The organism is Salinarimonas sp. (assembly GCF_046292825.1).
GTDB lineage: Bacteria > Pseudomonadota > Alphaproteobacteria > Rhizobiales > Beijerinckiaceae > Salinarimonas.
Genome location: NZ_JBKBQG010000018.1, coordinates 1 through 82,054 on the forward strand (window position 1 = coordinate 1; position 82,054 = coordinate 82,054).

At 71.4% G+C, this 82,054-nt stretch carries 73 protein-coding genes, 1 tRNA gene and 1 riboswitch; of the genes, 30 read left to right on the forward strand and 44 right to left on the reverse strand.

The genetic code is table 11. From position 1 onward, the window contains the following. Positions 1-254: 254 nt before the first annotated feature. The 3 genes from ACK4UM_RS10615 to ACK4UM_RS10625 are packed head-to-tail and all read left to right on the forward strand — an operon-like array spanning position 255 to position 2,352. A complete protein-coding gene (locus ACK4UM_RS10615; protein WP_409798569.1) occupies positions 255-866 on the forward strand; it encodes a Rieske 2Fe-2S domain-containing protein in 612 nt (203 codons plus the stop codon). Continuing rightward, complete coding sequence (locus tag ACK4UM_RS10620) at positions 863-1,726, forward strand: aromatic ring-hydroxylating dioxygenase subunit alpha (RefSeq protein WP_409798571.1); 864 nt, start codon at positions 863-865, stop codon at positions 1,724-1,726. Before ACK4UM_RS10615 ends, ACK4UM_RS10620 begins: the two co-directional genes overlap by 4 nt. Next, positions 1,723-2,352: a glutathione S-transferase family protein gene (locus ACK4UM_RS10625; protein ID WP_409798572.1), complete on the forward strand. Its 630-nt coding sequence runs from the start codon at positions 1,723-1,725 to the stop codon at positions 2,350-2,352. The genes ACK4UM_RS10620 and ACK4UM_RS10625 overlap by 4 nt, the downstream gene beginning before the upstream one ends. 41 nt (positions 2,353-2,393) lie before the next feature. Here the strand turns inward: ACK4UM_RS10625 and ACK4UM_RS10630 are convergent, their stop codons facing one another. The 6 genes from ACK4UM_RS10630 to ACK4UM_RS10655 form a co-directional block, all read right to left on the reverse strand. Further along, a complete protein-coding gene (locus tag ACK4UM_RS10630) occupies positions 2,394-3,881 on the reverse strand; it encodes a mannitol dehydrogenase family protein (protein ID WP_409798574.1) in 1,488 nt (495 codons plus the stop codon). 10 nt (positions 3,882-3,891) lie between these two features. Then, entirely contained in the window at positions 3,892-5,172 is a 1,281-nt protein-coding gene (locus ACK4UM_RS10635) for a TRAP transporter large permease (RefSeq protein ID WP_409798576.1), read from the reverse strand. Between the two features lie 4 nt (positions 5,173-5,176). After that, positions 5,177-5,638 carry a TRAP transporter small permease gene (locus ACK4UM_RS10640; RefSeq protein ID WP_409798698.1) on the reverse strand — a complete coding sequence of 154 codons (462 nt, stop codon included), beginning with the start codon at positions 5,636-5,638 and terminating at the stop codon, positions 5,177-5,179. A 104-nt stretch (positions 5,639-5,742) separates the two neighbouring features. Beyond that, positions 5,743-6,729 (reverse strand): TRAP transporter substrate-binding protein, encoded by a 987-nt coding sequence (locus ACK4UM_RS10645; RefSeq protein WP_409798578.1) that lies wholly within the window; start codon positions 6,727-6,729, stop codon positions 5,743-5,745. Positions 6,730-6,800: 71 nt separating this feature from the next. Further along, on the reverse strand, positions 6,801-8,210 hold the full coding sequence (uxaC, locus tag ACK4UM_RS10650; protein WP_409798580.1) for a glucuronate isomerase: 1,410 nt from the start codon (positions 8,208-8,210) through the stop codon (positions 6,801-6,803). Next, a complete protein-coding gene (locus ACK4UM_RS10655; protein WP_409798581.1) occupies positions 8,207-8,968 on the reverse strand; it encodes a FadR/GntR family transcriptional regulator in 762 nt (253 codons plus the stop codon). Before ACK4UM_RS10655 ends, uxaC begins: the two co-directional genes overlap by 4 nt. 100 nt (positions 8,969-9,068) lie before the next feature. On the opposite strand from ACK4UM_RS10655, the gene uxuA (ACK4UM_RS10660) reads away from it, so the two are divergent. Then, a complete protein-coding gene (gene uxuA / locus ACK4UM_RS10660; protein WP_409798584.1) occupies positions 9,069-10,283 on the forward strand; it encodes a mannonate dehydratase in 1,215 nt (404 codons plus the stop codon). Here the strand turns inward: uxuA (ACK4UM_RS10660) and ACK4UM_RS10665 are convergent. After that, positions 10,271-11,002, reverse strand: a complete 732-nt coding sequence (locus ACK4UM_RS10665) for a GntR family transcriptional regulator (RefSeq protein ID WP_409798586.1) — start codon at positions 11,000-11,002, stop codon at positions 10,271-10,273. The genes uxuA (ACK4UM_RS10660) and ACK4UM_RS10665 overlap by 13 nt on opposite strands. Before the next feature lie 77 nt (positions 11,003-11,079). Here ACK4UM_RS10665 and ACK4UM_RS10670 point away from each other — a divergent pair, with 77 nt between their 5' ends. From ACK4UM_RS10670 to uxuA (ACK4UM_RS10685), 4 genes are all read left to right on the forward strand, one after another. After that, complete coding sequence (locus ACK4UM_RS10670) at positions 11,080-12,057, forward strand: C4-dicarboxylate TRAP transporter substrate-binding protein (RefSeq protein WP_409798588.1); 978 nt, start codon at positions 11,080-11,082, stop codon at positions 12,055-12,057. A gap of 371 nt (positions 12,058-12,428) precedes the next feature. Further along, positions 12,429-12,944, forward strand: coding sequence for a TRAP transporter small permease (locus tag ACK4UM_RS10675; protein WP_409798590.1), 516 nt, complete (start codon positions 12,429-12,431; stop codon positions 12,942-12,944). 3 nt (positions 12,945-12,947) lie between these two features. Beyond that, the gene (locus ACK4UM_RS10680; protein ID WP_409798592.1) at positions 12,948-14,228 is read left to right on the forward strand and encodes a TRAP transporter large permease; all 1,281 of its coding nucleotides are present in this window, start codon (positions 12,948-12,950) and stop codon (positions 14,226-14,228) included. 38 nt (positions 14,229-14,266) lie between these two features. Then, positions 14,267-15,484, forward strand: coding sequence for a mannonate dehydratase (gene uxuA / locus ACK4UM_RS10685; RefSeq protein WP_409798594.1), 1,218 nt, complete (start codon positions 14,267-14,269; stop codon positions 15,482-15,484). A 120-nt stretch (positions 15,485-15,604) separates the two neighbouring features. On the opposite strand, the gene ACK4UM_RS10690 is transcribed toward uxuA (ACK4UM_RS10685), so the two are convergent. The 3 genes from ACK4UM_RS10690 to ACK4UM_RS10700 are packed head-to-tail and all read right to left on the reverse strand — an operon-like array spanning position 15,605 to position 18,862. Next, positions 15,605-17,125, reverse strand: coding sequence for an amidohydrolase family protein (locus tag ACK4UM_RS10690; RefSeq protein WP_409798596.1), 1,521 nt, complete (start codon positions 17,123-17,125; stop codon positions 15,605-15,607). A gap of 47 nt (positions 17,126-17,172) precedes the next feature. Next, positions 17,173-17,994: an IclR family transcriptional regulator C-terminal domain-containing protein gene (locus tag ACK4UM_RS10695; RefSeq protein WP_409798598.1), complete on the reverse strand. Its 822-nt coding sequence runs from the start codon at positions 17,992-17,994 to the stop codon at positions 17,173-17,175. Between the two features lie 4 nt (positions 17,995-17,998). After that, a complete protein-coding gene (locus tag ACK4UM_RS10700) occupies positions 17,999-18,862 on the reverse strand; it encodes a dioxygenase (protein WP_409798600.1) in 864 nt (287 codons plus the stop codon). Positions 18,863-19,010: 148 nt separating this feature from the next. Between ACK4UM_RS10700 and ACK4UM_RS10705 the strand changes: the two genes are divergently transcribed. The 6 genes from ACK4UM_RS10705 to ACK4UM_RS10730 all read left to right on the forward strand — a co-directional run bounded on the left by ACK4UM_RS10705 (position 19,011) and on the right by ACK4UM_RS10730 (position 24,646). Next, positions 19,011-19,805, forward strand: a complete 795-nt coding sequence (locus ACK4UM_RS10705; protein WP_409798602.1) for a citryl-CoA lyase — start codon at positions 19,011-19,013, stop codon at positions 19,803-19,805. Continuing rightward, a complete protein-coding gene (locus tag ACK4UM_RS10710) occupies positions 19,805-20,956 on the forward strand; it encodes a CaiB/BaiF CoA transferase family protein (RefSeq protein ID WP_409798604.1) in 1,152 nt (383 codons plus the stop codon). Before ACK4UM_RS10705 ends, ACK4UM_RS10710 begins: the two co-directional genes overlap by 1 nt. A 92-nt stretch (positions 20,957-21,048) precedes the next feature. Continuing rightward, positions 21,049-22,128, forward strand: coding sequence for a C4-dicarboxylate TRAP transporter substrate-binding protein (locus ACK4UM_RS10715; protein ID WP_409798605.1), 1,080 nt, complete (start codon positions 21,049-21,051; stop codon positions 22,126-22,128). A gap of 32 nt (positions 22,129-22,160) precedes the next feature. Further along, positions 22,161-22,763, forward strand: a complete 603-nt coding sequence (locus ACK4UM_RS10720; protein ID WP_409798607.1) for a TRAP transporter small permease subunit — start codon at positions 22,161-22,163, stop codon at positions 22,761-22,763. After that, positions 22,760-24,091, forward strand: a complete 1,332-nt coding sequence (locus ACK4UM_RS10725; protein WP_409798609.1) for a TRAP transporter large permease — start codon at positions 22,760-22,762, stop codon at positions 24,089-24,091. Before ACK4UM_RS10720 ends, ACK4UM_RS10725 begins: the two co-directional genes overlap by 4 nt. Before the next feature lie 12 nt (positions 24,092-24,103). After that, complete coding sequence (locus ACK4UM_RS10730) at positions 24,104-24,646, forward strand: NADPH-dependent FMN reductase (protein ID WP_409798611.1); 543 nt, start codon at positions 24,104-24,106, stop codon at positions 24,644-24,646. A gap of 53 nt (positions 24,647-24,699) precedes the next feature. Here the strand turns inward: ACK4UM_RS10730 and glgX are convergent, their stop codons facing one another. From glgX to ACK4UM_RS10780, 10 genes are all read right to left on the reverse strand, one after another. Continuing rightward, complete coding sequence (gene glgX, locus ACK4UM_RS10735; protein ID WP_409798613.1) at positions 24,700-26,991, reverse strand: glycogen debranching protein GlgX; 2,292 nt, start codon at positions 26,989-26,991, stop codon at positions 24,700-24,702. 182 nt (positions 26,992-27,173) lie between these two features. Continuing rightward, positions 27,174-27,758: an AAA family ATPase gene (locus tag ACK4UM_RS10740; RefSeq protein ID WP_409798615.1), complete on the reverse strand. Its 585-nt coding sequence runs from the start codon at positions 27,756-27,758 to the stop codon at positions 27,174-27,176. Further along, positions 27,755-28,120, reverse strand: a complete 366-nt coding sequence (locus ACK4UM_RS10745; RefSeq protein ID WP_409798617.1) for a ParD-like family protein — start codon at positions 28,118-28,120, stop codon at positions 27,755-27,757. The genes ACK4UM_RS10740 and ACK4UM_RS10745 overlap by 4 nt, the downstream gene beginning before the upstream one ends. Positions 28,121-28,240: 120 nt before the next feature. After that, complete coding sequence (gene gyrB, locus ACK4UM_RS10750; RefSeq protein ID WP_409798619.1) at positions 28,241-30,667, reverse strand: DNA topoisomerase (ATP-hydrolyzing) subunit B; 2,427 nt, start codon at positions 30,665-30,667, stop codon at positions 28,241-28,243. Between the two features lie 302 nt (positions 30,668-30,969). Then, the gene (locus ACK4UM_RS10755; protein ID WP_409798700.1) at positions 30,970-31,854 is read right to left on the reverse strand and encodes a 4-(cytidine 5'-diphospho)-2-C-methyl-D-erythritol kinase; all 885 of its coding nucleotides are present in this window, start codon (positions 31,852-31,854) and stop codon (positions 30,970-30,972) included. A 25-nt stretch (positions 31,855-31,879) separates the two neighbouring features. Beyond that, positions 31,880-33,697 (reverse strand): tetratricopeptide repeat protein, encoded by a 1,818-nt coding sequence (locus tag ACK4UM_RS10760; protein WP_409798701.1) that lies wholly within the window; start codon positions 33,695-33,697, stop codon positions 31,880-31,882. Between the two features lie 126 nt (positions 33,698-33,823). Continuing rightward, the gene (locus ACK4UM_RS10765) at positions 33,824-34,897 is read right to left on the reverse strand and encodes a metal-dependent hydrolase (protein WP_409798621.1); all 1,074 of its coding nucleotides are present in this window, start codon (positions 34,895-34,897) and stop codon (positions 33,824-33,826) included. Positions 34,898-34,908: 11 nt separating this feature from the next. After that, positions 34,909-36,057 carry a PQQ-dependent sugar dehydrogenase gene (locus tag ACK4UM_RS10770; protein ID WP_409798623.1) on the reverse strand — a complete coding sequence of 383 codons (1,149 nt, stop codon included), beginning with the start codon at positions 36,055-36,057 and terminating at the stop codon, positions 34,909-34,911. Between the two features lie 118 nt (positions 36,058-36,175). Then, positions 36,176-36,478, reverse strand: coding sequence for a hypothetical protein (locus ACK4UM_RS10775; protein ID WP_409798624.1), 303 nt, complete (start codon positions 36,476-36,478; stop codon positions 36,176-36,178). Between the two features lie 540 nt (positions 36,479-37,018). Next, entirely contained in the window at positions 37,019-37,999 is a 981-nt protein-coding gene (locus ACK4UM_RS10780) for a Bug family tripartite tricarboxylate transporter substrate binding protein (protein WP_409798626.1), read from the reverse strand. A gap of 125 nt (positions 38,000-38,124) precedes the next feature. Between ACK4UM_RS10780 and ACK4UM_RS10785 the strand changes: the two genes are divergently transcribed. The 9 genes from ACK4UM_RS10785 (at position 38,125) to ACK4UM_RS10825 (ending at position 47,585) form a co-directional block, all read left to right on the forward strand. Then, the gene (locus ACK4UM_RS10785; protein ID WP_409798628.1) at positions 38,125-39,327 is read left to right on the forward strand and encodes a pyridoxal phosphate-dependent aminotransferase; all 1,203 of its coding nucleotides are present in this window, start codon (positions 38,125-38,127) and stop codon (positions 39,325-39,327) included. A gap of 416 nt (positions 39,328-39,743) precedes the next feature. Continuing rightward, positions 39,744-40,451 carry a hypothetical protein gene (locus ACK4UM_RS10790; RefSeq protein ID WP_409798630.1) on the forward strand — a complete coding sequence of 236 codons (708 nt, stop codon included), beginning with the start codon at positions 39,744-39,746 and terminating at the stop codon, positions 40,449-40,451. A gap of 437 nt (positions 40,452-40,888) precedes the next feature. Then, positions 40,889-42,121 carry a zinc metallochaperone GTPase ZigA gene (zigA, locus tag ACK4UM_RS10795; RefSeq protein WP_409798632.1) on the forward strand — a complete coding sequence of 411 codons (1,233 nt, stop codon included), beginning with the start codon at positions 40,889-40,891 and terminating at the stop codon, positions 42,119-42,121. 17 nt (positions 42,122-42,138) lie between these two features. Beyond that, positions 42,139-42,356, forward strand: a riboswitch (cobalamin riboswitch). A 32-nt stretch (positions 42,357-42,388) separates the two neighbouring features. Next, positions 42,389-42,862 carry a DUF1636 family protein gene (locus ACK4UM_RS10800; protein WP_409798634.1) on the forward strand — a complete coding sequence of 158 codons (474 nt, stop codon included), beginning with the start codon at positions 42,389-42,391 and terminating at the stop codon, positions 42,860-42,862. Next, positions 42,859-44,355 (forward strand): ABC transporter substrate-binding protein, encoded by a 1,497-nt coding sequence (locus ACK4UM_RS10805; RefSeq protein WP_409798636.1) that lies wholly within the window; start codon positions 42,859-42,861, stop codon positions 44,353-44,355. Before ACK4UM_RS10800 ends, ACK4UM_RS10805 begins: the two co-directional genes overlap by 4 nt. 7 nt (positions 44,356-44,362) lie before the next feature. Beyond that, positions 44,363-45,283, forward strand: a complete 921-nt coding sequence (locus tag ACK4UM_RS10810) for an ABC transporter permease (RefSeq protein ID WP_409798638.1) — start codon at positions 44,363-44,365, stop codon at positions 45,281-45,283. After that, positions 45,280-46,065, forward strand: coding sequence for an ABC transporter permease (locus ACK4UM_RS10815; protein ID WP_409798640.1), 786 nt, complete (start codon positions 45,280-45,282; stop codon positions 46,063-46,065). The genes ACK4UM_RS10810 and ACK4UM_RS10815 overlap by 4 nt, the downstream gene beginning before the upstream one ends. Positions 46,066-46,140: 75 nt before the next feature. Beyond that, a complete protein-coding gene (locus ACK4UM_RS10820; protein ID WP_409798642.1) occupies positions 46,141-46,875 on the forward strand; it encodes an autoinducer binding domain-containing protein in 735 nt (244 codons plus the stop codon). Positions 46,876-47,027: 152 nt separating this feature from the next. Next, a complete protein-coding gene (locus ACK4UM_RS10825; protein ID WP_409798644.1) occupies positions 47,028-47,585 on the forward strand; it encodes a hypothetical protein in 558 nt (185 codons plus the stop codon). Positions 47,586-47,622: 37 nt separating this feature from the next. Here the strand turns inward: ACK4UM_RS10825 and recN are convergent, their stop codons facing one another. From recN to ACK4UM_RS10860, 7 genes are all read right to left on the reverse strand, one after another. Continuing rightward, positions 47,623-49,293, reverse strand: a complete 1,671-nt coding sequence (recN, locus tag ACK4UM_RS10830; protein WP_409798646.1) for a DNA repair protein RecN — start codon at positions 49,291-49,293, stop codon at positions 47,623-47,625. Positions 49,294-49,303: 10 nt separating this feature from the next. Then, a complete protein-coding gene (locus ACK4UM_RS10835; protein WP_409798648.1) occupies positions 49,304-50,203 on the reverse strand; it encodes an outer membrane protein assembly factor BamD in 900 nt (299 codons plus the stop codon). A gap of 173 nt (positions 50,204-50,376) precedes the next feature. Continuing rightward, the gene (gene lpxC / locus ACK4UM_RS10840) at positions 50,377-51,321 is read right to left on the reverse strand and encodes a UDP-3-O-acyl-N-acetylglucosamine deacetylase (RefSeq protein WP_409798649.1); all 945 of its coding nucleotides are present in this window, start codon (positions 51,319-51,321) and stop codon (positions 50,377-50,379) included. A 297-nt stretch (positions 51,322-51,618) separates the two neighbouring features. After that, positions 51,619-53,520 (reverse strand): cell division protein FtsZ, encoded by a 1,902-nt coding sequence (gene ftsZ, locus ACK4UM_RS10845; protein WP_409798651.1) that lies wholly within the window; start codon positions 53,518-53,520, stop codon positions 51,619-51,621. Between the two features lie 105 nt (positions 53,521-53,625). Then, on the reverse strand, positions 53,626-54,933 hold the full coding sequence (gene ftsA, locus ACK4UM_RS10850) for a cell division protein FtsA (protein ID WP_409798652.1): 1,308 nt from the start codon (positions 54,931-54,933) through the stop codon (positions 53,626-53,628). After that, positions 54,930-55,904: a cell division protein FtsQ/DivIB gene (locus ACK4UM_RS10855; RefSeq protein ID WP_409798654.1), complete on the reverse strand. Its 975-nt coding sequence runs from the start codon at positions 55,902-55,904 to the stop codon at positions 54,930-54,932. Before ACK4UM_RS10855 ends, ftsA begins: the two co-directional genes overlap by 4 nt. Beyond that, positions 55,871-56,803: a D-alanine--D-alanine ligase gene (locus ACK4UM_RS10860; RefSeq protein WP_409798656.1), complete on the reverse strand. Its 933-nt coding sequence runs from the start codon at positions 56,801-56,803 to the stop codon at positions 55,871-55,873. The genes ACK4UM_RS10855 and ACK4UM_RS10860 overlap by 34 nt, the downstream gene beginning before the upstream one ends. Before the next feature lie 199 nt (positions 56,804-57,002). Here ACK4UM_RS10860 and pyrE point away from each other — a divergent pair, with 199 nt between their 5' ends. Both pyrE and ACK4UM_RS10870 read left to right on the forward strand, forming a co-directional pair. Continuing rightward, positions 57,003-57,605: an orotate phosphoribosyltransferase gene (pyrE, locus tag ACK4UM_RS10865; RefSeq protein ID WP_409798658.1), complete on the forward strand. Its 603-nt coding sequence runs from the start codon at positions 57,003-57,005 to the stop codon at positions 57,603-57,605. A 185-nt stretch (positions 57,606-57,790) separates the two neighbouring features. Next, on the forward strand, positions 57,791-58,441 hold the full coding sequence (locus tag ACK4UM_RS10870; RefSeq protein WP_409798703.1) for an NYN domain-containing protein: 651 nt from the start codon (positions 57,791-57,793) through the stop codon (positions 58,439-58,441). Positions 58,442-58,549: 108 nt separating this feature from the next. On the opposite strand, the gene ACK4UM_RS10875 is transcribed toward ACK4UM_RS10870, so the two are convergent. Beyond that, on the reverse strand, positions 58,550-59,017 hold the full coding sequence (locus tag ACK4UM_RS10875) for an Hsp20 family protein (RefSeq protein ID WP_409798660.1): 468 nt from the start codon (positions 59,015-59,017) through the stop codon (positions 58,550-58,552). 491 nt (positions 59,018-59,508) lie between these two features. Here ACK4UM_RS10875 and ACK4UM_RS10880 point away from each other — a divergent pair, with 491 nt between their 5' ends. After that, positions 59,509-60,492, forward strand: coding sequence for an alpha/beta fold hydrolase (locus ACK4UM_RS10880; protein ID WP_409798662.1), 984 nt, complete (start codon positions 59,509-59,511; stop codon positions 60,490-60,492). A 17-nt stretch (positions 60,493-60,509) separates the two neighbouring features. On the opposite strand, the gene ACK4UM_RS10885 is transcribed toward ACK4UM_RS10880, so the two are convergent. The 15 genes from ACK4UM_RS10885 to ACK4UM_RS10955 form a co-directional block, all read right to left on the reverse strand. Beyond that, positions 60,510-61,286 (reverse strand): ABC transporter permease, encoded by a 777-nt coding sequence (locus ACK4UM_RS10885; RefSeq protein WP_409798664.1) that lies wholly within the window; start codon positions 61,284-61,286, stop codon positions 60,510-60,512. Beyond that, positions 61,283-62,131, reverse strand: a complete 849-nt coding sequence (locus ACK4UM_RS10890) for an ABC transporter ATP-binding protein (RefSeq protein WP_409798665.1) — start codon at positions 62,129-62,131, stop codon at positions 61,283-61,285. Before ACK4UM_RS10890 ends, ACK4UM_RS10885 begins: the two co-directional genes overlap by 4 nt. Next, positions 62,128-63,141, reverse strand: coding sequence for an ABC transporter substrate-binding protein (locus tag ACK4UM_RS10895; protein WP_409798668.1), 1,014 nt, complete (start codon positions 63,139-63,141; stop codon positions 62,128-62,130). The genes ACK4UM_RS10890 and ACK4UM_RS10895 overlap by 4 nt, the downstream gene beginning before the upstream one ends. Before the next feature lie 57 nt (positions 63,142-63,198). Then, entirely contained in the window at positions 63,199-63,660 is a 462-nt protein-coding gene (locus tag ACK4UM_RS10900) for an RrF2 family transcriptional regulator (protein ID WP_409798669.1), read from the reverse strand. Positions 63,661-63,732: 72 nt separating this feature from the next. Then, positions 63,733-64,899 carry an aminotransferase gene (locus tag ACK4UM_RS10905; protein ID WP_409798671.1) on the reverse strand — a complete coding sequence of 389 codons (1,167 nt, stop codon included), beginning with the start codon at positions 64,897-64,899 and terminating at the stop codon, positions 63,733-63,735. Between the two features lie 34 nt (positions 64,900-64,933). Beyond that, the gene (locus tag ACK4UM_RS10910) at positions 64,934-65,545 is read right to left on the reverse strand and encodes an NTP transferase domain-containing protein (protein ID WP_409798673.1); all 612 of its coding nucleotides are present in this window, start codon (positions 65,543-65,545) and stop codon (positions 64,934-64,936) included. Next, positions 65,542-66,588 (reverse strand): molybdopterin-binding protein, encoded by a 1,047-nt coding sequence (locus tag ACK4UM_RS10915; protein WP_409798675.1) that lies wholly within the window; start codon positions 66,586-66,588, stop codon positions 65,542-65,544. The genes ACK4UM_RS10910 and ACK4UM_RS10915 overlap by 4 nt, the downstream gene beginning before the upstream one ends. Beyond that, positions 66,585-67,277 carry an XdhC family protein gene (locus ACK4UM_RS10920; RefSeq protein ID WP_409798677.1) on the reverse strand — a complete coding sequence of 231 codons (693 nt, stop codon included), beginning with the start codon at positions 67,275-67,277 and terminating at the stop codon, positions 66,585-66,587. Before ACK4UM_RS10920 ends, ACK4UM_RS10915 begins: the two co-directional genes overlap by 4 nt. 340 nt (positions 67,278-67,617) lie before the next feature. Further along, positions 67,618-67,965 (reverse strand): XdhC family protein, encoded by a 348-nt coding sequence (locus ACK4UM_RS10925; RefSeq protein ID WP_409798679.1) that lies wholly within the window; start codon positions 67,963-67,965, stop codon positions 67,618-67,620. Positions 67,966-67,975: 10 nt separating this feature from the next. Continuing rightward, positions 67,976-69,169, reverse strand: a complete 1,194-nt coding sequence (locus ACK4UM_RS10930) for a vWA domain-containing protein (RefSeq protein WP_409798680.1) — start codon at positions 69,167-69,169, stop codon at positions 67,976-67,978. A 404-nt stretch (positions 69,170-69,573) separates the two neighbouring features. Next, a complete protein-coding gene (locus tag ACK4UM_RS10935; protein ID WP_409798682.1) occupies positions 69,574-70,485 on the reverse strand; it encodes an AAA family ATPase in 912 nt (303 codons plus the stop codon). Between the two features lie 345 nt (positions 70,486-70,830). Continuing rightward, complete coding sequence (locus ACK4UM_RS10940) at positions 70,831-71,634, reverse strand: FAD binding domain-containing protein (protein ID WP_409798684.1); 804 nt, start codon at positions 71,632-71,634, stop codon at positions 70,831-70,833. A gap of 74 nt (positions 71,635-71,708) precedes the next feature. Then, on the reverse strand, positions 71,709-74,072 hold the full coding sequence (locus tag ACK4UM_RS10945) for a xanthine dehydrogenase family protein molybdopterin-binding subunit (protein ID WP_409798686.1): 2,364 nt from the start codon (positions 74,070-74,072) through the stop codon (positions 71,709-71,711). Positions 74,073-74,189: 117 nt separating this feature from the next. After that, positions 74,190-74,684 (reverse strand): (2Fe-2S)-binding protein, encoded by a 495-nt coding sequence (locus tag ACK4UM_RS10950; RefSeq protein ID WP_409798688.1) that lies wholly within the window; start codon positions 74,682-74,684, stop codon positions 74,190-74,192. Between the two features lie 226 nt (positions 74,685-74,910). Then, entirely contained in the window at positions 74,911-75,393 is a 483-nt protein-coding gene (locus ACK4UM_RS10955) for a GNAT family N-acetyltransferase (RefSeq protein WP_409798690.1), read from the reverse strand. A gap of 148 nt (positions 75,394-75,541) precedes the next feature. On the opposite strand from ACK4UM_RS10955, the gene ACK4UM_RS10960 reads away from it, so the two are divergent. Beyond that, a complete protein-coding gene (locus ACK4UM_RS10960; protein ID WP_409798692.1) occupies positions 75,542-77,218 on the forward strand; it encodes a bifunctional metallophosphatase/5'-nucleotidase in 1,677 nt (558 codons plus the stop codon). 58 nt (positions 77,219-77,276) lie between these two features. Next, positions 77,277-78,251: an alpha/beta hydrolase gene (locus ACK4UM_RS10965; protein ID WP_409798694.1), complete on the forward strand. Its 975-nt coding sequence runs from the start codon at positions 77,277-77,279 to the stop codon at positions 78,249-78,251. Positions 78,252-78,258: 7 nt separating this feature from the next. On the opposite strand, the gene ACK4UM_RS10970 is transcribed toward ACK4UM_RS10965, so the two are convergent. After that, positions 78,259-80,337 carry a methyl-accepting chemotaxis protein gene (locus ACK4UM_RS10970; protein WP_409798696.1) on the reverse strand — a complete coding sequence of 693 codons (2,079 nt, stop codon included), beginning with the start codon at positions 80,335-80,337 and terminating at the stop codon, positions 78,259-78,261. Between the two features lie 181 nt (positions 80,338-80,518). On the opposite strand from ACK4UM_RS10970, the gene ACK4UM_RS10975 reads away from it, so the two are divergent. Then, positions 80,519-81,706, forward strand: a complete 1,188-nt coding sequence (locus tag ACK4UM_RS10975) for a vWA domain-containing protein (protein WP_409798705.1) — start codon at positions 80,519-80,521, stop codon at positions 81,704-81,706. 73 nt (positions 81,707-81,779) lie between these two features. Next, positions 81,780-81,856 (forward strand) — tRNA-His (locus ACK4UM_RS10980). The last annotated feature ends 198 nt before the right edge of the window (positions 81,857-82,054 follow it).

The window sequence follows — 82,054 nt, forward strand, 5'->3', positions numbered from 1 at the left end:
GGCCCGGGTGGAGATTGTCCTTCGACCCTCGGGCCCCACCCGACCTCCTTCGGCTGCGCCTCGGAGGCCACCCTCCCCTACGGGGAGGGATTCGCGCCCCCATCCCTCCCCGGAGGGGAGGGTGGACTTTCGAGCAAAGCGAGAAAGGCCGGGTGGGGCCCGGGTGGAGGACAATCTTCAACCCTCGGGCCCCACCCGACCTCCTTCGGCTGCGCCTCGGAGGCCACCCTCCCCTACGGGGAGGGATTCTTCCCATGACTGCTTGGCGTCCGATCGCCCTCGCGCGCGACGTCGCGCCGGGCACCGCCGCGCCGGTGCTCGTCGAGGGGCGCGAGATCGTCGTCTGGCGCGGGGCGGGCGGGGGCGTGCGGGTGTGGGAGGATCGCTGCCCGCATCGCGGGATGCGGCTCTCCTTCGGCTTCGTGCGCGGGGAGGAGCTCGTGTGCCTCTATCACGGCTGGCGCTGGGGCGCGGATGCGGGCTGCACGGCGATCCCCGCCCATCCCGATCTCGTGCCGCCGAAGACGCTGTGCGCGAGCGCGTATCCTGCCTGCGAGCACGGCGGCATCGTCTGGATGGCGGATGGCGGGGAGCCGGCCGAGCCGCCGGATGCCCCTCCCGACGCGGTCCCCGTCGCGACCCTCCTCGTCGAGCGCGACGGGCGCGAGGTCGCCGACAGGCTCGGCGCGACCGGCCCCCTCGTCGAGCGGGAGCACCTGACGATCGCGCTCCACCCCTTCGCGCCGGGCCGCACGCTTCTCCACGTCCTCGCGCGCCTCGCCGAGGACACGCGCGAGGCGCGCCGGGCGGCTCTCCTCCAAGCCGAGCGCCTGCGCCGCGATCTCGAGACGGAGGACGCCCGATGATCGACCTCGAACCCGCCGCCCGCGACGATTGGTACGCCCTCGCCCGCATCGAGGACGTGCCGCGATCGGGCCTCGACACCCGCCTCCTCGGCCGCCCCGTCCGCGTCGCGCGCGCGCAGGACGGCACGATCGTCGCGTTCGGACCAGACGGCGAGCGGCTCGCGACGACCATCGCCTACGGCCACGTCTTCGCCTCGCTCGGCGCGCCGGGAAAACCCCTCTTCGCCATTCCCGAATTCGAGGAGGCCGACCGGCGCCTTGCGACCTGCGGGGCGGTGCGGGTGCGCGCCTCGGGGCTGCGGCTCGTCGAGAACTTCCTCGACATGGCCCATTTCCCCTTCGTCCACACCGATCTCCTGGGCATCGAGGAGCGGCCGGAGGTGCCCGATTACGAGGTCGAGATCAGGCGGGACATCGACGAAGTGATCGCCACCCGCTGCCGGTTCTGGCAGCCGCGCGCCGCCGCCCATGCGGAAGGCGGGCAGATGAGCGAATACGTCTACCGCGTCGCGACGCCCTTCAACGTCCTCCTCTACAAGACCTGCCCGAGCGATCCCGCGCGGGTCGACGTGATCGGCCTCCTCGTCCAGCCGCTGGAGGAGGATCTCTCGGCCGCCTTCGCCTTCGTGCTCGTGGTCGACGCGGTGTCCTCGACGACCAACATCATCCGCTTCCAGCAGACGATCTTCTTGCAGGACCGCATCATCCTCGAGAACCAGCGCCCGCGCCTGCTGCCGCTCTCGCCGCGGGCCGAAATTCCGACGCGGGCGGATCTGTCGTCGGTCGCCTATCGGCGCCGGCTCAAGGAGAAGGGTCTGCGCTTCGGCACGCTCGAGCGGGACGGGAGGGCGGCGCCGTGAGCCTCGTCCTCCACGATTACGAACTCTCCGCGGATTGCTACCGCGCGCGCCTCCTCCTCGGGCTCCTCGGCTGCACCTACGAGCGGGTCGGGATCGACGTGTTTCCCGGGCGGGAGACCGACACGCCCGCCTTCCGCGCGCTGAACCCCCGCGGCAGCGTGCCGGTCCTCGTCGACGGGGGGCTCGTGCTGACACGCATCGGCGCGATCCTGTGCCATCTCGCCGAGACCCGCGACCCGAACGGCACCTGGCTGCCGCGCGAGCCCCGCGCCCGTGCCCTGTGTCTCGATCGCCTGTTCCTCGCGCTCGACGCCCTCGCCCCCGCCGACCACGCACGCACCGAGGCCGTGCTCGCCCTCCCCTCCCCCGTGAGCGACGCTCCCGCGGCGGCCGAGCGGGCGTTCCGCGATCTGGAGAGCGTCCTGCTCCACGCCGAGATCGCGGGCGAGGGCTTCCTCGCCGGGGCGCATGCCACGATCGCCGACGTCGCCGCCTTCCCTTCGGTGGCGCTGGCGGTCGAGTTCGGCTGCGCGCTCGAAGCGTTCCCGCGCCTGCGCGCCTGGACGCGCCGCCTGCGCGCGCTGCCCGGCTTCGTGACGACGCCCGGGGTGCCGGATTTCCTGTGAGACGCTTCGCCCCGGCGGGAGGCGCCCGGCGGCTCGTTCGATCAGCGCGACAGGCGATCGACCAAGGCCGCCACCGCGCCGCGGGCGCCCTCCTGCGCGAGCCTGCGCGCGGCGTCGATTGCGGCGGCGCGGACGCGCTCGTCCGTCCCCAGATCCTCGCCGAACACCTCGCGCACCGCGAGGAAGCCCTCGACGCGCGCCGCGACGTCGCCTCCCGCCTGCGCGGCGATCTCGGCGAAGCGGCCGGCGAGCGGGTCGCGGACGTCGATCTCCCCTCCCCGCTCGTCGCGGCCCGACGCGTAGGCGATCCAGCCGGCGAGCGCGAGGGCGAGGCGCGGGAAGGGGCGGCCCGCCGCGAGATGGGCGCGGATCGGCCCGAGCCAGCGCTGCGGGATCTTCTGCGAGCCGTCCATGGCGATCTGCCAGGCGCGGTGGCGCAAAGCGGGATTGGCGAAGCGCTCGAGGAGCTGCGCCTCGTAGGCGCGCACGTCCGCGCCCGCAGGCACCGCGAGCGTCGGCTCCATCTCCTCGACCATCTGCCCGCGCACGAGGGCGGCGAAGACCGGATCGGCGATCGCGTCGGCGATGGTCTCGTGGCCGGCGAGATAGCCGAGATAGGCCATGGTCGAGTGCGAGCCGTTGAGGAGCCGCAGCTTCATCGCCTCGTAGCCCGCGACGTCCCGTGTCGTCGTCGCCCCCGCCGCCTCGAAGCGTGGCCGCGGGCCGCCGAAGGCGTCCTCGATCACCCATTGCGTGAAGGGCTCGGTCGAGACCGGCCAGAGATCCTCGAAGCCGGTGAGCCGGCGCGCGTCCGCGCGGTCGGCGTCGGTCGTCGCGGGCACGATCCGGTCGACCATGGTGGAGGGGAAGGCAACGTTAGCGGCCACATGCTCGGCGAGCGCCGGATCGAGACGCTGCGCGAAGTCGATCACGACCTGCCGGACGGTGCGGCCATTGGCCGGGAGATTGTCGCAGCACAGGACCGCGAACGGCGCCACACCCGCGGCGCGGCGTCGCGCGAGCGCCGCGGCGAGGAAGCCGGGGGCGCTCTTGGGGCTCTCGGGACGAGCGAGGTCGTGGACGATGTCCGGGTGGTCCGCGCGCAGCCGCCCCGTCGCCGGATCGTGGCAATAGCCCTTCTCGGTGATGGTGAGCGAGACGATGCGCACAGCCGGATCCGCCATCGCCGCGATCACCGCCTGCGGGTCCTCGGGCGCGACGAGGAGGCGGCGCAGCGCGCCCACGACCCGCGCCCGCGTGCCCTCCCCCGAGCGCTCGAGCACGGTATAGAGCCCGTCCTGGGGCGCGAGCGCGTCGCGGGTGTCGGGCGAGCGCAGGCTCACGCCGCAGATCGCCCAGCCCTCCTCCCCCGCGTTCAGACGGTCCTCCACGTAGAGCGCCTGATGCGCGCGGTGGAAGGCGCCGAGACCGAGATGGACGATGCCGATCCGCGCCGCGGCGACGTCGTAGGCCGGGCGGGCGACCGCGTCGGGCAGGTGCGGCAGGGCGGCGAGGGAGAGACGGGTCATCGGTGATCCTTCAGCGAAACAGGCTCGGCAGCCAGAGCGACAGAGCGGGCACGTAGGTGACGAGCATCAGGACGGCGAGCGCGACGCAATAGAACGGCCAGATCGTCCGCACCGCCTCCCAGATCGGGATCTTGCCCACCGCGCAGCCGACGAACAGGACCGAGCCGACCGGCGGCGTGATCAGCCCGACCCCGAGATTGAGAATCAGAACGACGCCGAAATGGACCGGATCCATGCCGAAGGCGGTCGCCACCGGCAGGAAGATCGGCGTCGTGATCACGATGAGCGGGCTCATGTCCATGAAGGTGCCGAGCACGAGGAGCATGAGGTTGATCAGGAGGAAGATCACGATCGGATCGTTCGAGAGCGTCTGCATGAAGGCGATCATCGCCGCCGGCACCTGCAGGAAGGCGAGGAGCCAGCCGAAGGAGGCGGCCGAGCCGATCACGAGGAGCACCATCGCCGTCGTGCGCACGGCGCCGAGCGTCGCCTCGACGAAGCCGCGCCAGGACATCTCCCGATAGGCGATCAGCGTGATGACGAGGGCGTAGACGACGGCGACGCAGGAGCTCTCAGTCGCGGTGAAGATGCCGAGCCGCACCCCGCCGAAGATGATGCCGATGAGGAGGAGACCCGGCAGCGCCGCAGCGAAGCAGATCGCCACCGCCGCGAGGCCGGGAAACGTGCCGCGCTCGTAGCCGCGCTTCCTGGCGACGAGGAAGGTGACGATCATGAGCCCCATCGCGAGGAGAAGCCCCGGCACGATGCCCGCCGTGAAGAGGTCCGCGATCGAGATCCGCCCGCCCGCCGCGAGCGAATAGATGATCATGTTGTGCGAGGGCGGCAGCAGGAGCGCGATGATGGCGCTCGTGACCGTGACGTTGACCGCGAAATCGCGCGCGTAACCGCGCTTCTCCATCTGCGGGATCATCAGCCCGCCGATCGCGGAGGCGTCCGCCACCGCCGAGCCGGAAATGCCGCCGAAGAAGGTCGAGGCGAGCACGTTCACCTGCCCGAGCCCCCCGCGCAGATGCCCGACGAGCGAGGCCGCGAAGCGCACGAGCCGCTCGGCGATGCCGCCGCGGATCATCAGGTCGCCGGCATAGATGAAGAACGGGATCGCGAGGAGCGCGAAGGAGGAGATGCCGGCCGTGAGCCGCTGGAAGACGATCAGCGGCGGCAGGCCGAGATAGAGCACCGTCGCCATCGAGGCGATGCCGAGGCAGAACGCGATCGGCGTCCCGATCAGGAGGAGCGCGACGAAGGTCCCGAACAGGATGGCGAGCTCCATGGCCTCACTCCTCCTCGCCGGCGAGGAGCCGCACCAGCCGCTCGAGCGAGAACAGAGCGATCAGCGCCCCGCCGATGACGAGGGGGATGTATTGGAAGCCGCCGGGCAGGCCGAGCGTCGGGATGCGCGCGCTCCAGGTGCCCTGCGCGAGCTGCCAGCCGTAGAGCGCCATCATCGCGCCGAAGCCGCAGACGAGCGCCGCCGAGACCGCGAGCATCGCGACCTGGACCTTGCGCGGCACGACGTGGCGCAGCACGTCGAAGCCGAGATGGGTGCGCTCGCGCACGCCCACCGCCGCGCCGAGCAGGATGAACCAGGACATCAGGAGGATGGCGGACGCTTCGGCCCAGGCGGGCGTGCGGTTGAGCACGTAGCGCCCGAACACCTGGTAGAACACGATCCCCGTCATCGCGACGAGCCCCGCCCCCGCGCACCAGAGGGCGGCGACGTTGAGGGGCCGCAGGATGCGCGCGAGTGCGGCGGCGACGTTTCGCATGGGCCAGACCTCGGCGCTTCGAGGGAGAGCGGGCGGCGCAGCCCGGCGACGGCGCCGCCCTCGGGCTCGGTCGCTCAGTCGCCCGCCGCCTGGATGCGCGCGACGAGGTCGCGCAGGCGCTCGTCGGTGACGTGCTTCTCGTAGACCGACGCCATCGCGTCGATGAAGGGCTGCTTGTCGACCGTGTTGACGATCGCCCCGCCGGCCTCGACCGCGGCGCGGGCCGCCTCCTCGCGCGCGTCCCAGAGCTCGCGCATGCGCGAGACGGATTCGCGCGCGGCCTCGCGCACGATCTCCTGATCCTCGGCCGAGAGCCGGTCCCAGGTCTGCTTGGACATCACCAGCACTTCCGGCGACATCGAATGCTCGGTGAGCGAGTAATAGCGCGCCACCGTGTAGTGCTGGGTCGATTCGAAGCTCGGGAAATTGTTCTCCGCGCCGTCGATGACGCCGGTCTGGAGGCCGGAATAGACCTCGCCGAAGGGCATCGGCGTCGGGTTGGCGCCGAGCGCGTTGACGAGATCGACGAACAGGTCCGATTGCTGCACGCGGATGCGCAGGCCCTCCATGTCGGCGGGCGTCTCGATCGGGCGCACCGAGGTGTAGAACGAGCGCGCGCCCGAATCGTAGAAGGCGAGGCCGATCAGGCCGTGCGGCTCGAGCGCTGCGAGGATCTCCTCGCCGATCTCGCCGTCCATCACCTCGCGCATGTGCTCGATCGAGCGGAAGACGAAGGGCAGCGCCGGCACGGCGGTCTCGGGCGCGAGATTGTTGAGGGGCGCGAGGTTGATGCGGTTCATGTCGATGACGCCGAAGCGCGTCTGCTCGATCGTCTCGCGCTCCTCGCCGAGCTGGCGGGAATGGAAGACCTGGATGGAGAGGCGCCCGTCGGTGCGCTGCGACAGGAGCTCGCTCATGTATTCGACCGCCTCCACGGTCGGATAATCGGCGCCGTGCGTGTCGGCCGAGCGCAGGACGAGGTTCTGCGCGGATGCGGCGCCCACGCCCGCGAGGAGCGCGACGGAGCCGAGGGCGATCATGGCGATGCGACGGGTGATCATGGGTCGTGTCCTCCGGGTTCGTTTTCGTTGGATCGGATCGCGGCGGATCGTTTCGCGCCCGCCGCGACGGGTCACAGCTTGTAGGCCTCCTTCGGGAGGCGATAGGCGAGGTCGATGGCGACCTCGCGGGCCTCGTCCTCGGCGAGCCGGTGGCTCGTCACGAGGGTCGCGAGCCAGGCGCAGTCGACCCGGCGCGCGACGTCGTGGCGCGCGGGGATCGAGGGGAAGGCGCGGGTGTCGTCGTTGAAGCCGACGGTGTTGTAGATGCCCGCGGTCTCCGTCGTCGCCTCGCGGAAGCGGCGCATGCCCTCGGGGCTGTCGAAGAACCACCAGGGGGGCCCGAGACGCAAAGCGGGATAATGGCCCGCGAGCGGGGCGAGCTCGCGCGAATAGGCGGTCTCGTCGAGGGTGAAGAGGATGATCGTCAGGTCGCGCTCGTTGCCGAACCGATCGAGGAGCGGCTTCAGGGCGCCGACGTAATCGGTGGCGCGCGGGATGTCGGCCCCCTTGTCGCGGCCGAAGCGGGCGAAGAGCGGCGCGTTGTGATTGCGCCAGGAGCCCGGATGGATCTGCATCACCATCCCGTCCTCGAGGCTCAGCCGCGCCATCTCGGTGAGCATCTGCGCGCGGAAGAGCTCGGCCTCCTGCGGGCCGGCGCCGCCGTTGCGCACCCGCGCATAGAGACGCTCCGCCTCGACGGGGGAGAGATCGGCGGTGGCCGCGCTCGGGTGGCCGTGATCGGTCGCGGTCGCGCCGTGCTCGCGGAAGAAGGCGCGGCGCACGCGATGCGCCTCCAGATAGCCGGCGAAGGTGCCGATATCGCAGCGGGTGATCTCGCCGAAGCGCACGAGATTGTCGGCGAAGCCCTCGAATTCGGGGTCGACCACGGCATCGGGACGATAGGTCGTGATCACGCGCCCAGTCCAGCCGCTGTCGCGGATCGCGCGGTGATGGGCGAGATCGTCGAGCGCGCCCTCGGTCGTCGCGATCGTCTCGATGCGGAAGCGCTCGAAGAGCGCGCGCGGGCGGAAGGCCTCCGTCGTCAGCGCCTGCGCGATCCGGTCGTAGGTCGCGTCCGCATTGTCGCGCGAGAGCGGCTCCTCGAAGCCGAACAGGGTGGCGAAGGCGTGGTCGAGCCACATCCGGGTCGGGGTGCCGCGGAAGAGGTGGTAATGCCCGCAGAACAGCCGCCAGATCGCACGCCCGTCGGTCTCGACCGCGCCGCCGTCGACCCGCGGCACGCCGAGCGCCTCGAGCGGCACGCCGCGGCTGTAGAGCATGCGGAAGACGTAATGGTCGGGCACCACGAAGAGCTGCGCCGGATCGGGAAAGGGCGCGTTCTGCGCGTACCAGCGCGGATCGGTATGGCCGTGCGGCGAGACGATCGGCAGATGCTCGACCTCCGCGAACAGAGACCGCGCCACCGCACGGGTCGCGGGATCGGGGGGAAACAGACGGTCGGGGTGGATCAGGGGGTTCATGAAGGCTCCTGGCGCGTTTCTCGGCGCGTTTCTCTTCGCGCGTCCTCTCTCGGCTCCTCGCGGTCGGGACCGGCGAGGATGCGCTCGACATGGCCGAGATGCGCCGCCATGGCCGCGCGCGCGGCCGGGCCGTCCCCGGCGCGGATGGCGGCGGCGATGGCGGCGTGCTCGGCGAGCGTGCTCGCATGCTCGTTCGGGATCAGCCCGGAGAGCCGGCCCATCCGCTCGAACATCGGCGAGAACATCGCGCTCCACAGATCCTCGACGATGCCGCAGACGACCGCATTACCGGCGCAGGCGGCGATCGCCGCATGGAAGGCGCGGTCCGCCTCGCGATGGGCGGCCGTGTCGGCCGCCGCCGCCATGGCCGCGACGGTCCCCTCGATCCGAGCGATCTCCTCCGCTCCGGCGTGCGCCGCCGCGGCCTCGGCGATCGCCGGCTCGATCAGCGCCCGCGCGGCGACGAGCTCGACCGGTCCCGGCATGCCGTCGGACGGCAGGCGCAGGCGCGGCCGCTCGCGCGAGGCCATTTCCGTCACGAAGGTCCCCGACCCCGTGCGCACCTCGACGAGCCCCGCGATCTCGAGCGCGATCATCGCCTCGCGCACGGTCGGGCGGCTGACGCCGAGCTTGGCGGCGAGGTCGCGCTCGGGCGGCAGGCGATCGCCGGGCCGGAACTCGCCGCGCGCGATGATCGCTGCGATCTGCTCGGCGACCTGCTCGTAGAGACGGCTCTGGGCGATGGCCTGGAAAGGCATGCCGGTTCGGTCCTCGGCTCGTTCCGCACCGATGAGCCTAGCGCTTGCCGCACAGGCCATCAAGGGGTAATGTGGTCAGGCCAATTTTGGGAGGAAGACGATGCTGGAGGCTTGGCGCTGGTTCGGGCCCGACGACCCGGTCACGCTCGACCACGTCCGCCAGGCCGGCGCGCGCCACGTCGTCACCGCCTTGCACGGGCGTGCGCCCGGGGACGCGTGGACGCGCGCGGAGGTCGAGGCGCGGCGCGATCTCGTCGAGACGACGCCGCCCGGCCGCACGCCGCTCGCCTGGAGCGTCGTCGAGAGCATTCCCGTCGCCGACGCGATCAAGCGCGAGGGCGTGGCGACGCCCGCCGCGCGCGCGGCGCTCGAGGCCTGGATCGCGAGCCTCGAGGCGGTCGCGGCGGCGGGCATCCCGGTCGTGTGCTACAATTTCATGCCGGTGATGGACTGGACGCGCACCGATCTCGACTGGCCGCTGCCGACCGGCGCCACCGCCCTGCGCTTCGACGCGACCCGCTTCGCCGCCTTCGACGTCGCGATCCTCGCGCGCGAGGGCGCCGCCGCCGACTATCCGCCGGAGCTCGTCGCACGCGCCCGCGCGCTCGCGGAGCGCATGAGCACGCAGGAGCGCGAGGCGCTCGTGCGCACCATCGCGGCGGGGCTGCCGGGCGCGACGACGGACGCGCTCTCGCTGGACGCCTTCCGCGCGCGGCTCGACGCCTATCGCGGCATCGACGCGGCGCGGCTGCGGGCGAACCTCGTCGCCTTTCTCGAGAGGGTGGTGCCTGTGGCCGACGCGCTCGGCGTGCGGCTCGCGCTCCATCCCGACGATCCGCCGCGCCCGCTGCTCGGCCTGCCGCGCGTCGCCTCGACGGCCGCCGATTACGAGGCCCTGTTCGCGGCGGTCCCGAGCCTCGCCAACGGCATCTGCCTGTGCACCGGCAGCCTCGGCGTGAGTGCGCAGAACGACCTCGTCGCCATGGCCCGGCGCTTCGCCCCGCGCATCCACTTCGCCCATCTGCGCGCGACGACCCGGGAGGCGGACGGCAGCTTCTTCGAGGCGGACCATCTCGACGGCGACGTCGACATGATCGGAATCCTCGACGCGCTCCTCGCCGAGGACGCGCGGCGGGAGCCGCGGGCGCGCATCCCCTTCCGGCCCGACCACGGCCACCGGATGCTCGGCGATCTCGAAGCGGGCGCGCGCGTCAATCCGGGCTACACGGCGGCCGGCCGCATGAAGGGCCTCGCCGAATTGCGCGGCGCGATCCGGGCGCTGCGGACTGTGCGCGGGGGCGATCACCGCGGCTGACCGTCGGGGGCGGCGAACAGCTCGGGCCGCTCCGCCGCGAGCTTCGGCAGGGACACCAGGATCTCCGAGAGATGCGCCCGCGTCGCGGCCTCCGCGGCGGCGGGCGAGCCGGTTTCGATCGCGGCCAGGATGGCCTCGTGCTGGTCGATGAGAACGCCGACGGGAGTGGCGTCGGCGAGCGAGAGGAAGCGCACGCGGTCCATCTGCGCCTTCAGGCTCTCGAGCACGCGCCAGGCATGGGTGCAATCGGCGGCGAGCGCGAGGGCGTAGTGGAAGGCCTCGTCGAGCCGCAGGAAATGCGCCGGGTCCTTCTGCGCGCGCGCCTCCCGCTGGCGCTCGAGCGTCTCGCGCGCGGCGGCGAGCCCCTCGGGCGTCGCGCGCTCCGCCGCCTTGCGGGCGATCGCGACCTCGACGGCCTCGCGCAGGAAGCGCGCGTTCTCGACCTCGCGCACGGAGATCAGGACGACGAAGGTGCCCCGCTGCGGCCTGATCTCGACGAGCCCCGCCTCCGCGAGCTTGATGAAGGCCTCGCGCACCGGCTGGCGGGAGACGCCGAGATCGCGGGCGATCTCGGCCTCGGACAGGACGTCGCCCGGCCGCAGATCGAGCTGGACGATGCCGGCTTTCAGGAGCTCGAACACGCGCTGCCCCATGGTCCGCTGGCGGGGGCGCGGCCCCTCCTCCCAGCTCTCCTCGGCGATCCGGATCCGGCCGCTCATATTGACACCTCGTCGTCTACCATACTAGTCTACCGGGGTTGAACGCTGCCGTCCAGGTGCAGCGATGGGAGGAAGACATGAGGCACGAAAAGGCGGCTGCCGCGCTCGCGGCAATCCTCCTCGCGGTCGCCGCTCCGGCTGCCGCCGCGGATTATACGCTCAACGTAAACACCGCGCTCTCCGTGAACGACCCGCTCTTCCGCGGCCTCGAATCGTTCCGCGACGGCGTCGCCGAGGCGACCGGCGGGCGCCTCGAGGTGCGGCTGTTCCCCAATTCGCAGCTCGGCCCGGACGAAGACGTGCTCGAGCAGGCCCGCGCCGGCGCGCCCGTGGCGGTCGTCGTCGACGGCGGGCGGCTCGCGGTCTTCCAGAACGAGTTCGGCGTGCTCGGCGCGCCCTATCTCGCCTCGGGCTACGACGGCATGCGCCGCGTCGTCACCTCGGATCTGTTCGAGGAATGGGTCGAGGCGCTGCGCGCGGCCTCGGGGCACCAGGTGCTCAGCTTCAATTGGTGGCAGGGCGAGCGCCATCTCCTGACGAAGCACCCGGTCGACGGCCCCGCCGATCTCTCGGGCGTGCGCCTGCGCACGCCGGGCGCGCCGGTCTGGGTCGAGACGATCTCGGCGATGGGCGCGACGCCCACCCCGATGCCCTGGGGCGAGGTCTATTCCGCGCTCCAGCAGAACGTGATCGACGCGGCCGAGGCGCAGCTCCCGGCGGTCGTCGGCGCGCGCCTCGACGAGGTCGTCACCCACATCACGAAGACGGGGCACATCAACCTGATCACCGGCCTCGTCACCTCGGCCGCCTGGTTCGACGGCCTGCCCGAGGACGTGCAGCAGGCTTTGCGCGAGCAGGCGCTGGCCGCCGGCGACGTCGCCTCCTACGGCACCCGCGACGCGCTCGCGCAGATCGAGGCGGATCTGACGGCGCGCGGCGTGACGATCCGCGAGATCGACGTCACCCCCTTCCGCGAGGCGACCGCAGGCGTCTACGACAAGCTCGGCTACGGCGAATTGCGCGACACGCTCCAGGCGATCGCCGAAGCGGAGTGAGGACGGGCTTCCGCCCCCAAAGGCTGAGGGCTGGCGAGGGACGCTCCCTCTCCTTCCCGCAGAGTTCGTAGATCATCCCCGGGGTTGTCATCCCGGACGCCGAAGGCGATCCGGGACCCAGACCCACGACGTGTCAGTCGCAGCCTGTAGGCTGCGTATCTCCGGAACGGTCGGCTCTTCCCGGTTGCGGAGCGAGCGCGGCATGCGCGCTCGAACGATCGTCGAGGATATGGGTCCCGGGTCCGCTTCGCGGCCCGGGATGACAGCCTTGGGATGATTTACGGACTGCCGAGCGAAGGAGAGCGACGGCGCCTCCTCCATCGGACGACACCGCGGATGCGACGCCGCACCTACCCCGGGAGTAACACGCCATGGCGCGCAGTCTCGCGCGGTTCGAGACCATCGTCGGATCGCTGCTTCTCGCGATCATCGTCGTGCTCGTCTTCGTGGCGGCGGTGATGCGCTTCTTTGAGAGGCCGCTGATCTGGTCGGTGGACCTCGCGCAGCTCCTGTTCATCTGGCTCTGCTTCGTCGGGGCCTCGCGCGCGATGCGCGAGCGGGCGCATCTGGGCGTCGACCTCCTGGTGCGGCGGCTGTCGCCGCGCGTGCGGCTCGCGATCGAGTTCCTGCTCGCGGCTCTCTTCATCGCCTTCATGGCGGTGATCGCCGTCGAGGGCACGAAGCTGACGCTGCTCAACCGGCAGCGCCTGTTCGGCGACAGCGGCCTCTCCTACGCCTACGTCACCATCGCCGTCCCCGTCGGCTGCCTGTTCCTGACGCTCTCCATCCTCGCCAACGCGATCGAGGCCTGGCGCGAGCGGGCGCGCGGGACGCTCCTCGTCTTCGCGCGCCTCGACGCCGAGCCGGCGCCGCGACAGGAGCCCTGAGCCATGCTCGCGATCGGCACCGTCTTCCTCGTCCTCCTCCTGCTCGGCGCGCCGGTCGCCTTCGCGATCGGCCTCTCGGGCTTCACCTTCTTCCTCACCTCGGACGTGATGCCGCTCTCGATCGGCGTCCAGCGCATCGCCGCCGTCTCGCAGAGCTTCCCGCTGCTCGCCGTGCCCTTCTTCGTGCTCGCCGGGCATCTGATGAACGAGAGCGGCATCACCGAGCGGCTCTTCAAGTTCTCGCACGTCGCCGTCGCCTGGATCGCGGGCGGCCTCGCCCAGGTGTCGATCATCCTCTCGACGCTGATGGGCGGCGTCTCCGGCTCCGCGGTGGCGGATGCGGCGATGCAGGCGCGCGTGCTCGGGCCCCGCATGATCGACCAGGGCTATTCGAAGGGCTACGCGGCGGCGGTGATCGCGCTCTCCTCGCTCATCACCGCGACGATCCCGCCGAGCATCGGGCTCATCCTCTACGGCTATGTGGGCCAGGTCTCGATCGGCCGGCTCTTCCTCGCCGGCATCGTGCCGGGCATCCTGATGATGCTCTTCCTGATGGTCGCCGCCTATCTCGTCGCGCGGCGGCGCGGCTACGTCGTCGCCCAGAGCACGCGGCCGACGGCGCGCGCGCTCGCGGCCGCGACCTGGGACGCGAAATGGGCGCTCCTCTTTCCCGTGCTCCTCGTGATCTCGATCCGCGGCGGCGTGTTCACGCCCTCGGAAGTCGGCGCCTTCGCCGTCGTCTACGCGCTCCTCGTCGGCGCGCTGGCCCATCGCGCGCTGAGCCCGCAGGCGATCGCGCGGGCCTTCGGGCGGGCGGTGTCCGATATCGGGCTCGTGATGCTCATCATCCTGATGTCGGGCATGATCGGCTTCGCGATCGTCTTCCTGCAGGTCCCCCAGCAGGTGACGGGCATCCTGCTGGAGGGGATCTCGAACCCCTACCTCGTCGTCGCGACGATCCTCGTCGCTTTGTTCGTGGCGGGCCTCCTGTTCGAGAGCACCATCATCGTCCTCCTGATCACGCCGATCGTCGTGCCGATCGTCCAGCGCGTCGGCTTCGACCCGGTGCATTTCGGCATCCTGATGATGACGATCGTGACGCTCGGCTCGATGACGCCGCCGGTGGGCGTCGCGATGTACACCGTCTGCAGCCTGCTCGGCTGCAAGGTCGAGGAATACGTGCGCGAATCGATCCCCTTCGTCGCGGCGATCCTGGTGCTCGTCGCCGTGCTCCTCGCCTTCCCCGACCTCGTCCTGTTCCTGCCGCGCCTCGCCTTCGGTTGAGCCCGAACGCGCCGCGCGACCACAGCGGAGCCCCCGACATGAGACAAACCTGGCGCTGGTTCGGTCCTCGCGACGTCGCCACGATCGACGACATGCTCCAATCGGGCGTGGAGGGCGTCGTCAGCGCGCTCCATCACGTGCCGCCCGGCGCGGTCTGGACGCCCGAGGCGATCGCCGAGCGTCAGGGGGCGATCGGACGCCGCCGCGACGGCTCGCCCTCGGGTCTCGCCTGGGAGGTGGTCGAGAGCCTGCCGGTGTCGGAGGACGTCAAGCTCCAGAGCGGCGATTGGCGCGCCCATGTCGCGGCCTGGTCGCAGAGCCTCGAGCACCTCGCCGAGGCCGGCTTGAGGGTCGTCTGCTACAATTTCATGCCGGTCCTCGATTGGACGCGCACCGAGCTCCACCATCGTCTGCCGCATGGCGGCACCTGCCTGCGCTTCGACTGGACCGACTTCGCGATGTTCGACCTCCACGTCCTGGAGCGCCGGGGCGCGGCGCAGGACTATCCGGACGCCGTCCGCGAAGCGGCCCTCGCGCGCCACGCCGCCACGACGGACGAGGAGCGCCGCGCGATCGCGGATGCCGTCACCGCCGGCCTGCCGGGCGACGCGGAGACGGTCACTCTGGAGACCGTCCGTGCGCAGCTCGAGCGCTACGCGGCGGTGACGCCCGAGCGGCTGCGCGCCAATCTCGTCGCGTTCCTCGAAATGGTCGTGCCGGTCGCCGAGCGGCTCGGCATGCGGCTGTGCTGCCATCCCGACGACCCGCCGTTCCCCCTCCTCGGCCTGCCGCGGGTGCTCTCGACGGAGGCGGATTTCCGCAGCGTGCTCGAGGCGGTCGACAGCCCGGCGAACGGCATGACGCTCTGCTCGGGCTCGCTCGGCGCGCGGCCGGACAACGACGTGCCCGGCATCATGCGCCGGCTCGGCGCGCGCGTGCACTTCCTCCACCTGCGCAACGTGCGGCGCGAGACGGGAGACGTCCGCGGCTCCTTCTTCGAGAGCGATCATCTCGACGGCGACGTCGACATGATCGCCCTCGTCGCCGCGATCCTCGCCGAGGAGGCGGCGCGGCGAGCGGCGGGGCGCGCGGACGCGCAGATCCCGATGCGGCCCGATCACGGCCAGGACATCCTCACCGACATCGGACGCGGCGCGCAGCCCGGCTACCCCGTCGTCGGGCGCATGCGCGGTCTCGCCGAGCTGCGCGGGGTGATGCGCGCGCTGGAACGCGCGGGCGGGCTCGCGCACGCGTAGAGCGATCGGAGGCTGTCATCCCGGGCCGCGAAGCGGACCCGGGACCCATATCCTCGACGACGAGTCCGAGCGCGCATGCCGCGCTCGCGCCCCGACCCTCCTTCGATTACATCGCCCCCGTCACCGGAAGAGGTCGCGGGGCACCTCCGCCGCCTCGAACAGGAAGTCGCGGCTCGCCTCGAGGCGCGACCGCAGGCCGGCGAGGTCGTGCCCGAGGAGCCGGCCGCGCCATTTCAGCACCCGGCCGGCGACCATCACGGTGTCGACGTTCGAGCGCTCCATCAGCGTGACGACGGCGCCCGGCACGTGGTTGAGCGGGGCGACGTTGATCGCGCGCGCGTCGAGGAGGACGATGTCCGCCTCCTTGCCCGGCGTCAGCGTGCCGGTGCGGCGATCGAGCTTGAGCCCGCGCGCGCCCTCGAGCGTGGCGAAGCGGATCGCGTCGCGCGAGGTGAGGAGCCGGGGATATTCCTCCCCCGCGAGCGCCTTCTCGTTGGCGAACATGCGCTGGAGCGTCATCGTGCTGCGCATCTGGGTGAACATGTCGGCGGTCATCGTGCATTCGACGTCGGTCGAGAGCGACGGCTGCATGCCGAAATCGAGCGCCTTCTGGATCGGCGGCATGCCGTGGCGCATCTGCATCTCGATCGGCACGGCGAGCGACACGTGCGCTCCGGCATCGGCGGCGTAGCGCCAGCCGGCATCGCTCATGCCGGTCATGTGGATGAAGATGTTGTCGTCGCGGAAGAGGCCCGACGCTCCCAGCTCGTCGAAGGTCGGCGCCATGCCGAAGGTGCCGACGACGTGCAGCGCGATCGGGAGGCCGAGCTCGCGGCCGAGCGCCCAGGCGGCCTCGTAGCCGGGAATGTAGATCTCCCCGCCCATGACCATGGTGAGGAGCCCGTCCTCGCCCGAGAACCAGCGCTCGCGGATGCGCCGCGCGTCCTGCGGATAGCGCGCGCGCTCGCCCCAGCCCTCGAAATAGCCGAACACCGCGCGCCGGCCCGCATCGCGCAGCGCCTCGATCGCGGCGTCCGAATGCTGGGGCGAGTGGTGGATCTGGCTCACGTCCATCACGGTCGTGACGCCCGCGTCGATCTGCGAGAGCGAGCCGTAGAGCTCGCTGACATAGACGTCCTCGGGCCGATAGACGACGGAGAGCTTTTGGAGGATCGTGTCGTAATAGTTGATCGCGTTCTCCGGGCGCCCGTCGTCGATGAGAATGCCGTCGGCGAGGAAGCTGCGCAGCGCCGTCTCGAACTGGTGGTGATGCGTGTCGACGAAGCCCGGCATCACGATCATGCCGGCGGCGTCGATCGTCGCGGCCTCGCCCGCGTCGAGATCGCGCCCGACGGCGAGGATGCGCTCGCCCTCGATCAGCACGTCGCCGGGGGCGAAATCGCCGACCTCGGCGTCCATCGAGAGCACGTAGCCGCCCTTGATCAGGACGCGCCGCCCGGGCGTGCCGATGCCGTCCGGCGGCCCCTCCCCTTCCTGCGCCGCGGCCGGCACCGCGCCGAGGGCGAGGCCGGCGCCCGCGGCGACGGAGGTCTTGAGGACGTCGCGGCGGGTCGAGCCGCCGCTCTCGTCGTCCGTGGCGGCGGCGGCGCGCGCAGCGGCTTCGTCGCAGAGCTTGCACATGAGGGATCTCCTCGGGTCGGTGTCGGCGATGAGGGTGGTGGCGCGCCTCAGCGCGCGCGCAGCACGGAGGCGAGGACGGGATAGCGCGCGCTCGCCTGAGCGATGCGCGTCGCCGCCATCCGCAGGTCCGGCAGGCGCTCGGCGACGAGCGCGTCCGGGGTGACGAGCCCGGTATAGCCGGAGGAATTGAGCGCGGCGATCGTCGCGCCGTCGAGCCGGATCGGCACGGCGAGGGCGGTAATGCCGTAATCGAGCTGGTCGACGGTCGTCGCGTAGCCGGCCTCGCGCGCCTCGAGCACGAGGCGACGCAGCTCGCTCTTGCAGACCACCGTCTTGGCGGTCAAAGGCACGGGCGCGAGCCGGTCGAGCCAGGCCTCGAGGCGATCGTCGTCGAGACCCGCCGCGAGCACCCGCCCGAGCGAGGTCGCATGGGCGGGATAGCGCGCGCCGACGACGGCGCTCGCGCGCCGCGCGCGCTGCGTCGAATGATGGGCGACGTAGATGACGTCGTGACCGTCGAGCACGGCGACGGACGAGGCGTCGCCGAACGTGTCGACGATCTGGCGCAGCTCCGGGAGCAGCACCTCGTCGATTCGCGCCGAGAAATAGAAGGCCGAGCCGAGCGTCATCACCTTCGGCGTGAGGTGGAAGCGCTTGCCGTTCTGGCCGACATAGCCGAGCGAGACGAGGGTGAGGAGGCTGCGCCGCGCGGTCGCCGGCGTCGTGCCGACGCGCGCGGCGATCTCGCTCAGCGTCATCTCGAGATGGGAGGCGTCGAAGCTTTCGAGCACGGCGAGGCCCCGGGCGAGGGCTTCGACGAATTCGGATGGGCGCGCGTCCTCGTCCACAAGCTCGCTCGCGTCCTGCATGGCCTCAGCCCTCGGGCGCGAGAACGAAGTCGAAGGCGAACTTCGCGTCCGGGCGCTTCTCGAGGTCGTACTCGAACACGTCGCTCTTCCTGACAGGTTCGATCTTGGCGATCAACGACTTTCGCACGCCGAAGACGGCGTCGTTGTCGAGATATTCCGTATTCTCGAAGAACACTTCCGTCGTGATCGCCCGCATGCCGGCCGCGCGCACGATGTAATGCAGGTGGGCGGCGCGCCAGGCGTGGCGATTGCCCGCGCGCAGCAAGCGCCCGACCGGGCCGTCGTAGGGGACGGTGTAGGGCTTCGGCAGCACGGTCGTGTAGAAATAGCGGCCCTTCTCGTCGGCGACGAACTTGGCGCGCAGGTCGTACTTGTCCTGCCCGCGCTCCTGCTCCTGGATCGGATAGGTGCCCGCCGAATCCGCCTGCCAGGTATCGACGATGGCGCCCGGCAGCGGATTGCCGAGCGTGTCGCGGACCTGGCCGTGGACGAGCACCGTCGCGCCCTCGCGCCCGCCGCTCATGTCCGCGCCGAGCCGCATCTGCGGCGCGTCGTCGAGATAGAAGGGCCCGAGATTGGAGCCTTCGGTCGCCCCGCCGCGGGTGTTGATCATGTCGACGAGGGCCGAGAAGCCGAGCACGTCCGACAGGAGGATGAATTCGTGCCGCTCGGGCGTCGAGATCTTCCCGCAATCGTAGAGGAAGTTCAGGATCCCCATCCACTCTTCGTGGGTGAGGTTCGCCTCGCGCGTGAAATCGTGCAGGTGATCGATGAAGTTCTCCAGGAGGAACTTGAAGCGGCTCCCCTCTTCCGTGCGGAATGAGGACTTCACCGCCTCGGTGAGCGTGTATTGATTGATCTCGCGCATCCCGTTTCCTCCTCGTGACCGTCGCCGGCGCCGTCTCCGGCCGGGCGATCGTGCGCCCTCTCGTTTCCCGGTTGACGGCAGAATAAGTCGCGCACTAAACTACGACAAGAGAAAAAATTTTCGCTCTGCGAAATTCCAAGGAGGCGGCATGCGGATCGGCAAGCAGGACCAGGCCTACACGGCGATCGCGACTTCGGACGCGACGAGCATCACCGTCCGCGGCCACGACCTCTGCGAGGACCTCATCGGCCGGGTCGATTTCTCGAGCTATCTGTGGCTGCTCGTCACCGGACAGGCGCCGACCGCTCCGCAGAAGGCGATGCTCGACGCCTGCATGGTCGCGATCGCCGAGCACGGCCTCGTGCCGAGCGTGCAGGCGGCGCGGATGACGCTCGCGGCGGGGCCCGACGCCTGGCAGGGCGCGATGGCGGCAGGCCTCCTCGGCATGGGCAGCGTCGTCGCCGGCTCCTCCGAGGTCGCCGGGCGCTTCCTGGTCGATCTCGTCGAGGAGGCTCGATCGCAGGCCGATCTCGCGGGGGTCGTCACCGTGCGCCTGCAGGCGATGCGCGAGCGGCGGGAGAAGGTGCCGGGCCTCGGCCATCCGCAGCATTCGGGCGGCGATCCGCGCGCCGACCGGCTCCTCGCGCTCGCCGACGAGCACGGCGTCTCGGGCCGCCACGTCGCCTGCCTGCGCCTCCTCGGCGAGATCGCGCCGGCGGTCATGGCGCGGCCTCTGCCGATCAACGTCTCGGGCGCGATCCCCGCTCTGATGCTCGACGCGGGCTGGCCGGCGGCGGCGCTCAAGGCGGTGCCGCTCGTCGCGCGCGCCGGGGGGCTCGCCGCCCACCTCCTCGAGGAAACGCAGCGCTCGATCGGGTTCATCCTGTCGCATGCGGGCGACGAGGCGATCGCCTATGACGGCGCCGCGCGGGGAGAGCGCTGATGGTCAAGATCCTGCGCGACATCCGCGTCGTCGAGATGGGCACCTACATCACGGGCCCCGCCGCCGCGATGCACCTCGCCGATCTCGGCGCCGACGTCGTCAAGGTCGAGCGGCCCGGCGAAGGCGACCCGTTCCGCGCCTTCAAGGGCGGCCTCTACTCGCCCCATTATCAGACCTACAACCGCAACAAGCGCTCGATCGCGCTCGACACGACGAGTCCCGAGGACCGTGCGGTCTTCCACGATCTCGTGCGCGATGCGGACGTGTTCATCCAGAACTTCCGCCCGGGCGTCGCCGAGAAGCTCGGCGCGGGCGAGGAGGAGCTGCGCGCGCTCAATCCGCGCCTCGTCTATTGCGCGATCTCGGGCTTCGGCCGCACCGGCCCCGCGCGGGACCGCCCGGCCTACGACACGGTCGCGCAGGCGGCGAGCGGCTATCTGCGCCTCGTCACGCCGCCGGTGAGCCCGCGCGTGATCGGCCCCGCGCTCGCCGACGCCGTCACCGGCCAATACGCGGCGCTCGGCATCCTCGCCGCGATCGTCGAGCGCACGCGCACGGGGACCGGGCGGCGGCTCGACGTGTCGATGCTCGAGGCGATGAGCCATTTCAACCTCGACAGCTTCACCCATTACTTCGCGGTGGGCGAGGTGATGGGGCCGCTCTCGCGCCCGGTCGTGTCGCAATCCTACACCTTCGCCTGCAGTGACGACAAATGGATCGCCTTCCATCTGTCCTCGCCGACGAAGTTCTGGACGGGCCTCCTCGCCGCGACCGGCCAGGAACGGCTCGCGCAGGACCCGCGCTTCGCCGAGCGGCTCGAGCGCATCAAGCACCAGGACGCGCTCATCGAGATCCTGACGCCCGTCTTCCGCACGCGCACCCGCGACGAATGGTGCGCGCGCCTCGACGCGCAGGGCGTCCCCTACGCCCCCGCCTACGACGCGAACGAGGCTCTCGACGATCCCCAGGCGCGCCATCTCCAGATCGCGGTGACGACCCGTCACCCCGAGCACGGCGAGGTGCGCACGGTGCGCGCCCCCTATTCCTTCGACGGCGAGCCGGACCTCGACGTCCTGCCGCCGCCGACGCTCGACGAGCACGGCGCCGAGATCCGCGCAGCGCTCGCGGAGAAGAAGAAGAAGAGCCTCTGAAGAGGCCGCACGCATGGGCGCCATCGCGTTCGGCGCCCTGCGCGACCTGGGACGGAACGCGGACGAAGAGACATCCGGGAGGAGAGACAGAAATGAACGCTCTACGTGGAATCGCCTGCGCCGCCCTGCTCGTCCTGCCGGGCAGCGCGCTCGCCCAGGAGACGGTGCGGCTCACGGTCGCCTCGAGCCATCCGACGACCATTCCCTGGATCGGCATGATCCAGACCCATTTCATGACCGACGTCGACCGGCGCCTCGCCGAGGGCGGCAATTACCGTATCGAGTGGCAGGAGGCCTTCGGCGGCACGCTCTATCGCGCCAACGCGACCCTGTCCTCGGTCGAAGAGGGCGTCACCGATATCGGCTGGGTGTTCTCCTATCTCGAGGGCGCGCGCATGCCGCTGAGCCAGGTGACCGCCTACACGCCGTTCTCGACGAACAACGTCCCCGCCCAGCTCGACACGATGCGCGACCTGTTCGAGACCGTGCCCGAGTTCCGCCAGGAATGGGAGCAGTACAACCTCGTCTTCCTCGGCGCGACGGGCTCCGACAGCTACGACCTCTACACGAAGACGCCGATCGCGAGCCTCGACGACCTGCAGGGCATGAAGATCTCGGCGCCCGGCGTGCTCGGCACCTGGCTGCGCGGCACGGGCGCGAACGCGGTCGACGGCGCGCTGACGACCTTCTACACCGACATCCAGACCGGCGTCTCCGACGGCGTGCTCTCGCTCGCGCTCGGCGTGCTGCCGGCGCGGCTCTACGAGGTCGCGCCCTACATCACGCGCGTGCGCATGGGCGTCGTCTTCTCGGGCGGCCTCGCGATCAACCGCGACACCTGGGACGGCCTGCCCGAGGAGGTGCAGGAGGCGCTGCTCGCCGCCGGCGACTATTACTCGCGCTCGCATGCCGAGGACCTGATGGTCCGCCACGAAGCGGCGCTCGAGCGGATCGTCGAGAACGGCGCCGGCCAGAACCCGCCGGTGACGCTCACCGTGATGCCCGACGAGGAGCGCCAGCGCTGGGTCGACGCGCTTCCCGATCTCGCCGGCGAATGGGTGCAGGCGGGCGAGGCGCGCGGCCTGCCGGCGCGGCAGTTCCTCTCCGCCTACATGGACGGCCTGCGCGCGCGCGGCGAGACGCCCGCGCGCGATTGGGACCGGATGGACTGAGGCGAGCCTCGCGAGCATCGGCGAGCCGCGCGATGGCCTCCGTCTCCACCCGTCCCGCCCCCGGCGCTCCCGGCCCGGCGCGCCTGTCGGCGAGGCTCCAGCAGATCTGGAGCGTCCTCGTCGACGGGCTCGCCGCGCTCGGCACGGTGCTGATCGGCGTCCTCATGCTGATCATCTGCGCGGACGTGGTGGCGCGCAACATCGTCGGCGCGTCGCTGCCGCTCGTCTCCGAGCTCGGCGCGCTGACGGTGGTGATGATCGTCTATCTCCAGCTCGCCACCACGATCCGTCACGACCGGCTCTCGCGGACCGAGTTCCAGCGGATCGCGCTCGCGCGCTGGCCGCGCGTGGCGGCTCTGGTGGAGGCGCTCTTCGCCCTCGTCGGCGGGATCGCGCTCGCCTACGTCGCGTGGGCGACGCTCGGCATCCTCCAGCGCGACGTCGGCGCAGGGCAGTTCATCGGGGTGACGGGCGTCGCGACGCTGCCGACCTGGCCGTTCCGCCTGTTGATCCTCGTCGGCATGGTGGTCGCCGCGCTGCAATTCGCCATCCAGGTTCTCGCGGCGCTCGCGATCGCGACCCGCGGCGGAAGCGACGCGACGATGCGAGACGAAAACCGGGGAGACGCGGCATGACCGGCGTGGAAATCGGCGCGCTGGCCGTCGTCGCGCTCTTCGTCCTCATCTATCTCGGCATGCCGATCGGCATCGGCATGCTCGTCGTCTCCTATTTCGGGGTGGCGGCGATCCGCAACGACGCGGTGGCCTTCCGCATGGCCGGGGCCGTCGCGAACGACGCGCTGCGGGAATATCTCTACGCCGTGGTGCCGCTCTTCGTGCTGATGGGGCTCCTCGTCACGGTGTCGGGCATGGGGCGAGACACCTTCGCCGTGTTCCAGCACGCGCTCAGACGCGTGCTCGCGGGGCTCGGCATCGCGACCGTCTTCGCCAACGCGGTCTTCGCGGCGATCACCGGCATCTCGATCGCCTCGGCCTCGGTCTTCAGCCGCGTCGCGGTGCCGGAGATGGCGCGCCACCGCTACACGAAGCGCTTCGCGACGGGCGTCGTGGCCGGGAGCTCGGTGCTCGGCATGCTCATCCCGCCCTCGCTCCTGATGATCGTCTACGCGGTGCTCGCGGAGGAATCGGTCGGGCGGATGTTCCTCGCCGGAATTCTGCCGGGCCTCCTCCTCGCGGGCATGTTCTGCCTCACGATCCTGCTCCTCGCCAAGTTCCGACCCGGCTTCGTCTTCGCGGCGGGCGCGGCCGCCTCGGGCCCGACCGAGCAAGAGGCGCAGGAGACGCTGCCGCTCGCCCGCGTCGTGGCGATGGCGCTGCCGATCCTCGCCCTCGTCGTGCTCGTCCTCGGCGGCCTCTACGGCGGCTTCCTCAATCCGACGGAGGCCGGCGCGGTCGGCGCGGCCGGCGCCCTCGCCTTCGCGCTGATGCGCCGCTCCCTCACCGCGGGCAGCTTCTGGAAGCTTCTCGTCGAGGCGGGGCAGATCACGGTCTCCGTCCTGTTCCTCATTATGGCGGCGACCTTCTTCAGCCGCATGCTCGCGCTCTCGGGCCTGCCGACGGCGGTGGCGGACGTGCTCCTCTCGGGCCCGATCGGCCCGATGGGCTTCCTCGTGATCTTCCTCGCGACGGTGATCCTCCTCGGCTGCATCATCGATTCGATCTCGATCATGCTGATCCTCCTGCCGATCGCGCTGCCGGTCGCCACGGCGGCGGGCTTCGACCTGATCTGGTTCGGGGTGCTCACGGTGGTCGCGGTCGAGATCGGGCTCCTGACGCCGCCCTTCGGGTTGTCGGTCTACACGATCAAGTCGGCGCTCGCCGATCCCGACCTGACGGTGGGCGACATCTTCCGCGGCGCCATTCCCTTCGTCGGCGCCATGATCGTCACGCTCGCGATCCTGATCGCCTTCCCGTCGATCTCGACGATCATCGCAAGACTATAAGGAGCTAGCCTTTTGCGTCCCCGTCTCCTCGGCCTCTCGGGCAGCCTGCGCGCCGCATCCTCCTCGAGCGCGCTCCTGCGCACGCTCGCCGCGCGTCTCTCGGATTGCGCGGACGTCGCGATCGGCGATATCGGCGCCTTGCCCCATTACGACGCGGACAAGGACGGCGGCCCCGCGACCGCGGCGCTGATCGAGGCGATCCGCACGGCGCAGGGCGTTCTGTTCGTGACGCCGGAATACAATTACTCCATCCCCGGCGTCCTGAAGAACGCGATCGACTGGGCGTCGCGCCCCGCATACCAGTCGGTGTTCAAGGCCAAGCCGTGCTTCGTGATCTCCGTGTCCGGCGGCGCGCTCGGCGGCGTGCGCGCGCAGGCCCACCTGAAATACGTCCTCAACGGCATGCTCGCCGAGGTCTTCCCCTGGCAGGAGATCGTCGTCCCGCAGGCGAACGCCAAGGTGTCGGACGGCGTCTTCACCGACGAGGCGACCCTCGCCTTCGCGCTCGCCGGCATCGACGCCTTCCTCGCCGCCTCCGCCGCTCGCGCGGGGTAGCGCGACGCGCAGCCGATCACGGGAGGGACGTCGCTCTCGGCGTCTCGCGCCCCTCACTCCCGCAGGTCGTCGCTCCCGCCCGCTCGCGTCTCGTCGTGCGGGAACTCGATGGGCAGCGCGGCCGCCGTTTCGCAGGCCTCCATCACGTGCAGGAAGGAGCGATCGGCATCGGTGAGGCCCTTTGCCCGGCGGGCCGGCCGCAGGATGAACAGGAGGAAGGAGCGCCCCGCCACCTCGTAGGTGCGGCCGAAGGGGAATTCGTGCATCTCGCCGTCTTCGTCGGCATTGGTGTCGATGAGCCGCACCCACCGGCTGCCGCCGCTCGCCTCGGGCAGAACGAACGGCACCACGTCGTCGTGGGCGTTCATGATCATCAAGAGCGTCGAATCCGACCCGATCCGGCGGATGCCGGTCTCCTGCGCGCGGCCGTCGAGGAGGATGCCCATGCAGCGGCCGTGCGGATCGTCCCAGTGCTCGCCTTCCATCTCCGATCCCGACGGCGTCAGCCAGGTCACGTCCTTGACGCCGCTCTGCGCATCCGGCTCGCCCGTGAGGAAGCGGCCTCTGCGCAGCATCGGGAGCGCACGGCGGATGGCGAGGAGCTTCTGCACGAAGGACGCCAGCGCGCGCCCCTCGGAGCCGATCCCCTCCCAATCGAGCCAGGAGATCTCGTTGTCCTGGCAATAGGCGTTGTTGTTGCCGCCCTGCGTGCGCCCGAACTCGTCGCCGCCGAGGATCATCGGCGTCCCGCGCGAGAGGATCAGGGTGGCGAGGATGTTGCGCATCTGCCGGTATCGGACGGCGAGGATGCTCGGGTCGTCCGTCGGCCCCTCCACGCCGTGATTGTGCGAAATGTTGTGGGAGTGTCCGTCGCGATTGTCCTCGCCGTTCGCCTCGTTGTGCTTCTCGTCGTAGGAGACGAGGTCGGCGAGGGTGAAGCCGTCGTGCGCCGTGACGAAGTTCACCGATGCCCAGGGCCGACGCCCGCGCTTGTCGAAGAGGTCCGCCGACGCGGTGACCCGCGAGGCGAGTTCGGGCAGCTTGCCTTCTTCGCCCATCCAGAACCCGCGCACCGTGTCGCGGTAGCGGTCGTTCCATTCCGCCCAGCCCGGCGAGAAGCGCCCGACCTGATAGCCGCCGGGACCGCAATCCCAGGGTTCGGCGATCAGCTTGACGGTGGACAGGACGGGATCCTGGCGGCAGGCATCGAGGAAACGGCCGTCCTCCTCGAAGCCGTGCGGCTCGCGTCCGAGGATCGTCGCGAGATCGAAGCGGAAGCCGTCCACGTGCATGTCCTGCGCCCAGTAGCGCAGGGAATCCATGACCATCTGCAGCACGCGGGAATTGCTGAGATTGACCGTGTTTCCCGTGCCCGTATCGTTGATGTAGTAGCGCGGATCGGGAGCGAGCCTGTAATAGGAGGCGTTGTCGATGCCCTTGAACGACAGCGTCGGTCCAAGCTCGTTCCCCTCCGCCGTGTGATTGTAGACGACGTCGAGCACGACCTCGATGCCCGCGGCATGCAGATGCGCGACCATCTCCTTGAACTCGGCGAAGGCAAAATGGGGATTGGACGCATAGACCTGCTCGGGGGCGAAGAAACCGATGCTGTTGTAGCCCCAATAGTTCCGCAGTCCCTTCTCCAGGAGGTGGCTGTCCTGGACGAAGGTGTGGACGGGCAGGAGCTCGACGGCGCTCACGCCCAGCGATCGCAGGTAGCCCGCCACCTCCTCGCTCGCGAGCCCGGCATAGGTCCCGCGCTGCTCGGGGGGAAGACCGGGGTGGCGCTTGGAGAGGCCGCGGACATGGGCCTCGTAGATCACCGTCGTCTCCCACGCCGTCCGCAACCGCCGGTCCGCGCCCCAGGAGAACGCCGTGTCGATGACGCGGCTCTTCATCATGAAGGGCGCGCTGTCCCTCTCGTCGAAGGTCAGATCGTCGGCGCTCTCCATCCGATAGCCGAACAGAGCCGGGTTCCACTCGAGCCGGCCGACGATCTGCTTCGCGTAAGGATCGAGCAGCAGCTTGTTGGGATTGAAGCGATGGCCGGCGCTCGGCTCGTAGGGGCCGTGCACGCGGTATCCGTAGGTGGTGCCCGGACGAGCATCGGGCAGATAGCCGTGCCAGACCTCGTCGGTATATTCCGGCAGCTCGATCCGCTCGATCTCGCGCCCGCCGTCCGCGTCGAAGAGGCAGAGCTCGACCTTGGTGGCGTTCGCCGAGAAGAGGGCGAAATTGACCCCCAGCCCGTCCCAGGTCGCGCCGAGCGGGTCGGGACGCCCTTCGCGCAGACGGGACGGGCGTGCGACGTGCGGAGCCGTCGGAGCGCGGCGTGCACCATGCATCGGGTCTTCGGTTTTCATAGGCTGCTCGTCGGTAAGGAGGCGGACGGGATTCGCCCGCGCCGAGCGACAACGCCGCCGGGCGATGTCGGCTCCAAACGGCGACGATTATTTGCAAGCGTGCGCCGGGGGCGGCCGCTTCCGTTCGACGGGGGCGCAAGACCGGAGAAGCACCTCCGCCTCGCTCAGCGGATGTATTCGCCGTAGAGCGACGAGGCCCAAACCGGCACCGGAGCGTCGGCTCGGAGGAAGACCCCGCCGTCGAAAGCCAGCACCTGCCGAAACGGCGCGTCGAGGCTCGAGTTGTCGATCACGAAGGCTTTGTCGGCCTGCAGTACAGCCTGGCGGATGATGGGTCCGTTTCGGTCGTAACGCTCGCGGATCTTGTGCTCGGGTACGTCGTGGCCGCCCTCCTCGACCCGTTCCTTCACGCGGGCGACGGAGAGGTCGGCGCCTTGCACGCCGATGTGATACATCACGATCACGAAGCCGTGGGATCTGGCCGCCTCCACGAATGCGAGCTTGGAGGCGTGGGAGAACACGGTTTCGACCACGAGGCTGCGACGGGAGCGCAAGTGTGCGTCACGACGCGCCTCCGCGATCTCGCTCGCCCGATAGGAAGCCGCGAGAGATGGATCCATCAGCTCGTCGCGCTGGATCACGTCGGCGTTGACGAACGGCGCTCGGACGCGGTTCTTGAGACGCAGTTCGTAGAAGGTGCTCTTGCCGGCCCCGTTCGGGCCGGCAATCAGGAAAAGGAAAGGCCTCAAAGGCGGTTCTTCGCGTGGACGATCCTACCTGTTTCGTCGAGCCCGACCCCCAGCCCGCGCGCGCGCCTGTCGGCGAAGAACGCTCTCTCTTCTTCCGTGGGGACGCCGACGGCCTTGCAGAACTCTTCCTCGTAGACGGCGCTTTCTTCCGCCGACAGATCTTCCGGCAGAAGGGCGCCCGCGAGGGCGGCGTCGATCTGTTTGTAGCTGAAGCGTCCGGAGCGCTCGACCGCTCGCCCGATCTTGGCCCAGTGCGCGATCTGGCCGGTGACCGAGCGGCTCTGCCGCTCGGCTTCGGGGCGCGCCAACTCCATGAGGTCGTCCGGGATCTTGATCGATTGAGCCATGGCTTCGTCCTCCATGAGCGCCGCCTCGTCACCGACACGGTAGCAATTTGCCACCATGCCAGTCAACCACCGGCTCACGGACGCGTTCACGCGTCGGTGGCGCGTGCGCGATACGATGCGCACGCCTCCACGCGATCAGACGTCCAGGTTCGCCACGGACAGAGCATTGTCCTGGATGAACTCGCGCCGCGGCTCGACGAGGTCGCCCATGAGCTTGACGAAGATGTCGTCGGCGTCCGCCACGTCCTTCACCTTCACCTGGAGGAGCGAGCGGACCTCGCGGTCGAGCGTCGTCTCCCAGAGCTGATCGGCGTTCATCTCGCCCAAGCCCTTGTAGCGCTGGAGCGCGATGCCCTTCTGGCCGAGCGCCATGACGGCGTCGAACAGGGCGGTCGGGCCGTGGAGCACGCGGCGCTCGCCCTTGCGCACGAAGGTGACCGCGCGCCCGTAGATCTCCTGGAGCTTGCCGGCGCGCTCGTCGAGGCGCTTGGCCTCCTGGCTGTCGAGGAGCGCGGCATCGAGCGTCTCGGCCTGGTCGACGCCGCGCACCGTGCGGCGGAAGACGAAGCCGTCGTCGACGACGGCGCCCGTCCAGCCGCGCTCGGTCTCCTCGGATACGACGTCGAGGCGACGGGCGACGTATTCGGCCGCCTTCTGCGCGGCGTCGGGATCGTCGGCGAGCTGCGGGCGCAGCACGCCCGCGATCGCCGCCTGCTCGACCACGGAGCGGCGATAGCGGCTGTGCAGGCTGTTGAGGATGTTGCGCACGATCCGCGCTTCCTCGACCAGCGCGACGAGCTGCTGGCCGGAGAAGGTGACGCCCGTCGAGAGCTCGAGCGCCGCCTCCGAGCAGCCCTGCTCCATGAGGTAATCCTCGAGCGCCCGCTCGTCCTTGGCGTAGAACGAGGACTTGCCGCGCGTGACCTTGTAGAGCGGCGGTTGGGCGATGAAGAGATGCCCGCGCTCGATCAATTCCGGCATCTGCCGGAAGAAGAAGGTCAAGAGAAGCGTGCGGATGTGGGCGCCGTCGACGTCGGCGTCCGTCATGATGATGATCTTGTGGTAGCGCAGCTTGTCGGGGTTGAATTCCTCGCGGCCGATGCCGGTGCCGAGCGCCGTGATCAGCGTGCCGATCTCCTGCGAGGACAGCATCTTGTCGAAGCGTGCGCGCTCGACGTTGAGGATCTTGCCCTTGAGCGGCAGCACCGCCTGGTATTCGCGCGCGCGACCCTGCTTGGCCGAGCCGCCTGCCGAATCGCCCTCGACGATGAAGAGCTCGCATTTCGACGGGTCGCGCTCCTGGCAATCGGCGAGCTTGCCCGGCAGCGACGCGATGTCGAGCGCGCCCTTGCGGCGGGTGAGCTCGCGCGCCTTGCGCGCCGCCTCGCGGGCGGCGGCCGCCTCGACCACCTTGCCGGCGATGATCTTGGCTTCGGCGGGGTGCGTGTCGAGCCAGTCGCGCAGAGCCTCGTTGACGACGTTCTCGACCGCCGGGCGGACCTCCGAGGAGACGAGCTTGTCCTTGGTCTGCGAGGAGAATTTCGGGTCGGGCACCTTCACCGAGACGACCGCGGTGAGCCCCTCGCGGCAATCGTCGCCGGTGAGCGAGACCTTCTCCTTCTTGGTCAGGCCCGTATTCTCGGCATAGGCCGTCATCTGGCGCGTGAGCGCCGCGCGGAAGCCGGCGAGATGGGTGCCGCCGTCGCGCTGAGGAATGTTGTTCGTGAAGCAGAGCACGTTCTCGTGGTAGCTGTCGTTCCACCAGAGCGCGACCTCGACCGCGATGCCCTCGCGCTCGGCCCGCAACATGATCGGCTTCTGCAGGAGGGGGTTCTTGGTGCGGTCGAGATAGCGCACGAAGGCCTCCGTGCCGCCCTCGTACATCATCTCCTCGCGCTTCTTCTCCGCATGGCGATTGTCCATGAGGTTGATGCGCACGCCGGAATTCAGGAAGGCGAGCTCGCGCAGCCGGTGCTCGAGCGTATCGTAATCGAACTCGACCATCGTGAAGGTCTCGGGCGAGGCCAGGAACGACACCTCGGTGCCCCGCCGCCCGCCGCTGTCGCCCACCACCGCGAGCGGAGCGACCGCCACGCCGTGGCGGAACTCCATCGCGTGCTCCTTGCCGCCGCGCCAGATGCGCAGCCGCAGCCAGGTCGAGAGCGCGTTCACGACCGAGACGCCGACCCCGTGCAGGCCGCCGGAGACCTTGTAGGAATTCTGGTCGAACTTACCGCCCGCATGCAGCTGGGTCATGATGACCTCGGCCGCCGACACGCCCTCGCCCGGATGGATGTCGGTCGGAATGCCGCGGCCGTTGTCCGACACCGTCACCGAGCCGTCCGCGTTGAGCGAGACGTTGACCTCCGTCGCATGCCCGGCGAGCGCCTCGTCGATCGCGTTGTCGACGACCTCGTAGACCATGTGGTGGAGGCCCGAGCCGTCGTCCGTGTCGCCGATATACATGCCCGGGCGCTTGCGGACGGCGTCCAGCCCCTTGAGCACCTTGATGGATTCGGCGCCGTAGGCGTCGTTGTCGATGTTCGTCGCAGGCTCGGCCATTCATTGGTTCCCCGGGGATGCGCGCGAACGGCGCCGACGCTCCCCAAAACTGAGTCGGTCCCGTGTCCCTATGTAGGCGCCCCGGCTCGGTTTTTCACCCGCCGTCGCGCACGCGCGCGCGCCATGGGGGCACCTATACACGGGTTTTCGCGGCGGCGCACGCGCGGGCGTCCCTCCCCGTAGGGGAGGGTGGCCCCCGGAGCGGCAGCGACGGGGGTCGGGTGGGGCCCGGGTGGAGATTGTCCTTCAAGCATCGGGCCCCACCCGACCTCGTTCGCCTTCGGCTCCGAGGCCACCCTCCCCTACGGGGAGGGATTGGCACTGAGCGTCGTCGACGCCACCCACCAGGCGGGATGCGCGGCGGCGAGGGCGGACGCGGCGGCCTTCGCGTCCGGCGCGCTCGCGAACAGCCCGAAGCACGTCGCGCCCGAGCCGGACATCCGGGCGAGCCGGCAGCCCGGGGCGGCGGCGAGGGCGGAGCGGACCTGCGCGATGACGGGCGCGAGCGCGATCGCGGGGGCTTCGAGGTCGTTGCCGCGGCGGGCGAGATCGGCGATCAGCGCGGCGAGGCCTTCGCTCGAGGGCGCCTCTCCCCTCCCCTCTTTGCGCGTCTCGCCCGGCGCGAGGCCGAGCGCGGAGAACACCGCGCGGGTCTCGACGGGGATGCCGGGATTGACGAGCACCGCCGGGATCGGCGGCAGCGCGATCGCCGCCGACAGGACCTCGCCGATGCCCGACATCACGCACACGCGGCCCGCGAGGCAGACCGGCACGTCGGCGCCGGTGGCCCGCGCGGCCTCGACGAGGCGGGGATCGTCGAGCGCGAGACCGTTCGCGCGCGCCAGAAGGCGCAGAGCGGCGGCGGCATCCGCCGAGCCGCCGCCGATGCCGGAGGCGACGGGCAGGTGCTTCTCGAGGGCGAACCGGCCGAGGACGAGCCCCGGCACCCGCTCGGCGAGCGCGCGCGCGGCGCGGATCACGAGATTGCCGTCGGCCGCCTCCCCCGCGAGCGCACCCGCGCGCGGGCCCGAAATCGAGAGCCCGAGGTCGCGCCCGGGCTCGAGCGTCAGACGATCGCCCACATCGGCGAAGGCGACGAGGCTCTCGAGCCGGTGGTAACCGTCCGCCCGCCGGCCGAGGACGGCGAGGTCGAGATTGACCTTCGCCGCGGCGAAGGCGGCGAGCACGTCCGGCACGGGCGCGTCGCTCCGCTCAGCCGCCGTCGCGCACGGTCGGTGCCGGCGGCGTCGCCTCGGCGGCGGAGGGCGGCGCCGGCTCGTCGGGCAGACCCTCGGCGAGCTTGCGCTCGATCTTCTCGCGCTCGTCCGGCTCGGGATCGCTGTCGAGCGCGTGCTGCCATTGGAAGCGCGCCTCGAGGCGGCGGCCGACGCGCCAATAGGCATCGCCGAGATGATCGTTGATGACCGGATCGGCGGGCTTGAGCTCCACCGCCCGCTCAAGTTCGCGCACCGCGTCCTCGTAGCGGCCGAGGCGGAAATAAGCCCAGCCGAGCGAATCGATGATCATGCCGTCGTTCGGCGAGAGCGCGACCGCCTCCTGCAGCATCTCGAAGGCACGCTCGATGTGCATCCCCATGTCGACCCAGCTGTAGCCGAGGTAGTTCAGCACCTGCGCGCGGCCGATCGGCGAGGTCTCCGGCACGAGCTCGAGCGCGACCTTCAGATCCGCTTCCGCGAGCGGCCATTGCTTGGCGCGCTCGTAGGAGGCGCCGCGGAAGAAGAACAGCGTCCAATGGCTCGCGTCGGGCTCCTCGATCGCGTCGATCGCGCGCGTGTAGGCCGCCGCCGCGTCCTCCCAGCGCTCGTTCGTGCGCAGGACGTTGGCATAGGCGACGACGACCTCGATGTCGTCGGGACGCTCGTCCTTCAGGACGCGCAGGTGCTCCAGCGCCTCCTCGGGACGGTCGAGCCGATTGAGCGCGAGCCCGATCTGGAGGGCGGCCGTCGCGCGAAGCGGCGAGGCGGGGTCGATCGCCTCGTAGAGCGAGATCGCCTCCTCGAAGCGGTCCATGCGCTCGAGGATGTCGCCGAGCGTGATCAGCGCCATCGGATGGTCCGGCGCGAGATGGAGCGCGAGGCGCAGATAGATGATCGCCGGCAGCTCGTCGCCCTGCATGTTGCCGGCCGAGCCCAGTGCGTACAGGACCTCGGCCGCGCCCGCGCGCGCATCGGAGATCGGCCGCTCGGGCCGCTCGCCCGCGCGCAGACGCTCGATCCGGTCGAGCGCGAGCGGATGGCGCGGCATGATCTCGAGGAAGCGCTCGTAGGCGGCGATCGCGTCGTCCGGGCGGCCGCGGCGCGCGACGAGGCGGGCATAGGCGTCGACGAGGGAGAGCGCGCCGGGCTGCTGCTCGAGCGCGCTCGCGAGCCGCCGCTCGGCCTCCGCGGGCTGGCCGAGGAAGGCCGCGACGAGACCGCCGTGATAGAGGCGGAACACGTCGAAGGCGCCCTCCCCCTCGAGCCGGTCGACCATGCCGAGCGCCGTGCGGTCCTCGCGGGCGCCGGCATGGGCCCAGGCCGCGAGCAGCGTCGCGGTGAGGTCCGCCGCGCGGCCGGGGCCGCCGGGCTCCAGCTGGCCGCGCGCCTGCGACCAGCGTCCGCGCCGCAGCTCGTCGACGCCGATGGCGAGGCGGGCGAGGCCGTTGTCGGGGTCGGTGCGCACCATCTGGCGGGCGAGCCGCACCGCGTCGTCGATCGAGCCCGAGGCGAGGAAGGCGACGAAGCCGCGCTCCATCAGCTCGGGATTGGTCGGATCGGCCGCGAGCGCCTGGCGCATGAAGACCGAAGCGGCGGCGGTGTCGCGCGCGAGGCTCGCGATGTAGCCCGCGAGGAAGTTCCCCTCGAGGCTGCGCGCCGGCGCGATCGCCGAGAGGGGCTCGCGTTGCTCGCGGGCGAAGGCGGAGGCGTCGCCCAGAGCCGGCACCGCGAGCGCCACGACAAGGGCGAGCGCCGCGACCCGCGTCGAGAGGAGACGGCGCGAGGCCGCGAGCGTGTTCGTGATCACGAGCATGGACAAGGTGCCGGGCTCCGCTGTCGCGCGCCGCCGCCGGCGCGACCGGGTTCTAACGCGTGCGACCATGCCCCGAGACAACGGCGCAAGCAAGGCACCGCGGCGTCGCGGGAGGGGCGCCTCCCCTCAGAACCGCTCCGTCTCCCGCCCGAGCGTCGCCGAGACGAGCTCGCGCAGGTCGGCGAGGCTCGCGCGCGGGCGGGCCATGTAGCGCTCGCCCGCGCCGGCGACGATCGCGCCGTCGAGGAGGGGCCATTCGACGCCCCACATGCCGCCGAGCGTGCCGTCGGGAAAGCCGTAGCGGGCGTCGCCGATGCGCAGATAATCGCGGCCGTCTCGCGTCACGAGGTGGGGATGGAGGAGCCCCGCGGCGAAATGCCGGTAGCGCCGGCCCTGATCGGTCGCGAGCGCGGTCTGCGCGAGATCCCGCGCGCGGGGATCGATCGGCACGACGTGCCAGCGGATCGGGCGCGCGTCCCGCGCCAGCGTCGAGACGAAGCCGACATGGAGCGCGTCGTCCGTCTCGAAGGAGACCCGCCGCAGCCAGGGCGAGAGGATCGTCGTCGTCGTCTCGACGCGCGCGGGCGCGGCGGCGACGAGACCCGGATCGGCGCGGGCGATCCGCTCGGCGGCGTCGTTCTGCGCGAGCGCGAGGGCGACGTAGCCGATCGCGAGCGCGAGCACCGACGCGGTGGCGATCCGCGCGGCCCGCGCCCGCCAGCCGATCGCCGCGGCGACAGCGAGGGCGCCGAGGAGGGCGAGCGTGAACAGGGGGTCGATGATCGGCATCGCGGGGATCGACACCCGCATGTCGCTGAAGGGCAGGAAGAGAGGCGTCCCGTAGACCGTCACGGCGTCGTTGAGGACATGCGAGAGGATCGCCGCCACGCACACGAGCACCCAGGCGGGAAAGATCCCCGCGACCGGCTTGCCGCGGCGCATCCGCGCCCAGGCATGCACGCTCGCCCCCGCGAGACCGAGCGGGATGCCCGCGAGCGGCGCGAAGAGGAGCGCATGCGTGACGCCGCGATGCAGCTCCCAATAGGAGAGCGAATCCTCGCCCGCGCCCGCCCAGAGCACGTCGATGTCGGGGAAGGCGCCGGCCATCGCGCCCGCGAGCGCGGCGACGCCGCCGAGGCGGCGCCCGGCGAGCGCATGGCCGACCACGGCGCCGAGCGCCGCGTGGGTGACGGGATCCATTCGCGCGCGGCTCAGTCGGCGGGCGTCAGGCGCAGGATCGCACCGTCGGGCGCGTCCTCCAGGAGGAGGACCGCCCCGTCGGGCGCCTGCGCGACGTCGCGGATGCGCCGATCCATCGCGATCCGCTCCTCCGACACGACCCGCTCGCCCTCGATCGAGAGGCGCGCGAGCACCATGCCGGCGAGGCCGCCGACGAGGAGGTCCCCCTGCCATTCGGGGAAGAGGTCGCCCGTGTAGAAGGCGATGCCGGCGGGCGCCATGGACTGGTCCCAGACGAAGACGGGCGCCTCGAATTCCGGGCGCGTCGCGTGATCGGGAATCGGGATGCCGCTGTACTCGCGCCCGTCGGACACTTCCGGCCAGCCGTAATTGGCGCCGGCGCGGATGACGTTGACCTCGTCGCCGAAGCGCGGGCCCATGTCGACGCTCCAGAGCGCGCCGGTTTCGGGGTGGATCGCCGCTCCTTGCGTATTGCGCAATCCGTAGGCGTAGATGCCCGGCACGGCGCCGGGCCCGAAGTCGGGATTGTCCGGGTGGGGCGTGCCGTCGAGGAGGAGGCGCGCCGCGATGCCCATATGCGAGCCGCGATTTTGCGATTCGTCCGGGCTGCCGCGATCGCCCGTCGTCACGAACAGGCTCTCCCCGTCCGGGGCGATCACGACGCGCGAGCCGAAATGGCGCCCGCCCGAGACCCCCGGCTCGGCGCGGAAGATCACCGCGACGTCTTCGAGCGCGCGCGCGTCCGAGGACAGCCGCGCGCGCAGGAGCGCGGTGTTCGCCCCCCCGCCCCGCGGCTCGGCGAAGGTGAGGAAGAGGACGCGGCTCGCCTCGAAATCGGGCGCGAGCGCGATGTCGAGGAGCCCGCCCTGGCCGCTCGCTGCGATGGCGGGAAGGCCGGCGATCGGGTCCGAGACGCTGCCCTCGGCCGAGACGTGGCGCAGGCGACCCGGCCGCTCGGTCACGAGAAAGGCGCCGTCCGGCATGACCGCGATCGACCAGGGATGTTCGAGCCCGGCAGCGAGCGTCTCGACGCGGACGGGGCCGCGGCTCGTGTCGATCCGCTCGTCGGCCTGCGCCGGCGCGGTGGCGAAGGGCAGGCAGGCGGAAAGCCCGACGAGGAGGGTGCCCGCGAACAGGCTCGAGGTGAGGCGAGATGTCATGGCGATACGGCTCCGGCTCGTCGCGCGCCGCTCGTCCGCGCGCGCATCACTCCGGATCTAGGCGCTCGTCGTGGCGAGCCGGAGGCGGCGGAGCGATCACGATCCCGCGAGCGGCCCGTCAACTACCCTCGCCCGCCACCGCGGCGAGGTCGACGAGCAGGTTCGCCGCCCCGGCGATCACGGCGACGACGACGACCGTCGCGAAGACGAGCAGGACGACGAGAGCGACCGCGGCGCGCGAATCCGCTTTGACCTTGAGGGAAATGCCCGCATCGGCGGCTCGAAAGCCGAGCCAGACCGGGTCGATCCGGTCGACCCGGCGCGCATCCGGCTGCAGGCCGGCGGGATCTCCGCTCTCTGCCCGGACAGGAACGTCGCGGCTCCCGCTCATCCCGGTCTCGATCTCGTGCTCCGTCTGCATCGCGACGCGCTCCGCCACGTCTCGGCAATTCGTCGGCGGCCCGCTCGGGACGCCGATGCGTTGCGACAGTGTCGCGGAGGCCCGGATAGTTCAAGCGCAGGCACGGCTGCCGCCCGCGGCGGGCGGCGCGTCGCGACGGAAACGTTAAGCAGAAACCCGTAAGCCCGATGCGACCGGGGCGGAATACACGATCGATACAGTGAAATCGCGCAAGAAAACTATACTTGTGACACTCCGAATACGCTGCGGCAACCAACAGCATGTTCAGCAACACGCATTAGTGGATCACCGCCATGACTTTCCGTCATCGTCGGCGCCGTCGTGAAGCGTTCGGCAGGCTCGGCGCCGATCCGTAGAAATCCCGATCGGGATCATACGGAGGACGAGCGCGCCCGCGATAGCCGCGAGCGCGCCGGAAATGCTACCTATAATCCTTACGCGAAATGCGCCGAGAGCACCGCTGACGGCGAATCACCCCGCAGACTATCCCGGATGAAGGGCGCGCGCGCTCAACAAGGTTGGTTTCGCGCGCCCGGCTCGTCACTGCGCCTCGACGCCGGCCGTCTCGATGATCGTGCGCCAGGTCTCCATCTCCGCTTCGTGATAGGGCCGGAAGTCCTCCGGCGCGCGGACGTTCAAGGTGAAGCCGAGCGCCTCGATGGCGCCGCGGACGGAGGGCTCGGCGAGGCTCGCGAGGATGCCGTTCGAGAGCGTCTCGCGGGCCTCGTCGGGGATGCCGGCGGGGGCGAAGAGCGCCGCCCAGGATTCCGCGTCGGCGTCGTCCACGCCCTGCTCCGCGAGGGTCGGCACGTCGGGGAGGTTCGGGTTGCGCTCCGGGCTCGCGATCGCGATCGCGCGGATGGCGCCGCCCTGGATCTGACCGAGCACCGAGGGCAGCGTCGAGTTCGAGACGTCGATGCGCTCGGCGACGAGCTCCTGCACGAGCGGCGCTGCGCCCTGGAAGGGCACGTGCGTCATCGCCGTGTCGGTGCGCGCCATGAACAATTCGAAGGACAGGTGCGAGCCCGAGCCGATGCCGGTCGAGCCGTAGTTCAGGCCCTCCGGATCGGCCTGGGCGAGCGCGATCAGGTCCTGGATTCCCTCCGACTCGAGGCCGTTGCGGACGACGTAGACGTGCTCGAAGGCGCCCACGCCGGCGAGGGGCACGAAGTCGTCGAGCGCGTCGTAGCCCGGCTCGCGCAGGAGGAACATGTTGTTCCCGTGCGTCTGGTTGTTGCCGAACACGATCGTGTAGCCGTCGGCCTCGCCGGTGGCGACGGCGCGGGTGCCGATGGAGCCGGACGCGCCGGGCTCGTTGCGCACCACCACGTTCTGGCCGATCTTCGTGCCGAGATCCTCCGCGATGATCCGCGCGATCGCATCGGTCGGCCCGCCGGCCGGATAGGGCACGACGACGGTGACGGGGCGGGTCGGGAAGCTCTGCGCGAGCGCGGCGCCGGCGGGGAGCGCGAGCGCGGCGGTCGCGAGGGCGAGATGCGCGAGCGCGCGGCGGGTGATCATGGTGCGTTTCCTCCAGATTCGCGGGCACCCGGACGGGCGCCTTTCGTCTTGCTTGGCAGGCGGGCCACGACTAGGGTCCCGCCCGCTTGGTTACAGCTTTCTAGGGTCTCGGTGAGGAGTTTCCCATGGGCTTTTTGGCCGACGCGCTTTCGCGCATCAAGCCGTCCGCGACGATCGTCATCACGCAGAAGGCGCGGGATCTGCGCGCGGCCGGGCGCGACGTGATCAGCCTCTCGGTCGGAGAGCCCGATTTCGACACGCCCGAGAACGTGAAGGAGGCGGCGATCGCCGCGATCCGCCGCGGCGAGACCAAGTATCCGCCCGTCTCGGGCATTCCGCAGCTGCGCGAGGCGATCGCGAAGAAATTCGCCCGCGAGAACGGGCTGACCTACAAGCCCTCGCAGACGATCGTCTCGACCGGCGGCAAGCAGGTCATCTACAACGCGCTGCTGGCGACGCTGAACCCCGGCGACGAGGTGATCGTGCCCCGCCCCTATTGGGTCTCCTATCCGGAGATGGTGGCGCTCTGCGGCGGCACGCCGGTCTTCGTCGACACGACGATCGAGAACGCCTTCAAGCTCCAGGCGGCCGATCTCGAGGCGGCGATCACGCCGAAGACCAAGTGGATCATCCTCAACTCGCCCTCGAACCCCTCCGGCGCCGCCTATGCGCGCGCGGAGATGAAGGCGATCACCGACGTGCTGATGCGCCACCCGCACGTCTGGGTGCTCACCGACGACATGTACGAGCACCTCGTCTACGGCGATTTCGACTTCGTCACGCCGGCCCAGGTGGAGCCGGGGCTGTACGAGCGCACGCTCACCATGAACGGCGTCTCGAAGGCCTACGCGATGACCGGCTGGCGCATCGGCTACGCGGCCGGGCCCGAGCACCTGATCAAGGCGATGGACTTCGTCCAGGGCCAGCAGACCTCGGGCGCCTCGACGATCTCGCAATGGGCCGCCGTCGAGGCGCTCGACGGGCCGCAGGATCACCTCGCGACCTTCCGCGCGGCCTTCGCCAAGCGCCGCGACCTCGTCGTCTCGATGCTCAACCAGACGAGCCTGCTCGAATGCCCGGTGCCGGAGGGCGCGTTCTACGTCTACCCGTCCTGCGCGAAGGCGATCGGCCGCAAGACGCCGTCCGGCCGCGTGATCGAGACGGACGAGGATTTCGTGTCCGAATTGCTCGAAGCGGAAGGCGTCGCCGCCGTCCACGGCTCCGCCTTCGGCCTCGGCCCGAACCTGCGCATCTCCTACGCGACCTCCGACGAAAAGCTCGAGGACGCCTGCAGCCGCATCCAGCGCTTCTGCAATTCCTTGGATTGAGCGCGGCGTCATCCCTCCCCGGAGGGGAGGGTGGCCTCTGAGCGGAGCGAAGGGGTCGGGTGGGGCCCGACGCTTGCAGGAAAACCCCAACCCGGGCCCCACCCGGCCGGCCTCGCTCCGCTCGCCCGTCCACCCTCCCCTCCGGGGAGGGAGATCGCGAATTCATCCCTCCCCGGAGGGGAGGGTGGCCTCGGGAGCGCGAGCGACCGAGGTCGGGTGGGGCCCGACGCGTGCAGGAAAACCCCCACCCGGGCCCCACCCGGCCGGCCTCGCTCCGCTCGTCCGTCCACCCTCCCCTGCGGGGAGGGATGGGCTCGTGCGGCGTCTCGCAACTGGCCGGCGGCCGCCGACTGCCCTATAGCATCCGCACGAAGACGGTCCGCGACCCGGCGAGGAACGTGCACGAGAGGCGGAGCATGGCGGAGGCTGTTGCGATGGACATGCCCCGGGACGGCACGCGGGCGCGGCGGGCCGCCTTCGCGTTCGGCCCCCTCGCCCTCGCGATCCTCGCGGCGATCGTTGCCGGGCTCGCCGGATTGCACGCGCGCGGGCTGATCGGGAGCGCGGCCGAGCCCTTCCTGTTCGGCTATTTCGTCGAGCGCTTTCCCCTGTTCACGGCGCTCGTCGTCTATGCGACCGCGCGCGTGGTGCTCGCCGGCACGCTCGCGCCGGGCGGCCCGCTTTATCTGCGCCTCGCGCTCCTGCCGATCGCGCTCGGCCTCGTGCTCGCCGGCGCGCTCTATCCGACGACCGGAGGAATCGTGGTGCGCGCGGCCTATTTCACGGGCGGCATGGCCTTCCTGCAGGGAACGCCCGCGCTCGCCGCGACCGCGATCGGCGCCCTCGTGTCGACCGCGCTCTTCGCGAGCCTCATGGGGATCGCCGTGATGATCGCGCGGCTCTCCCCGCGCGTCGACCGTCGCGCGGCGGGGGCGGCGGCGTTGCGCTTCCTCGCGCTCGCCTGGGCCGCCCTCGTGATCGCCGCCCCGACGGCGCTCGGGGTGCCGCTTTTGGGAGAGTGGCCGATCTGGCCGATGAGCCCCGCCGAGACCGCCGCCGCGGCGGCGCTCGTCGCCCTCGCGCTCGCCCCGCACGCCTTGATCGGGTGGGCGACCGGCCGCTGAGCCGGCTTTTTCCTCAGCGCTGGCCGCGTCCGCGGCGAACGACCCCATCCGACCTGTCGCCTGCGGCGCGGGGCCACCTTTCCCTGAGAGATTGAAAATCTTTCCGCGCCCGTCATTCCGGGGCGCGAAGCGAGCCCGGAACCCAGATCCACGACGCTGGTTCGAGCGCGCATGCGCGCTCGCTCCGCAACCCGAGACAACGGATATCTCAAAGGACGCAGCCTACAGGCTGCTCATCAGAGGTCGGGAGTCTGGATTCCGGGCTCGCTTCGCGCCCCGGAATGACGGCGTGGAGGTTCTAGGAGAAAGATTCACAACTCCGAGGGGAAGGAGAGGGACGGCGCGTCCGTGTTTTCGCGTTGACTCCCCTCCTGTCGTATGGCACTCGAACGTTATAACATAACATACCTGATCCCACGACATTCACGAGCGATCCCATGCGCAGCGACGATCCCCGTCTGCCCGTCACCGTGCTCTCCGGCTTTCTCGGGGCCGGCAAGACGACGCTCCTCAACCACGTGCTCGTCAACCGCGAGGGCCGCCGCGTCGCGGTCATCGTCAACGACATGAGCGAGGTGAACATCGACGCCGATCTCGTGCGCGCCGGCGGCGCGGACCTCTCGCGCACGGACGAGAAGCTCGTCGAGATGACGAATGGCTGCATCTGCTGCACGTTGCGGGACGATCTCCTCGCCGAGGTCCGCCGGCTCGCCGCCGAGGGCCGTTTCGACGCGCTCCTGATCGAAGGCACCGGCATCGCCGAGCCGCTCCCGATCGCCGCGACCTTCTCCTTCCGCGACGAGGCGGGAGCAAGCCTGTCGGACGTCGCGCGGCTCGACACGATGGTGACCGTCGTCGACGCGATCAACCTCCTCGCCGATTACGGATCCCACGATTTCCTGCGCGATCGCGGCGAGACGGCCGGCGAGGGCGACGCGCGCACGCTCGTCGATCTCCTCGTCGAGCAGATCGAGTTCGCCGACGTCGTCGTGATCAACAAGGCGGACGACGTCCCGCCCGAAAAGCTCGATCTCGTGCGCGCGGTGGTCCGCGGGCTCAATGCGGATGCGCGGATCGTCGAGGCCTCGCACGGGCGCGTCCCGCTCGATGCCGTGCTCGACACGGGGCTCTTCGACGAGGAGAAGGCGCAGACGCACCCGCTCTGGTACAAGGAGCTGTTCGAGCCGCACGCGCATGTTCCAGAGACCGAGGAATACGGCATCGGCAGCTTCGTCTACCGCGCCCGCCGCCCCTTCCACCCGGAGAGGCTCGACGCCTTCCTGCGCGCGACCTGGCCGGGGCTCGTGCGCGCCAAGGGCCATTTCTGGCTCGCCACGCGGCCGAACTGGGTGGGCGAGCTCTCGATCGCGGGCGCCCAATGCCGCACGAGCGGGATCGGCTCGTGGTGGGCCGCCGTGCCGAAGGCGCGCTGGCCGGATCATCCCGAATGGCGCCGAATCCTCGACCGGAACTGGTCCGCGACCTGGGGCGACCGGCGCCAGGAGCTCGTCTTCATCGGCACGTCCCTCGACGAGGCCGCCATGCGCGCGGCGCTCGACCAGTGCCTCGTCGGGTCGGCGGTAACGCCGCGCTTCGAGCCCGACCGTTGGCGCGCCCTGCCCGACCCGTTCCCCCTCTGGGGAAGCACGGATGCGCGCGCGAGCGCTTGACGCGGACGCCGAGGGCGCCGAATGTCGCATCCGTCGGTTCCCCGAGAGGGGACGAAGAGGGAATCCGGTGAGCCCGTCCAGGCGGGCGATGCCGGAGCTGCCCCCGCAACTGTGAGCGGCGAGCCTTCGCCGGGACATGCCACTGATCGACGGGCTTCACGGCCCCCGAATCGGGAAGGCGGACGAAGGCCACGACCCGCGAGCCAGGAGACCTGCCGACGCACGACGGATCACGCGACCGGGCGGGGTGTCCCGGAAGGAGAGCGTATGGACGATGCCTATTCCCAGCGCGGCCGGCGCCGCGACGGAGCCCTCACCCTGTCGATCTGCACCCGCTGCCGCGACGGCCGCGAGGACGCGCACGACGAGGAGCGCGGCGGGGCCCGCTTCGCCCGCGCCATTCTCGACGCCTTCGCCGAGCGCCGCGGCACGCTTCCGCCGGTCGTGATCCGGGGCGTCGCCTGCATGAGCCAGTGCAAGCGGCCCTGCACGGTGGCGCTCTCCGCGCCGGGGCGCTTCACCTATCTCTTCGGCGATCTCGATCCGGTCCGCGACGCGCATGCCGTCCTCGACGCGCTCGCGCTCTACGCGTCGGGCGAGGAGGGCTTCATGGCGCGCGACGCGCGGCCCGAGCCGATGCGCGCCGGCATACTCGGCCGCATCCCGCCCATCGACACGGCGAGCGCGCTCGTCACCACGCTCGCCTCCCCTGCCCTCGCCTCTTTGGAGCCCTCCCGATGATCCGCCTTCCCCGCCGCGCGCTCCTCGCGGGCGCTGCCGCCTTCGCCCTCGGCGTGGCCTCCCCCGCGCTCGCGGCAGAGCCGGCGCCTCTGCGCATCGGCAAGACCTTCCTCGCCGGCGCGCTCGACCCGGCCGAGGGCTCGGCCGGTTGGGCGCTCGTGTCGCACGGCATCGCCGAACAGCTCTTCATGGTCTCGCGCGAGGGCGTGGTGGAGCCGCGTCTCGCGGAGAGCGCCGTGCAGGAGGACGACGGAGCCTGGATCGTCACGCTCGCGGACGGCCGCTCCTTCTCCGACGGCAGCCCGGTCGACGCGCAGGCCGTCGCCGCCGCGCTCACCCGAACGAGCGAGCGCAACCCCGCCGCCCGCGCGAGCGCCGGGCGCCTCGCCTTCGCGCCGATCGACGATCGGCGCCTGCGCGTGACGAGCGAGGAGCCGACCGCGATCCTGCCCTCTATCCTCGCCGAATGGGTCTTTCCCGTCTATCGCGAGACGCAGGCGGGCATCGTCTTCACAGGGCCCTACCGCGTCACGGCCTTCGAGCCCGGCGCCTCGCTCGCGCTGGAGCCGAACCCGCATCACGAGGGCGCCGAGGCGCGGGTGCCGATCGTGCTCTCGCGCATCGCCGACGGGCAGTCGCTGGCGCTCGCACTGCGGGCGGGCGAGCTCGATCTCGCCTTCAACCTCCCCGTCGAAACGCTCGGCCTCGTCGCCGCCGATCCGAGCCTGACGGTGCGCTCCTTCCCCGTCGCCTATCAGTACATGATGTGGATGAACACGCGCGAGGGGCCCCTCGCGGACGTGCGGGTGCGCCGCGCGATCGATCTCGCGCTCTCGCGCGAGGACCTCGTGCGGGCGATCCGCGGCGGCATCCCGGCGACCGGCGCCTTCGCGCCGACCTTCCCCTTCGCGGCCGAGGCGCCGATCGCGACCGATGTCGAGGCGGCGCGCGCGCTCCTCGAGGAGGCCGGCTGGCGTCCGGGGTCGGACGGGGTGCGCGCTAAGGACGGCGAGCGCCTCGCGCTCTCCCTCGTCGCCTATCCGCAGCGGCCCGATCTCGTCACGCTCCAGCCGGTGATCCGCGCCGCGCTCGCCGAACTCGGCATCGCGGTGACGACGCAGGTGACCGAGGATGCGAACGGGGTCGCGACGTCCGGCGATTTCGACCTCCTCCTGTGGGCGCAGCACACGGCGCCCGCCGGCGACCCGGCGCATTTCCTGGCGCTCTTCTTCGAGACTGGCGCCGCGCGCAATTACGCGGGCTTCTCGAGCGAGGCCTACGACGCGCTCGTCGCCGACTTGCGCGCGACGCAGGACCCGGCCGAGCGCGTCCGGCTCGCCCGCGCGGCGCAGGCCCTGATCGCCGAGGAGGCGCCGGTCGCCTTCCTGGTGACCCCGGAATGGCATGTCGGGCTCTCCGCCCGGCTCGCCGGCTACGAGCCTTGGGGATCGGATTATTACGTGATCCGCCCCGATCTGAAGCCTGCGGACTGAACCGGCGGTGCGGGCGCTCGGCGGATCGGCGCGGTTCCTCGCCTCCTGGCTCCTCGTCGTCGCGGGCGCGTTCCTCGCGCTGCGCCTGATGCCGGGAGACCCGGTCGCGCGGCTCGTCGCCGAGATGGGCGTGCGCCCGAGCGCGGAGGTGATCGCCGGCTATCGCGAGGCCTTCGGGCTCGAGGGATCGCTCGCGGCGCAGTTCCTCGCCTGGCTCGCCGGCTTCGTCACGCTCGATTGGGGCGTCTCGCCGGTGACGGGGCGGGCGATCCTGCCCGATCTCGCCGCGCGGGCGCCCTGGTCGATCGCGATCGGAATCGGCGGGCTCGGCCTTGCCACGTGTCTGGGCTTCGCGCTCGGCTTTCGCGCGGCGGTGCGGCCCGGCGGCCTGGCGGAGGCGACGAGCCGGGCGCTCGCGGTCGCGGGCCAGGCGCTGCCGGCCTTCGCGGTGGGCCTCGGCCTCCTGTGGCTCGTCGCCGTCGAGTGGCGCCTGATCCGTCCCTTCTCCGGCCCGCCGCACGAGCGGCTCCTCCTGCCGATCCTCCTCGTCTGCGCCTTCTCGATCGGCTCCGTCGCGCGCCTCTCCCGCGCGGCCTTCGCGGAGGTCTCGCGCGCGCCCTATCTCGCGACCGCCCGCATGAAAGGCCTCTCGCCGCGCGCCGCGCTCTGGCGGCACGGGCGCCGGCACGCGGCGCTCACCGTGCTCGCCGCGACGCTCCCGGACATGGCCTGGGTGATCGGCGGCACGGCGATCGCCGAGATCGTCTTCGGCGTGCCGGGGATTTCCGAGCGGGTGCTGTCGGCGGTGCATGCGCGCGATTACGGGGTGTTGCAGGCCTATGTGGCGCTCGTCGCGCTCTGGCTCCTCGCCTGCGCGGGCGCGGCGGGGGCGTTGCGGCGGCGCCTCGATCCGCGGGTCGCGCCTTGAGCGGGCGCGGGCGCCTCCTCGTCCTCGCCCTCGTCGTCGGCATCGCGACCGCCGGCGCCCTCGTCCAGCCGCAGGACCCGCACGCCGTCGATCTCGACCGGATCCTCGCCGCCCCCTCCCCCGCGCACTGGCTCGGGACGGACCATCTCGGCCGCGACGTTGCCTCGCGCCTCCTCGCAGGGGCGGCGCCCGCGCTCGTGGCGATCGCGGTCGCGCTCGCGGCGACGCTCGGGCTCGGCACGCTCGCCGGCGCGCTCGTCGCGCTCGGGCCTCCGGCTCTGGCCTCGGCGACGCGGCGGCTCGCCGAGATCGCCCTCGCGCTGCCGGTTCTCGTCGTCGCCCTCGTCGTCGCGGCCGCGATGGGCGCCGGCCCCGCCACCGCCGGGCTCGCCTTGGCGGCGAGCGCCTGGGCGCCCTACGCGATCACGATCGCGGGGCTGCTCGAGCGGCTCTCGGCCGAGCCCTATTGGCGCGCGGCCGAGGCCTTGGGACTGCCGCGGGCGCGCGCGGTCGCCCGCCACCTCCTGCCCGCGCTCGCGCCCCCTCTCGGCGCGCTCGCGGGCGCCGATGCCGGGCGCGCTGTGATCCTCGTCGCCTCCCTCGGCTTTCTCGGGCTCACGGGGGATACCGGGCGGCCGGATTGGGGGACGATGATCCACGAATACCGCATGTTCCTCTTCGACGCCCCGCGCCTCGTGATCGCGCCGAGCGCCGCCATCGCCGCGCTCGCCCTCGCGCTCAACCGCGCGCTCGATCCCGGAGCGTTCTCACGCGGGCACTGAGCGGGGCGAGGATGCGGGCAGTTGCAACCGGCTCCTCCCGGACGCAAGATGCGCCCACATCCGGAAGCCGCCTGCATGACGCGCCGCTCGCTCGACCAGACACTTGACTTCATCCAACGCGTCGACCGTGCCGCGACCTACGAGGAGGTGTGCGCAGCGCTCCTCGAGATCGCCCGCCGATACGGCATCACCAACTTGCTCGCGGGGACGATGCCGCCGCCCGGCGCCAATCGCAGCGTCCAGCTCGGCCACGTCGTGCTCGATCATTGGCCGGAGGAGTGGGCGCGGCGCTATTTCAGCCACGGCTACCTGTTCGTCGACCCCGCCATCCGGCGCTGCCGCGAGGCGCGCACGCCCTTCCTGTGGAGCGAGCTCGGCGAGGAGACGGCGGAGGATCCCTCCGCGCGCCGGGTGATGAACGAGGCCGGAGATTTCGGGCTGCGGGCCGGATTAACGGTGCCGCTCGCCACGCTCGAAGGCGAGTTCGCGGGCGTCTCCTTCGCAGGGGACCGGGTCGAGATCGACCCCCGGACGCGCGGCATGCTGACGCTGCTCGCCACCTATGCGCTCGGCCGCGGCCTTCAATTGCGTGCGAGCGGGGCGGCGCGCCTGCGCCCCAGCCTCTCGCCGCGCGAGCGCGAGGCGCTGCAATACGCGGCGGAAGGCAAGACCCAGTCCGAGACGGCCGACCTCATGCGCATCAGCGAGCACGGCGTCGACAAGCACATCCGCACGGCCAAGCAGAAGCTCGGCACCCGCACGCGCACGCACGCCGTGGCCGAGGCGATCCGGCTCGGGCTCGTCGAATAGGCCTTGCTGTCCAAGGCTTAAGTCTAAGGAGAGGCGGAAGGTACGGAAATCCGTACTGGCGTGCGGGGGACGAGCGCCATTCACTCCGTTGCGGTCGCAAGCGCAGATCGGTGTAGGGAATGGACGATATCGGCTCGGCGGGAGCGGAGGCCTTGGCCTGGGCCTTTCGGGCGAGCGTCATCGCGGCCGTCGCCCAGGAGGAGCGCATCCTCACATTCGGGGCGAACCGGACCGACGAGGACAATCTGCGGCGGATGTGGCGGGAGACGGACCGCCTCGCCGAGAAGCTTCTGGCCCTGCCGCCGATGCCGGGCCTCGACGCGCGCATCAAGCGTGAGGCCAAGGATTGGCTCGCGAGCGACGCGCAGCCCCGGCGGCGGATCTCCGGATCGCGGGCGATCTCCACGCCGGGCCTCGACCGGCTCGTCGCGGAGGCGTCCACCGAGGGCGGTCGCGTGGCGCTCGCGACGGTCGGCGCGGTCCTCGCCAAGGCCGCCTACAGCGCGAGGCGACGCGCCCAAGGGGACAGCGCGGCGACCGAAGCGTTGCGGGCCTTGCAGAAGCTCGGCAAGCGTCTCCAGGAGACGCGCCCCGGCCCGACGGCGAACGCCGCGGATGCCGCCGGAGAAGCGGGAACGGAACGTGCGGGTTCGGCCCCCGCCCAGCCGAATGATCGCCGCCGATCGCGGCCCCCGCGCTGCTACGAGTGAGCCGCGCGGGCGACCGTGTCCCCCGGCGGGCATCCGCTCACCGCGCCGCCTCGAGCAGCTTCACCGCGGCGGCGCGCGCTTCTTCCGTGATGGTGGCGCCGGCGAGCATGCGGGCGATCTCGTCGCGGCGGGGAGCGTCGCCGAGCGGCATCACGCGGGTCGCCACCCGCTCGCTGTCGGGCACCGGCTCCTTGGCGATGAGGTAATGCGCGCCCGCTCGGGCGGCGACCTGCGGCGCATGGGTGACGGCCATCACCTGAACGCGCTCGGCGAGCCGGGCGAGCCTCTGGCCGATCGCGTCCGCGACCGCGCCGCCGACGCCGGTGTCGATCTCGTCGAAGACGAGGGTCGGCGCCGAACCCTTGTCGGCGAGCACCACCTTCAACGCGAGCATGAAGCGCGAGAGCTCGCCGCCGGAGGCGACCTTCATCATCGGGCCCGGCCGCGTGCCGGGATTGGTCTGCGCCCAGAATTCGACGCGGTCGAAGCCGGCGGCATCGCGCACGCCCTCGTCGGTATCGATCTGGGTGATGAAGCGGGCGCGCTCGAGCTTGAGCGGCGGCAATTCCGCCTGCACGGCGGCGTCGAGCCGCTCGGCGGCGGCGCGGCGGGCGGCGGAGAGGCGCGCGGCGGCGTCGCGATAGGCGATATCGGCGGCGGCGAGCGCGGTTTCGAGCGCCGCGAGGCGCTCCTCGCCGGCATCGATCGCGGCGACGTCGTCGGCGTAGCGGGCGGCGAGCGCGGCGAGGTCGTCGGCGGGCACGTCGTATTTGCGGGCGGCGGCGCGCAGGGCGAACAGGCGCTCCTCGACGGCCTCGAGCTCGCGCGGGTCGAACTCGGCCGCGCGGATCGCCGCCTCCAGCGCCTCGCGCGCCTCGTCGAGCGCCACGAGGGCGGCGTCGAGCGCCTTCACCGGCGGGTCGACGAGAGCCGGCGCCTGCGCCGCGCGGCGCTCGAGCCGGCGCACGGCCGCCGAGAGATTCGCCACGGGCGAAGAATTGCCAGCGACCGCGTCGAAAGCCTCCGAGAGGTCGCTCGCGACCTTCTCCGCCTGCATCATCGCGGCCCGCCGCTCGGCGAGGCTCTCCTCCTCGCCGGGCTGGGGCGCGAGCTTGCCGAGCTCCTCGACGGCGTGGCGCAGGAAGTCCGCTTCGCGCCGCGCCGCCTCGATTCGGGCGCGCTGCGCGTCGAGGGCGCGGGCTGCATCGCGCACGGCGCGCGCCGCCGACGCGACCTCGGCCCCCAGCGTCCCGAGCCCGCCGAAGGCGTCGAGGATGGCGCGGTGGGTGGCGGGGTCGACGAGAGCGCGATCGGCGTGCTGGCCGTGGATCTCGACGAGGGCGGCGCCGATCGCGCGCAGGACCTGAACGCTCGCCGGCTGGTCGTTGACGAAGGCGCGCGTGCGCCCGTCCGCCACCTGCACGCGCCGCAGGATCAGGTCCCCTTCGGTGTCGATCTCGGCCGCGCGGGCGATCGCCCGGGCGGGATGGTCGGCGGGCACGTCGAAGACGGCGGTGATCGAGCCCTGCCCCTCGCCGTGGCGCACGAGCGAGCCGTCGCCGCGGCCCCCGAGCGCGAGCGAGAAGGCGTCGAGCAGGATGGACTTGCCGGCGCCGGTCTCGCCGGTGAGCACGCTCAAGCCCTCGGAGAAGCCGAGCTCCAGGCGATCGATCAGGACGATGTCCCGGATCGCGAGCTGGACGAGCATGGAGCGCTCGTCAGCCGCCGATGCCGATCACCGTCCGCGTGAAACCGCGGAAGGCGCGGCTGATCCACGAATCGGCGTTCGCGCGCGGCTCGAGCCCGCCCGATTGCAGGAGCGCGAAGCTGTCGCGGTACCACTCGCTCTCGGGGAAATTGTGCCCGAGCACCGCGGCCGCGGTCTGCGCCTCGTTCGTGATGCCGAGCGCCATGTAGGCCTCGACGAGCCGCGCGAGCGCCTCCTCGACGTGGCGCGTGGTCTGGTATTGCGAGACCACGATGCGGAAGCGGTTGATGGCGCCGGTGAAATTGCGGCGCTCGAGATAGAAGCGCCCGACCTGCATCTCGTGACCGGCGAGCTGGTCGCGCGCGAAGACGATCTTGGCGCGGGCATCCTCGACGAATTCCGAGTTCGGATAGCGGTCGATCAGTTCCTGGAAGGCGCGCAGGGCCTGCTGCGTGCGCTCCTGATCGCGGGTGATGTCGGGGATGCGGTTGTAGTTCGACATCGCGAGGAGGTATTGCGCATAGGCCGCGTCCGGCGTCGCCGGATAGAGCTGCAGGTAGCGGCGGGCGCTGGCCTCGGCCTCGTCGTACATCTGGCCGCTGAACTGCGCGAAGGTCTGCATCAGGAGACCGCGGCGCGCCCAGTCGCTGAAGGGGTAATTGCGCTCGAGCTCCTCGAACGCCTCCGCCGCGCGGCTGAACTCGTTGCGCTCGAGCCGCGTGAGGCCGAGATTGTAGAGTTCCTCGGCCGGACGGATCTCGACGGCCTCGGTCCGGTAGGTCTCACCCCTGGAGAAGGGATTGAGCGACGACATGGTCTCGCAGCCGGCGAGCACGAGCGCGAGCGCCGAGACCGCCGCGATCCGAACGGCGCCGGCTTTCGCGCCCCGATACCCATTCGCGAAAGACATGCTCCGATGAACCTCCGAGGACCATGCGGTGCCGAGAATCCGGCGCCGTCCGTCGCTCTTTACCCCAGCCGTGGCGTTCGCGAAAGCGGGTTTGCCGGCCGAATTGCAGGAAGCGCCGGGCCGGTGCGCGAGAGCGACACCACCGGGCGGCGCGGGCTGGTGCAGCGGGCGGCTCAGCGCGCCTGCCCGAAGGCCGCGATCGGCAGGCGCGCGGACGCCTCCGCCGGCTCGGCACGGCGGGCGCCGCCAGCCTCGACGATCTCGTAATTGCCGCGATCCGAGAACAGGGCGGCGAGCGCCTCGAAATTCAGGCGGTGGCCGCCGCGGCAGGCCCGGTAGGCGCCGATCAGCGGGTGGCCGGCGAGCGCGAGATCGCCGATCGCGTCGAGAAGCTTGTGGCGGGCGAACTCGTCGGCGTAGCGCAGCCCTTCCGGATTGATCACCGCGTCCTCGCCGATCGCGACCGTGTTCTCGAGCGAGGCGCCGAGCGCGAAGCCGGCCTTCCAGAGCTGCTCGACGTCGCGCATGAAGCCGAAGGTCCGCGCCGGAGCGACCTCGCGGCGGAAGGCGCCGGGCGAGAGCTCGAGCACGCGGCGCTGTCGGCCGATCACGGCCTGGGGGAAATCGATCTCGACGTCGAGGCGGAACCCCTTCTCGGCCGGGAGGAGCTCGACGAAGGACGCGCCGCGTTCGACGCGAATCGGGCGGCGGATCTTGACGAAGCGGCGCGGCGCTTCCTGCGCGACGAGGCCGACCGAATCGAAGGCGGCCACGAAGGGCGCGGCGGAGCCGTCGACGATCGGCAGCTCGGCGCCGTCCACCTCGACGAGCGCGTTGTCGATGCCGAGGCCCGCGAAGGCCGCCATCAGATGCTCGATCGTCGCGACGGCCCCCGAGGAGCGGTCCCCGATCACGGTGCACAATTCGGTGGCGCAGACATTGAGGTGGCGGGCGTCGATGAGGCGGTCGATGCCGTTCGGCAGCCCGGTCCGGAGAAAGGCGATCCCGTGATGGGGCGCCGCCGGCCGGACGATCATCCGCACGCTCTGACCGGAATGGACGCCGATACCGACGATCTCGACAGGTCCGCGCAGCGTGACTTGGTTGATCTGCTTCATCTTTGCCCACTCCGGACCAGGACCGACCGCCGAGGGCGACGTTGTCCGCCGCACTCCGAGGGAGGCTCCTGTCCGTGTTCTCAGCCCCGCGGGAGACTCGCGCGGTTGCGCGGGCTCCTCTTCGAATGTGGCCGCACCATAGTCCCGTCTGCAGCGACGGCCAAATCACGCTTTCTAACGCTCTGTTACAAGTCGCCACGATTTTGCCGGATCGTCGCCACCGGTCGGAAAAAGCGAGAGCGCCCCGACACTTGGCCGGGGCGCTCGAGCTGTGGATCGACGGGACGGGAGGGCTTTTCAGTTCGCCTGGCGACGCAGGAAGGCGGGGATCTCCAGCTGGTCGTCGTCGAGGCTGCGCGCGGGAGCCGGAGCCGGCGCCGGGGGACGGCCGTGCGAATCGAGCGCCCCTTGCGCCGGGCGATAGGCCTGCGGAGCGGCCGGACGCTTGGCGTATTCGGCATGGACCGGCGACGGCGCCGCAGGCGCCTGCGGATGCTGCGCGTGAGCCGGATGCGGCTGCTGCACGGGTGCCCGCGGCGCGGCGGCGGCGGGAGCCGGAGCGGCGGCGGGACGCGCCGGCTCGTCGCGGCGGCCGAAGCCGACGGTCGCGAGGCGGTGCAGGAGACCGCGCTTCTGCTCCTGATGCTCGGGCTCGGGACGCTGGGCGCGCAGCTGATTCTGCGCCGGCAGCGGCAGCTCGTCGACGCGCGGCATCCGCGGCGCGCGCAGGACGCGCTCGGGCTGCGGCGGCACGAAGACCTCGTCCGGATCGCCGTGACCGGCCGCGTGCGGATGCATCGGAGCCTGCATCTGCGGCGCGGGCTGGGGAGCCGGCTCGCGGGCGGCCGTCAGATCGGCCATGGCGGCGGCGACCGCCTGCTCGGCCGCGCTCGCGGCGGGCGCATGCGCCGCGGGAGCCGGGGCGTGCGCCACGGGGGCCGGAGCCGGCTGCGGCTCGACCGGCGCGCTCGCGACGGGGGCGGCGACGGGCGCGGCGACGGGGGCTGCGACCGGAGCCGCGGCGATCGGCGCCGGCTCGGCCGGACGGGCCGGCTCGACGGGCCGGGCGGGGACCTGCGGCACCGGCGAGGGCGCCTGCGGGGCGACGCCCTGGGTCAGCGCCTGGGCATGAGCCTGGGCGGCGCGGGCGCGGGCCTCGGCGCGCAGGCGCTCGGCGACCTCGGCGATGCGCTGCTCGGTGGCGCTCACCGTCGCGGCGGCGGCCGCGATCTCGCTGTCGATGCCGGTGGCGACCACCGAGACGCGGATGACGCCCTCGAGCGACGCGTCGAAGGTCGCGCCGAGGATGATGTTGGCCTCCGAATCGACCTCCTCGCGGATGCGGGTCGCCGCCTCGTCCACCTCGTAGAGGGTGAGGTCGGGGCCGCCGGTGATCGAGATGAGGAGCCCGCGGGCGCCCTTCATCGAGACGTCGTCGAGGAGCGGGTTGGCGATCGCAGCCTCGGCCGCCTGCTGGGCGCGCTTGTCGCCGGAGGCCTCGCCGGTGCCCATCATCGCCTTGCCCATGCCGCGCATGATCGCGCGCACGTCGGCGAAGTCGAGGTTGATGAGGCCTTCCTTCACCATCAGGTCGGTGATGCAGGCCACGCCCGAATAGAGCACCTGGTCGGCCATCGCGAAGGCGTCGGCGAAGGTGGTGCGCTCGTTGGCGACGCGGAAGAGGTTCTGGTTGGGGATGACGATCAGGGTGTCGACGTTCGCCTGCAGCTCGTCGATGCCCGAATCGGCCAGCCGCATGCGGCGCGAACCCTCGAAGTGGAACGGCTTCGTGACGACGCCGACGGTGAGGATGCCCATCTCGCGCGCGGCCCGCGCGATGACGGGGGCTGCGCCGGTGCCGGTGCCGCCGCCCATGCCGGCGGTGATGAAGACCATGTGCGCGCCCGACAGCTGGTCGCGGATCTCGTCGAGCACCTCCTCGGCGGCGGCGCGGCCGACATCGGGCTGCGAGCCCGCGCCGAGGCCTTCCGTCACCGCGACGCCCATCTGCACGATGCGGCTCGCGCGCGAGGAGGCGAGCGCCTGCGCGTCGGTGTTGGCGACGACGAACTCGACGCCCTGCAGGCCCGAGTCGATCATGTTGTTGACGGCGTTGCCGCCGGCGCCGCCGACGCCGAACACCGTGATGTGCGGCTTGAGTTCCCGGATGTCCGGAGCATGCAGATTGATCTGAGGCATGTTTCGAGCCCTCTCGTGGCCTTGTCCCGTGTCGCGGCGCTCTCGCGCCCCCTGTCGATCCCCGATCCGCGCCCGCCCGTTACGCCGGCGGTACGCGGCTTCCTCTCAAAAACTCTCACGCAGCCAGCGGCCCACCCGGGACAGGTATCCCTGTCCCTCGCCGCTCCCCGCCGACCCGCCCTCGAAGCGCTCGAGGTGGGCGACCTGGGGGTAGACGAGCAGGCCGACGGCAGCCGAAAAGGCGGGTCCCTTCGCCGCCTCCGGCAAGCCCTTGATCCCGAGCGGCCGTCCGATGCGGACCTGGCCCTCGAGAATGCGGCGCGCCGTCTCGGGCAGGCCCGAGAGCTGGCTCGCGCCGCCGGTGAGCACCACCCTGCGACCGGGCCGGGCCGGATGACCGGCCGCGACCAGGCGGTCGCGCACGAGTTCGAGGATCTCCTCGACCCGCGGCTTGACGATGCGCACGAGGTGCGATTTCGGCAGATGGTTGGCGACGTCGCGCTCGTCCTCGTCCACCTGGGGGACGCTGACGAGATCGCGCTCGTCCGCCGCCGAGGCGATGCAGGCGCCGTGCAGCGTCTTGAGCCGCTCGGCCGCCGCGAGCCGCGTCGCGAGCCCGCGCGCCACGTCCATCGTCACGTGGTGCCCGCCCACCGCGACGGCGTCGCAATGGACGAGGTGCCCGTTCTCGAACACGCCGACCGAGGTGGTGCCGCCGCCGCAATCGACGACGACGACCCCCATCTCCGCCTCGTCGTCGGCGAGCGCCGAGAGGCCGGAGGCGTAGGGCGTGGCCACCACCGCCTCGACGCCGACATGGCAGCGTTCGACGGCGAGCATCAGGTTGCGCGCGGCCGCCGCCTGGGCGTCGACGACGTGCAGGTCGACGCTGAGCGTATCGCCCATCATGCCCGTCGGATCGGCGATGCCGGTCTGCGCGTCGAGCGCGTAGGCGACGGGCAGCGCGTGCAGGCCGACGCGGCCTTGCGTGACCGCGTCCGCGCCGGCGAGGCGCAGGGCGCGCTGGATGTCGGTCGGCCCGACCGTGCCGCGCGCCGTGATGCTCGCCGCGCGCCGCTCGGAGCCGAGCCGGCCGCCGGTGAGATTGACGATGACGGACTGGATCTCGACCTTCGCCATCCGCTCGGCGGCGTGCACCGCCTGGCGGATCGAGCTCTCCACGGCCTCGAGATCGACGACGGCGCCGCCCTTCATGCCGAGCGCGCGGTGGTGGCCGATGCCGAGGATGCGGGCGAGATGGGTGCGCCCGCGCAGGGTCTCGGGACCGTCCCAGGGCTGGAGCTGGGCGACGAGGCAGACCACCTTCGAGGTGCCGACGTCGAGCACCGACAGGATGGCGGATTTGCGCGCCGAAAGCGGGCGCAGGCGCGGGGTGAACGACGACCGGCTCATGTCCGCACTCCCCGGCCGCGCATGGGCCGCCCTCGCAGGCTCTCGGTCCGTGCCGCCGCCGCGTCTTCCGTCAGGCGCACGACGACGCGATCGGGGATGCGCAGGTCGACCGCGATGATGTCCTTGCCCGTCAGCCCGTAGCGCTGCTCGAGCCGCACGAGCCGCTGCAGGGCGGCCATGGGGTCCTGCTCGGGCAGGCGCACGTCGAGCCCGTTGTCGAGCTGGAGCGTCCAGCGCCGCTCGGCGACGAGCGTGCCCGCGCGGATGCGCTCGCGCAGGGCGCCGGCCGCGTCGACGAGGGCGAAATAGTCTTCGAGCCGCTCGTTCGCCGCCTCGCCCACCACGAGCGGCAGCGTCGCGTAGCGCGGATCGTCGCGGAAGAGGTCGATCACCGCGCCGTCGGCGGCGATGACGTAGACCTGGCCGTCCACCTGCCAGAGCGCGTAGGGCTCGCGCTCCACGAGCGCGATCGAGACGCGATTGGGAAAGAGCTTGCGCACCGAGGCGGAGGCGACGAGAGGCAGCGATTCGAGCCCCTCGCGCGCGATCGCCACGTCGAGGAAGGGCAGCGAGCTCTTCGCGGAGATGCCGGCGGCGGCGAGCACCTCGGTCTCGTGCAGGCGGGCGATGCCGGAGATCGTCACCGCCTCGATGCCGAAGCCGACGGCGCGCGCGGCGATGTCGCGGGGCGCGCCGTTCTCCTTCAGATAGGCGTCGATCTGGCCGCCGAAGCCGAGACCCGCGAGCGCGACGAGGCCGGCGAAGGCGGACAGGAGCAGGCTGCCGGAAAAGCGCGGCAGCGCGCGGGCGATTCGGTCGAGGCGGTTGCGGCGGCGCTCGCCACCCGCCGGGAGGGCGAAGGCCGGGATCGGCGCGGAGGCGCTCGCGCCGCCGGCAGCGAGCGGGCGCGCGGGGGCGCCGCCGCCACCGCGGGCGGTCACCGATCCAAAGATGCGTCCTCCACCATCCATCGAACGAGCTCACCGAAGCCGAGGCCCACATGGGCCGCCATTTCGGGCACCAGGCTCGTCTCGGTCATGCCGGGCTGGGTGTTGACCTCCAGTGCCACGAGCTGGCCCGAACCGTCCGGGCCGTCGTCGTAGCGGAAGTCGGTGCGGGTCACCCCCCGGCAGCCGAGTGCTTGATGCGCCGTTAACGCCAACTCTTGGACGCGTTGGTAAATTTTCGGTTTAAGATCCGCCGGAAGGATGTGGATGGAGCCCCCCTTGGCGTACTTCGCATCGTAGTCGTAGAAGACCCCCGTGGCGGGCCGAATCTCTATGATGTCCAAGGGCTTGTCCCCCATGACGCCGCAGGTCAGCTCGCGTCCGGGGACGAATTTCTCCACGAGAACCGTGTCGCCGTAGGGCCAGTCCTCGCGGGCGATCTCCTGGGGCGGATGGGTCCTGTCCTCGCGCACGATGACGACGCCGAAGGAGGAACCCTCCCGCACGGGCTTGACCACGTAGGGCGGCTCCATCAGGTGGCGCTCGGCGGCCTCGAATCGGGAGGCGATTCGCCCCGTCGCCACCGGAACCCCCGCCGCCGCCATCACGGTCTTGGCCTTGTCCTTGTCCATGGCGAGCGCGGAGGCGAGCACGCCGGAATGGGTGTAGGGGATGCGCAGATATTCGAGCAGGCCCTGGATGCGCCCGTCCTCGCCGTTCGGCCCGTGCAGCGCGTTGAAGGCGACGTCCGGGGCGACGCGCGCGAGCTCGGCGGCGACGTCGCGGCCGACGTCGACGCGGGTGACGCGGTAGCCCTCCCCCTCGAGCGCGTCCGCGCAGGCCTTGCCGCTGGCGAGGCTCACCGGCCGCTCGGCCGACCAGCCCCCCATCAGGACGGCGACGTGGGTGCTGCGCTCGGGCATGGGGGCTTTCCTTTCTCTATGGTGGACGGAGGGTGAGGGATCGTGCTGAACGCGCGGTAAACGCGCGAGCCGGCGAGATGGAGCGGAGGCAGGCGCGCTGCGGCGGGCGCGAATCGCCTCGCGCGCGCGATTGCCGTTGCAAGCGCCCCCCGCGCCGTGCGACAGGCTCGGGCACGCCCGCACGCCCGGAGACAGCCCCATGACCGAACCAGCGCCCGCGCTCACGACCGAGGACGTCCTCGCCGAGTTCCGCGAGGCCGGCGCGCTGCTCGAGGGCCATTTCGTCCTCTCGTCGGGCCTGCACAGCCCCGTCTTCCTCCAGAAGATGGCGATCTTCCAGGATCCGGTGCGGACCGAGCGCCTGTGCCGCGCGCTGGCCGGCGCGATCGAGGCGCGCTTCGGGCGGATCGACGTCGTCGTCTCGCCCGCGATCGGCGGCATCGTCCCCGGCTACGAGACGGCGCGCCATCTCGGCGCGCGCGCGATCTTCGTCGAGCGCGAGGCCGGCGCCTTCGTGCTGCGCCGCGGCTTCTCGATCCCCGCCGGCGCGCGCGCTGTGATGGTCGAGGACATCGTCACGACCGGGCTCTCCTCGCGCGAATGTCTCGCCGCGCTCGCGGGCGAGAAGGGCGAGATCGTCGGCGCCGCCTGCCTGATCGACCGCTCGGGCGGGAGCGTCGATCTCGGCGTGCCGCTCGTGGCCCTCGCGAGCCTCGTCGTACCCGCCTATCCGGCCGATGCGCTGCCGCCGGAGCTCGCCGCCCTTCCGGCCACGAAGCCGGGCAGTCGCGGATTGCAATAATCCTTTCTTGAGCGTAAAAGATGCCTTGACCGGTCGCGGGAGCCGCGGCAGTATCCGTACACAATGGTGTACAGAAGTTCAGAATTGTTCCAATCTGGCTTGTGGCTACCAAAATGGTCGCGATCGCGCTTGCGTGCGGTCGCGTTTCGTTCATGATCGAAAAGGCTCATTTCGGAGACATTGCAATGGACCAACGAGAACGAATTGCCGTATTCATCGATGGCGCCAATTTGTACGCCACGACCAAGACTTTGGGCTTCGATATCGACTACAAGCGGTTATTGAAAGAATTTCAATCCAGAGGTTATCTGCTGCGGGCCTTCTACTACACCGCTCTCGTAGAGGATCAGGAGTACTCCTCGATCCGTCCGCTGATCGATTGGCTCGATTACAACGGCTATTGCGTCGTGACGAAGCCGACGAAGGAATTCGTCGACTCGACCGGCCGCCGCAAGGTCAAGGGCAACATGGACATCGAGCTCGCGATCGACGCGCTCGAGCTCGCCCAGCACGTCAACCACATCGTCCTCTTCTCCGGCGACGGCGACTTCCGCTCCCTCGTGGAGGCGCTGCAGCGCCGGGGCGTGCGCGTCTCCGTCGTGTCGACGATCTCCACCCAGCCGCCGATGGTCGCCGACGAGCTGCGCCGGCAGGCCGACGAGTTCATCGACATCGTCTCGCTCCTGCCGAAGATCGGTCGCGATCCGGCCGAGCGGCCGCAGCGCGATTATGCCGAGCGTGCGGCCCGCTTCCAGAACGGCGGACCCGGCCTCGAGCGCCGCTACGGCATCCGCACTCAGAACCCGCCCGGCGAAGAGGACGACGTCGGTCCCTGATCCATCGCGGCGGCCGACGGGCCGCCCGAGAGACCCATACGAGAAGGGCGCCCCCCGCTCGGCGGAGGGCGCCCTGTTTCGTTCGGAGGTCGGGCGCGCCGAGCGCCGTCAGGCGACGGCCGCGTCGATGGTGCGCGGGCCGGCGCCCGTCGCGATCGGGATCAGACGCGGCTTCTTCGCCTCCGGGATCTCGCGCACGAGGTCGACGTGCAGGAGCCCGTTCTCGAGGGTCGCGCCGGTCACCTGGACGCCGTCGGCGAGCTGGAAGCGGCGCTCGAAGGCGCGCGCGGCGATGCCCTGATAGAGCACTTCACGCTTCTCGCCGGCCGCGTCGGCCTGCTTGGCGCCGCGGATCGCGAGCGTGTGCTCCTTCACCTCGAGGGTGAGGTCCGCCTCGGTGAAGCCGGCGACGGCGACGGTGACGCGGTACGCGTTCTCGCCGGTGCGCTCGATATTGTAGGGCGGATAGCTGTTCTGCGCGTTGGTCTCCACGCCGACGAGCTGGTCGAGCGCCGAGAACAGGCGATCGAAGCCGACGGTGGAGCGATAGAGCGGGGAAAGATCGAAGTGACGCATGGCATATCCTCCATGAGCGACATGCGGTTGGCGGGTCCGCCGTCCGGCCGGACCCCTGAAGTCGCGCCGCCGTCTCGGCCGGCGCATCCTCGAGATGGGAGCCCCTCGCCCACGCTTCAAGAGGGGAAGGATCGCGCGCGAGGCAGAGACGCCGCCTCCGCAGCCGCCGTCGTGAGAGTCCGTGAATCTGTCGAAGGCTGTCATCCCGGGCCGCGAAGCGGACCCGGGACCAGTACACACCGACGACGGTTCGAGCGCGCATGCCGCGCTCGCTGCACCACCGTGCAGCGGGTTCGATCGTCTACGACACGCAGCCTACAGGCTGCGACTGACGCGTCGTGGATCTGGGTCCCGGATCGCCTTCGGCGTCCGGGATGACACCGCAACGATAGATTTTCAGATTCCGAGGGGAAGGAGAGCGGCCCTCCGAACCCGGTCCGGAAGCGTCTCCCTCGTTTCGCCGCGGGCAAAAGCGGTCTAGGGTCTGCGCCATGAAGCTCGTCTCCGTCGTCGACAATCCCGTCCCAATCGCCACCGAGGTCTCGCGGATCCGCGCGGCCGACGGCGTGGGCTTGCGCGTCGCGCGCTTCGAGGCGCGCGTGGAGCGCCCGCTGGGGACCGTGACGATCTATCAGGGCCGCGCGGAATTCATCGAGAAATGGGCCGAGCCGATCGCGGAGCTCCTCGATCGCGGCTTCGCCGTCGTCGCCTTCGACTGGCGCGGACAGGGCGCCTCGGACCGGGCGTTGGAGGACCCGCGCAAGGGCCACGTGCGACGCTTCCGCCATTACGCCCGCGACGTCGAGGCGATCGCCGCGCAGGTGCTGCCCAAATGCCCCGGCCCGCATTTCGTGCTCGCCCATTCGATGGGCGCGGGCATCGCGCTCGATCTCGCCCGGCACGGGCGGCTGCCGGCCGAGCGGCTCGTGGCGCTCTCGCCGATGATCGCGCTCGCGGCGATCGACCGCCCCCGCGTCGCGCGCGCCTATATCCGCGCGAGCCGGCTCGCTCTCCTCGGCGGGACCTACGTGCCCGGCGGCGGCGAGACCTCCGTGATGACGCGGCCCTTCCCCGGCAATCCCCTCACCTCCGACGAGCGGCGCTACGTGCGCAACGCCGGCATCGCGGCGGAGGTGAAGGAATGGGCGGTCGGCGCGCCGACGGTCGCCTGGCTCGACGAGGCCTGGTCGCTGATGCGCACGCTCCAGGCCCCGCGCGCCGCGCTCGACATCCGCATGCCGGTCCTCATCGTCGCGGGAGGGGCCGATCGGGTGGTGTCCACCCCGGCCGCCGAGCGTTTCGCCGCCTGGTTGAAGACCGGCCCCGCTCTCGTGATCCCCGGCGCCCGCCACGAGCTCCTCAACGAGAGCGACGCGATCCGCGCCCGCGTCTGGGGCGCCTTCGACGCCTTCGTCCCCGGCACGGCGGGCGCGGGTCTCTCGAAGGACCGGCAGAGGGCGGTGAGCCTGCGCTGAGCGGGCCCACCGCGCGCTCACGCGGCCTGCGCGCTCGTCCCCCAGCGCTGGTGGAGCACGCGCTCGAAGGGCGAGAACAGGAGCCTGTCCGCCGCGAGCCCGACGATCACGATCACGAGCATCACGCCGATCACCTGATCCATCGCGTTCAACTCGCGGCCGTAATGGAGCACGTGGCCGAGGCCGAAGCCGGAGAGGATCGTCACGTAGATCTCCGCCGCCATCAGCGAGCGCCAGGCGAAGGCCCAGCCCTGCTTCATGCCCGTCACCAGGAAGGGCAGCGAGGCCGGCACGATCACCCGCACCCAGGTATGGAGCCCGCGCGAGCCCATCGTGCGCGCGACGCGGGCATAGATCGGCGGGATGGCGCGGGCGCCGTGCTCGGTCGCGATGGCGACGGACCAGAGCGTGCCCATCACCACGATGAACAGCATCGCCGTCTCCGTCTGGCCGAACCAGAGGAGCGCGAGCGGCACCCAGCAGACGGAGGGCAGCGTCTGGAGCCCCAGGGCGACGGCGCCGACCGTGTCGCGCATCGCCTGCGAGGCGCTGAGGAGGAGGCCGAGCGGCAGGCCGATCGCGAGCCCGATCGCATAGCCGGCGAGGAGCCGCCAGCCGGTGACGAGGCTCGCCTCGAGGAGGGTGCCGTCCGCCGCCGCCGCGAGGAGGAAGCGCCCGACGTCGCTCGGCGGCGGCAGGATCACCCGCGACCACAGCCCGCTCGCGACCGCGCTTTGCCACAGGAGGAGGAGGCCCGCGAAGAAGGCCACGACGACGAGGATGCGGCGGGTCATCGGGGCGTCTCCTCGGCGAGGGCGATCGATTTGAGATCGGCGGCGATGGTCGCGGCGATCTCGGCGAGCGCCACGCTGTTGACGTCGCGCGGGCGCGGCAGGCCGACCGCGTGCTCGCTCGCGATCCGGCCGGGCCGCGGCGCCATCACGACGACCCGGTCGCCGAGGCAGACGGCCTCGCGGACGTTGTGGGTGACGAGGATCGCGGTCTTGCCCGTCGTCGCGAAGATCCGCTGGACGTCCTCGTAGAGCCGCTCGCGGGTGAGCGCGTCGAGGGCGGAGAAGGGCTCGTCCATGAGGAGGAGCGCCGGGTCGGGGGCGAGCGCGCGGGCGAGCGCCACGCGCTGGCGCATGCCGCCCGAGAGCTGATGGGCGAAGGCGCGCTCGAAGCCCTTCAACCCGACGAGCGCGAGATGCGCGTGCGCGATCTCCCGCCGCGCCGCCTCGTCGAGATCCTTGCGAAGCCGCAAGCCGAACATCACGTTGCCGAGCGCGTCGAGCCAGGGAAAGAGCCCCGCCTCCTGGAACATCACGAGGCGATCCGGGCCCGGCCCCGTGACGGGGCGCCCCTCGGCGAGGACCCGCCCGGCATCGGGGCGCGCGAGCCCGGCCATGATGTCGAGAAGGGTCGATTTCCCGCAGCCGCTCGGGCCGACGAGGCAGACGATCTCGCCCGGGCGCACCGCGAGCGAGACGCGGTCGAGCGCCTGCACGCTCCCGTGCCGTCCCGAAAAGCTCTTCGAGACCGCCTCGACGGCGAGCTTCGCCGCGGCCGGGGCGATCGTCTCGCGCGCAAACTCCAGATCCGTCGCGCGCGGGATCGAGCGGATGGCGAGCGGCCTCATGCGCCGGCCCTCACGAGACGGTCGAGCGCCGGCACGTCGCGCAGGAAGCCCACCGCCTGCGCCTTGGCGACGAAGCTCTCCAATTCGGCGAGCGCGATCTCGCTCGCGATCTCCATGCGCGGCCAGGCGCGCGCCACGATCTCGGGAGCGAGCGCGGCGCGGAAGGTGGCGGCGAGCTCGTCGCGGACCATGTCCTGCGCCGCTTCGGGATGCTCGCCGATCCAGAGGGTCAGCTCGCGATGGGCGGCGACGAAGCGGCCGAGGAGCTCGGGCTCCTCGTCGGCGAAGGCGCGGCGGGTGGCGAGCACGGTCGTGATCGCGTCCGTCTCCTCGACGAGCACCCGCCCTCCGGCCTCGAGCTCGAGGCGCGACACCCATGGCTCGACCGTCCAGACCGCGTCGAGATCGCCGCGCGCGAAGAGGGTCAGCTGGTCGGGATTGGCGGTCGGCACGACGAAGGCGTCGCCGCCCGTCTGCGTGATGCGCAGGCCGCCGGCCGCGAGCCAGGCGCGGGCCGCGACGTCCTGCGTATTGCCGAATTGGGGCGTGCCGATGCGCCGGCCGCGGAAATCGGCGGGGCTCTCGAGCCCGAGATCCGGGCGCACGACGAGGGCGGCGGCGCCGCGCACCGCGCCCGCGACGATCCGGATCTCCTCGCCGCCCGAGCGGGCATAGGCGTTCAGCGCGGGATTGGGGCCGACATAGGTGATGTCGAGGCCGCCGGTGAACACCGCCTCCATCGCGCTCGGCCCCGCATTGTAGGCGTACCACTCGATCGAGACGTCGCCGAGCCGCGGCGCGAACCAGGGCTCGCCGCGCCGCTCGAAGGCGCGGGCGACGAGGGCGTGGGCGTGAGTGAGGTTCGGGAAATGGCCGACGCGCAGCACGCCGGCGGGACGGGCTCGGGCGATGCGGGGCGCGGCCGCGCTCGCGGCGAGCGCGCCGAGGCCGAGGCCGAGGAGGAGCGCCGAGCGGCGGGTGAGAGAGAGGAACCGAGGAGAGGCGACCATGACCGTGTTCCTCCGTTGAACACGATCAAGCTGGTCGGCTTTATCGGGTTTGTCAATTCACCTCTCGTTCACCATGTCCGGCCGCGCGTCGCCATGGTGAACGGCGCCGCCCGCGATCGCGTCGGCGAGGCTCGTCGTCTCGAGCACCGCGAGCTGCGCCTCGTAGGCGACGCCGAAGACGCGGCGAATGCGGCAGGCCTCCTCGTCGGCGCAATCCTCGCAGCGCCGATAGGCGGTGCGCGAGAGGCAAGGCAGCGGCGCGACCGGGCCGTCGACGAGGCGCAGCACGGGACCGAAATAGATCTCCCCCGGATCGCGCAGCAGAACGAAACCGCCGCCCCGCCCCCGGCGGCTCCCGACGATGCCGGCACGGCGCAGGTCGAGCAGGATCTGCTCCAGGAACGCGCGGGGAATGGCGTGCGCGGCGGCGATCTCGCCCGCCTGAAGGGTCGTTCCCGGCCCCGCCTCGGCGAGCGCGATCAGCGCCTTGAAGGCGTAGCGGGCCTTCTGGGAGATCATCCTGCGCGGTCCTCCGGTGTTTCCGACGCGCCTGCCATACGCGACCGTGCCGACGCGGTCACCCCCCGCGCGTCATCCCGAGAGCCGCGCCGTCAAGTCGCCGAGCGCGGCCACGCCCACATTGGCGAAGGCGATGCGCAGGTGAGTCTCCTGGCCGGGGCCGAAGAAGCTGCCCGGCAGCGCCAGCACGCCGCGCTCGCCCGCGAGGCGCCGCGCGACCTCGGCGGCGGGCGTGCCGGGGAAGGGATGGCGGACATAGGCGAAATAGGGGCCGATCTGGTCGATGCGCCAATCGGGGTGGGGCGCGAGCGCGGCGGCGAAGGCGGCGGCGCGGGCCTCGAGCTCGGCGCGCGCGGCCTCCCGCCAGTCGCGCAGGGCGTCGATCGCCCAGGCGACCGCGGCCTGGCCGGCGCGGGCGGGGCAGATCTGGACGTTGTCGAGGATCTTGGCGATCTCCGCGATCGCTTCCTCCCCCGCCAGCATGGCGCCGAGCCGGTGGCCGGGCACGGCGTAGCTCTTCGAGAAGGAATAGAGCTGGATGACGTGCTCGCCCCAACCCGGCTCGGCGAGGAGGCCGTGCGGGGCGCCCGTGCCGGCGGGGAGGAAATCGCGATAGGTCTCGTCGAGGACGAGCCAGAGGCCGCGGCGGCGGGCGAGATCGGCGAAGGCGGCGATGGTCGCCGGCGGGTAGGTCGCGCCGGTCGGGTTGTTGGGCGTCACCAGCACGATCGCCCGCACGCGCGCGTCGATCAGGGGCTCGGCATCGGCGACGTCCGGGACGAAGCCTGTCTCGGCGCGGGTCGGCAGCGCGCGCGCCTCGATGCCGAGCATCGACAGCGACATTTCGTGGTTGAAGTACCAGGGGGTCGGCAGCAGCACCGCGTCGCCGGGGGCGGCGACGAGGAGCGCGGTCGCGACGAAGGCGGCGTTGCAGCCCGCCGTGATCGCGACGTTCCCCGCATCGACCCGCCCTCCGTAGAGCGCGGCCACCTCCCCGGCGAGCGCGGCCCGCAGGCGCTCGTCGCCGAGGATGGCGCCGTAGCGCGCCGCGTGGGGCGAGCCCGCCGCCTCCGCGAGAGCCGCGAGGAGGTCGGGATGCGGCGCCCCGCCGGGTGCCGCCTGCGAGAGGTCGATCAGCGACCCGCGCGCGCCGTCATAGGCGCGCGCCCAGGCCTGCGCGGCGGGGATCGGCGGCGCCTGGATCGCGGCGACGTGCGGGTTGAAGGCGGGGCGGGACATCACGGCTCGATTCTGACGAAAGGGTCGGTCCCGCTTATGCCTCGCCGCGCGCGCCGCGCCAATCCTCGATCAATGCCGCCAATGCCTCCGGCGTGTCGACGTCGACGAGGATTCCGGGGTCGTCGACGGGCAGCGCGACCACGTCCTCGCGGGCGCGCAGGAGCGGCCCCGCGCCGGCATCTCCCGACAGCGCGGCGATCTCGGGCGCGAGGCGCCGCGCGAGGAGCACCGGGTTGCCCCGCCTGCCGGCATGGACCGGGACGATGGCGGCGGCGTCCGGATGCGCGGATTGCGCGGCGATCAGCGCGGCGATCGTCTCTGCCGAGATAAGCGGCATGTCCGCGAGGAGCACGAGCGCGCCCGTCGCCGCTTCGGGCAGCGCCGCGAAGCCGAGCCGCAGGGAGGAGGCGAGGCCGCGCTCGGGAGCGTCGTTGTGGATCCGCGTATGGACGAGCCCGTCGAGCGCTTCGGCGACGGCGTCGCCGGCGCGCCCGGTCACCACGATCGCGGGATCGGCGCCCCCCGCCAGCGCGGCCTCGACTGCGCGGCGCACCAGAGGACGGCCGTCGAAGCGCGCGAGGCATTTGGGCGCCGCGCCGAAGCGCGTGCCGAGGCCTGCGGCGAGCACGATCGCGGCGATCGTCACGCGTCGTCCTCCCTTTCCCCCTCCCCCTCGCCTTCCGGCACGCTCGCCTCGCCGCCGCGCGGCTGCGGGCGCGAGACGATCTCCATCAGGAGCCCGCCGACGCCCATCCGCGTGATGTCGGCGCGGGTGACGGGCACGTCGGCGAGGAGGCGGTGGAGCACCCAGTCGAAGCCGTTCTCCTTGGGGCTGCGCGCGCAGCCCGGCGCCCCGATCGCGGGCACGCCGCCGACATCGCCGACGAGGAGCAGGTTGCCGGGATCGACCGGCATCCCGAAATGCGCGACGCGACCGTCCGCCGCCTCGATCGCGGCCGGAATGACGTCGCGACGATCGGCGATGGCCGAGGCGCCGAAGACGACGAGGAGATCGCAGGAGGGCGCGATCGCGCGCAGGGCGTCCGCGAGCGGCCCCGCCGCATGCGGCACGCGCCGCTCCTGGACGATCGCCGCGCCGGTCGGCTCCAGGCGGCGCTCGAGCACGCGCAGGGTCTTGTCGACGATGCTCGGCTTCAGGCCCGGCAGAAGCGTCGAGACGACGCCGATCCGCGCGCGCGCATAAGGCGCCACGCGCATCAGGCCGGGCGCGGCGGCGGCGCAGGCAGCCGCGAGCGCGCCCTCGCCCACCGCATAGGGGATGATCTTCACCGTGCCGATCATCTCGCCCTCGACGACGGGCGCGTGCTGCGCGAGCGTCGCGAGCGTGATCGCCTCGTCGATCCCGTTGACCGCATCGACCCGCGCGCGGTCGACCACGAGCACGCCGGCCGCCGTCGCGAACAGGTTCGTGCGCCCGGTGAACGGCGCCTCGCAGCGCACGTTCGCGCCGGCCGCCGCCTCCGCGAGCCGCGCGGAGGCCTCGTCCTCGCCGATGTCGCCGGGCTCGAGCCGCACGGCGACGAGGGTCGCGATGCCGGCGGCGGCGAGGGCGTCCGCCTCGGCCTTCCCGATCGGAGCGCCCTTCTTGAGGACGAGCGTGCCCGCCCGCACCGTGTGCGCGGCGCGCGCGCCGATCGCGGCGGCGACGGGCGTCTCGCCGAAGATCATGGCCGGCGCCTCCGGTCCGCCCTGAGCGCGCCGACGATCTCGGCGAGGACCGAGACCGCGATCTCGGGCGGGGAGACGGCGCCGATATCGACGCCGATCGGGGCGCGGATGCGGGCGATCGCAGCCTCGTCGAAGCCCGCCTGCGCGAGCCGCTCGACGCGGCGCGCATGGGTCTTCTTCGAGCCGAGCGCGCCGATATAGAAGCACGCCGCGCGCAGACCCGCATCGAGCGCCGGATCGTCGATCTTCGGATCGTGGGTGAGCGCGACGAGCGCCGTGTAGCGGTCGAGCGGGCGCTCGGCGAGCGCCTCGTCGGGCCAGACGGGGAGCACGGTCACGTCGGGGAAGCGCTCGGGCGTGGCGAAGGCGGTGCGCGGATCGACGATGGTGACGTCGAAGCCGACGAGGCGGGCCATCGGCGCGAGCGCCTGGGAGATGTGCACGGCGCCGATCACGAGGATGCGCACCGGCGGCACGTGGACGTCCACGAAGGCCTCGCCGTCCGGCGTCTCGACGAGGCCGGACTTGCCCGCGCGCAGGCGCTCGGCGAGGCGATCCGCGAGCGGGTCGTCGTCGATCTCGGCCTCGCGCACGAGCCGCTGCGCCCCGCTCGCGAGATCGGTGACGACGACCACCGCCCGCCGCGCGGCGCGCTCCTCGTTGAGCGCACGGATGAGGGAGAGCTTCATGACGGAATGCCTCTCATCCCTCCCCGGAGGGGAGGGTGGCCTCGGGAGCGCAGCGACCGAGGTCGGGTGGGGCCTCGCCGGTGGAGATCAGGCTTCGAACCCCGGGCCCCACCCGGCCCTTCTCGCTCCCGCTCGAAGGTCCACCGTCCCCTACGGGGAGGGATGCGCGCCGAAATCCCTCCCCGGAGGGGAGGGTGGCCTCGGGAGCGCAGCGACCGAGGTCGGGTGGGGCCCGGCCGGTGGAGATCGGGCTTTGAACCTCGGGCCCCACCCGGCCCTTCTCGCTCCCGCTCGAAGGTCCACCCTCCCCTACGGGGAGGGATGACGCAGCGCCTCTTCATCACGCCGCCTCCACGCGCTCGACATAGACCCGGATCCGCCCGCCACACGACAGCCCCACCCGCCAGGCGGTCTCGTCCGCGACGCCGAATTCGAGCATCTTCGGCGCGCCCGTCTCGATCACCTCGAGCGCGTCCGCGATCACCGCCCCCTCGACGCAGCCGCCCGAGACCGAGCCGACGAACGCCCCCTCCGCGTCGATGACGAGGTGGGAGCCGACGGGGCGGGGGGCCGAGCCCCAGGTCTCGATCACGGTCGCGATCGCGACGCCGCGCCCCTCCCCGGCCCAGGTCTCGGCGATGCGCAGGATGTCGTCCTCCGTCGCGAGGCTCGTGGTCTCGTCCGCCATCTCGTCCTCCTCAGGCGACCGCGCGCAGCCAGGCGCGGGGATCGGCCCCCGCCGAACGCCCGGCGGACAGCGCCTCGCACAGATCCTCCATCGCCGCGATGGTGTGGATCGGCCGGAACTCGTGCACGTGCGGCAGCATCGCGCGGATGCCCGACGCGCGCGCCTCGAAGCGATCGTAGCGCAGAAGCGGGTTCAACCAAACGAGCTTGCGGCAGGAGCGCTTCAGACGGTCCATCTCGAAGGCGAGGCTCTGGTCGACGTCGCGCTCGAGGCCGTCGGTGAACAGCAGCACGGTCGCCCCCTGGCCGAGCACCCGGCGCGACCAGGTTCGGTTGAAGCCCGCGAGGCAGGTCGCGATGCGGGTGCCGCCCTCCCAATCCTGCACGCGCTTGCCCGCCCGCGCGAGCGCCTCGTCGGGGTCGCGGTAGCGCAATTCGCGGGTGATGTTGGTCAGCCGCGTGGCGAAGACGAAGACGTGCACGCGCCGGCGCCTCTCGGCGAGCGCGTGGAGGAAATGCAGGAAGAGCCGCGAATATTCCGCCATCGAGCCCGATATGTCGAGGAGCGCGACCACCGGCGGCGGGCGCACGGCGCGGCTGCGGAAGGCGAGGTCGATCGAGCCCCCTCCCCCGCGCAGCGAGCGGCGGAAGGTGCGGCGCGGGTCGATGCGCGCGCCGCGCGGATCGGCGACGAAGCGGCGGATGCGGCGCGCGTCGTCGGGCAGATCGAGCTCCCCGATCAGGCGCTTGGCCTTGGCGATCTCGGCGGCCGACATCTGGGCGAAGTCGCGCGCGCGCAGGACCTCCCGGTCCGACACCGTCAGGCGGGCGGAGAAGCGCTCCTCCTCGCGCGTCTGCGGCGGCTCGTTCGGCTTCGGCCGCATCGCCTCGGCGATGCGCGCGGAGCCGGCCTCGGGGCGGCGCTCCTCCTCCTTGCGGCCGGGCGCGACGGGAGACATCTGCTGGATCAGCTTCTCGATCAGCGCCCGACGCCGCCAGAACAGGCGGAAGGCCTGGTCGAACAGGATCGTGTGCTCATGGCGCTTCACGAAATTCGCGTGCAGCGTCCAGTAGAAATCCGTCCGCGTCCCCACCCCCACCGCCTCCACCGCCGCGATCGCGTCCGCCACCGCGCCGGGGCCGACGGGGATGCCGGCGGCGCGCAATGTGCGGGCGAAATAGGCGATGTTCTCGGCGAGCTTCATGGGGAAGATCCCTCCCCGGAGGCCGTCCGATTCAGATATCTCCGTCGATCGGTTTTCGGTTCATGCCGACGGTTTGCGAAACGCTCTCGGGTCTCCCCTCCCCCTTGGGGGAGGGGCCGGGGGTGGGGGTCGTGCAGGATGTGGCGTAACGGTGCCGCCTCGACGAGCCCCCATCCGACCCGTCGCCTTCGGCGCCGGGCCACCTTCCCCCAAGGGGGAAGGACAAGAGAGCCCGTCGCAGGCGTCGAGCGAGAGGGATGAGCGGGGTGGTCCGCCGTTCGGGAGGTCGGTTGGGGCGAGACGCTCACCGCGTAATCTCCACCCGGGCCCCACCCGGCCACGGTCGCTGACGCTCCCGTGTCCACCCTCCCCTCCGGGGAGGGACGATCGCCCGCCGCCTCGCCTCACGACGCGCGCGCCTCGGCGCGGACCCGGTCGAGCATCTCCTTGGCCTTCGACCCCTGCATCTTCTGGATGTCGTCCTGATATTTCAGGAGCACGCCCAGCGTGTCCGAGACGAGGTGCGGGTCGAGCGCGACGGCGTCGAGTTCGACGAGCGCGGAGGCCCAGTCGAGCGTCTCGGCGACGCCCGGCGCCTTGAACAGCTCCTCCTTGCGGATCGCCTGGACGAAAGCGACGATCTCGGCGGACAGGCGGGCGGGCGCCTGCGGGGCCTTGCGGCGCAGGATGGCGAGCTCGCGCTCGGCGCTCGGATAATCCACCCAATGGTAGAGACAGCGGCGCTTCAGCGCGTCGTGGATCTCGCGGGTGCGGTTCGAGGTGAGGATCACGATCGGCGGGTGCTCGGCCTTGATCGTCCCGAATTCGGGGATCGTCACCTGGAAATCGGAGAGGATCTCGAGGAGGAAGGCCTCGAAGGCCTCGTCGGTGCGGTCGAGCTCGTCGATGAGGAGCACCGGGGCGCCGCCGGGATCGGGCTCGAGCGCCTTGAGCAACGGCCGCTCGACGAGGTGGCGCCGCGAGAAGATGTCCCCGTGCAGGCGCTCGCGATCGGTCTCGCCCGCGGCCTCGGCGAGGCGGATCTCCATCATCTGCCCGGCATAGTTCCACTCGTAGACCGCGGAGGCGACGTCGAGCCCCTCGTAGCATTGCAGCCGGATGAGCCGCCGCCCGAGCGAGGCGGCCAGGACCTTCGCGATCTCGGTCTTGCCCACCCCCGCCTCGCCCTCGAGAAAGAGCGGCCGGCCGAGCTTGAGGGAGAGGAACAGGACCGTCGCGAGCGCGCGATCCGCCACGTAGCCCGCGCGCTCGAGCAGCTCGGCGGTGGCGTCGATGCTTTTGGGGATGTCCGACAAAGATCGCCTCTCGCCTCGTGCCTCGTGCCTTCGCCCTCGCACCGCGAGAACGTGGTCGTCGCGTCCGGTCCAGCCCTGGAGACAGTCTCACGGGCTGCGAAGAACGCGACGGTCTCCCCTCCCCCTTGTGGGGAGGGGTCGGGGGTGGGGGTCGTGCAGGATGACGCGTCAGGGTGCCACCTCGACGACCCCCATCCGTCTCCGAGCTTCGCTCGGAGCCACCTTCCCCACAAGGGGGAAGGACAAGAGCGCACGTCACGGACGTGGATTACGCGCGAAAACGGCGGTTCGTACTCTTCCCGGAGAAGCAGTGAGAGCGCTTCCCTTCCGTCGTCGCCCCGCCCCTCAGCGCGCCGTCGCAGCCTGGACCGCGCGGCGCGCCATCACGCCGACGAGGTGGGCACGATAATCCGCGCCGGCGTGGATGTCGCTGTTCATCTTGCCCGCGTCCGCGGACAGGCCGTCGAGCGATTTCGCGGTGAAGCGCGTGCGCAGCGCCTCCTCGGCCGCCCCCCAGCGGAAGACGCCGTCGGACCCCGCGCCGGTGACGGCGACGCGCACCTCCGAACCGCGCTTGGCCACGAACACGCCGGCGAGCGCGTAGCGGGAGGCCGGGTTGCGGAACTTCGCGTAGGCGGCCTTGGCGGGCACGGGGAAGGACACCCGGGTGATGATCTCGCCCTCTTCGAGCGCGGTCTCGAACATGCCCTTGAAGTAATCGTCCGCCTCGATCTTGCGCCGGTTCGTCACGATCGTGGCGCCGAGCGCGAGGGCGGCGGCGGGATAGTCCGCGGCCGGATCGTTGTTGGCGAGCGAGCCGCCGATCGTGCCGCGATGGCGCACGGCCGGATCGCCGATGAGCTCGGCGAGCTCGGCGAGGCCCGGGATCGCCTCGCGGACGACGTCCGAGGCGGCGACCTCGGCATGGGTCGTCATCGCGCCGATGACGACGGAGCGCCCCTTGCGCTCGATGCCCTTGAGCTCGTCGCACCTGGCGAGGTCGACGAGGCTCGCGGGCGCGGCGAGGCGCTGCTTCATGGTGGGCAGGAGGGTGTGCCCGCCGGCGAGGATCTTGGCGTCCTCCGCCTTGGCGAGGAGGGCGGCCGCCTGGCGGACGCTGGTCGGACGGTGGAAGTCGAAGGCGTACATTCTGGTCTCGTCCTGATCTCGAAAGGAAGCCGGCGGCGCACCGCGATCGGCGCGCCGCGACGGATCGAGCGCGATTATTCCGCGGCCATCGGCATGCGCGTCCGCTGGGCGGCCCGCCAGACGACCTGGGGCGTGGCGGGCATGGCGACGTCCTCGTGGCCGACGGCGTCGGTGATCGCGTTGATGACCGCCGGCGGCGCCGCGATGGCGCCGGCCTCGCCGCAACCCTTGATCCCGAGCGGGTTCGAGGGGCAGGGCGTCACCGTCATGCCGACCCGGAAGGAGGGCAGGTCGGAGGCGCGCGGCATCGTGTAGTCCATGTAGCTCGCCGTCACGAGCTGGCCCGCCTCGTCGTAGACCGCCTGCTCGTGCAGCGCCTGGCCGACGCCCTGGGCGATGCCGCCATGGACCTGGCCCTCGACGATCAGCGGGTTGATGACGACGCCGAAATCGTCGACCGCGGTGAAGCGCTCGATCGTCGTCACGCCCGTGTCCGGATCGATCTCCACCTCGCAGACGTGGACGCCGGCGGGGAAGGTGAAGTTCGTCGGATCGTAGAAGGCGCCCTCCTTGAGACCGGGCTCGAGGTCCTGGCCGGAGAACTTGTGGGCGATGTAGGCCTGCAGCGCGACCTCGCCGAAGGCGAGCGACTTGTCGGTGCCGGCGACCTTGAAGCGCCCGTCCTCGAACTCGATGTCGCCCTCGGAGGCCTCCATCGCGTAGGCCGCGACCTTCTTGGCCTTGGCGATCACCTTGTCGATGGCCTTGGCGATCGCCGACATGCCGACCGCACCCGAGCGCGAGCCGTAGGTGCCCATGCCGAACTGCACCTTGTCGGTGTCGCCGTGGACGATGGTGACGCTCTCGATCGGCACGCCGAGCCGGTCGGAGACGAGCTGGGCGAAGGTGGTCTCGTGGCCCTGGCCGTGCGAGTGCGAGCCGGTGAGCACCTCGATCGAGCCCGTCGGATTCACCCGCACCTCGGCCGATTCCCACAGGCCGACGCCCGCGCCGAGCGAGCCGACGGCCTGCGAGGGCGCGATGCCGCAGGCCTCGATATAGGACGAGAAGCCGATGCCGCGCAGCTTGCCGCGCCGGGCGCTCTCGCGCTTGCGCTTCGAGAAGCCCTTGTAGTCGGCGATCTCGAGCGCCTTCTCGAGGGAGGCCGCGTAATCGCCGACGTCGTAGGTCATGATCACCGGCGTCTGGTGCGGGAAGCGCTTGATGTAGTTCTTCTTGCGGAACTTGGCCGGATCCATGCCGAGTTGGCGCGCGGTCACCTCGACGAGCCGCTCGACGACGAAGGTCGCCTCGGGGCGGCCCGCGCCGCGATAGGCGTCGACGGGGGCGGTGTTGGTGTAGACGCCGTCGACCTCCGCGTAGATCGCCGGGATGTCGTACTGGCCCGACAGGAGCGGCGCGTAGAGATAGGTCGGCACCGAGGAGGAGAAGGTCGAGAGATAGGCGCCGAGATTGGCGACCGTATGGACGCGCAGCCCGATGATCTTGCCGTTCTCGTCGACCGCCATCTGCGCCTTGGTGACGTGGTCGCGCCCGTGGGCGTCCGCGAGGAAGGCCTCCGTGCGGTCCGAGGTCCACTTGACCGGCCGCCCGACCTTCTTCGCCGCCCAGACGCAGACCGTCTCCTCGGCATAGATGAAGATCTTCGAGCCGAAGCCGCCGCCGACGTCGGGGGCGATCACGCGCAGCTTGTGCTCGGGCGCGATGCCGATGAAGGCCGAGAGCACGAGACGGGCGACGTGCGGGTTCTGGCTCGTCGTGAAGAGCGTGTAGGCGTCCGTCCCCGCATCGTATTCGCCGATCGCCGCACGCGTCTCGATCGGGTTCGGCACGAGCCGGTTGTTGGTGATGTCGAGCGTGGTGACGTGCGCGGCCCGCGCGAAGGCGGCCTCGGTCGCGTCCTTGTCGCCCAGATGCCATTCGTAGACGACGTTGTCGGGCGCCTCCCCGTGGACGACGGCGCCGGCGCCGCGCGCCTTGGCCGTCTCGACGATGGCGGGCAGCTCCCGATACTCGACGGACACCGCCTCGGCGGCGTCGCGCGCCTGGGCGAGCGTCTCGGCGATGACGACGGCGACGTGGTCGCCGACATAGCGCACCTTGCCCTGGGCGAGCGCCGGATGCGGCCCCGCCTTCATCGGCGAGCCGTCCTTCGAATGGATCATCCAGCCGCAGATCAGCCCGCCGATCTTGTCGGCGGCGAGATCGTCGCCGGTGAGCACCGCGAGCACGCCGGGCATGGCGAGGGCCGCGGACGTGTCGATCGAGAGGATCTCGGCGTGCGCGTGCGGCGAGCGCACGAAATAGGCGTGGGCCTGGCCGGGACGAGCGAGATCGTCCGTGTAGCGGCCCTGTCCGGTGATGAAGCGATGGTCTTCCCTGCGGCGCACGGGCGCGCCGATGCCGGTACCCGTCATGGCGAATGTCCTCCTCCGTCGCCTCTTGTCGGGCGCTCGATCTCTTGCATGGGATTCTGGTGCGGGAGCCCGCGCAGTGTCGGCGCGGCGGATGGGAGCCCCCGTCGGGCGACGCCCTTATTCCGCGGCTTCGCGCAGCGCTCCGCCCGCCATGGCGCGGGCCCCGGCTTCGACGGCGCGGACGATGTTGTGATAGCCCGTGCAGCGGCAGATGTTGCCCTCGAGCTCGGTGCGGATCGTCGCCTCGTCGAGGTCGGAGCCGAGCCGGTTCACCATGTCGACGGCGGTCATGATCATGCCGGGCGTGCAATAGCCGCATTGCAGGCCGTGATGCTCGCGGAAGGCCGCCTGCATCGGGTGGAGCTCTCCGCCCTGGGCGAGGCCCTCGATCGTCACGACGGACGCGCCGTCCGCCTGGAGGGCGAGCGCGGTGCAGGCCTTGACCGCCTTGCCGTCGACATGGACGACGCAGGCGCCGCACTGGCTGGTGTCGCACCCGACATGGGTGCCGGTGAGGCGCAGGTGCTCCCGCAGGAATTGCACGAGCAGCGTGCGCGGATCGATGTCCGCGGTGACCGGCTTGCCGTTCACCGTCATCGAGACGATGGCCATGGTCGTTGTCCTCCTCCTGTCCGGCGCATTCGGCCGGTGATCCGTGCGGCGGGCGCCGCCGGGCGTTTTGGACGGGGCGCGCGCCGCTCGCGCGGCGGCCACCCTCGAATGCGTCGAAATCGAGTGTGAACCGCCTCAAAACGGCGGTCAAGCCGGTCGTCTGCGCCGGAAGGTGCAATTTCGGCGCAGTCGCGAGCCGATTTTCGGGTGCGGTGCGAGGGGGGCGTCAGGGCGTTCCGCCGAGCGGAAGTCGCATCGGCACGGCGCGCGCTCCGTAAGCGTCGAGCGTCGTCCCGGGGGCGGGCGCCGCAACGGGTCGGAAGCCGAAACGCGACCAGTAGGCGTCCTTCCCGTCCACCGCGACGAGGCCGATCGCGCGGAAGCGGCCGCGGGCGCGCGCGACGAGGGCCGCGAGCCCGCCGGCCGCCCCGCCGCGCCCCCGCGCCGCCGGAGCGATCACACAATCGTGAAGGTGCACGAGATCGGCCCCGTCCGGCAGCGTGCCGAGCAACGTGTCGAGGGCCGGCGGCGGCCCCTCGCGCCACGGATGCGCGATCATATAGCCGGCGAAACTCCCCTCCGCCTCGTGGACGAGGCACAGATTCGGCGCGAGCGCGAGGCGCTCGGCGAAGACGTCGTCGCGCTCCGGATAGGCGGGGTGGGCCTGCGCCGCGAGCGCGACGACGGCGGGAAGATCGCGAGCCTGCATCGAGCGCCACATGGCGCGAGAGAGCGGAACAAGCGGTGCCGTGTCAAGCGCGCGATCGGGGCCGTATCCCCGTCACGCAACCGATGCTACGACTGTCATGCTCCGCGCCCGCGGGGCGAGACCACGGACTTCGCAGAGAGTGCACCTCATGCCAAACGACGTCGACCTCCGTCAGAGCCTCGCCGAGGCCTCCCGCCTGAGCCGCCGCCGCTTCCTCTCGCTCGCAGGGGCGAGCATGGTCGTCGCCGGCGCGGGCGTCTTCACGATGACGACGGCCCGCGCGGGCACCGGCTTCAAGCTCGGCGTCCTGCACATCAACGACCTGCACAGCCGCATCGAGTCGATCGGCCGCTCGGACGCGACCTGCTCGCCGCAGGACGCCGCGGAGGAGCGTTGCTTCGGCGGCTATGCGCGCCTCGCCACCAAGATCCGCGAGCGCCGCGAGGCGCTGGCCGCGGACGGCGTGCCGGTCGTGACCCTCGACGCGGGCGACCAGTTCCAGGGCTCGCTCTACTACACGACCTACAAGGGCATGGCCGAGGTCGAGTTCATGAACGCCATCGGCTTCGACGCCATGGCGCTCGGCAACCACGAATTCGACGACGGGCCGGGCGTGCTCGCCGAGTTCATCCGCGCGGCGGACTTCCCCGTGATCTCCGGCAACACCCGCGTCGCGGACGTGGAGCCGCTCTCGGAAGTGCTGCGCGAGCACGTGATTCTCGACATCGGCGACGAGAAGGTCGCCGTGCTCTCGGTGCTGACGCCGAACACCACCATCATCGCCTCGCCGGGCCCGAACGTGACCTTCGAGGACGAGATCGCCTATCTCCAGGAGGCGGTCGCGCGCGTGAAGGACGAGGGCGTGCACAAGATCCTCGTCCTCTCCCATGTCGGCTTCCTGCGCGACCAGGAGATCGCGGGCGCGGTCGACGGCATCTCGGCGATCATCGGCGGGCATTCGCACACGCTCCTGTCGAACAGCGTCGACGGCGCGCCGCCCTACGCGACGATGATCGAGAGCCCCTCGGGCCGCGCGGTGCCGATCGTGCAGGCCTACGCCTTCTCGCGCTATCTCGGCGACCTGATGCTCGAGATGGACGAGGAGGGCGCGGTCGTCGCCGCGACCGGCGACACCATCCTGCTCGACGCCTCCGTCGAGCCCGATCCGACCATCGAGGCGCGCATCCAGGAGCTCGCCGGGCCGATCGAGGAGATCAAGCGCCGGCCCGTCGCGACGCTCTCGGCGCCGATCGACGGCTCGCGCGAGAGCTGCCGCGCGCGCGAGTGCGAGATGGGCAACACGGTCACGGACGCCATGCTCGCCCGAGTCGCCGACCAGGGCGTCACCATCGCGATCACGAACGGCGGCGGCCTGCGCGCGGGCCTCGTCGAGGGCGTCGCGACGATGGGCGACGTGCTCACCGTGCTGCCCTTCCAGAACACGCTCGCGACGCTCGAGCTCACCGGCGCCGACATCGTCGCCGCGCTCGAGCACGGCGTCGGCGCGGTCGAGGAGGGCGCGGGACGCTTCCCGCAGGTCGCGGGCCTGCGCTTCCGGCTCGACCTGACGAAGCCCGCCGGCGAAGGCCGCGTCTCCGACGTCGAGGTCCGCACCGGCGACGGCTTCGCGCCGATCGACATGGAGGAGACCTACACGATCGTGACGAACAACTTCATGGCCAATGGCGGCGACGGCTACGCGGTCTTCCGCGACAACGGCCGCAACCCCTACGTCACGGCGACGGGGCTCGACGATGCGCTCGCGACCTTCCTCGCGGCGAACGAGCCCTTCGCGCCCGTCATCGAGGGCCGCATCGTCCAGTGAGGCGACGCGACGGGTCGGGATCTCGACGGCGGCGGCGTCGCGTGCCATGCATGCGGGGATGCCGACGACCCTCGATCCCGACCCCTTCTCCCCCGACGCGATCGCGCCGGAGACGGCCGCGCTCAACGCGCGCCTGATCGACGCCTTCACGCGGCTTCCCGATCGCTGGGCGCATCCCGTCGCCCTCGTGCGGGAGGCGCGCGCCGCCGGGCGCGGCCCCATCCCGCCGCTCCCGGTCTCGCCGCGGGCGCGTACGATCGTGCTCGACGAGCGCCCCGCGCGCGGGCGCCCCGGCGCGCTCGCCGCCCGGCTGATCGCGCCGAGCCGCCCGCGCGGGATCTATTTTCACATCCACGGCGGCGGTTGGACCTTCGGCAGCAATGCCGAGCAGGATCCCTGGCTCGAGCGCCTCGCCGACCGGCTCGACCTCGCCTGCGTCTCGGTCGCCTATCGGCTCGCCCCCGAGCACCCCTATCCCGCCGCGCCCGACGATTGCGAGGACGCCGCGCTCGCGCTCGTCGCCCGCGCGGGCGAACTCGTCGGGCTCTCGGGGCCGCTCTTCATCGGCGGCGAATCGGCGGGCGCGCATCTCGCGCTCACGACGCTCTTGCGCCTGCGCGACCGGCACGGGCTCATGCCCTTCGTCGCCGCGAACCTGTTCTGCGGCTGCTACGATCTCGCGCTGACCCCGAGCGTGCGGCGCTGGGGGCGCACGCCGCTCGTGCTCGACACCCGCGACATCGCCAAGTTCGCGGAGAACTATCTCGGCGGCCACGATCCGCGCGAGCCGGACGTCTCGCCGATCCACGCCGACCTCGCCGGGCTGCCGCCGATTCTCGTCTCGTGCGGCACGAAGGACCCGCTCCTCGACGACAGCCTCTTTCTCGCCGCCCGGCTCCGCGCCGCGCGCGTCCCGCACGACGTCGCGCTCTGGCCCGGCGGCTGCCACGTCTTCCACCGCTTCGACATCCCCATGACCGAGGACGCGCTCGCGCGGATCGACGCGTTCCTCGCCGCGCGGCTGGCGAAATGAGGGCGTCTCACGCCGCGGCGCGGCGCTCGGCGCGGCGCTCGGGGCCGCGATAGGCCGGATCGTCGGCCCGGCGCCGATCGAGCGGACCGGAGAGGACGGCCTCGACGAAGTCCCGCACCGCGCCCGTCAGCGCATCCGATTGGGTGGCGAGCCCCGTCGCCGAGGACAGAACCTGCGAGGCCGCGGCCGACGAGGACCCGGCCGCCTGCGTCACCCCGCCGATCGCGCGCGAGACCTCGCTCGTCCCGGCGGACGCTTCCGAAACGTTGCGGGCGATCTCGCGGGTCGCCGCTCCCTGCTCCTCCACGGCCGCCGCGATCGCGGTCGAGGTCCGCTCGAGCCGCCCGATCACGTCGGCGACGGCCTCGATCGCCCGCGCGGAGGCGGTCGTCGTCGACTGGATGGCATGGACCTGCTCGCCGATCTCGATCGTCGCCTTCGCCGTCTGGTCGGCGAGCGCCTTCACCTCGGCCGCGACGACGGCGAAGCCCCGTCCCGCCTCGCCCGCGCGCGCCGCCTCGATCGTGGCGTTCAGCGCGAGGAGATTCGTCTGCTCGGCGATCGCCTGGATGAGCGAGACGATGTCGCCGATGCGCCGGGCGGCGTCGGAGAGGTCGCGCACCTGGACGACGGCGCCCTGCGCGTCGCGGGTGGCGCTTGCCGCCATGCGGGTCGAATCCGCCACCTGCCGCGCGATCTCGTTGGTCGAGGAGGCGAGCTCCTCTGAGGCGGCGGCGACAGTATTCACGTTGGACGCCGCCTGTTCCGAGGCGGCGGCGACCGCGGAGGCCTGGCCCGACGCCTCCTCCGCCGCCGCGGTCAGCATCCGGGAGGCCTCCTGCATCTCGCGCGCGGAGGCGGCGACGGTCGCGACGATGCCGCCGACGTCGCGCTGGAAGGCGTCGGCGAGGCGCGCCATCGCCGCCTGGCGCTCGCGCTCGGCCGTCTCCTTCATCGTGTCCTCGCGGCGGCGATCCTCCTCGGCCTTGGCGATCGCGTTCGCCTCAATGAGGCCGACCGCCTGCGCCAGCGCGCCGATCTCGTCGCGCCGGCCGCGCCCGAAGATCGACACGTTCGTCTCGCCCGCCGCGAGCGCCCGCAGCGAGACGGTGAAGCGTGCGAGCGCGCTCGACACCGACAGCCCGACCACCAGCGCGAGCGCCGCACCGATCACGGCGAGGATGCCGCCGACCGCGATGTTGTCGCGCTCCGCGGCGTCGATCGCCGCGTCGGCGCGGGTCCCGATCTCGCTCTGGCGCGCATGGGTCACCGCCGTCGTCTCGTCGAGCGCCGCGACCGCCGCGCCGGTCGCCTCGCCGAGGCTGTCCGCGAGCCCGCGCAGCTCCGGCAAGAGGGTCGCGAGCCGCGCCACGTCGCCGACGAGGGGCTCGAGCCGCTCCCGCGCGGTGCGCAGGAGGTCGAGGCGCTCGCGGTTCGAGAGCACCGCGGCGAGCTGGGAGGCGCGGAAGGACGCTTCGTCGATCGCCCAGGCCGCGCGCTCGGCGGCTTCGAGATCGTGGCGGTCGAGCGCGCGCATCGCATCGACGATCGTGTCGAGCAGCGCCTGCTCGACGCCCGCGGCGCGGTAGGCGCCTTCCACGTCGAGATCGGCATAGGCGCCGCGCGCGATGGACGACACGGCCTCGCGCGCCTCGCCGATCCCCGTGGCGATGCGCTCCTGCAGCGCGCCCGCCTCGTCTTCCAGGGCGCGATAGGCATCGAAGACACGCCTGAAGGTCGCGACCGTCTCCGTCACCGGCTCGAGCCGCGCGAGCAGCGGATCGCGCCCGAACAGCGTCCGCAGCGCCGCGCTCTTCTCCTCCAGCGCGGCGATCTCGCGCTCGACGCGCTCGGCAAAGGCGTCGCTGCGCTCGCGGCGGAAGGCTTCGAAGGCGGCGGCGGCGTGGAGCATGTCGACTTCCGCGTCCACGAGCCGCTCGTTCTGGAGTGCGGCCTCGCGGTAGGCGCCGAAATTGCCGCTCGCCTCGCGCAGAGCGAGCGTCGACAGGGTCGCGAGCGCCACGAGCCCGACGACGAGGAGGCCGAACCCTCCGAGGATCTTCGAGCGGAGGGACAAAGTCGGCATCGGCGAACGCTCCGGAAAGGCGAGGAGGAACGTCGCTCATTATGCTTTCGAACGATTAATGTTTGCTGCCGACCTTTCCATGCGAATGCATACAGTCCTGCCGCGCCGCGGGCACGGCTCCGCGCGCGTCGGCGAGCCTCCCCCCTTGCGCGCCGCCGCGCCCTGCCCCACCCTGCTCGCCATGTTCACGATCTTCCTCGGCGAATTGCGGGCGGCGGGCGTGCCGGCGTCCTTGCGCGAATATCTCACGCTGCTCCAGGCCCTCGACGCCGACCTGGCGGATGCGAGCGTGGAGGATTTCTACTATCTCGCGCGCACGAGCCTCGTGAAGGACGAGCGCAACCTCGACAAGTTCGACCGGGTGTTCTCGCGCGTCTTCAAGGGGATCGGCGAGGGGTCCGACGCGCTCGCCGACGCCCTCGCGCGGGCTGACATCCCCGAGGAATGGCTGCGCCGGATCGCCGAACGCTACCTCACGGAGGAGGAGAAGCAGGCGATCGAGGCGCTCGGCTTCGAGGAGGTGATGCGACGCCTGCGCGAGCGCCTCGCCGAGCAGAAGGGCCGCCACCAGGGCGGCAACAAGTGGATTGGCACCGCCGGCACCTCGCCCTACGGCGCCTACGGCTACAATCCCGAGGGCGTGCGCATCGGGCAGCACGAGAACCGCAACCATCGTGCGGTCAAGGTCTGGGACGAGCGGGCGTTCAAGGATTTCGACGACAAGGTCGAGCTCGGCACCCGCAACATGCGCGTCGCTTTGCGCCGCCTCAGGCGGTTCGCGCGCACGGGGGCGGCCGACGAGCTCGATCTCGACGGCACGATCCGCGAGACCGCCCATCGCGGCTTCCTCGACGTGAAGATGCGGCCGGAGCGGCGCAACGCGGTGAAGGTGCTGCTCTTCCTCGATGTCGGCGGCTCGATGGACTGGCACGTCGAGCGCGCCGAGGAACTGTTCTCGGCGGCGCGGGCGGAGTTCAAGCATTTCGAGCATTTCTACTTCCACAATTGCCCCTATGAGGGGCTGTGGAAGGACAATCGTCGGCGCCATGCCGAGCGCATTCCGACGCTGGACGTGATCCGCACCTTCGGCCCGGATTACCGCGCGGTCTTCGTCGGCGACGCCGCGATGAGCCCCTACGAAATCATGATCCCCGGCGGCTCGGTCGAGCATTGGAACGAGGAGGCGGGCGAGGTCTGGCTGCGGCGGATCACCGACCATTTCGCCAAGGCCGCCTGGCTCAACCCCATTCCCGAGGAGCACTGGGGCTACACCCACTCGATCGGGCTCGTCTCCAAGCTGATGGAGGGGCGGATGTTCCCCCTGACCCTCGAGGGCCTCGAGCGCGCCATGCGGGCGCTCGCGCGGTAAAGGGGCTTGCATCGCGCGCCCGTTTGGGGCATCAAGCGCACCTGTCCGGCGGGCCTGCCCCGCCACGGGCCGTGCAGCTGTAGCTCAGTTGGTTAGAGCGTCGGATTGTGGCTCCGAAGGTCGGTGGTTCGAGCCCACCCAGCTGTACCATTGCCTCTCTCTGAACAATGCGAGTCGGCCCCCATCCCTCCCCGCAGGGGAGGGTGGACGTTCGAGCGGTAGCGAGAACGGCCGGGTGGGGCCCGTCGCTTGCCGCGAAAATCTCCACCCGGGCCCCACCCGACCTCGTTCGGCTTCGCCTCCGAGGCCACCCTCCCCTAAGGGGAGGGAGGACGCGCTCCCATCTCT

Excerpts from the sequence above, each read along its gene's own strand:
- ACK4UM_RS10615 (WP_409798569.1), top strand. The coding sequence starts at position 255 with ATGACTGCTTGGCGTCCGATCGCCCTCGCGCGCGACGTCGCGCCGGGC.
- ACK4UM_RS10620 (WP_409798571.1), top strand. The coding sequence starts at position 863 with ATGATCGACCTCGAACCCGCCGCCCGCGACGATTGGTACGCCCTCGCC.
- ACK4UM_RS10630 (WP_409798574.1), bottom strand. The coding sequence starts at position 3,881 with ATGACCCGTCTCTCCCTCGCCGCCCTGCCGCACCTGCCCGACGCGGTC.
- ACK4UM_RS10635 (WP_409798576.1), bottom strand. The coding sequence starts at position 5,172 with ATGGAGCTCGCCATCCTGTTCGGGACCTTCGTCGCGCTCCTCCTGATC.
- ACK4UM_RS10645 (WP_409798578.1), bottom strand. The coding sequence starts at position 6,729 with ATGATCACCCGTCGCATCGCCATGATCGCCCTCGGCTCCGTCGCGCTC.
- uxaC (WP_409798580.1), bottom strand. The coding sequence starts at position 8,210 with ATGAACCCCCTGATCCACCCCGACCGTCTGTTTCCCCCCGATCCCGCG.
- ACK4UM_RS10655 (WP_409798581.1), bottom strand. The coding sequence starts at position 8,968 with ATGCCTTTCCAGGCCATCGCCCAGAGCCGTCTCTACGAGCAGGTCGCC.
- uxuA (WP_409798584.1), top strand. The coding sequence starts at position 9,069 with ATGCTGGAGGCTTGGCGCTGGTTCGGGCCCGACGACCCGGTCACGCTC.
- ACK4UM_RS10665 (WP_409798586.1), bottom strand. The coding sequence starts at position 11,002 with ATGAGCGGCCGGATCCGGATCGCCGAGGAGAGCTGGGAGGAGGGGCCG.
- ACK4UM_RS10670 (WP_409798588.1), top strand. The coding sequence starts at position 11,080 with ATGAGGCACGAAAAGGCGGCTGCCGCGCTCGCGGCAATCCTCCTCGCG.
- ACK4UM_RS10675 (WP_409798590.1), top strand. The coding sequence starts at position 12,429 with ATGGCGCGCAGTCTCGCGCGGTTCGAGACCATCGTCGGATCGCTGCTT.
- ACK4UM_RS10680 (WP_409798592.1), top strand. The coding sequence starts at position 12,948 with ATGCTCGCGATCGGCACCGTCTTCCTCGTCCTCCTCCTGCTCGGCGCG.
- uxuA (WP_409798594.1), top strand. The coding sequence starts at position 14,267 with ATGAGACAAACCTGGCGCTGGTTCGGTCCTCGCGACGTCGCCACGATC.
- ACK4UM_RS10690 (WP_409798596.1), bottom strand. The coding sequence starts at position 17,125 with ATGTGCAAGCTCTGCGACGAAGCCGCTGCGCGCGCCGCCGCCGCCACG.
- ACK4UM_RS10695 (WP_409798598.1), bottom strand. The coding sequence starts at position 17,994 with ATGCAGGACGCGAGCGAGCTTGTGGACGAGGACGCGCGCCCATCCGAA.
- ACK4UM_RS10700 (WP_409798600.1), bottom strand. The coding sequence starts at position 18,862 with ATGCGCGAGATCAATCAATACACGCTCACCGAGGCGGTGAAGTCCTCA.
- ACK4UM_RS10705 (WP_409798602.1), top strand. The coding sequence starts at position 19,011 with ATGCGGATCGGCAAGCAGGACCAGGCCTACACGGCGATCGCGACTTCG.
- ACK4UM_RS10710 (WP_409798604.1), top strand. The coding sequence starts at position 19,805 with ATGGTCAAGATCCTGCGCGACATCCGCGTCGTCGAGATGGGCACCTAC.
- ACK4UM_RS10715 (WP_409798605.1), top strand. The coding sequence starts at position 21,049 with ATGAACGCTCTACGTGGAATCGCCTGCGCCGCCCTGCTCGTCCTGCCG.
- ACK4UM_RS10720 (WP_409798607.1), top strand. The coding sequence starts at position 22,161 with ATGGCCTCCGTCTCCACCCGTCCCGCCCCCGGCGCTCCCGGCCCGGCG.
- ACK4UM_RS10725 (WP_409798609.1), top strand. The coding sequence starts at position 22,760 with ATGACCGGCGTGGAAATCGGCGCGCTGGCCGTCGTCGCGCTCTTCGTC.
- glgX (WP_409798613.1), bottom strand. The coding sequence starts at position 26,991 with ATGCATGGTGCACGCCGCGCTCCGACGGCTCCGCACGTCGCACGCCCG.
- ACK4UM_RS10745 (WP_409798617.1), bottom strand. The coding sequence starts at position 28,120 with ATGGAGGACGAAGCCATGGCTCAATCGATCAAGATCCCGGACGACCTC.
- gyrB (WP_409798619.1), bottom strand. The coding sequence starts at position 30,667 with ATGGCCGAGCCTGCGACGAACATCGACAACGACGCCTACGGCGCCGAA.
- ACK4UM_RS10760 (WP_409798701.1), bottom strand. The coding sequence starts at position 33,697 with ATGCTCGTGATCACGAACACGCTCGCGGCCTCGCGCCGTCTCCTCTCG.
- ACK4UM_RS10765 (WP_409798621.1), bottom strand. The coding sequence starts at position 34,897 with ATGGATCCCGTCACCCACGCGGCGCTCGGCGCCGTGGTCGGCCATGCG.
- ACK4UM_RS10770 (WP_409798623.1), bottom strand. The coding sequence starts at position 36,057 with ATGACATCTCGCCTCACCTCGAGCCTGTTCGCGGGCACCCTCCTCGTC.
- ACK4UM_RS10775 (WP_409798624.1), bottom strand. The coding sequence starts at position 36,478 with ATGCAGACGGAGCACGAGATCGAGACCGGGATGAGCGGGAGCCGCGAC.
- ACK4UM_RS10780 (WP_409798626.1), bottom strand. The coding sequence starts at position 37,999 with ATGATCACCCGCCGCGCGCTCGCGCATCTCGCCCTCGCGACCGCCGCG.
- ACK4UM_RS10785 (WP_409798628.1), top strand. The coding sequence starts at position 38,125 with ATGGGCTTTTTGGCCGACGCGCTTTCGCGCATCAAGCCGTCCGCGACG.
- ACK4UM_RS10790 (WP_409798630.1), top strand. The coding sequence starts at position 39,744 with ATGGCGGAGGCTGTTGCGATGGACATGCCCCGGGACGGCACGCGGGCG.
- zigA (WP_409798632.1), top strand. The coding sequence starts at position 40,889 with ATGCGCAGCGACGATCCCCGTCTGCCCGTCACCGTGCTCTCCGGCTTT.
- ACK4UM_RS10800 (WP_409798634.1), top strand. The coding sequence starts at position 42,389 with ATGGACGATGCCTATTCCCAGCGCGGCCGGCGCCGCGACGGAGCCCTC.
- ACK4UM_RS10805 (WP_409798636.1), top strand. The coding sequence starts at position 42,859 with ATGATCCGCCTTCCCCGCCGCGCGCTCCTCGCGGGCGCTGCCGCCTTC.
- ACK4UM_RS10820 (WP_409798642.1), top strand. The coding sequence starts at position 46,141 with ATGACGCGCCGCTCGCTCGACCAGACACTTGACTTCATCCAACGCGTC.
- recN (WP_409798646.1), bottom strand. The coding sequence starts at position 49,293 with ATGCTCGTCCAGCTCGCGATCCGGGACATCGTCCTGATCGATCGCCTG.
- ACK4UM_RS10835 (WP_409798648.1), bottom strand. The coding sequence starts at position 50,203 with ATGTCTTTCGCGAATGGGTATCGGGGCGCGAAAGCCGGCGCCGTTCGG.
- lpxC (WP_409798649.1), bottom strand. The coding sequence starts at position 51,321 with ATGAAGCAGATCAACCAAGTCACGCTGCGCGGACCTGTCGAGATCGTC.
- ftsZ (WP_409798651.1), bottom strand. The coding sequence starts at position 53,520 with ATGCCTCAGATCAATCTGCATGCTCCGGACATCCGGGAACTCAAGCCG.
- ftsA (WP_409798652.1), bottom strand. The coding sequence starts at position 54,933 with ATGAGCCGGTCGTCGTTCACCCCGCGCCTGCGCCCGCTTTCGGCGCGC.
- ACK4UM_RS10855 (WP_409798654.1), bottom strand. The coding sequence starts at position 55,904 with ATGGATGGTGGAGGACGCATCTTTGGATCGGTGACCGCCCGCGGTGGC.
- ACK4UM_RS10860 (WP_409798656.1), bottom strand. The coding sequence starts at position 56,803 with ATGCCCGAGCGCAGCACCCACGTCGCCGTCCTGATGGGGGGCTGGTCG.
- pyrE (WP_409798658.1), top strand. The coding sequence starts at position 57,003 with ATGACCGAACCAGCGCCCGCGCTCACGACCGAGGACGTCCTCGCCGAG.
- ACK4UM_RS10870 (WP_409798703.1), top strand. The coding sequence starts at position 57,791 with ATGGACCAACGAGAACGAATTGCCGTATTCATCGATGGCGCCAATTTG.
- ACK4UM_RS10875 (WP_409798660.1), bottom strand. The coding sequence starts at position 59,017 with ATGCGTCACTTCGATCTTTCCCCGCTCTATCGCTCCACCGTCGGCTTC.
- ACK4UM_RS10880 (WP_409798662.1), top strand. The coding sequence starts at position 59,509 with ATGAAGCTCGTCTCCGTCGTCGACAATCCCGTCCCAATCGCCACCGAG.
- ACK4UM_RS10885 (WP_409798664.1), bottom strand. The coding sequence starts at position 61,286 with ATGACCCGCCGCATCCTCGTCGTCGTGGCCTTCTTCGCGGGCCTCCTC.
- ACK4UM_RS10890 (WP_409798665.1), bottom strand. The coding sequence starts at position 62,131 with ATGAGGCCGCTCGCCATCCGCTCGATCCCGCGCGCGACGGATCTGGAG.
- ACK4UM_RS10895 (WP_409798668.1), bottom strand. The coding sequence starts at position 63,141 with ATGGTCGCCTCTCCTCGGTTCCTCTCTCTCACCCGCCGCTCGGCGCTC.
- ACK4UM_RS10900 (WP_409798669.1), bottom strand. The coding sequence starts at position 63,660 with ATGATCTCCCAGAAGGCCCGCTACGCCTTCAAGGCGCTGATCGCGCTC.
- ACK4UM_RS10905 (WP_409798671.1), bottom strand. The coding sequence starts at position 64,899 with ATGTCCCGCCCCGCCTTCAACCCGCACGTCGCCGCGATCCAGGCGCCG.
- ACK4UM_RS10915 (WP_409798675.1), bottom strand. The coding sequence starts at position 66,588 with ATGATCTTCGGCGAGACGCCCGTCGCCGCCGCGATCGGCGCGCGCGCC.
- ACK4UM_RS10920 (WP_409798677.1), bottom strand. The coding sequence starts at position 67,277 with ATGAAGCTCTCCCTCATCCGTGCGCTCAACGAGGAGCGCGCCGCGCGG.
- ACK4UM_RS10925 (WP_409798679.1), bottom strand. The coding sequence starts at position 67,965 with ATGGCGGACGAGACCACGAGCCTCGCGACGGAGGACGACATCCTGCGC.
- ACK4UM_RS10930 (WP_409798680.1), bottom strand. The coding sequence starts at position 69,169 with ATGAAGCTCGCCGAGAACATCGCCTATTTCGCCCGCACATTGCGCGCC.
- ACK4UM_RS10940 (WP_409798684.1), bottom strand. The coding sequence starts at position 71,634 with ATGTACGCCTTCGACTTCCACCGTCCGACCAGCGTCCGCCAGGCGGCC.
- ACK4UM_RS10945 (WP_409798686.1), bottom strand. The coding sequence starts at position 74,072 with ATGACGGGTACCGGCATCGGCGCGCCCGTGCGCCGCAGGGAAGACCAT.
- ACK4UM_RS10950 (WP_409798688.1), bottom strand. The coding sequence starts at position 74,684 with ATGGCCATCGTCTCGATGACGGTGAACGGCAAGCCGGTCACCGCGGAC.
- ACK4UM_RS10955 (WP_409798690.1), bottom strand. The coding sequence starts at position 75,393 with ATGCAGGCTCGCGATCTTCCCGCCGTCGTCGCGCTCGCGGCGCAGGCC.
- ACK4UM_RS10960 (WP_409798692.1), top strand. The coding sequence starts at position 75,542 with ATGCCAAACGACGTCGACCTCCGTCAGAGCCTCGCCGAGGCCTCCCGC.
- ACK4UM_RS10965 (WP_409798694.1), top strand. The coding sequence starts at position 77,277 with ATGCCGACGACCCTCGATCCCGACCCCTTCTCCCCCGACGCGATCGCG.
- ACK4UM_RS10970 (WP_409798696.1), bottom strand. The coding sequence starts at position 80,337 with ATGCCGACTTTGTCCCTCCGCTCGAAGATCCTCGGAGGGTTCGGCCTC.
- ACK4UM_RS10975 (WP_409798705.1), top strand. The coding sequence starts at position 80,519 with ATGTTCACGATCTTCCTCGGCGAATTGCGGGCGGCGGGCGTGCCGGCG.